At 69.3% G+C, this 111,610-nt stretch carries 115 protein-coding genes and 3 pseudogenes (1 of these 118 cut by a window edge); 56 read left to right on the forward strand and 62 right to left on the reverse strand.

The features are described 5' to 3' along the window. Positions 1-13 precede the first annotated feature (13 nt). The 4 genes from KLK06_RS46930 to KLK06_RS46945 form a co-directional block, all read right to left on the reverse strand. Positions 14-451 (reverse strand): GNAT family N-acetyltransferase, encoded by a 438-nt coding sequence (locus tag KLK06_RS46930; protein ID WP_214642250.1) that lies wholly within the window; start codon positions 449-451, stop codon positions 14-16. Between the two features lie 145 nt (positions 452-596). Beyond that, positions 597-2,669 (reverse strand): S8 family serine peptidase, encoded by a 2,073-nt coding sequence (locus KLK06_RS46935; RefSeq protein WP_214642251.1) that lies wholly within the window; start codon positions 2,667-2,669, stop codon positions 597-599. 162 nt (positions 2,670-2,831) lie between these two features. Next, entirely contained in the window at positions 2,832-4,469 is a 1,638-nt protein-coding gene (locus KLK06_RS46940) for a phospholipase A2 (protein ID WP_214642252.1), read from the reverse strand. A 423-nt stretch (positions 4,470-4,892) separates the two neighbouring features. Next, positions 4,893-5,420 (reverse strand): hypothetical protein, encoded by a 528-nt coding sequence (locus tag KLK06_RS46945; RefSeq protein WP_214642253.1) that lies wholly within the window; start codon positions 5,418-5,420, stop codon positions 4,893-4,895. Positions 5,421-5,531: 111 nt separating this feature from the next. On the opposite strand from KLK06_RS46945, the gene KLK06_RS46950 reads away from it, so the two are divergent. The 3 genes from KLK06_RS46950 to KLK06_RS46960 all read left to right on the forward strand — a co-directional run bounded on the left by KLK06_RS46950 (position 5,532) and on the right by KLK06_RS46960 (position 7,213). Continuing rightward, positions 5,532-5,738 (forward strand): hypothetical protein, encoded by a 207-nt coding sequence (locus tag KLK06_RS46950; RefSeq protein WP_214642254.1) that lies wholly within the window; start codon positions 5,532-5,534, stop codon positions 5,736-5,738. A 130-nt stretch (positions 5,739-5,868) separates the two neighbouring features. Continuing rightward, on the forward strand, positions 5,869-6,543 hold the full coding sequence (locus tag KLK06_RS46955) for a DUF4328 domain-containing protein (RefSeq protein WP_214642255.1): 675 nt from the start codon (positions 5,869-5,871) through the stop codon (positions 6,541-6,543). Between the two features lie 40 nt (positions 6,544-6,583). Then, positions 6,584-7,213, forward strand: a complete 630-nt coding sequence (locus KLK06_RS46960; RefSeq protein WP_308168755.1) for a TetR/AcrR family transcriptional regulator — start codon at positions 6,584-6,586, stop codon at positions 7,211-7,213. Between the two features lie 6 nt (positions 7,214-7,219). Here KLK06_RS46960 and KLK06_RS46965 read toward each other — a convergent pair whose 3' ends face one another. Genes KLK06_RS46965 through paaA form a run of 8 tightly spaced genes read right to left on the reverse strand, consistent with a single transcriptional unit; the run spans position 7,220 to position 13,816 of the window. Next, complete coding sequence (locus KLK06_RS46965) at positions 7,220-8,062, reverse strand: 3-hydroxyacyl-CoA dehydrogenase family protein (RefSeq protein ID WP_214642256.1); 843 nt, start codon at positions 8,060-8,062, stop codon at positions 7,220-7,222. Further along, on the reverse strand, positions 8,059-8,799 hold the full coding sequence (locus KLK06_RS46970; protein WP_214642257.1) for an enoyl-CoA hydratase/isomerase family protein: 741 nt from the start codon (positions 8,797-8,799) through the stop codon (positions 8,059-8,061). Before KLK06_RS46970 ends, KLK06_RS46965 begins: the two co-directional genes overlap by 4 nt. Then, on the reverse strand, positions 8,796-9,974 hold the full coding sequence (locus KLK06_RS46975; RefSeq protein WP_214642258.1) for a thiolase family protein: 1,179 nt from the start codon (positions 9,972-9,974) through the stop codon (positions 8,796-8,798). Before KLK06_RS46975 ends, KLK06_RS46970 begins: the two co-directional genes overlap by 4 nt. Positions 9,975-10,011: 37 nt before the next feature. After that, on the reverse strand, positions 10,012-11,103 hold the full coding sequence (gene paaE, locus KLK06_RS46980; protein ID WP_214642259.1) for a 1,2-phenylacetyl-CoA epoxidase subunit PaaE: 1,092 nt from the start codon (positions 11,101-11,103) through the stop codon (positions 10,012-10,014). A gap of 1 nt (position 11,104) precedes the next feature. Next, the gene (paaD, locus tag KLK06_RS46985) at positions 11,105-11,617 is read right to left on the reverse strand and encodes a 1,2-phenylacetyl-CoA epoxidase subunit PaaD (protein ID WP_308168756.1); all 513 of its coding nucleotides are present in this window, start codon (positions 11,615-11,617) and stop codon (positions 11,105-11,107) included. After that, positions 11,614-12,519: a 1,2-phenylacetyl-CoA epoxidase subunit PaaC gene (paaC, locus tag KLK06_RS46990; protein ID WP_214642260.1), complete on the reverse strand. Its 906-nt coding sequence runs from the start codon at positions 12,517-12,519 to the stop codon at positions 11,614-11,616. Before paaC ends, paaD begins: the two co-directional genes overlap by 4 nt. A gap of 47 nt (positions 12,520-12,566) precedes the next feature. Next, positions 12,567-12,860 (reverse strand): 1,2-phenylacetyl-CoA epoxidase subunit PaaB, encoded by a 294-nt coding sequence (gene paaB, locus KLK06_RS46995; RefSeq protein ID WP_214642261.1) that lies wholly within the window; start codon positions 12,858-12,860, stop codon positions 12,567-12,569. After that, positions 12,857-13,816, reverse strand: a complete 960-nt coding sequence (gene paaA / locus KLK06_RS47000; RefSeq protein WP_214642262.1) for a 1,2-phenylacetyl-CoA epoxidase subunit PaaA — start codon at positions 13,814-13,816, stop codon at positions 12,857-12,859. Before paaA ends, paaB begins: the two co-directional genes overlap by 4 nt. Before the next feature lie 103 nt (positions 13,817-13,919). Here paaA and paaZ point away from each other — a divergent pair, with 103 nt between their 5' ends. Further along, entirely contained in the window at positions 13,920-15,974 is a 2,055-nt protein-coding gene (gene paaZ, locus KLK06_RS47005; protein WP_214642263.1) for a phenylacetic acid degradation bifunctional protein PaaZ, read from the forward strand. Between the two features lies 1 nt (position 15,975). Continuing rightward, the gene (locus KLK06_RS47010; RefSeq protein WP_214642264.1) at positions 15,976-16,794 is read left to right on the forward strand and encodes an enoyl-CoA hydratase/isomerase family protein; all 819 of its coding nucleotides are present in this window, start codon (positions 15,976-15,978) and stop codon (positions 16,792-16,794) included. Between the two features lie 117 nt (positions 16,795-16,911). Here KLK06_RS47010 and KLK06_RS47015 read toward each other — a convergent pair whose 3' ends face one another. From KLK06_RS47015 to KLK06_RS62700, 3 genes are read right to left on the reverse strand one after another with little or no spacing between them, the layout of a single operon-like run. Then, on the reverse strand, positions 16,912-18,105 hold the full coding sequence (locus KLK06_RS47015; RefSeq protein WP_214642265.1) for a M20 family metallopeptidase: 1,194 nt from the start codon (positions 18,103-18,105) through the stop codon (positions 16,912-16,914). After that, on the reverse strand, positions 18,102-19,517 hold the full coding sequence (locus KLK06_RS47020) for an aldehyde dehydrogenase (protein WP_214642266.1): 1,416 nt from the start codon (positions 19,515-19,517) through the stop codon (positions 18,102-18,104). Before KLK06_RS47020 ends, KLK06_RS47015 begins: the two co-directional genes overlap by 4 nt. Before the next feature lie 30 nt (positions 19,518-19,547). Then, the gene (locus KLK06_RS62700) at positions 19,548-21,110 is read right to left on the reverse strand and encodes a GMC family oxidoreductase (protein ID WP_214642267.1); all 1,563 of its coding nucleotides are present in this window, start codon (positions 21,108-21,110) and stop codon (positions 19,548-19,550) included. 136 nt (positions 21,111-21,246) lie between these two features. Between KLK06_RS62700 and KLK06_RS47030 the strand changes: the two genes are divergently transcribed. Beyond that, on the forward strand, positions 21,247-21,729 hold the full coding sequence (locus KLK06_RS47030; protein WP_214642268.1) for a GbsR/MarR family transcriptional regulator: 483 nt from the start codon (positions 21,247-21,249) through the stop codon (positions 21,727-21,729). 10 nt (positions 21,730-21,739) lie between these two features. On the opposite strand, the gene KLK06_RS47035 is transcribed toward KLK06_RS47030, so the two are convergent. Then, entirely contained in the window at positions 21,740-22,249 is a 510-nt protein-coding gene (locus KLK06_RS47035; protein WP_250907126.1) for an Lrp/AsnC family transcriptional regulator, read from the reverse strand. A 120-nt stretch (positions 22,250-22,369) separates the two neighbouring features. On the opposite strand from KLK06_RS47035, the gene pdhA reads away from it, so the two are divergent. Genes pdhA through hisC form a run of 4 tightly spaced genes read left to right on the forward strand, consistent with a single transcriptional unit; the run spans position 22,370 to position 27,108 of the window. Continuing rightward, entirely contained in the window at positions 22,370-23,476 is a 1,107-nt protein-coding gene (gene pdhA / locus KLK06_RS47040; RefSeq protein WP_250907127.1) for a pyruvate dehydrogenase (acetyl-transferring) E1 component subunit alpha, read from the forward strand. Between the two features lies 1 nt (position 23,477). Further along, the gene (locus KLK06_RS47045) at positions 23,478-24,494 is read left to right on the forward strand and encodes an alpha-ketoacid dehydrogenase subunit beta (protein ID WP_214642270.1); all 1,017 of its coding nucleotides are present in this window, start codon (positions 23,478-23,480) and stop codon (positions 24,492-24,494) included. Continuing rightward, positions 24,491-26,035 (forward strand): dihydrolipoamide acetyltransferase family protein, encoded by a 1,545-nt coding sequence (locus tag KLK06_RS47050; protein ID WP_214642271.1) that lies wholly within the window; start codon positions 24,491-24,493, stop codon positions 26,033-26,035. Before KLK06_RS47045 ends, KLK06_RS47050 begins: the two co-directional genes overlap by 4 nt. A 23-nt stretch (positions 26,036-26,058) precedes the next feature. Then, positions 26,059-27,108, forward strand: a complete 1,050-nt coding sequence (hisC, locus tag KLK06_RS47055; RefSeq protein ID WP_308168757.1) for a histidinol-phosphate transaminase — start codon at positions 26,059-26,061, stop codon at positions 27,106-27,108. A gap of 257 nt (positions 27,109-27,365) precedes the next feature. Here the strand turns inward: hisC and KLK06_RS47060 are convergent, their stop codons facing one another. Together KLK06_RS47060 and KLK06_RS47065 are read right to left on the reverse strand one after the other, a co-directional pair. Then, positions 27,366-27,686 carry a DNA-binding protein gene (locus KLK06_RS47060; protein ID WP_250907128.1) on the reverse strand — a complete coding sequence of 107 codons (321 nt, stop codon included), beginning with the start codon at positions 27,684-27,686 and terminating at the stop codon, positions 27,366-27,368. 76 nt (positions 27,687-27,762) lie between these two features. After that, positions 27,763-28,011, reverse strand: a complete 249-nt coding sequence (locus tag KLK06_RS47065; protein ID WP_214642273.1) for a type II toxin-antitoxin system CcdA family antitoxin — start codon at positions 28,009-28,011, stop codon at positions 27,763-27,765. Between the two features lie 106 nt (positions 28,012-28,117). On the opposite strand from KLK06_RS47065, the gene KLK06_RS63340 reads away from it, so the two are divergent. Continuing rightward, the gene (locus tag KLK06_RS63340) at positions 28,118-28,450 is read left to right on the forward strand and encodes a Scr1 family TA system antitoxin-like transcriptional regulator (protein WP_374197196.1); all 333 of its coding nucleotides are present in this window, start codon (positions 28,118-28,120) and stop codon (positions 28,448-28,450) included. Here KLK06_RS63340 and KLK06_RS47070 read toward each other — a convergent pair. Then, positions 28,345-29,025 (reverse strand): DUF2306 domain-containing protein, encoded by a 681-nt coding sequence (locus KLK06_RS47070; RefSeq protein ID WP_214642274.1) that lies wholly within the window; start codon positions 29,023-29,025, stop codon positions 28,345-28,347. The genes KLK06_RS63340 and KLK06_RS47070 overlap by 106 nt on opposite strands. A gap of 297 nt (positions 29,026-29,322) precedes the next feature. Between KLK06_RS47070 and KLK06_RS60735 the strand changes: the two are divergent. The 3 genes and pseudogenes from KLK06_RS60735 (at position 29,323) to KLK06_RS47090 (ending at position 31,245) form a co-directional block, all read left to right on the forward strand. Then, positions 29,323-29,711 (forward strand): annotated as a pseudogene (locus KLK06_RS60735) (DUF5753 domain-containing protein). A gap of 97 nt (positions 29,712-29,808) precedes the next feature. Then, positions 29,809-30,000 carry a DUF397 domain-containing protein gene (locus KLK06_RS47085; protein ID WP_214642277.1) on the forward strand — a complete coding sequence of 64 codons (192 nt, stop codon included), beginning with the start codon at positions 29,809-29,811 and terminating at the stop codon, positions 29,998-30,000. Between the two features lie 228 nt (positions 30,001-30,228). Next, the gene (locus tag KLK06_RS47090) at positions 30,229-31,245 is read left to right on the forward strand and encodes a DUF6461 domain-containing protein (RefSeq protein WP_214642278.1); all 1,017 of its coding nucleotides are present in this window, start codon (positions 30,229-30,231) and stop codon (positions 31,243-31,245) included. A gap of 351 nt (positions 31,246-31,596) precedes the next feature. On the opposite strand, the gene KLK06_RS47095 is transcribed toward KLK06_RS47090, so the two are convergent. Together KLK06_RS47095 and KLK06_RS47100 are read right to left on the reverse strand one after the other, a co-directional pair. Further along, on the reverse strand, positions 31,597-32,541 hold the full coding sequence (locus KLK06_RS47095) for an acyltransferase domain-containing protein (protein ID WP_214642279.1): 945 nt from the start codon (positions 32,539-32,541) through the stop codon (positions 31,597-31,599). 55 nt (positions 32,542-32,596) lie between these two features. Further along, positions 32,597-33,139 (reverse strand): SMI1/KNR4 family protein, encoded by a 543-nt coding sequence (locus KLK06_RS47100; protein ID WP_308168758.1) that lies wholly within the window; start codon positions 33,137-33,139, stop codon positions 32,597-32,599. A 369-nt stretch (positions 33,140-33,508) separates the two neighbouring features. Between KLK06_RS47100 and KLK06_RS47105 the strand changes: the two genes are divergently transcribed. Further along, positions 33,509-34,516, forward strand: coding sequence for a hypothetical protein (locus KLK06_RS47105; RefSeq protein ID WP_214642280.1), 1,008 nt, complete (start codon positions 33,509-33,511; stop codon positions 34,514-34,516). 12 nt (positions 34,517-34,528) lie between these two features. Here KLK06_RS47105 and KLK06_RS60740 read toward each other — a convergent pair. From KLK06_RS60740 to KLK06_RS60750, 4 genes and pseudogenes are all read right to left on the reverse strand, one after another. Beyond that, positions 34,529-34,678, reverse strand: a pseudogene (locus KLK06_RS60740) (IS5/IS1182 family transposase); the annotation flags it as partial. A gap of 96 nt (positions 34,679-34,774) precedes the next feature. Further along, positions 34,775-35,416: a histidine phosphatase family protein gene (locus KLK06_RS47110; RefSeq protein ID WP_214642281.1), complete on the reverse strand. Its 642-nt coding sequence runs from the start codon at positions 35,414-35,416 to the stop codon at positions 34,775-34,777. Next, positions 35,343-35,633 (reverse strand): class I SAM-dependent methyltransferase, encoded by a 291-nt coding sequence (locus KLK06_RS60745; RefSeq protein ID WP_250907129.1) that lies wholly within the window; start codon positions 35,631-35,633, stop codon positions 35,343-35,345. The genes KLK06_RS47110 and KLK06_RS60745 overlap by 74 nt, the downstream gene beginning before the upstream one ends. Then, complete coding sequence (locus KLK06_RS60750) at positions 35,621-35,935, reverse strand: trans-aconitate 2-methyltransferase (protein ID WP_250907130.1); 315 nt, start codon at positions 35,933-35,935, stop codon at positions 35,621-35,623. Before KLK06_RS60750 ends, KLK06_RS60745 begins: the two co-directional genes overlap by 13 nt. A gap of 108 nt (positions 35,936-36,043) precedes the next feature. Between KLK06_RS60750 and KLK06_RS47120 the strand changes: the two genes are divergently transcribed. Further along, positions 36,044-37,027 (forward strand): DNA-processing protein DprA, encoded by a 984-nt coding sequence (locus tag KLK06_RS47120; RefSeq protein ID WP_214642282.1) that lies wholly within the window; start codon positions 36,044-36,046, stop codon positions 37,025-37,027. Positions 37,028-37,029: 2 nt separating this feature from the next. After that, the gene (locus tag KLK06_RS47125; protein ID WP_214642283.1) at positions 37,030-37,857 is read left to right on the forward strand and encodes a hypothetical protein; all 828 of its coding nucleotides are present in this window, start codon (positions 37,030-37,032) and stop codon (positions 37,855-37,857) included. Here the strand turns inward: KLK06_RS47125 and KLK06_RS47130 are convergent. The 3 genes from KLK06_RS47130 to KLK06_RS47140 are packed head-to-tail and all read right to left on the reverse strand — an operon-like array spanning position 37,832 to position 41,120. Next, positions 37,832-39,370: a hypothetical protein gene (locus tag KLK06_RS47130; RefSeq protein ID WP_214642284.1), complete on the reverse strand. Its 1,539-nt coding sequence runs from the start codon at positions 39,368-39,370 to the stop codon at positions 37,832-37,834. The two genes, KLK06_RS47125 and KLK06_RS47130, sit on opposite strands and share 26 nt — an antisense overlap. A 32-nt stretch (positions 39,371-39,402) precedes the next feature. Next, positions 39,403-40,236, reverse strand: coding sequence for a carbohydrate ABC transporter permease (locus KLK06_RS47135; RefSeq protein ID WP_214642285.1), 834 nt, complete (start codon positions 40,234-40,236; stop codon positions 39,403-39,405). Beyond that, positions 40,233-41,120, reverse strand: a complete 888-nt coding sequence (locus KLK06_RS47140; protein WP_250907131.1) for a carbohydrate ABC transporter permease — start codon at positions 41,118-41,120, stop codon at positions 40,233-40,235. Before KLK06_RS47140 ends, KLK06_RS47135 begins: the two co-directional genes overlap by 4 nt. Positions 41,121-41,319: 199 nt before the next feature. Between KLK06_RS47140 and KLK06_RS47145 the strand changes: the two genes are divergently transcribed. Genes KLK06_RS47145 through KLK06_RS47170 form a run of 6 tightly spaced genes read left to right on the forward strand, consistent with a single transcriptional unit; the run spans position 41,320 to position 48,143 of the window. Then, complete coding sequence (locus KLK06_RS47145) at positions 41,320-42,609, forward strand: ABC transporter substrate-binding protein (RefSeq protein WP_250907147.1); 1,290 nt, start codon at positions 41,320-41,322, stop codon at positions 42,607-42,609. Further along, positions 42,593-43,594: a Gfo/Idh/MocA family protein gene (locus KLK06_RS47150; protein WP_214642288.1), complete on the forward strand. Its 1,002-nt coding sequence runs from the start codon at positions 42,593-42,595 to the stop codon at positions 43,592-43,594. Before KLK06_RS47145 ends, KLK06_RS47150 begins: the two co-directional genes overlap by 17 nt. 32 nt (positions 43,595-43,626) lie before the next feature. Further along, positions 43,627-45,252, forward strand: coding sequence for a heparinase II/III family protein (locus tag KLK06_RS47155; RefSeq protein ID WP_214642289.1), 1,626 nt, complete (start codon positions 43,627-43,629; stop codon positions 45,250-45,252). Further along, positions 45,242-45,979 carry an amidohydrolase family protein gene (locus KLK06_RS47160; RefSeq protein ID WP_214642290.1) on the forward strand — a complete coding sequence of 246 codons (738 nt, stop codon included), beginning with the start codon at positions 45,242-45,244 and terminating at the stop codon, positions 45,977-45,979. Before KLK06_RS47155 ends, KLK06_RS47160 begins: the two co-directional genes overlap by 11 nt. Before the next feature lie 32 nt (positions 45,980-46,011). Continuing rightward, on the forward strand, positions 46,012-46,818 hold the full coding sequence (locus KLK06_RS47165; protein ID WP_214642291.1) for an amidohydrolase family protein: 807 nt from the start codon (positions 46,012-46,014) through the stop codon (positions 46,816-46,818). Beyond that, positions 46,797-48,143, forward strand: coding sequence for a transcriptional regulator (locus KLK06_RS47170; RefSeq protein WP_214642292.1), 1,347 nt, complete (start codon positions 46,797-46,799; stop codon positions 48,141-48,143). The genes KLK06_RS47165 and KLK06_RS47170 overlap by 22 nt, the downstream gene beginning before the upstream one ends. A 245-nt stretch (positions 48,144-48,388) precedes the next feature. Here the strand turns inward: KLK06_RS47170 and KLK06_RS47175 are convergent, their stop codons facing one another. Both KLK06_RS47175 and KLK06_RS47180 read right to left on the reverse strand, forming a co-directional pair. Next, the gene (locus KLK06_RS47175; protein WP_308168759.1) at positions 48,389-49,168 is read right to left on the reverse strand and encodes a DUF4184 family protein; all 780 of its coding nucleotides are present in this window, start codon (positions 49,166-49,168) and stop codon (positions 48,389-48,391) included. Between the two features lie 484 nt (positions 49,169-49,652). Next, positions 49,653-49,913: a hypothetical protein gene (locus KLK06_RS47180; protein ID WP_214642294.1), complete on the reverse strand. Its 261-nt coding sequence runs from the start codon at positions 49,911-49,913 to the stop codon at positions 49,653-49,655. A gap of 261 nt (positions 49,914-50,174) precedes the next feature. Here KLK06_RS47180 and KLK06_RS47185 point away from each other — a divergent pair, with 261 nt between their 5' ends. The 3 genes from KLK06_RS47185 to KLK06_RS47195 are packed head-to-tail and all read left to right on the forward strand — an operon-like array spanning position 50,175 to position 52,143. Continuing rightward, a complete protein-coding gene (locus tag KLK06_RS47185; RefSeq protein WP_189140698.1) occupies positions 50,175-50,549 on the forward strand; it encodes a GntR family transcriptional regulator in 375 nt (124 codons plus the stop codon). After that, entirely contained in the window at positions 50,546-51,451 is a 906-nt protein-coding gene (locus KLK06_RS47190) for an AAA family ATPase (protein ID WP_214642295.1), read from the forward strand. Before KLK06_RS47185 ends, KLK06_RS47190 begins: the two co-directional genes overlap by 4 nt. Beyond that, positions 51,448-52,143, forward strand: a complete 696-nt coding sequence (locus tag KLK06_RS47195; protein WP_214642296.1) for a hypothetical protein — start codon at positions 51,448-51,450, stop codon at positions 52,141-52,143. Before KLK06_RS47190 ends, KLK06_RS47195 begins: the two co-directional genes overlap by 4 nt. A gap of 1,155 nt (positions 52,144-53,298) precedes the next feature. Here KLK06_RS47195 and KLK06_RS47200 read toward each other — a convergent pair. The 3 genes from KLK06_RS47200 to KLK06_RS63345 all read right to left on the reverse strand — a co-directional run bounded on the left by KLK06_RS47200 (position 53,299) and on the right by KLK06_RS63345 (position 54,835). Further along, a complete protein-coding gene (locus KLK06_RS47200) occupies positions 53,299-54,315 on the reverse strand; it encodes a tyrosine-type recombinase/integrase (protein ID WP_308168760.1) in 1,017 nt (338 codons plus the stop codon). Between the two features lie 121 nt (positions 54,316-54,436). Continuing rightward, positions 54,437-54,625, reverse strand: a complete 189-nt coding sequence (locus tag KLK06_RS47205; protein WP_214642297.1) for a hypothetical protein — start codon at positions 54,623-54,625, stop codon at positions 54,437-54,439. A 6-nt stretch (positions 54,626-54,631) separates the two neighbouring features. Then, positions 54,632-54,835 (reverse strand): recombinase family protein, encoded by a 204-nt coding sequence (locus KLK06_RS63345; RefSeq protein ID WP_214642409.1) that lies wholly within the window; start codon positions 54,833-54,835, stop codon positions 54,632-54,634. A gap of 130 nt (positions 54,836-54,965) precedes the next feature. On the opposite strand from KLK06_RS63345, the gene KLK06_RS47215 reads away from it, so the two are divergent. From KLK06_RS47215 to KLK06_RS47235, 5 genes are all read left to right on the forward strand, one after another. Then, positions 54,966-55,115 carry a hypothetical protein gene (locus KLK06_RS47215; protein WP_214642298.1) on the forward strand — a complete coding sequence of 50 codons (150 nt, stop codon included), beginning with the start codon at positions 54,966-54,968 and terminating at the stop codon, positions 55,113-55,115. A 28-nt stretch (positions 55,116-55,143) separates the two neighbouring features. Beyond that, positions 55,144-56,547, forward strand: a complete 1,404-nt coding sequence (locus KLK06_RS47220; RefSeq protein WP_214642299.1) for an FAD-dependent oxidoreductase — start codon at positions 55,144-55,146, stop codon at positions 56,545-56,547. 369 nt (positions 56,548-56,916) lie between these two features. Further along, complete coding sequence (locus KLK06_RS47225; protein ID WP_214642300.1) at positions 56,917-57,339, forward strand: hypothetical protein; 423 nt, start codon at positions 56,917-56,919, stop codon at positions 57,337-57,339. After that, complete coding sequence (locus KLK06_RS47230) at positions 57,330-57,620, forward strand: hypothetical protein (protein WP_214642301.1); 291 nt, start codon at positions 57,330-57,332, stop codon at positions 57,618-57,620. The genes KLK06_RS47225 and KLK06_RS47230 overlap by 10 nt, the downstream gene beginning before the upstream one ends. Before the next feature lie 122 nt (positions 57,621-57,742). Then, the gene (locus KLK06_RS47235; RefSeq protein WP_214642302.1) at positions 57,743-57,976 is read left to right on the forward strand and encodes a hypothetical protein; all 234 of its coding nucleotides are present in this window, start codon (positions 57,743-57,745) and stop codon (positions 57,974-57,976) included. 30 nt (positions 57,977-58,006) lie between these two features. Here the strand turns inward: KLK06_RS47235 and KLK06_RS47240 are convergent, their stop codons facing one another. Beyond that, positions 58,007-60,631 (reverse strand): tetratricopeptide repeat protein, encoded by a 2,625-nt coding sequence (locus KLK06_RS47240; protein WP_214642303.1) that lies wholly within the window; start codon positions 60,629-60,631, stop codon positions 58,007-58,009. A 256-nt stretch (positions 60,632-60,887) separates the two neighbouring features. Between KLK06_RS47240 and KLK06_RS47245 the strand changes: the two genes are divergently transcribed. Continuing rightward, positions 60,888-61,352 (forward strand): hypothetical protein, encoded by a 465-nt coding sequence (locus KLK06_RS47245; RefSeq protein ID WP_214642304.1) that lies wholly within the window; start codon positions 60,888-60,890, stop codon positions 61,350-61,352. Between the two features lie 299 nt (positions 61,353-61,651). On the opposite strand, the gene KLK06_RS47250 is transcribed toward KLK06_RS47245, so the two are convergent. The 5 genes from KLK06_RS47250 to KLK06_RS61985 all read right to left on the reverse strand — a co-directional run bounded on the left by KLK06_RS47250 (position 61,652) and on the right by KLK06_RS61985 (position 65,570). Continuing rightward, positions 61,652-61,966 carry a hypothetical protein gene (locus KLK06_RS47250; RefSeq protein ID WP_214642305.1) on the reverse strand — a complete coding sequence of 105 codons (315 nt, stop codon included), beginning with the start codon at positions 61,964-61,966 and terminating at the stop codon, positions 61,652-61,654. A gap of 606 nt (positions 61,967-62,572) precedes the next feature. Then, the gene (locus KLK06_RS47255) at positions 62,573-62,989 is read right to left on the reverse strand and encodes a DUF6262 family protein (protein WP_214642306.1); all 417 of its coding nucleotides are present in this window, start codon (positions 62,987-62,989) and stop codon (positions 62,573-62,575) included. Further along, entirely contained in the window at positions 62,976-63,197 is a 222-nt protein-coding gene (locus KLK06_RS47260; protein WP_214642307.1) for a hypothetical protein, read from the reverse strand. The genes KLK06_RS47255 and KLK06_RS47260 overlap by 14 nt, the downstream gene beginning before the upstream one ends. Positions 63,198-63,312: 115 nt before the next feature. Then, complete coding sequence (locus KLK06_RS62705) at positions 63,313-64,995, reverse strand: tyrosine-type recombinase/integrase (protein WP_214642308.1); 1,683 nt, start codon at positions 64,993-64,995, stop codon at positions 63,313-63,315. Then, a complete protein-coding gene (locus KLK06_RS61985; RefSeq protein ID WP_308168761.1) occupies positions 64,992-65,570 on the reverse strand; it encodes a tyrosine-type recombinase/integrase in 579 nt (192 codons plus the stop codon). The genes KLK06_RS62705 and KLK06_RS61985 overlap by 4 nt, the downstream gene beginning before the upstream one ends. Positions 65,571-65,731: 161 nt before the next feature. On the opposite strand from KLK06_RS61985, the gene KLK06_RS47275 reads away from it, so the two are divergent. The 5 genes from KLK06_RS47275 (at position 65,732) to KLK06_RS47295 (ending at position 68,327) form a co-directional block, all read left to right on the forward strand. Beyond that, a complete protein-coding gene (locus tag KLK06_RS47275) occupies positions 65,732-66,010 on the forward strand; it encodes a hypothetical protein (RefSeq protein ID WP_214642310.1) in 279 nt (92 codons plus the stop codon). 33 nt (positions 66,011-66,043) lie between these two features. Next, a complete protein-coding gene (locus KLK06_RS47280) occupies positions 66,044-66,613 on the forward strand; it encodes a site-specific integrase (protein WP_214642311.1) in 570 nt (189 codons plus the stop codon). A 22-nt stretch (positions 66,614-66,635) separates the two neighbouring features. After that, the gene (locus KLK06_RS47285; protein ID WP_214642312.1) at positions 66,636-67,136 is read left to right on the forward strand and encodes a hypothetical protein; all 501 of its coding nucleotides are present in this window, start codon (positions 66,636-66,638) and stop codon (positions 67,134-67,136) included. 53 nt (positions 67,137-67,189) lie between these two features. Further along, positions 67,190-67,711: a DUF6262 family protein gene (locus KLK06_RS47290; RefSeq protein ID WP_214642313.1), complete on the forward strand. Its 522-nt coding sequence runs from the start codon at positions 67,190-67,192 to the stop codon at positions 67,709-67,711. 181 nt (positions 67,712-67,892) lie between these two features. Beyond that, positions 67,893-68,327 carry a DUF6196 family protein gene (locus tag KLK06_RS47295; protein WP_214642314.1) on the forward strand — a complete coding sequence of 145 codons (435 nt, stop codon included), beginning with the start codon at positions 67,893-67,895 and terminating at the stop codon, positions 68,325-68,327. A 375-nt stretch (positions 68,328-68,702) separates the two neighbouring features. Here KLK06_RS47295 and KLK06_RS47300 read toward each other — a convergent pair whose 3' ends face one another. Then, positions 68,703-69,098, reverse strand: a complete 396-nt coding sequence (locus KLK06_RS47300) for a site-specific integrase (protein WP_214642315.1) — start codon at positions 69,096-69,098, stop codon at positions 68,703-68,705. A 166-nt stretch (positions 69,099-69,264) separates the two neighbouring features. Between KLK06_RS47300 and KLK06_RS47305 the strand changes: the two genes are divergently transcribed. The 3 genes from KLK06_RS47305 to KLK06_RS47315 are packed head-to-tail and all read left to right on the forward strand — an operon-like array spanning position 69,265 to position 72,016. Continuing rightward, positions 69,265-70,557 (forward strand): MFS transporter, encoded by a 1,293-nt coding sequence (locus KLK06_RS47305; RefSeq protein ID WP_308168762.1) that lies wholly within the window; start codon positions 69,265-69,267, stop codon positions 70,555-70,557. A gap of 32 nt (positions 70,558-70,589) precedes the next feature. Continuing rightward, positions 70,590-70,967, forward strand: a complete 378-nt coding sequence (locus tag KLK06_RS47310; protein WP_214642316.1) for a metalloregulator ArsR/SmtB family transcription factor — start codon at positions 70,590-70,592, stop codon at positions 70,965-70,967. Continuing rightward, positions 70,964-72,016: an ArsO family NAD(P)H-dependent flavin-containing monooxygenase gene (locus tag KLK06_RS47315; RefSeq protein WP_214642317.1), complete on the forward strand. Its 1,053-nt coding sequence runs from the start codon at positions 70,964-70,966 to the stop codon at positions 72,014-72,016. The genes KLK06_RS47310 and KLK06_RS47315 overlap by 4 nt, the downstream gene beginning before the upstream one ends. A 51-nt stretch (positions 72,017-72,067) precedes the next feature. Here the strand turns inward: KLK06_RS47315 and KLK06_RS47320 are convergent, their stop codons facing one another. The 11 genes and pseudogenes from KLK06_RS47320 to KLK06_RS47370 form a co-directional block, all read right to left on the reverse strand. Next, on the reverse strand, positions 72,068-72,448 hold the full coding sequence (locus tag KLK06_RS47320) for a hypothetical protein (RefSeq protein WP_214642318.1): 381 nt from the start codon (positions 72,446-72,448) through the stop codon (positions 72,068-72,070). Beyond that, a complete protein-coding gene (locus KLK06_RS47325; protein WP_214642319.1) occupies positions 72,367-73,431 on the reverse strand; it encodes an FAD/NAD(P)-binding oxidoreductase in 1,065 nt (354 codons plus the stop codon). The genes KLK06_RS47320 and KLK06_RS47325 overlap by 82 nt, the downstream gene beginning before the upstream one ends. Positions 73,432-73,443: 12 nt before the next feature. Next, on the reverse strand, positions 73,444-73,860 hold the full coding sequence (locus KLK06_RS47330) for an arsenate reductase ArsC (protein ID WP_214642320.1): 417 nt from the start codon (positions 73,858-73,860) through the stop codon (positions 73,444-73,446). A 12-nt stretch (positions 73,861-73,872) separates the two neighbouring features. Then, entirely contained in the window at positions 73,873-74,523 is a 651-nt protein-coding gene (locus tag KLK06_RS60765) for an arsenate reductase ArsC (protein WP_214642321.1), read from the reverse strand. Between the two features lie 3 nt (positions 74,524-74,526). Further along, positions 74,527-75,216: a MarR family transcriptional regulator gene (locus KLK06_RS47340; protein WP_214642322.1), complete on the reverse strand. Its 690-nt coding sequence runs from the start codon at positions 75,214-75,216 to the stop codon at positions 74,527-74,529. A 48-nt stretch (positions 75,217-75,264) separates the two neighbouring features. Next, a complete protein-coding gene (locus KLK06_RS47345) occupies positions 75,265-75,978 on the reverse strand; it encodes an MIP/aquaporin family protein (RefSeq protein ID WP_214642323.1) in 714 nt (237 codons plus the stop codon). After that, positions 75,975-76,334, reverse strand: coding sequence for a metalloregulator ArsR/SmtB family transcription factor (locus tag KLK06_RS47350; RefSeq protein WP_214642324.1), 360 nt, complete (start codon positions 76,332-76,334; stop codon positions 75,975-75,977). The genes KLK06_RS47345 and KLK06_RS47350 overlap by 4 nt, the downstream gene beginning before the upstream one ends. A gap of 42 nt (positions 76,335-76,376) precedes the next feature. Further along, positions 76,377-76,928 (reverse strand): arsenate reductase ArsC, encoded by a 552-nt coding sequence (locus KLK06_RS47355; protein WP_214642325.1) that lies wholly within the window; start codon positions 76,926-76,928, stop codon positions 76,377-76,379. Positions 76,929-77,443: 515 nt separating this feature from the next. Continuing rightward, positions 77,444-78,688 (reverse strand): MFS transporter, encoded by a 1,245-nt coding sequence (locus KLK06_RS47360; protein WP_214642326.1) that lies wholly within the window; start codon positions 78,686-78,688, stop codon positions 77,444-77,446. A gap of 328 nt (positions 78,689-79,016) precedes the next feature. Continuing rightward, positions 79,017-79,214, reverse strand: a pseudogene (locus KLK06_RS47365) (transposase); the annotation flags it as partial. A 43-nt stretch (positions 79,215-79,257) separates the two neighbouring features. Next, positions 79,258-81,165 carry a SpoIIE family protein phosphatase gene (locus KLK06_RS47370; RefSeq protein WP_308168763.1) on the reverse strand — a complete coding sequence of 636 codons (1,908 nt, stop codon included), beginning with the start codon at positions 81,163-81,165 and terminating at the stop codon, positions 79,258-79,260. A gap of 408 nt (positions 81,166-81,573) precedes the next feature. Between KLK06_RS47370 and KLK06_RS47375 the strand changes: the two genes are divergently transcribed. Further along, positions 81,574-81,813 carry a hypothetical protein gene (locus tag KLK06_RS47375; RefSeq protein ID WP_214642328.1) on the forward strand — a complete coding sequence of 80 codons (240 nt, stop codon included), beginning with the start codon at positions 81,574-81,576 and terminating at the stop codon, positions 81,811-81,813. Positions 81,814-81,986: 173 nt separating this feature from the next. After that, positions 81,987-82,163, forward strand: a complete 177-nt coding sequence (locus KLK06_RS47380) for a hypothetical protein (RefSeq protein ID WP_214642329.1) — start codon at positions 81,987-81,989, stop codon at positions 82,161-82,163. Positions 82,164-82,197: 34 nt separating this feature from the next. On the opposite strand, the gene KLK06_RS47385 is transcribed toward KLK06_RS47380, so the two are convergent. Continuing rightward, positions 82,198-82,689 (reverse strand): DUF4352 domain-containing protein, encoded by a 492-nt coding sequence (locus KLK06_RS47385; protein ID WP_214642330.1) that lies wholly within the window; start codon positions 82,687-82,689, stop codon positions 82,198-82,200. Between the two features lie 181 nt (positions 82,690-82,870). Here KLK06_RS47385 and KLK06_RS47390 point away from each other — a divergent pair, with 181 nt between their 5' ends. Continuing rightward, on the forward strand, positions 82,871-84,010 hold the full coding sequence (locus KLK06_RS47390; RefSeq protein ID WP_214642331.1) for a recombinase family protein: 1,140 nt from the start codon (positions 82,871-82,873) through the stop codon (positions 84,008-84,010). Positions 84,011-84,112: 102 nt separating this feature from the next. Here KLK06_RS47390 and KLK06_RS60770 read toward each other — a convergent pair whose 3' ends face one another. The 5 genes from KLK06_RS60770 to KLK06_RS47415 are packed head-to-tail and all read right to left on the reverse strand — an operon-like array spanning position 84,113 to position 89,391. Next, complete coding sequence (locus tag KLK06_RS60770) at positions 84,113-85,009, reverse strand: SIS domain-containing protein (RefSeq protein WP_308168764.1); 897 nt, start codon at positions 85,007-85,009, stop codon at positions 84,113-84,115. A 19-nt stretch (positions 85,010-85,028) separates the two neighbouring features. Continuing rightward, the gene (locus KLK06_RS47400; RefSeq protein WP_214642332.1) at positions 85,029-86,507 is read right to left on the reverse strand and encodes a hypothetical protein; all 1,479 of its coding nucleotides are present in this window, start codon (positions 86,505-86,507) and stop codon (positions 85,029-85,031) included. Next, a complete protein-coding gene (locus KLK06_RS47405) occupies positions 86,504-87,436 on the reverse strand; it encodes a BadF/BadG/BcrA/BcrD ATPase family protein (protein WP_214642333.1) in 933 nt (310 codons plus the stop codon). Before KLK06_RS47405 ends, KLK06_RS47400 begins: the two co-directional genes overlap by 4 nt. A 17-nt stretch (positions 87,437-87,453) precedes the next feature. Further along, positions 87,454-88,533, reverse strand: coding sequence for a helix-turn-helix domain-containing protein (locus KLK06_RS47410; protein WP_214642334.1), 1,080 nt, complete (start codon positions 88,531-88,533; stop codon positions 87,454-87,456). Positions 88,534-88,542: 9 nt separating this feature from the next. Then, entirely contained in the window at positions 88,543-89,391 is an 849-nt protein-coding gene (locus KLK06_RS47415; protein ID WP_214642335.1) for a fumarylacetoacetate hydrolase family protein, read from the reverse strand. Between the two features lie 115 nt (positions 89,392-89,506). On the opposite strand from KLK06_RS47415, the gene KLK06_RS47420 reads away from it, so the two are divergent. The 3 genes from KLK06_RS47420 to KLK06_RS47430 all read left to right on the forward strand — a co-directional run bounded on the left by KLK06_RS47420 (position 89,507) and on the right by KLK06_RS47430 (position 93,053). Next, positions 89,507-90,802, forward strand: coding sequence for an aspartate aminotransferase family protein (locus KLK06_RS47420; protein ID WP_214642336.1), 1,296 nt, complete (start codon positions 89,507-89,509; stop codon positions 90,800-90,802). Between the two features lie 131 nt (positions 90,803-90,933). Then, the gene (locus KLK06_RS47425) at positions 90,934-92,256 is read left to right on the forward strand and encodes a hypothetical protein (protein WP_214642337.1); all 1,323 of its coding nucleotides are present in this window, start codon (positions 90,934-90,936) and stop codon (positions 92,254-92,256) included. Further along, a complete protein-coding gene (locus KLK06_RS47430) occupies positions 92,253-93,053 on the forward strand; it encodes an ABC transporter substrate-binding protein (protein WP_214642338.1) in 801 nt (266 codons plus the stop codon). Before KLK06_RS47425 ends, KLK06_RS47430 begins: the two co-directional genes overlap by 4 nt. Here the strand turns inward: KLK06_RS47430 and KLK06_RS47435 are convergent. Next, on the reverse strand, positions 93,050-94,060 hold the full coding sequence (locus KLK06_RS47435; RefSeq protein ID WP_214642339.1) for an ABC transporter substrate-binding protein: 1,011 nt from the start codon (positions 94,058-94,060) through the stop codon (positions 93,050-93,052). The two genes, KLK06_RS47430 and KLK06_RS47435, sit on opposite strands and share 4 nt — an antisense overlap. 167 nt (positions 94,061-94,227) lie before the next feature. Continuing rightward, positions 94,228-94,524, reverse strand: coding sequence for a hypothetical protein (locus KLK06_RS63350; protein ID WP_374197198.1), 297 nt, complete (start codon positions 94,522-94,524; stop codon positions 94,228-94,230). A 33-nt stretch (positions 94,525-94,557) separates the two neighbouring features. Between KLK06_RS63350 and KLK06_RS47440 the strand changes: the two genes are divergently transcribed. Then, positions 94,558-94,710: a hypothetical protein gene (locus KLK06_RS47440; RefSeq protein ID WP_214642340.1), complete on the forward strand. Its 153-nt coding sequence runs from the start codon at positions 94,558-94,560 to the stop codon at positions 94,708-94,710. Positions 94,711-94,757: 47 nt separating this feature from the next. On the opposite strand, the gene KLK06_RS47445 is transcribed toward KLK06_RS47440, so the two are convergent. Continuing rightward, the gene (locus KLK06_RS47445) at positions 94,758-96,371 is read right to left on the reverse strand and encodes a CocE/NonD family hydrolase (RefSeq protein WP_214642341.1); all 1,614 of its coding nucleotides are present in this window, start codon (positions 96,369-96,371) and stop codon (positions 94,758-94,760) included. A gap of 235 nt (positions 96,372-96,606) precedes the next feature. Here KLK06_RS47445 and KLK06_RS47450 point away from each other — a divergent pair, with 235 nt between their 5' ends. Together KLK06_RS47450 and KLK06_RS47455 are read left to right on the forward strand one after the other, a co-directional pair. Then, a complete protein-coding gene (locus tag KLK06_RS47450) occupies positions 96,607-98,214 on the forward strand; it encodes a phospholipase A2 (protein ID WP_214642342.1) in 1,608 nt (535 codons plus the stop codon). Between the two features lie 145 nt (positions 98,215-98,359). Beyond that, positions 98,360-100,765, forward strand: coding sequence for a S8 family serine peptidase (locus KLK06_RS47455; RefSeq protein ID WP_214642343.1), 2,406 nt, complete (start codon positions 98,360-98,362; stop codon positions 100,763-100,765). Between the two features lie 33 nt (positions 100,766-100,798). On the opposite strand, the gene KLK06_RS47460 is transcribed toward KLK06_RS47455, so the two are convergent. Beyond that, positions 100,799-102,019 carry an MFS transporter gene (locus KLK06_RS47460; protein ID WP_214642344.1) on the reverse strand — a complete coding sequence of 407 codons (1,221 nt, stop codon included), beginning with the start codon at positions 102,017-102,019 and terminating at the stop codon, positions 100,799-100,801. Positions 102,020-102,306: 287 nt separating this feature from the next. Here KLK06_RS47460 and KLK06_RS47465 point away from each other — a divergent pair, with 287 nt between their 5' ends. After that, a complete protein-coding gene (locus KLK06_RS47465) occupies positions 102,307-103,371 on the forward strand; it encodes a LysR substrate-binding domain-containing protein (RefSeq protein ID WP_214642345.1) in 1,065 nt (354 codons plus the stop codon). A 110-nt stretch (positions 103,372-103,481) separates the two neighbouring features. Beyond that, positions 103,482-103,913 (forward strand): SHOCT domain-containing protein, encoded by a 432-nt coding sequence (locus tag KLK06_RS47470; protein WP_214642346.1) that lies wholly within the window; start codon positions 103,482-103,484, stop codon positions 103,911-103,913. A 29-nt stretch (positions 103,914-103,942) separates the two neighbouring features. Here the strand turns inward: KLK06_RS47470 and KLK06_RS47475 are convergent, their stop codons facing one another. After that, positions 103,943-104,530 carry a TetR/AcrR family transcriptional regulator gene (locus tag KLK06_RS47475; protein WP_214642347.1) on the reverse strand — a complete coding sequence of 196 codons (588 nt, stop codon included), beginning with the start codon at positions 104,528-104,530 and terminating at the stop codon, positions 103,943-103,945. An 80-nt stretch (positions 104,531-104,610) separates the two neighbouring features. Here KLK06_RS47475 and KLK06_RS47480 point away from each other — a divergent pair, with 80 nt between their 5' ends. The 5 genes from KLK06_RS47480 to KLK06_RS47500 all read left to right on the forward strand — a co-directional run. Then, positions 104,611-106,143: a carboxylesterase/lipase family protein gene (locus KLK06_RS47480; protein WP_214642348.1), complete on the forward strand. Its 1,533-nt coding sequence runs from the start codon at positions 104,611-104,613 to the stop codon at positions 106,141-106,143. Positions 106,144-106,346: 203 nt separating this feature from the next. Then, positions 106,347-106,739 carry a hypothetical protein gene (locus tag KLK06_RS47485; protein WP_214642349.1) on the forward strand — a complete coding sequence of 131 codons (393 nt, stop codon included), beginning with the start codon at positions 106,347-106,349 and terminating at the stop codon, positions 106,737-106,739. Between the two features lie 96 nt (positions 106,740-106,835). Further along, on the forward strand, positions 106,836-107,819 hold the full coding sequence (locus KLK06_RS47490; protein ID WP_374197199.1) for an MvdC/MvdD family ATP grasp protein: 984 nt from the start codon (positions 106,836-106,838) through the stop codon (positions 107,817-107,819). Continuing rightward, the gene (locus KLK06_RS62710) at positions 107,816-109,639 is read left to right on the forward strand and encodes an ABC transporter ATP-binding protein (protein WP_214642351.1); all 1,824 of its coding nucleotides are present in this window, start codon (positions 107,816-107,818) and stop codon (positions 109,637-109,639) included. Before KLK06_RS47490 ends, KLK06_RS62710 begins: the two co-directional genes overlap by 4 nt. A gap of 1 nt (position 109,640) precedes the next feature. Beyond that, positions 109,641-111,610 carry the 5' portion of a non-ribosomal peptide synthetase gene (locus KLK06_RS47500; RefSeq protein ID WP_214642352.1) on the forward strand. The gene runs 1,006 nt beyond the window's last position, so the window shows 1,970 of its 2,976 coding nt (coding positions 1-1,970); the start codon lies at positions 109,641-109,643; its stop codon lies off the right edge, out of view.

The raw sequence follows: 111,610 nt of genomic DNA on the forward strand, positions 1-111,610 counted from the left end.
CCGCAACATCGCCTCACGCGGTGTGGCGGACTGGGCAGTGAGTCACGCTGCCTGACGCGGACCTCGCCGCCGAAGCCAGCGACGGTGAGGAGCTGCAAGCTCGGTCGTTTACGGCCGAGAAGCTGACCAGTGTCCGTAGGACAGCCGATCCGAGCCCCCGGCCCTGGAGGCCGGGGTCGAGATAGAAATGCTCCAGCCACCGCTCGTCCTCGGCCGGACGTACAGCGACGGAGCCCGCGAAGGCGCCGGCGGCCATGATCACCGATGTGTGCTGAGGAGAGAAGGAGTCCCGCAGCCGCTGCCGGACCCGGTGCTCGTCGAACCGTCCCAACCGCTCCAGGTCCGGGCGCATCACCGTTGCGCGCAGCTCCACGATCGCCTCGAGATCCGCCGGCTCCGCGGAACGCAGCGCCCATTTCACGGGATGGCCAGTCCTCGCACTCGTCTCCATGGACGAAGTATCTCAATGGCCTGCTCTTTGTCGGAAATCTGGACGGACCGGGCGCTGTACCGTAAGTAGCGCCGTCGAGTCCGCGGGTACACAGCCGGACCGGCTGCCCGCGACAGGCGCGCGAGCAGCCGTCCAGCAGGTTCCTCTACAGCGTCAGGGTCCATCCGTTGATGAAGCCCGTATCGCCCTTGGCGAGATCTTCCGCGCGGAGTTTCCAGGTGCCGTTGGCTACTGAGGCGCTGGCGTTCACCCAGTAACTCTCGTCGATGTTGTCGGTGCCGTCCTTGGCGTCGGCGGCGCGCAGCGCGTACACCTTGCCGTCCGGCGCGACCAGGTCGAGCTTCAGGTCGCCGCGCCAGGTGTGGTTGATCTCGACGTGGACCCGGGTGCGGGTGGGGGCGTTGCCGTTGATCCAGTCCAGGACGATGCTGGATTGGGCGACGCCGGGATCGGGGATGGTGGTGTCGTCCCAGTTGCCGAAGCATGGCAGCCGTATCCACCAGCCGTCGATGTAGCCGGTGTCGAGCCATTCGACGTCCTGCACGCGCAGTTTCCAGGTGCCGTTGGCCGGGGACGCGCTGGCGTTGACCTGGTAGGTCTCATGCAGGATGTCGCCGCTGTCATTGGGGTCGTTGGCCTGCAGCGGGTAGACCTTGCCGTCCGGCGCGATCAGGTCGATCTTCAGCTCGCCGCGCCAGGTGTGCATGATGTCGACGTACACCTCGGTGGTGGCGGGCGCGCTGCCGAGCAGGCCGGTGACCGGGATGGAGGACGTCACGGTGCCGTGGTCGGGGATCGTGGTGTTCGTCATGTTCTCGAAGTGCGGGATGGGCCAGGCGCCGGGGTTGGGGCTCTTTCCCAGCACGGCGGCGTCGACCTGGATGCGGGGGGTGGTCACGCCGCTGTAGGTGATGGCTTTGCCGGTGGTCTTCAAGGCGGCTTCGAGCTGGTCCAGCGTGGCATCGGGCATGGCCTGGCGCAGTACGGCCAGGGCGCCGGTGACGTGTGGAGCGGCCATCGAGGTGCCGCTCATGTCGGCCCACTTGCCGCCGGGGACGGAGGAGACGATGGACACGCCGGGGGCGAACAGGTCCAGCAGCGCGCCACGGTTGCTGAAGGCGGCCACGCCGTCCTGGTCGGTGGTGGCGCCGACGGTGATGGCCGAGGACACGCAGGCGGGGGCGGCCACGGCGGCGCCGTAGCCGCTGTTGCCGGCCGCGATCACGGTGGCCACGCCGGCGGCGCGCAGGCTGTCGATGACCGTCTTGCGCAGGTCGCCGTCGCACGCGGCGCTGTACAGGCCTTCGCCCAGGCTGAGGTTGGCGGCCACCAGCGGCACGCCTTCCTCCTTCAGTTCCAGCACTTTCTCCAGGCCGGCGACCTGGTCGCTGGTGAAGCTGGCCACGCACGGGGCGGCGCCCGCCCCGCACACGCTTTCGGAGTTGAACTTGGTGAACACCTGGATGGCGACGACCTCGGCGTCGGGCGCGACTCCGGCAGGCGGGGCGCCGGTCACGCCCGTGCCGTCACCGACTGCGATGCCGGCCACGTGGGTGCCGTGGGCGCAGCCCAGTGCGACGACGGCGCACGGGCCCTGGTCGGTGTCGGCGGAGCCGGGCCCTTCCTGCGCGATGGTGCCGTCGGGACACAGGCTGGAGGCGGAGTATTCGTCGTCGATGGTGGAGAAGCAGGCCTCCTCCAGCACCCGGTCTTTGAGGAAGGGGTGGTTGACCGCGACGCCGGTGTCCAGCACGGCCACCACGCTGCCGGAGCCCGTCTTGCCCGCGGCCCTGGTCTTGTCCGCGCCGATCAACGGGATGCTCTCGGCCAGTGACGGCCGGGCCGGTTTGTCCTCGCTCACGCTGACCACGCTGGGCAGCTTGGACAGCCGGTCCAGGCCGGCCTGGTCGACGTGCAGGGTGGTCAGGGGGAAGCGGGACAGTTGCCGGACGACCTGGCCGCTTGCGGCCGCGTCCGGCATGTCGGCGCGGGTTTTGCTGAGCACGTTCACTCTGATCTTGCCGGCGGCGGCCACCCGCGCGCTCAGTTGCGGCTCGATATTGGGGGCCGCCGAAGTGGTCTGCTGCGCGGCCGAAGCGGCGGTTGTGGGAGTCGCTGTAGAAGCCGCTGAAGGGGCCTCTGCCGCGTAGGCCGGCCCGGTCGCGATCGTCGTGGCCGCCAGCGCCACGATGAGACTGGATAAGACTCGTAATTTCATGACGTACCGCGCCTTACATAAAGGAGGTGCAGGGAAACGACGCCGGCATGAGGGGTGGCCGGACGGCGGCCGATGCCGCCATCCGGCCTGAGGAAGGGTCCCCGAGGAAAGGTCCCCCGAGGAAAGGTCACAGCGCAGGTTTACGTTGTGCTCGCGCCGTTCTTAGGGCCTACCGAAAGTCAGGACGGCCGCGTAATAGACTGCCGCGATCCTCTTGCAGGTGGGCCGCACCATGAAGAAGTAGCCCCCGCACACCTTGTCCTTCAAGGTGATGAAGAAGCGGGTGTCCACGTCGGCCTTTCGGAACCACGAGTTGGTGAGGTAGTACCTGTAGCCCTTCCTCTGGTTGGTCATCAGGCCGTACCCGTAGTCGTGGGAGTCACAGGCCGGTCGGAAGTCGAACCCGAGGGGGCGGTCGGCTCCCGGCTTCGTGCAGTGGTCGTACACGATGCCCCTGACCTTGAAGCCGCTGGCGGTCTGCTTCCAGCCCGGCTGCCGCCATTTGCCGCCGTGGTATGCCCAGGCCGAGCAGCCCGACTTCGTGTACCACATCCAGGTCTTGGCCGTGTCACACTTCGTCGGGTAGGACTGCGGGACGTCCACGCCGTCCGGCAGGAAGTCGCTGGCCGGCGGCTCGGTGGCGTTCGGGTCCTCGCTCCCGGCCGCGCCCTCGGTCGTCCCGCCGTTGGTTGGCATTCCGGTGCCGATGGCGGTCACCTGGGGAGCGGCGACGCCCGCCGGGAAGGTGAGCTGCCATGCGCCGTTGATGGCGGACTCGATCGATGACAGGCGTCCCACCGAGTCGTAGGCATAGGTCCCCTGGGTGGCGCCGACGCTGGGGTCGGTCACGTTGCGCAGGAGGCCGTTCAGGTCGTAGGCGTAGCTGGCCTCGGTCTGCGGCGCCTCGGTTCCGGAGGTGACGGTGACTTCCTTGAGCCGGCCCGCGAAGTCGCCGAGGGAGGTGCCGGCGGCCGTGGTGGTCGCGGCGTAGGTGAACTTGGTGACGGACGCGGGGTTCTCGCCGCGCGCCGGTTCCTTGACGGTGCTGACCCGGCCCTGGGCGTCGTAGGCGACCGTGGACTTGCCGAGGGCGGCGGTGCCCACGCTGATCACCCGCCAGGGGTCGGCGCTCGGCGCCCCGGACTCCCGTGACCAGGTGTAGGTGAACTGGAGGTCGGCGGCGCTGACGGGCGTGCCGTCGGGGTTGGTCAAGGGCTCCTTGCCCTCGTCCACGGGACCCAAATCTGTCGTGAACGACTCGACCGTCGTGGTGCGCATCACTCCGATGACCGCGTCCCACTTGGTGGTTTGGGTGATCTTGGATCCGTCGGTGGCCTCGTACGTCTGGACGCCGCCGCCGTCGGGGAAGGAGACGCTGCTCTTCAGGGGGTAGCTGGTCGACGTCCCTTCCTCGAGGTCAGTGACGACGAACGTGCCGTTCTGGCTCTCCAGTTTCCGGTTGATCTGCCCACCGGCGAACTCGGCCTGCCAGCCCGGCCCGAAGACCGCCAATTCGGGGCGGGTGGCCGGGGCCGACTGCGGCCGGGCCAGGTCGCCGGTGGTCAGAGCCACACCATGCTTGCGGCTGATCGCGCCGGCGGACACGTCCAGTTCGGTGAGCTGGAAGGTTTTGGTGTCGGCGGAGTACTGGCCGGGGCCGATCTCCTGAACGTTAGCCAGCGGCGGATCCGCGGTCACGGTGGCGGCCGTGGCGGCGGAGGCGGCGACGGCGACCTCAGGGGCGAGGAAGGGGAAGAGCATTGACGCCGTGAGGGCGACAGGAAGCGCTAATCGGCGCAAGTGGTGCCTCCAGGTAAAAACAGAAAGTGATTTGATCACCTGGAGAGTAAGTGTTGGTAAATCGATTTGACAAGAGCCTCCACAGAACGGGATTCGAATCGCCCATGAAGCCATGCCTCGGCTGCGATTTATTCATACGTTTACGCAGGTCGCGAGGTCTTATGGTGAGTTTATGGCGAATTTATGGCGATGGTGTGGAGCCTTCGATAATAATGAGCTCGACGGCATGTCGTGAGGGGCTTATTCAGTCATTCGCGAATGCGGGACCGTGGGAAAGTGGGCGCTGCCGGCATCCCTGGTGGTCGTCCATGGTCAGGCGCTGCAAGGGCGTGATTGAGACCTCGCCCGGCGGGGCGGGCGCGGGCCTGCTGATCGCAGCCGTCCGCGCCCGCCGCACTGGCCCGTCGGACTGACGGGAGCGGCCTACTTCCACACGGCCTTGCCGAGGATGGCGCCCAGGCCCGGCGTCTTCCAGTGGTCGACGACGATCACCTTCTTGGCCTTCACGTACCAGACGCGCTGGGTGTAAGAGGCGACGTTCAGCTTGCTGCCGTTGCAGGACACCTTCCACTCGGTGAACCGCGCCCGCTGCCCGGTCCCGAATGCCGCCGTCGAGGTCCTGACGCGAGTGGCCTGACCGCTGTAGTACTTCTTGACCGGCACGCACTCGGTCACGCCGCTGCTGGGATGGTAGGGCTGGCCGGGCCGGTACGCGCTGCCCTCGGAGGCGTACTTGACCTCCTGGGGGCCGCCCAGCAGGAAGCTCTTGCACTCAGCGGCCCGAGCGGAGCAGGCACCGGTGATGACGCGCAGATCGGCGCCCTCCTTCTTGACGTTCCACTGGGCGGGGACCTGGAGGGTGAACCCCTGGAACGTCACCGGCTTGGTGGCGACGTGAGCGGGCGAACCGCTGAGGGCGAGGGAAGCGCTGAGCGCGATAGTCGTGATCATGGGCGGTGATCCTAGGCCGACTACGCTCGGTACCGTCAAGGTTGTACGGATGTGCGAAAAACCACCCCTGCTGCGCAGAACTTTCTGCGCGATCTCCGAATCCAAGGTCCCGTGGAAAGCGTCGCCAGGACCGCCGAGATGCCGCTGACCGTGGACCGCGACGCCACGGTCAGACGGTTCCCCGTGGCCGCGTCGGCCGTGGCCGCGGCGGTCTGCGCCAGAGCCGGTCGGTCGCTGACGGCCCAGGAGTGGGCCGGCTTCGTTCCCGCGCTCCCGTACCGGGAGGTCTGCCCGTCGGCGACCGCGCGCGTGCCGTGACGCCTCTCGAGGTCGAGAGCGCGATCGCGGGTTGATCACGAAAGGGTGCCGAGGTCGGAGACTTCATGCCATCCCGCTGGCCGGCGTGGCGATACTGGCAGGCCATCTCGTCGGTTTTGAAGGGTGCCTCATGTACTCGCCACCGTTTACGCCATCCCCGCCGTTACGTCCGGTACGTGTCCTGGCCAACGTCGCTCTCGGCGCGCTGGCGTTCGACTGCCTCACGGGCCTCGCCGTCGCCGTGATCGACCTGCGGGAAGTGTCGATCATCAACCGGCTGATCAGCGACCCCGACTCCGTCAGCGATGCGGAGATCGATTCGAGCGACACGATCTACGCCGCGTCCGGATACGTGGAGACGGCGGTCTTCCTCCTGGCCGGCATAGCATTCCTGATGTGGATGTTCCGGGTCCGGGCGAACGCCGACCTGCTGGCGCCCGGCGAGCAGCGGCACCGCAAACTCTGGGTGATCTTCGGCTGGATCGCCCCGATCCTCGCCCTCTGGTTCCCGAAGCAGATCATCGACGACATCTGGGACGCCTCCCGGCGGATCGACCAGCCATCCCGCTCCGGACTGATCATCGCCTGGTGGACGGCCTGGCTGCTCAGCTCCTGGGTGTCCCAAGTGGTCGGCCGTCTGCTCGTCAAGGCTGATGACCTGGAAGGGATGGCCGCCGCGGCCAAGTTCGACGTGGTGAGCCTCGCGATGTGGGTGGTCGCCGCGGCACTCGCGGCCGCGGTGATCCTGCGTATCACCAACGCGCAGGAAACGCGGCGGCTTGCGCCTTCTGTCCAGCCCGCCTAGGCGTGGAAGGGCGTCTGATCTGCCGTGAGATGCTGCATTCGTGACGACGACCGAGCCTGCCGAGCCGACTCCGCGCCGTGGTCGAGGCCGTCCCGGCTACGACCAGGCGGCGATCCTGCGCGCCGCGGTGGAGCTGTTCAACCGCAAGGGGTACGACGCCACCAGCATGGGAGACCTGGCCAAGGAGCTCGGGCTGACGAAGCCGGCCATCTACCACCACGTCACGAGCAAGGAGCAACTGCTCGGCCAGGCCCTCGACGACGCCCTCGACGAGCTCACCGCCGCCGTGACCGCGGCCTCCCGCGACCGGGCCGAGGCGACCGCCTACGAACGGCTGCGCGAGGTGGTGCGGCGCAGCGTCGAGGTCCTCGTGGCACATCAGCCCTCCGTCACCCTCCTCCTGCGGGTGCGTGGCAACAGCGGGCTCGAGCTGGCCGCCCTGGAGCGGCGCCGCTGGCTCGACGACAGCCTCGCCGCGCTCGTCGCGGACGCCGTCGAGGAGGGCTCCCTGCGTGACACCGTGCCGCCGGCGCTGGTGAGCCGGCTGCTGTTCGGCATGGTGAACTCACTGGTCGAGTGGTATCGCCCGGACGGCCTGTACGACCTGGCGACGGTCGCCGACGCCATCACCGTCATCGCCTTCGACGGCCTGGCCAAGCACGAAGCCTGAACCCTCTCACCAGGTGTAGAAGCCCTGGCCGGTCTTACGGCCGAGGTGCCCGGCGGCCACGAGGTCGCGCAGGATCCGCGGCGGCTCGAAACGGGGTCCGAGCTCGCCGGCCAGGTGTTCGGCGATCGCGAGCCGTACGTCGAGTCCCACCACGTCGGTGGTCCGCAGTGGCCCCATCGGGTGCCGGTAGCCGAGCGTCATCGCCGTGTCGATGTCGGCCGCGCTCGCGACACCCTCCTCAAGCATCCGCATCGCCTCGAGCGCCAGGCAGACGCCGAGGCGGCTGCTCGCGAAACCCGGCGAGTCCGAGACGGTGATCGGTGTCTTGCCGAGCGCGACCACCCAATCCTGGGCCCGCGTCACGAGCGCGGGCGTGGTGCTGCGCCCGGTGACGATCTCGACGAGGTCGCTCACGGGGACGGGGTTGAAGAAGTGCAACCCGAGAAAGCGGTCCGGTGCGGCCAGGCCGGCGGCGAGCCCGTCGATCGACAGGCTGCTGGTGTTGGAGGCGAGCACCGCGCCCGGCGCCCGCTGCTCGGCCAGGGCGAGCACCTGGGCCTTGAGCGCCGCGTCCTCCGGGACCGCCTCGACGATGAGCTCGCAGGGGGCCAGCTCGCCGGGGTCGGTCGTCGTCCGCAGCCGGGAGACGGCGTCCTGGAGCGGGACACCGAGCCGGCCTTTGTCGTGGGCCTTGGCCAGGCCGTCGGCCACCCGGTTCCGGGCCTGGTCGGCCGCCTCAGGGTCGTTCTCCACGACGATCACGTGGCTGCCCGAGGCGAGGAACGCGTGCGCGATCCCCGACCCCATCCGCCCGCCGCCGAAGACGCCCACCGTCCGTGGCAGGGTCATGACTTTCGCTCCTGCCGCCGGTCCAAGAATGCCGTCATGCGGGTGTGTTTCTCCTCTGTCTCGAACAGGATCGCCTGGGCGACGTCGTCGATGAACGGGTGCGCGGCCCGCGGGGCGTGGAAGACGGCCTTGGTCAGCCGAGTCGCCAGCGGCGCCCGCGCGGTGATGCGGTCGGCGAGCCGATGGCCGGCGGCGAGCAGGTCGTCAGGCTCCACGACGTCGTTGAGCAGGTACACCGCCCGCGCTTCGTCGGCCGTGAGGATGCGGCCCGCGAGCAGGATCTCCTTGGCCAGGGGTTCGCCGATGAGTTCGGCCAGGCGCCAGGCCGCGCCGGCCGCCGCGAGGATGCCGAGGTCCGTCTCCGGGTTGCCGATGCGCGTGCGTGGTGTGCCGATCCGGAAGTCGCAGGCGTAGGCCAGCTCGGCCCCGCCGCCCAGGGCGAACCCGTCGACGAGGGCCACGGTCGGCATCGGCAGCCGGTGGATCCGGTCGAAGATCTTCGAGTTGATGCCCCGCAGCGCGTCGTCCCGGCCGCGTTCGCGGAGCTGGGCGATGTCCGCCCCGGCCGCGAAGGACGGCCCCTCGCCGGTGAGGAGGACGACGCGCGGCTCCTCTTCGACGGCGGCGCACGCCTGGTGGAGCGCGGAGACCAGCTCGCGGTCGATCGCGTTGCGGACCTCTGGCCTGTTGAGCCGCCACACGACCCGGTCGGCCCCTTCCTCAACGATCAGAGTCATGACCGCTCCACCAGGAGAGCGCTGCCCTGGCCGACGCCGACGCACATGGTCGCCAGCCCGCGCCGGCCTCCGGAGCGTTCGAGCCGGCCGAGCAGGGTGACGAGGATCCGGGTCCCGGAGGCGCCCAGCGGGTGCCCGAGAGCGATGGCGCCGCCGTCGGCGTTGACCCGGTCGAGGTCGAGCCCGAGATCGCGGACGCAGGCGAGGGACTGCGCGGCGAACGCCTCGTTGAGCTCGACGGCGTCGAGGTCGTCGACGGTCCATCCGGTACGCTCCAGCGCCTTGCGGGTCGCCGGGACCGGGCCGATCCCCATGATCTCCGGCGGCACTCCGGCGTTCGCCGCCGCCACGAGCCGGGCCCGCGGCGTCAGGCCGGACCGTTGCAGAAAGCGCTCGCTCACCACGACGACGGCCGCGGCGCCGTCGTTGAGCGAGCTGGAGTTGCCCGCGGTGACGACTCCGCCGGGACCGTTGACCGGCCGCAAGCGCGCCAGCCGCTCCAGGCTCGTGTCCGGCCGCGGTCCTTCGTCGACGTCGACGGTCCCCGCGCCGACCGGCACGGGGACGATCTCGTCGGCGAACCGGCCGTCCTTGATCGCCGCGACGGCCCGCTCGTGGGAGCGCAGCGCGAACGCGTCGAGCTCGTCGCGGGTCAGGCCCCAGCGCTGAGCGACCGTCTCCGCGGTCTGCGGCATGGAGGCGGTCGTCGCGGCATCGAAGCGGGGATTGGTGAACCGCCAGCCGATCGAGGTGTCGAAGGACGGGCCCGGCTTGGCGAATGCCTTGGCCGGCTTCTCGGTGACCCACGGCGCCCGGGTCATCGACTCCACCCCGCCCGCGACCACGACGTCGGCGTCGCCGGCCACGATGAGGGCCCGCGCCGTCGCGACCGCCGTGAGGCCGGAGGCGCACAGCCGGTTGACCGTGAAGCCGGGCACCGAGTCGGGCAGGCCCGCCAGGAGCGCGGCCATCCGGGCGACGTTCCGGTTGTCCTCACCGGCCTGGTTGGCCGCGCCGAGCACCACCTCGTCGACCAGGGCGGGGTCGATCCCGGCGCGGGCGACGGCCTCTCCCACGGCGAGGGCGGCCAGGTCATCGGGCCGGACGTGGGCCAGCGCGCCGCCGTAGCGGCCTATCGGCGTCCGTACGCCGGAGACGACGAAGGCTTGGGTCACGAAGAGCTCCTGTTGTCGGGACATGAAGGAAACACGGTCAGGCGTCGTAGTCGACGGTGACACTCTCGCCGACCGGGAACGTCTGGCAGGTCAGCACGAACCCGGCGTCCACCTCGGACGGTTCCAGGGCGTAGTTGCGGCGCATGTCGACCGCGCCCTCGCGGACGACGGCACGGCACGTCCCGCAGACGCCGCCTTTGCACGCGAACGGCAGATCGGCGCGCGTAGCCTGGGCGCCGTCGAGGATCGTCGTCTCCCGGGAGACGGTCGAGGTCGCCCGCAGCCCGTCGAGCACCGTCGTCAGTACGCTGGTCGCGCCGACCGGCATCGCGGCGGCCCGCCTCGGTCGCGGTGGCGGGGCGTCGACGTAGAAGAGTTCGACGTGGACGTTCCGCGCGGGGACGCCGAGGTCGGTCAGCACCGCCCGAGCGTCCTGGATCATGCGCAGCGGCCCGCAGAGCCAGACATGATCGAACACCTCGACCGGTACCAGTTCGGTGAGCAGGCGGCGCAACCGGTCTCCGTCGAGCCGGCCCGAGAACAGCTCTACTTCGCGTGGCTCCCGCGAAAGGACATGGACCTGCTGGAACCGGGCACCGTAGCGGTTCTTCAGGTCGCCGAGTTCCTCGGTGAACATCACCGTACGGCTGGTGCGGTTGCCGTACAGGAGCGACACCTGGGCGCCGGGGTGGGCCAGCACCGTGGAGGCGACCGACAGCATCGGGGTGATGCCCGACCCGGCGGCGATGCACAGGTGTCGCTCTCCCCGCGCCGCGTCGGCCCGCCAGGAGCCGGTCGGAGTCTGCACCTCGATCCGCGTCCCCGGCACCACCTCGCGGACGAGCCAGGAGGAGAAGAGCCCGCCGGGTATCTCGCGGACCCCGATGCGCGGCGCGGCGCCGGCCGGCGCGCAGATCGAGTAGGACCGCCGGTGCTCCCGCCCGTCCACGAAGCGGCGAAGGGTGAGCGACTGTCCCGCCTGGAAGGCGTACGCCTCGCGCAGTTCGTCGGGCACCTCGAACGTGATCGCCGCGGCGTCCTCGCACAGGTGGTCGACCGCCGCCACGGTCAGCGGCTGGAAGGTGGCGGACGCCCGGGTCGGCGCCGGTCCGGGCGCGAGCGTGGTCATCTCATATCTCCTTGACATGCTCGAACGGCTCAAGGCAGTGGGTACAGGTGTAGAGGGCCTTGCAGGCGGTGGCGCCGAACTCGGAGGTCAGCCGGGTGACCGCCGAACCGCAGCGCGGGCAGTTCGGGGCGGGCCGCGTCGGTCCGAGCGTGAGCGCGATGGGTCCGGACGTCCGGCGGGCCGGGCCGGGCGCCGACAGGCCGGCCTCCCGCAGGGCGGCCCGGCCGCGTTCGGAGATCCAGTCGCTCGACCAGGGCGGGTCGAGCGCGACGCGTACCTCGACGCGGGGGAAGCCCGCGTCGTTCAGGCGGTGGACGAGGTCGTCGCGCATGGTGGCCATGGCCGGGCAGCCCGTGTAGGTCGGGGTGATCGAGGCGATGACGATCTCGTGGCCGTCCGCCGTCCGCTCCACCTCGACACCGCGCAGTACGCCGAGGTCGGCGAGGGTGAGCATCGGCATCTCGGGGTCGCGTACCTGCCCGGCGACCTCGACGGCCCGCTCTCGGGCGTTCACCAGCGCCCGCTCGGGTGTGCGCGTGCGACCATCTGCATCTCGGCGAGCAGGTCGGCGAAGTCCTCGGTGTGCGTGCCCGTCCGTCCGCCGCCCTCCAGGGGTGGGTGGTCCGGGCGGGCGACGCCGCTCACGGCGAGTACCTGGTCGAGGACGGCGTCCACCTCGCCGCGCGTGGTGGCGGGGTCGACGCCGACACCGGCGCGAGCCAGCGAGAGCTCGACGGGGTGCGTGGCGACCAGCTCGGGCTGGAGCGGCCACAGGGCACTGAGTGCTGTGACGACTCTGTGGCATGACTCCTCGGTGCCCTGTGCCAAGGTGAGGAACCAGCGGGCCGCCCAGTCCCTGTGGTAGGTGACCTCCTTGACGCCCTTGGCCGCCACCGCGGCCAGCACCGTGTCGCTGCTCGCGCGCAGCCGCTCCAGCAGCGCGAGCCGGGCCACCGAGAACAGCAGCAGGCGGACGACGACGTGCCCGAAGTCACCGTTCGCGACCTCGGCGAGACGCACGTTGCGGAACTGCCCGGCGTCACGGAAGAACGCCAGCGCGTCCTCCGCGGGCACCGGCGAGCCCTCGGGAAGGGCGGGCAGGAGCCCGGGGTCGGCGGCGGCCGCCCGCGCCAGGAGCAGGCGCGCCTGCCCGAGGAGGTCGAGGGCGATGTTCGCCAGCGCGATGTCCTCTTCGAGGTCCGGCGCACGGCTGCACCACTCCGTCAGGCGCTGCGACATGATCAAGGCGTCGTCGCCGAGCATGAGGCAGTACTCGGCGAGTTCGGTGTGGTCGACGCCGTCGGGCACCGTCGTGTCGACGCCGGCCAGCGGATCCTCGAAGTCGGTGCCGAACGCCCACTGCGCGGACTCTGCGCCGATCAGGCCGTCGAAGATGCCGCCATGCTCGTCGCTCATGGGGTCCGCCTCCTGGGCGTGTACGGGATGGACAGGGGAGTAGCGGTTCACATGTGCGGGACGTTGTCGGGAATGTCGTAGAACGTCGGGTGCCGGTAGACCTTGTCGCCGTTCGGCGCGAACAGCGGGTCCTTCTCGTCCGGGCTGGAGGCCGTGATGGCGTCGGCCCGCACGACCCAGATGCTCACGCCCTCGTTGCGCCGCGTGTAGACGTCGCGCGCGTGCCGTACGGCCATCGTGTCGTCCGGGGCGTGCAGCGACCCGACGTGGACGTGGTTGAGCCCGCGCTTGCCGCGGACGAACACCTCATAGAGCGGCCACTCCCGCCGGTCGGCGCTCATCGGGCACCCGCCTGGGCGGACCGGCTCGCGAACGCCGACGCCGCCTCGCGTACCCAGGCGCCGTCGTCATGGGCGGCCTGGCGGTGGCGCAGCCGCTGGGCGTTGCACGGACCGTCCCCGCGGACGACCGCGGCGAACTCCGCCCAGTCCGGCTCGCCGAAGTCGTGGTGCCCGCGCTCGTCGTTCCAGCGCAGGTCGGGGTCGGGCAGCGTCACCCCGAGCGCGTCGGCCTGCGGGACCGTCATGTCCACGAACCGCTGGCGCAGCTCGTCGTTGGAGTTGCGCTTGACGCCCCACGCCATCGACCGCGCGCTGTTGGTGGACTCGGCGTCCGGCGGGCCGAACATCATCAGCGCCGGCCACCAGAACCGGTCGACCGACTCCTGGACCATGGCACGCTGGGCGTCGGTGCCGCGCATCATCGTCATGAGCAGCTCGTACCCCTGACGCTGGTGGAAGGACTCCTCCTTGCAGATGCGGATCATGGCGCGGCCGTATGGTCCGTAGGAGGTCCGGCAGAGGGGCACCTGGTTGCAGATCGCGGCTCCGTCGACCAGCCAGCCGATCGTGCCGACGTCGGCGTAGGACAGCGTCGGGTAGTTGAAGATCGAGGAGTACTTCTGCTTGCCGGCGAGCAGCAGGCCGGTCAGCTCGGCGCGGGAGACACCGAGGGTCTCGCACGCCGAGTACAGATAGAGGCCGTGCCCGGCCTCATCCTGCACCTTGGCCAGGAGGATCGCCTTGCGGCGCAGGGACGGGGCGCGTCCGATCCACTCGCCCTCGGGCTGCATGCCGATGATCTCGGAGTGCGCGTGCTGGGCGATCTGGCGCACGAGCGTCCGGCGGTAGGCGTCGGGCATCCAGTCCCGCGGCTCGATCCGGTCGTTGCGCGCGATGGTCGCCTCGAACGCGGCCCGCAGCCGCTCCTCCGCCTCCGGTTCCGCCGCAGTCGTCATCTTCCCTCCAGGGCATCGGTCGTATTTACTTATCACTCGGTCAGTAATACGGTTGCACGAGTCGGGGCTCCTGCGCAATAGGTCCCCCCAGGGAGGAGACAACGTGAGCGCGATTCTGGAGAGCTACGCCGCCGGACGCTGGTTCCGGGCGGCGGACGACGGGGAACCCCTGCTCGACGCCGCTACGGGCGAGGAGGTCGCGCGCGTCTCGAGCCGGGGCCTGGACGTCGCCGCGATGGTCCGGCACGCCCGGGACGTCGGCGGACCCGCGCTGCGATCCCTGACCTTCCACGAGCGGGCGGCCCTGCTCAAGGCGCTGGCCAAGCACCTGTCCGAGCGCAAGGAGGAGCTCTACGCACTGTCCGTACGGACCGGCGCCACCTCGCGGGACACGATGATCGACGTCGACGGCGGCATCGGCACCCTGTTCAGCTACGCGAGCAAGGGCGTCCGCGAACTGCCGAACGACACGGTCGTCCTCGACGGCGGCCTCGAGCGCCTGGGCAAGGGCGGCACCTTCGTCGGCCAGCACCTCTACACCTCCCGTCCGGGTGTCGCGGTGCAGATCAACGCCTTCAACTTCCCCGTCTGGGGCATGCTGGAGAAGCTGGCCCCGGCCTTCCTCGCCGGGCTGCCGTCGATCGTCAAGCCCGCGAGCCAGACCGCCTATCTCACCGAACTCGCCGTCCGCCGGATCATCGAGTCGGGCATCCTGCCCGAGGGAGCCCTCCAGCTCGTCGCCGGCGGCGCGGGCGGGCTGCTCGACGAGCTGACGGTTCAGGACTCCGTCGCCTTCACCGGCTCGGCGCACACCGCGGGCATCCTGCGCCGCCACCCGAACGTGCTCGACGGCGGCGTCCTGCTCGGTGTCGAGGCCGACTCCCTCAACTGCTCGATCCTCGGGCCCGACGTGCGGCCGGACGATCCGGAGTTCCACCTGTTCGTCAAGGGCGTCGTCACCGAGATGACGGTCAAGGCAGGGCAGAAGTGCACCGCCATTCGCCGGGTGCTCGTTCCCGAGGCGATGGCCGGTCAGGTGGCCGAGGCGCTCGCCGCGCGCCTGGCGGAGGTGACCGTCGGCGACCCGCGCGACGCGGACGTGCGGATGGGCCCGCTCGCCAGCCTCGGCCAGCGCGACGAGGTACGCAAGGCCGTCGAGGCGCTGAAGGCGAGCGCCGAGGTGATCTTCGGCGACCCCGAGGGCGCGTCCTCGCTCGACGGCGACCCCGAGCGCGGCGCCTTCATGACCCCGCTCGTGTTGCGCGCCCGCCCCGGCGCCACCGAGCCACACGACGTGGAGCCGTTCGGTCCGGTGAGCACCGTGCTCACCTATGACGGCGTCGAGGAGGCGGTCGCCCTCGCCGCCCGGGGCAGGGGAAGCCTCGTCGCCTCCGTCGTCACCCATGACCCGCAGGTCGCGCGGTCCGTCGTGCTCGGGCTGGCGCCGTGGCACGGCCGGGTCCTCGTCCTGGACAGAGACGACGCCAAGGAGTCCACCGGGCACGGCTCGCCGCTGCCCGTCCTCGTCCACGGCGGCCCCGGGCGGGCCGGCGGCGGCGAGGAGCTCGGCGGCGTCCGCGGGGTTCTGCACCACATGCAGCGCACCGCCGTCCAGGCCTCCCCGGACCAGCTCACCGCGATCACCGGACGGTGGACGACGGGAGCCGCGCGCGCCGAATCCGGCGTTCACCCCTTCCGCAAGTCGCTGGCGGAGCTGCGCGTGGGCGACACGATCGGCTCCGCGCCGCGGACGGTGTCGCTCGCGGACATCGAGCACTTCGCCGAGTTCACCGGAGACACCTTCTACGCGCACACCGACGCCGCGGCCGCCGCGCGGAACCCGCTGTTCGGCGGCATCGTCGCCCACGGCTACCTCGTCGTGTCCCTGGCCGCCGGGCTCTTCGTCGACCCCGCGCCCGGACCGGTCCTGGCGAACTTCGGCGTGGACGGGCTGCGCTTCCTCACCCCGGTCAAGGCCGGCGACGCCATCGACGTGACGCTGACCGTCAAGCAGATCACCCCGCGGGCCGGCGCGGACTACGGCGAGGTCCGCTGGGACGCCGTCGTGGCCAACCAGGACGGCCAGGTGGTCGCCACCTACGACGTGCTGACCCTCGTGGCCAAGACCTGGCCGGCGACGCCCGCCCAGGAGGCCTGACATGGACGCCACCGCGACCGCCCCCGCCGTCCCGGCGGCCCCCGTCGTTCTCGAACGTGACGGGGCCGTGGCCGTTCTGACGCTCAATCGCCCGAATCGTCGCAACGCGCTCGACGCCGCTCTCAAGACGGCGTTGCGCCGGACACTTGAGGAGGTCGCGTCCGATGCCGACGTCCGTGCCGTGCTGCTGACCGGTGCGGGGAGCGCCTTCTGCGTCGGTCAGGACCTCGCCGAGCACGCGGCCGCGCTCCGCGCCGACGCCGGCCACGCGTTCGACACCGTCGAGGAGGACTACGCGCCGATCATCCGGCTCGTGGCCACGATGGGCAAGCCGGTCGTCGCCGCCGTCAACGGCACGTGCGTCGGCGCCGGGCTGGCCCTCGCGCTGGCCTGCGACCTGCGGGTCCTGGCCGAGGAGGCCGTGCTCGCCACGGCGTTCACCGCGATCGGGCTGACGTGCGACTCCGGGCTTTCCACGACGCTCGCGCGGGCGGTCGGTGAGGCCCGGGCCAAGGAGCTCGTCCTGCTCGGCGAGTCGTTCAGCGCTCAGCAGGCGGTGGCGTGGGGAATCTCGGGGCGTGTGGTCCCCCGCGCGGATGTCGGTGCGGCGGGCCGGGAGCTCGCGGCCCGGCTCGCGGCCGGGCCGACCGCCGCCTACGCCGAGTCCAAGCGGCTGATCGCGCAAGCCTGGAACCAGGACCTCGGAACGGTGCTCACGGCCGAGGCCAGCGCCCAGGCACGCCTGGGCCGGACCGCCGACCACGCCGGAGCGGTCGAGGCGTTCCTCACCAAGCAGCAGCCCGTCTTCGAAGGGCGCTGAACATACCGAAGCCCCGGTCACCTGCGAGGTGACCGGGGCTTCGTCGATCGTCCGGAGTTGCGATCCGTCTTCCGCGCCGCAGAGGGTCAGCCGCGAGCCGCCGTCCGCCCGGAGGGGTCAGCCGCGAGCCGTCCTTCGTGTCGGATGGGGCCGGCGGTGGGCCGGTTTCCACGCGGGTGAGCGGGCGAGGTCGATGGCGGTCCATGCCATGGCCGTGGCGCCGTCGAGGACCGCCCTGTCGGCGGCCGGGGTGGCGCAGGCCGCGGTGAACTCGGGCTGATGGTTGACCGCGGGCAGGCAGTCGAGCCCGAGCATGGGATGGATGCTGGGCACGGCGTGCGAGACGTTGCCCATGTCGGTGGCCGCGCCGGCCGGGGGACCGCCGGGCAGCTCCGGGAAGACCCGCCCGAGTGCCTCGGCGTTGGCCCGGTACAGGCCCAGCATGCCCACGTCGGGCCGCAGGTCGGCGTAGTCGGGGGCCGGCGGAGTGACCACCAGGTCGCACCCCGCGCCCAGCGCCCCGGCCTCGAAGCAGCGCAGCACGCGTGGCTTGAGCTCGGCGAGTGCCTCCAGAGTGGAGGATCGGACGATCCACCGGCCGTGGCTCGCGTCGGGGATCACGTTCGCTGCCGTACCGGCCTGGGTGACGATGCCGTGGACGCGGTCATCGGCGCCCGTCTGCTGGCGCAGCAGCCCGATCGCCACCTGCGCGATGGTCATCGCGTCGGCGGCGTTGACGCCGAGCTCGGGGTACGCGCCGGCGTGGGCCGGTTTCCCTCGGTAGGAGACCTCGAACTGGGCGACCGCCGAGCCGGGCATCGCCGCCATCTCGACGGCGGCGGGGTGGACCATCATGGCGGCGTCGAGGCCCTCGAACGCGCCGCGTTCCAGCATGAGGATCTTGCCGCCGCCGCCTTCCTCCGCCGGGGTGCCGAGGACGGTCACGGTCAGCCCGAGATCATCGGCCAGACCGGCCAGTGCGGCTCCCGCGCCGACCGCGGCGGCGGCGATGACGTTGTGCCCGCAGGCGTGCCCGATGTCGGGCAGAGCGTCGTACTCGGCGCAGATCCCGATGTGCAGCGGGCCGGTGCCCACTGTCGCGCGCACGGCCGTGGGCAGGTCGTAGCAGCCGTGCTGGACGTCGAAACCGGCGGCGCTCAGCGCGTCCGCCACCCACGTGCTCGCCAGCGTCTCCTCGAAGGCGAGCTCGGGGTGGGCGTGGATGCGGTGGGACAGGTCGATCAAGCGGCCTTCCCAGGCGCCGACGGCGTCCGCAGCCTGCCGCTTGGCGCCCTGGATCGCGGGCGTCACGCGCCCGGGGCGGCCGGGACGGCGTGGATCGAGACGGGGCGGGTGGCCGCGTCGTAGGCCGCCCGGGACCCGGTCGCGCCCATGCCGCTGTCGCCGGCCGGCTCGTACAGCCGCTCGGGGCCGCCGCCCTGCCACTGGTTCACCCACACCACGCCGGCGGGGATGTCGCGCGCCGCGAGCATGTGCGCGGGGTCGTTGGTGTACACGGTGGCGGCGAGGCCGAAACGCGTTCCGGCCGCCTTCTCCAGGCCCTCCTCGAAGGAGGAGACGACGGTGACCGGGGCGAGCGGGCCGAAGGTCTCCTCGGTCATGACCAGCATGGAGTCGTCCACGCCGGTGAGCACGGTGGCGGGGTAGAAGAAGCCATTGCCCTCGGGCACGGTTCCGCCCGTGCGGACGGTCGCGCCGCGCTCGACGGCGTCGTTGACGTGCCGGACCACGATGTCGCGCTGCCGCCGGTCGACCAGCGGGCCCAGCACCGTGCTCTCGTCGTGCCCGTCTCCGAGGGCGAAGGTGCCGGCGACGTCCACGAGGGCGTCGACGAACTCCTCGGCGATATCGCGGTGCACGTAGATACGTTCCATCGAGGTGCAGATCTGGCCCGTGTTGACGAACGCGCCGAACGCGACCGCCGCGGCGGTCGCGACCGGGTCGACTCCCGCGTCGACGACCACGGGGTCCTTGCCGCCGAGTTCGAGGATCGACCGGTGCAGCAGGGCCCCGCTCTCCGCGCCGACCCGCCGTCCGGCCTCGACGGAGCCGGTGAAGTGCACGAGCCCGATCCGCTCATCGGCGACCAGGGGCGCACCGGCCCGGGAGTCGCCGAGGACGAGGTTCACCACGCCGGGCGGCAGTTCCATCAGCTCCAGCAGCCGCACCGCCGACATCGGCGAGCGTTCGGACGGCTTGAGGACGACGGTGTTGCCCGCGGCCAGCAGCGGGCCGAGCGCCCCCAGCGCCATGGGCACCGGGAAGTTCCACGGCACGATGACCGCCGTGGCGCCGAGCGGCCGGCGCAGGATCGTGGTGCCGTCGGTGACGGTCTCCTCGAACCGGTAGTCCAGGGCCTCGGCCACCGCCGCCTTGAACCCCTGCGCCGCGCCCGCGATGAAGGTCCGGCCGAGGGCGACGGGCTTGCCCATCTCGCGGCATTCGATCTCCGCCAGCTCTTCAGCGTGATCGGCGATCGTGTCCGCCCACCGGGACAGGAGCTCCACGCGTTCGGCGACCGGCAGCGCCGCCCAGGCCGGCTGGGCCTGGACAGCCGCGTCCACGGCCTGGCGGACATCCTCCGGTGAGCCGCTGGGGCAGCGGGCGACGACCTCTTCGGTCGCCGGATTGATCACCTCGTGGAAGGCGTCACCACGGGAGTCCTCCCAGATGCCGCCGATCAGGTTCTGCAGGGTCTTCACGGAATGGTGTTCCTTTCGGGCGTGGTGGGCTCAGCCGAGACGGTCGGCCATGAGCTCGCCGACCATGATCGATGCCAGGTTGGTGTTGGCCCGCGGTACGGAAGGGAAGATCGACGCGTCGACCACGCGCAGACCGTCGACCCCGAGGACACGGCAGGACGGGTCGACCACGGCGGTGGGGTCGCCGGGCGCTCCCATCCGGCAGGTGCTGGTGCCGTGCTGGGCGTCCACCGCGGTGGCGAGGAGGTGGTCGTCGAGTTCGGCGTCGTTGTCCAGCACCTCGAACAGCCGCCTGTTGCTGATCTCGATGGAGCCCGCGACGATCGGGGCGACCTCGGGGCCGCGCGCCAGGTCGACCAGGGCGCGTACCCCCTGCCGCAGCCGCTCCAGGTCGCGGGCGTCCGACAGCATCCGCTCCCGGACCTCGGGCTGGGCCTCCGGGTCGGCGGAGGTCAGCGTCAGTACGCCGCGCGAGTGGTTCTGGTTCAGCCACACGCCCAGGCCGCCCGCCGGGAACCGCGTGTCGGCGGCCTCCATGGACAGGACGTTCTGGTTCAGCGAGACGAACATCATGTCGTGGGGGAGACCCCCGGGCCCGCTGGTGTAGCGGACGCAGACATTGGTGTGGCGGTCGTCGGCCGTCTTGATGGCGGCCTCCGTGGTCAGCGGCAGCTCGACGACGATCATCGGATGGTCCTGCATACCGAGGCCGACCGGGAGCTCCCGCCGTACCGTGATCCCCAGCCGGCGCAGGTCGGCCGCCGGGCCCACCCCTGACCGCATCAAGATCGCGGGGGAGTGGATCACGCCCGCGCTGAGCACGATCTCGTCCGCGTACTCGGTTGTCGCCGTCCCGTCCACGATGACCCGGACGCCGACGGCGCGGTCGCCGGAGAAGACGACCCGGTCCACCAGCGCCTCGCCGCGTACGGTGAGGCCGGGCAGCGACCGGGCCGGTTCGAGGTAGCCGTCGTTGACCGTGACCCTGCGCCCGCCACGCGAGTTGATCGGGTACGGCGAGACCCCGCTCGCCTGAGGCGCGTTCACGTCGGGAGCCCAGGGGTGTCCCGCGGCGAGCGCCCCGGCGCACAGCGCGGCGTCCACGCCGCCCCACTGTTCCCGCGGCATGCGGAAGATCGGGGTCGGACCGCCCTTGCCGTGGTACGGCTCGTCCCCGAACTCCTCGTCGTCCTCCAGCTTCGCGAAGTAGGGCAGCACGTCCTGCCACGACCAGCCGGCGCATCCCGCCGCGGCCCAGTCGTCGAAGTCCTCCATCGGCGGACGGATCGCGATCTGCCCGTTGATCGACGAACTGCCGCCCGCACCCCGGCCCCGCCAGTACGGACCCTGCGGCTGCTTGTCGGTCCGCGAGGAATGGACGCCCGCCCAGACCAGGCCCTCGGTGGCACTGGGGTCCAGTAGCGCGCGGACGGGGTTCGGCGACCGCCACGCCTCGTGCATCTGCGCTGAGCGGTAGTCGGGTCCGGCTTCCAGCAGCAGGACGCGCTTCCCCCGCTCGGCGGAGCGGGCCGCGAGCGCCGCGCCGGCCGAACCCGCACCCACGACGATGATGTCCCAGCCCGTGCCTGTCACGGCGAACCTCCTGCGTTCGGCTCACGGAGCGCGGCTCCGGAAATGCCCGGGCCGCTGTTAGCCGGTAGACTGCCCCCAGCAGGAAGTTCAGTCAATAGTGAAAGTTCATTTTTTTCTGAACGGATGGTGTCCGTTGGTGCTCAGCCCCGTCGGTGACGAAGGTCTCGGCGCTGCGAATCCGCTGATCGACGACTTCGGTCTGCACATCGGCCGTGCCATGGGATGGCCGCCGATGGCGGGGCGCGCCGCGGGCGTCCTGATGCTCAGCGAGGCGCCCATGACGATGGTGGACCTGCAGAACACGCTAGAGGCGAGCAAGGGCTCGGTGTCCGAGATGACCCGCCTGCTGGTGCTCAGCGGAACCGTGCGGCGCTTCAAGGAGCCCGGCTCCCGGCAGTACGTGTACGAGTGGCGCGGCGACGCCTGGGTCGGCTGCCTGCACCACCAGCTTGAGCAGACGGTCGAGCTGCTGACGCTGGCCGAGAACGCGCAGACGCACGCGGCCGACCTCCCCGAGCCGCAGCGCGGGCGCCTGCGGGAGATGCGCGACTACTACACCTTCATGGTGCGGCACATCGAAGCGATCCTTGAGGAGTACAAGGCGGCCCGGGAGGGCTGACCGGCGCCGCTCAGCTCTCCCGCGCCGCCCACTCCGTACCCCGGCCCCGGGCCTCCTCGAAGACCAGCCAGGTGCGGGTGGCGCGGACGCCGGGGATGTCCTGGATGCGCTCCAGCACCACGTGCCGTAGCACCTCGTTGTCCGGCGTCCTGACCAGCACCAGGACGTCGTAGTCGCCGCCGACCATCGCGAAGTGCTCGACGTACGGGGTCTCGCGGAGCCTGGCCGAGACCGTGCGCCAGGAGTTCTGCTCGATGGTGACCGAGACGTACGCGCTGGTGCCCAGGCCCGCCTTGTGCGGGGCGAGTTCGGCCGTGAAGCCGGTGATCACCCCGTCGTCCATCAGCCGCGTGATCCGGGCGTAGACGTTGGCGCGGGAGATGTGGACGCGCTCGGCGAGAGTGCGCATCGAGATCCGGCCGTCGCGCAGCAGCTCGGCGATGATCGCGCGGTCCACCCCGTCCAACTGGCTCGCCGAACGTCCCGGCAATCCACCCTCAACACCATCATTGGCTGACAATTGGCCCTCCCCAAGTCCTGATTTAACCCATTTGTCGCTCATCATGCCTGATGTCTTGAACGGATGGCTCAGAAAGTAGACGCTTTGCCTGTCAAACGTCCAGAGAAAGTGAGCGTCGCCATGTCTGTGAGGACGAGTCGCCAGACGGTCGACGGCCTGCTGCCCTCACCGGTGCCGGTGCGCTTCGTGGCCGAGGACGGCACGGCCGTTCAGCCGCCCGCCGGTTACCCGGTGCCGGCGGACGAGCGGCTGCTGGAGGCGTACCGCCGGATGGTCCTGGGCCGCCGCTTCGACCGTCAGGCGACCGCGCTGACCAAGCAGGGCCGGCTCGCTGTCTACCCGTCCAGCCGCGGGCAGGAGGCCTGCCAGATCGCCGGCGTCCTCGCGCTGCGCGAGGACGACTGGGTGTTCCCCACCTACCGGGAGTCGGTGGCCCTGGTCTCCCGCGGGATCGATCCCGTCGAGGTGCTCACCCTGCTGCGAGGCGGCTGGCACTGCGGGTACGACCCCGTGGCCACGCGGGTCGCGCCTCAGTGCACCCCGCTGGCCACCCAGACCATACACGCGGTGGGCATGGCCGAGGCCCTGCGCCGCAAGGGCCAGGACGGCGTGGTCATGGCCTTCATCGGCGACGGCGGCACCAGTGAGGGCGACTTCCACGAGGCGCTCAACTACGCCGCGGTCCTGCACGCCCCCGTTGTGTTCTTCGTGCAGAACAACAAGTACGCGATCTCGGTGCCGCTGGCCAAGCAGAGCGCGGCTCCCGCGCTCGCGTACAAGGGGATCGGCTACGGCATCCGCTCCGAGCAGGTGGACGGCAACGACCTCGTCGCGGTGCTGTCGGTCCTGACAGCGGCCGTGGAACACGCGCGGACCGGCGGCGGCCCCTTCCTGGTGGAGGCGCACACCTACCGCATGGACGCCCACACCAACGCCGACGACGCCACCCGTTACCGGGAGACCGGCGAGGTCGAGCGGTGGGAGTCGGCCGACCCCCTCGCCCGCTTGGAGACCTACCTGCGCGAACGCGGCCTGCTCGACCCGGAGGCCGTCGCCTCGGCGCACCAGGCCGCCGAGGAGTTCGCCGCGCGCGTCCGCGACGAGATGAACGCCGACCCCGAGATGGACCCGTTCGAGCTGTTCGACCACGTCTTCGCCGAGCCCACGCCCCAGTTGCGCGAGCAACGGGCACTGCTGGCGTCCGAGCTGACCGCCCAGGAGGACTGAGATGGCCGCGATGACGATGGCGCAGGCGCTGAACGCCGCGCTACGCGACGCACTGCGCGAGGACGAACGCGCTCTCGTCTTCGGCGAGGACGTGGGCCCGCTGGGCGGCGTCTTCCGCATCACCGACGGGCTGACCAAGGAATTCGGCGAGGACCGGTGCTTCGACACCCCGCTGGCCGAAGCGGGGATCGTGGGCCTCGCCGTGGGCATGGCCATGGGCGGCTTCCGCCCGGTGGTGGAAATGCAGTTCGACGCCTTCGCCTACCCGGCCTTCGAGCAGATCGCCTCGCACGTGGCCAAACTGCGCAACCGTACGCGCGGGCGGCTGTCGCTGCCGATGGTGATCCGGATCCCGTACGCGGGTGGCATCGGTGGTGTCGAGCATCACTGCGACTCCAGCGAGGCCTACTACGCCCACACTCCGGGCTTGAAGGTCGTAACCCCCGCGACCCCCGATGACGCGTACTGGCTGCTGCGCGACGCCATCGCCGACCCCGACCCGGTGATCTTCATGGAGCCCAAGCGGCTGTACTGGTCCAAAGGCGAGACCACGCTGGGGGATCGGCGCGCCGCGGGGTTCGGGCAGGCGGCGGTGCTGCGCGAGGGGCGCGACGCGACGCTGATCGCCTATGGGCCGAGCATCCCGGTGGCACTCCAGGCCGCCGAAGCCGCAGCTCAGGACGGCATCGCGCTGGAGGTGGTGGACCTGCGGACGATCGTGCCGTTCGACGATGCGACCGTGGTGTCCTCGGTACGCAAGACGGGGCGTTGTGTGGTGATCCAGGAGGCTCAGGGGTTCGCCGGAGTGGGTGCGGAGATCGCGGCCCGCGTACAGGAGCGCTGCTTCCACTCGCTGGCCGCGCCGGTGCTGCGCGTCTCGGGGTTCGACATCCCCTACCCGCCGCCGATGCTCGAGCACTCGCATCTGCCGGACGTGGACCGGGTCCTCGACGCGGTCGACCGGCTCCAGTTCGGCGACGAGCCCGATGTCTTCCACCTGGCAGGGGAGGCGTCATGACGACCACCGCTTCCGCTTCCCGGCAGGTGTTCCGCCTGCCCGACCTCGGCGAAGGCCTGACGGAGGCCGAGATCGTCGAATGGAAGGTCGCCGTCGGCGACACGGTCGAGATCGACCAGATCGTGGTCGAGGTCGAGACCGCCAAGGCGGCCGTGGAGGTACCGGTCCCGTACGCGGGAACCGTCCTGAGACTCCACGCGGGGGCGGGCACCGTCCTGTCGGTGGGCGAACCCCTTATTGAAGTCGGTCCGCCGGACAAGGCGGACGAGACGGCACCCGCCGCAGAGCGCGACGTGGACCCGGCTGCGGCGCGTTACCGCGAAGAGGAGCAGGCCGGCTCCGGCAACGTCCTGATCGGGTACGGCACCGGCCACGCCACCGGCGCGCGCAGACGGCGCCGCGGGGGCTCCCGGACCGCCGACCAGAAGGCCCCCGATTCGGCGCGGCAGGCGTCCACGGCCGCACCCCAGGTGTCCGCGACTGCGCCGCAGCCGTCCGGGGCCGAGCGGCAGTCCACGATCGAGCGGCGGTCCACGGTCGCGCCGCAGGTGCCCGCCTCTCAAGCCGCAGCCGAACCGGAGCCCGCGGCCGGCCACGCACCCCGCGTGATCTCTCCGCTTGTCCGCAGGATCGCCCGCGAGCACGGCGTGGACCTCGCTGCCCTCAGCCCCACCGGACCTTGCGGAGTGATCCTTCGCCGCGACGTCGAGCGGGCCATCGCCGGAGCCGGAGCCGGCGTTGCCGTTGCCGTTGGCGCCGTCGCTGGCGAGGCGCTCGAGGACTCCGTGGCGCCGCCCATGCCCGCGCCGATGCCCGCGTCTCCGCCCTCGGTGACCGGAACGGCATTGACGGCAGAGCGCATCCCCCTGCGCGGACTGCGCCGGGCGGTCGCCGACAAGCTGACCCGCAGCCGCAGCGAGATCCCCGACGCCACCACCTGGGTGGACGTCGACGCCACCGGCCTGCTCGCGATCAAGGACACGCTGCGACAGGCCCGCCCGGACCTGGGCATCGGGTTGCTCGCGATCCTGGCCCGCATCTGCGTGGCCGGCCTGCGACGGTTCCCCGAGCTGAACTCCTCGGTCGACACCACCCGTGCCGAGATCGTCCGGCACGGCCACATCAACCTCGGCTTCGCCGCGCAGACCGATCGAGGTCTCGTCGTGCCGGTGGTCCGGGACGCGCATCTGATGACGACCGCACAGCTAGCCGCCGAACTGACCCGGCTCACCGGCCTCGCCCGCTCGGGCGGCCTGCCTCCCGCAGCGCTGACCGGGGGCACGTTCACACTCAACAACTACGGAGTCTTCGGCGTGGACGGCTCCACCCCGATCATCAACCACCCCGAAGCGGCACTCCTCGGCATCGGCCGCATCATCGACCGCCCCTGGGTGACCGACGGCACGGTCGTGCCCCGCAAAGTCACTCAACTGTCCCTAACCTTCGACCACCGAGTCTGCGACGGCGCCGCCGCCGGCGGCTTCCTGCGCTACGTGGCCGACTGCGTGGAGAACCCCGCCATCCTCCTGGCCCACGTGTAACGAAAGGACATGAAACCGCTGTGGTGCACGTGCGCTCGTCCCTGATCGAACTCCAGTCCTACGTACCGGGCCGCAAAGTGCCCGGGGCCGTCGTCCTGGCCAGCAACGAATGCCCGTACGGCCTGCTGCCCGACGTCGCCTCCCGGCTCACCGAGCTGACCAGTGGCCTCTCCCGCTACCCGGACATGGGCGCCGGCCGCCTGCTCGAGGCACTCGCCGCCCGCCACGGCGTGACCACCGACCACATCGCCGTGGGAGCAGGCTCTTCCGAAGTCTGCGGGCAGATCCTGCACACGGTATGTACGCCGGGCAGCGAGGTCGTCTTCGGCTGGCGGTCGTTCGAGGCGTACCCCATCCTGACCACGGTGGCCGGCGGCACCCCCGTACAGATCCCGCTGCGCGACCACGTCCAGGACCTCCAGGCCATGGCGGAGGCCGTCACCGAACGAACCCGGCTGGTCTTCGTCTGCAACCCCAACAACCCGACATCGACCCCCATCGGCGAAACCGCCCTGCGCGCCTTCATCGACCAGGTGCCCGAGCACGTGCTGATCGTCATTGACGAGGCCTACCACGAATACGCCGATCCGTCCGCCGTACCGGACGCGCTCGCACTCTTCGGCGACCGGCCGAACGTCGTCGTCCTCAGGACCTTCTCCAAGGCGTACGCGCTGGCCGGGTTGCGGGTCGGCTACTGCGTCGGAGCACCCGAGATCATCGCCCAGGTACGCAAGGCGCAGACCCCGTTCAGCGTCAGCGCCCTCGCCCAAGAGGCCGCGATCGCCGCGCTCCAGGAGCACGAGGAGGTCGCCAGACGAGTCGCCCTCACGGTCAGAGAGCGCGAACACGTCACTCATGAACTCCGGGCTCTCGGCTATGACCTGCCGACATCCCAGGCGAACTTCTTGTGGCTGCCGCTCGGCCAGAACAGTACGGCCTTCACCGACCACTGCCTCGACAACGGAGTCATAGTGCGCGCCTTCGCGGGGGAAGGCGTTCGCGTCACCATAGGGCTGCCAGAGGAGAACTCGGCCTTTCTCGCCCTGGCTAAGGCCTGGAGAACGCGTATCTGACCGGAGAAAGGTGACAAAACTGCTGTCAGTCATCCTCAGGTTCTGGTTCCGGAACAAGGCCTGCCGCTACCGCTCCGTCAGGGTCTCCGTCGCCCACCGAACCGGCTCCGGTGTCCGCGGAACTGCATATCCTCAACAGCTGCGGTCTCGTCCTCGATTTCCCCCGCCAGCGTCGGTAGCCTCCCGGCGGGGGACGAGCGGGGCGACCGATCATCTTATGCCGAGCTGGGATGGGAAGGACAGCGGCCTTTACCTACTCAAATGCCGATCAGTCGGACACGATGGCCGCACAATCGAGCCATGTCATCGACATCCGAGGTGAGCATGGCGACAGGACCGGGCTGGCGTAGCGCCATCTCGGCGATCGTCGCGTCGATCGCATACTTGTGGCCGTGCAGACCTGCCGTCTTGAGCAGCTCCGCGGACGCCTTCGCTGCACGCTCGGTAACCGGCTCGACCTTGACGCGAGAGAGCACCCACTGCAGCCGAGGCACGTTCACCCGCGTGTGGCTGACCTCCACGATGGTGTTGGCGCCGACCACGAGATCGGCGCCCATGGTGTGAAACACATGGAACATCGCGAGAATCTTGCGGTCCTGCGCAATCAGGCGGAGAGTCCCTGGGAATCCAGAACGACGGTTTGGACGTGCTCGATCACGCCACGCTCGCCGAACCGCCGGGCTCCGTCCCCCCGAAGATCCTGGCGTGAGCTTCGATCAGCTCCTCGTCGGTAAACTCCCCGTGCTCCTCCTGGTGACGCACGAGCTCGGCACCGAGAAGTTGGTGCCGCAGCTGGCGTGCCACCGCTTCGGCGACAAAAGCGGAGACGTTGTCGGTGAGCTTCCTGAGTTCGGCGACCTGGTCATTCGGCAGTGTCACCGTGATGAGCGTCGTATCCGCCATGAAGCAAGCATATTGCGGTGTGCGCGCCGGGTCTGGCCTCGCTTGGACCTCCGCCTGCCGCGGGGCGCGGAGTACAGGTGCCGCGGACGCTGTTGGCGAAGGCGTGATGCGCGACCAGCTCCACCATCTGTGCCGGATTGCCGAACGTCGGAACATCGGTATCCAGATGCTACCGGACGCGGTCGGCGCGCACACCTCGATGACCGGCGGGTTCGCGATTCTCGACTACCAAGCCCCAGGGGACCCGAGCATCATCTATGTGGAGGTAGGGGCGGCCGGTGACGTCTTTCTGGAGAAACCTGAAGATGTGGCTCACTACCGGAAGAGTTATAGCTATCTCCGCGCATCCGCACTGAGCGCGGATGCGGCGAGGCGTGATCCGCGCCGTCTGATCAGGAACTCCACCACGACGAGATTGACGATCCACCCGAGCACCTGACCGATCGGGATCGCGGACTGAGCGTTCGCGCTGATCGAACCCGCCTTCACCGTGTCACTGAACGGCACCTGGGCCAGCAGGAAGAGCGGCACCAGGACGCGTGAGGTGACGGCGAGGAAGGTCAGCGCGTAGTTGCGCATCATCCAGTTCTGGTGTCGTACGAAGTCGCGACGGCGGGCGGCCCGGAAAGCGAGCAAGCCGGTGAGGAGCCACAGGACGGCGGGGATCGTCAGGCCGATCTGGGTGATGAGGCGGCCCGAGAGCAGCGCCACCGGTGCGGCGGTCAGCGCGGAGGGCACCACCCCCGCGAGGAGATAGCAGCGGCCGATCGTCCGGTGAACCCGCCTGCGCGCCCGGATCGCCGGAACGAACTGCAGAGGGCCGAGAACGAGCGCGATCAGCGCGGTGAAGACGTGCCCGACGAGCAGGTAATAATGCGGCCCGCTGCTCACGTCGAGCCGGCTGTCATCGACATCGAGCCCGAGATAGGGATTGACGAGCACAGCCCCGAACACCGCCGCGACGATGAGCATCAGCCAGATCCGGCGGGCTTTCGCGGGAGTGGCGGTGTTCATTGCTGTGCTCCTTGCCGGTCGTTGATCTTCCGGCTGCTCATCATCCGGCGTGACCAGACGCCCGTCATCCGCCCTCTGGCGGCCTCCTGGCTACCTCAATCGGCGTACACGCGAGAGGCGCTGCTCGGCCTGCGGAGGCGGCGAGTCCTTCACCGGCAACAGCGTGAGGCTGTTCTGACGCTGGCTCGTCAATCGCGGGAGAAGGGATGGTGGGCCAATTATCAGGACATCTGGCGCGGTTCCCTTGCAGGGTTCGAAGCGGAAGCCTCTTTGATCAACACATATGAGGATCTCCGCGTGCCGGGACTGTTCCAGACCGAGGATTACGCTACGGCGATGTTCAAAGGCGGCCAGGTGCTGGACAACGACCAGATTCGCCGCCGCGCGGAAGCGCGGCTGGCGAGGCGCCACCCACCCTCTGGGCGGTCAGCGACGAAGCCGCGCTGACCAAGCTCGTGGGTGGTCCATCGGTGATGCGAGATCAACTGCGGCACATCGTCGATATGAGCGCCAGGCCGAATATCTACGTGCAGGTCCTGCCGGACTCGGCCGGCGCCCACGCCGCGATGGACGGCCCATTTGAGATCTTGAATTTCCCGGACCCAGGTGATCCGAGCGTGGTCTATATCGAGACAGCGACGAGTGACCTTTATCTGGAGACTCCCGAAGAGCTCACACGTTTATAGGCTGATCTTCGACCTCATACGGTCATCGGCCCTCAGCCCAGACTCATCTATGGCATACCTAGCCAAATTGATCGATCGACTTAGCTAGGAGGCGATCATGGATCCTTCCCTTGCCTGGCGAAAGAGTTCCTATTCCGGGTCCGGCGACAACTGTGTCGAGGTCGCGGTGCTTCCGGATGGTGGTCAAGCCGTACGGGACTCCAAGGAGCCCGATGGGCCCGTTCTGACGTTCACTCCGGGCGAGTGGGACGCGTTCATCAAGGGCGCCAAGGACGGCGAGTTCGGCTGACTCGAACGCGAGGACGCATCGGGCATCGGACTCTTCGGCTCCGGTCCGAGCGGTAGGTGCGGCGTGTGCTTCAGCCGGGATCCATGGCGACGATGCGACCGATTCGACGTCTATTCGGGCGGTGCTTGCCCTGAGCACCCTCGCCCCGGATCATGGCGATCCCAAATGAGTCGTGATCATTAGCATGGGATGTCCGCTCACGATGATCGAGGCGCTGAGGAGCATGCCATGACCTTCGACAGAATCGGCCATTGGGCTTGGACGGACATGCGGGAGGTCGGGCGGTGGCTGGCGACCGGCACTGATCCCAGCGCACCGGCAGCGGTGGCTTGGGGCGTGCCGCTGATCGCCGCGTGCCGTCGCGGTTCGAAGGATGTCGTGGCCGCGCTGGCGGCTCAGGCCAGTGACGTGAACGTACGCGGGGAAGACGGCCGTACCCCGCTGTGGGAAGCGGTGTGGTGGGCCAACGCCGGTGCCATCGAGGCGCTGCTGGCCGCCGGGGCCGACCCGTGGATCGAGGTGATGTGCGGGTGGTCGGCCGGACGATTGGCGCTGGCCGGGGCGCAAGCGCCGTTGTTCGCCGGCCTTCCCGAAGCTGTTCCGCTGGAGGAGGAGCATCGAGCTGCCGTCCAGAGCGCCCGTGAACGCAAAAAACTTCTCAGTAACAAGGCTCACCTGGGCGGGGAGTGGGCGCTGGGGATGGGCCTGGCGCTGGTCGCGGGAATCAGCGCCGATGAGGCGATACAGCGCCTGGGGGCCGACCCCGCGCGGTTCGCTCCGCACCACCCTCGCCTGGCACCGTGGCCGCCCGAGGATGAGGAGGACCCCGATGACTTTTACACCGCCGGGTTGCGATACGTCGCCGTCACCGAGATCGCGGGCGGATGCGCCCTGGTACAGCCGGAAGGCTTCGCCGTCACCCTGAACGAGACGGTGAAGCCCTTGTCGGCGGGCACTCGGTGCGTGGCGGTCTACTTCAACGCCAAGAGCGGCACACAGAGCAGCTACGTCATCGATGGTGAATGGGTCGGCCGCGATCCCGTCGACAGTGACGCGTGCCCTGACGAGGACCCGGCGCGGACGCTGAACCGCTTCCTCTACTCCTGGGCCCAAAGCCGTGAGGACCCGACCGCTGCCAAGATCGGACACGCGTTCACGCTGCTGGGCCTGGATCCCGGCGACGGCTCCTGCGTGAAGGGGCCATGGTCCAGGTGGGTCGAGGTTCCTGAGTGGAGCCGGTTCTGACGTGTCGCTGCTTCTCCGGCTGCTGCTTTTCGATGTGGCGCCCCGCTGCTGTCGAGAAGAACACGTTCCTGTCGTCGACGTGCCCTCGGCAGAGCATTAAAGGCTGGCGCATGGATGATTGCCCGCCCCTTCCGGCCGGGAGCCCAGACGACGGCTTCGGCACAGCGCGAGACGGTCAGGGGCTCGACACTCTGCACCACACCTGTTGCGCACCCACAATGCATCTCTGAACTGCACGAGCGTCAATCCCCGCAGGGTCTCCCTGAGAGAATCCTTGAACTGCGGTGCCTCAGAATCGATGAAGTAACGTCTCATTGATCATGAGGCAGATCTGTGGATGTCTCGGCCCGGCTAGATCGGAAAGCGGCCGCGGCGGATGCGCCAGTGGCCGCCGGCCTTCAGGTGGTCGACGATCGCGCGCTGGAGCACGGTGCGGCGCGGCAGTTGGTCGAGCGGCGTGGTCAGGGTGCGGAACACGAACCGCAGCACCTCGACGTCGGCGTCCAGCCCTTCCGGCTCCTCGTAGGGCTCCAGCTCGAACCTCCGCTGGAACCGGACGATGTTGGAGTCCCCGGGCAGGTACTCCAGTAGCTGCGGGTCGAGCAGCCACGAGCCGCAGGAGAACGCCGTGTAGCGCTCGTCGGGAAAGTGGCGTGGAAAGAACACGCGGGCCGCGTCGAGCGACGCCGCGACCGCCTCCGGGGTCATCGGCCCCGACTCGGGGATGTGCAGGTCGATGGTGGTGCCGCCGCGATGGTGCTGCAGCCGGCCCAGCTCGTAGATGCCGCCGCGCGCGTGCAGCGTCAGCCAGCTCTGCATGACCGGCCAGCCCTCGCGGTGCATCCGCCGGTCGATCGCGAGGTTGCGGCCCAGATCCGCAAGGGTCACCCACGACACGGCATCGGCGATGCCGTGGTCGCGGTGGTAGCCCGTGACGACGTCGACCAGGGCCAGGTACGCGTACACGTAGAGATGCCGCCAGGCGGGGCCCCGTTCGCGCGGCAGCTCCGGACCGGGCGACAGCCAGCCGTGGCCCCCGAGATCGGCGCGGACCAGGGCGATCGAGCGGTCGAGCAGCCAGCGCAGCTCCGGAATCCACAGTGGAGAGTCGGGGTCGGGCCAGCCCGCCATGATCTCGGCGGCGTCGTCCGGCCGCACCGCGAGCCGGTGGAGGATCGCGGGCGCGTCGGCCTTGGCGGGCAGCGGAGCCGACGGCCGGTCGCCGGCGAGCCGGTGCACGCGGTCGACGTCCTCGACGGGTACCCCGAGCCGGGCGGCGGTGTCGTCCAGATCCACGCGGATGATCCTACGCTCGGGCACCTTCTCTGAACTAAGGCCAAGGGAGTCTCACTCAGCGGCACATCGCGTCGATGAGATCCGAGAAGTGCGGGAACTCCGCTCGTGCGGCGGTCACGATTTGGGTGGGGGTATGGCGGCGGCCGGGTGCGTGTCGCTCGGCGATCGCATGGAAGGCCTCGTTCGGCTGTGCCGGGGAGTCGGGGTCCGTGAAGGCCTCGGCGGGGCCTAGGCCAGCGGCGAACAGCCAGAGTAGGTCGCCGAGATCGCGGGCGATCACACCGTGCTCACCCTCGGAACCGATGTAGACGACGGGCTGGTCGATGATCGCCGCATCGGGCCGTACCAGCCAGAAGCCGGTGTAGTCACCCGCCCCGGTCGTGCCGAAGAAGCGGAACTCACCGCCGTCGACCTCTTGGTTGCCGGTCCACAGGCGGAACCACCACGCCGTCCGGTCGGGCTCTTCGAACCGATCGTACGGTTCGAAGTCACAGCCGCGGGACTCGTCGGTTTCCTCGTCCCATTCCCACTCGAAGCCGACCTGGGCCACCTCGGCCAGGGCAGGAGGCAATGCGAGATCTTCAGGTATGTCCGCCACCCCGAAAGATTAAACGATCGCTGAAAAGCTGCTGTTGGAAACGTGGTGATTCAAGCGTGGGAGCGCACGAGGATCGTCTGATCCCGCCAACAGGTCCTGAGGTCGTTGCGGCCGACGGAAGTACTGGAGGCCCACACGCGTGACGCGCGAACGGCGTCCCGGATAGTCGCTGCTGGACCCGTTTCGCAGGTCTGCGGGCATGCCTCCTCGGGGACGTCGGCGGTGCGGTCCGCGTTGTCGCGGTAGGTAGGGATGCCCTGTCCTTTCATCGCCGGCGTCTTCTGGGAGCATCGATGTCTCGGCAAGGCGCCCCGTGCGTTGAAACTGGCCACATTAGGCGTTTCATGTCGGTCGGTAGTCTCTGGTTCCGTGACCGCCTCGACACCGCCGCCATGGGTTGACGACCTCTTCCCCTTCCCCACTCCGCCCGCGCTCCGAACGCTGATCGACATCGCCTGGCAGGACGCATACGACTTCTACGAAGAGAACGAAAGCTATGACTACACCCTGCTGGTATCCCACTACGACTTCATGTTCGACCTGGCCACGATTCCCCGCCCGCCCGATGGCTGCGATGCCTACCCAGAGTTCGCCGACCAGGACCGGCAGTTATCGCTACCGCATTTCGCCACGCCGGAGTTTGTGCCCTTCGGCTCTCTCGGCGACGGCGGCGGCGTCGGCTGGCTGGTACCCGCTCCGGAACTCGGACGGCTGGACCATCCGGTTGCCCTGGCCAACGGTCATGAGCACGGCGTGACCCCGATCGGCGCGGACACCCGTACCGGTCTGGAGTTCATGCTGTCGTGGGCCCTACGACGGTGGCACGAGGACCCTGACCCGGAGCCCCCGGCATGGCGCGATGCCGACGTTTGGCTCGCCCAGAACCAGTGGCGCATCGACGCGCGCGCCAAAGACCGGAGACTTGTCGACCGGCTGTCCGCCGAACTCCGCGTACACCCGGACCCTGATCGGACTTTTCCCGGTTCGTGGTGGGAAGGCGCGACCGTCAGGAAGGACGCCGAGTACGACATAGCGTTTGACGTACCGGAAGGGTGGCGGCACGAGCCCGGCGCGGACGGTATCGGCGTGCTCGCCCCGGCTGATGCGTACGCCGATCGGGAGCCGGTGGCCGCGGACCGCCCACCGCTGGGACCAGAGCTCATCGCCGCCGAATGCTGGCTCGATGCCGGATACCCGGCGACCGCTTTGCTCGCGCTCAAAGACACTTTCGTCAACGGACCGAGCTGCTACTTCGCTGACCTTAAACCGTTGTGGGAGCGCGCTTACCGTGATCTCGGTCGACTCGAATACGCGGCTCACCTCGACTTGATGGCGCCGAGTCATCAGGTTCCGTGCTACTGCCCTACGCCGCACTGAAATAGCAGGTGGCGCGATCTGCTTGAGCCTGGCAAAGAAGCTCCGTTGTATCCATTCGCCGCGGTGGCTTCGGATCGTGGTGGCCGAGCACGTCGCGTCGGCGATCGCCTCGTAAGAACAGCCAAAGCGCAGCAACTGCTGCATCTTCTCGAAGATGATCCGGGCACAGGTCTTCTCAGTGATCACAGAGCGTTGCAACGTCATGATCACCGAGACCGCGCCTCACCTCGCTGGCCGTCGAAGTGGGCCAGGTAGAGGTCAGCCGGCTTTGACGGAGTCGAGATGGCGGGTGTCACCGAGGTTGACGACCTGGCGGCTGTGGAAGAAGTCGTCTTCGTGCAGTGTGGTGATGCTGCCGGAGGGCGCCCGGAAACTGGCATGGCCGACCGCCTTGATCGGCATCTTGATCCAGGACGCCACGACGAATGTCAGGGAGCCACCGTGCGTCACGATGATCTGGTGTTCGCAGGGGCGCTGCAAGATCTCGTCCATGGCCGCGTAGATGCGCTGCGCCAACGCCGCCTTGGTCTCAGCACCCTGCACGCCCTCGTCATGTTCCAAGCGCTCCCCGGCAGCCGGCGGCGGCACGAATCGTTGATCCAGCCACTCCTGTGGCCTTCCCTCCGCCTCTCCGTAGGATTTCTCCCGCAGTCTGCGGTCCAGGATCGGTGTCACGCCGAACAGCTCGCCAACCTTCTCGGCCGTTTGCCGGGTGCGTCGCAGATCTGAGGAGAAGAGCTCCACATCGGCGCCGTCCGGGATCTGGGCCCGCAGCGCCTGGGCAATGGAGGCCGCCGCGCTGAGGCCGGCCGGCGTCAGCTGCGAATCATGCCAACCACCGACGACCCCCTCGACGTGGTGCGTCGCCTCCGGATGGGTGACGGCGTAAATGGTGCGCATGAATGAGTTCTTCCGGTAGCGAGCTGTTCTTGAGTGATCTTAAGAGCGGTTCACGAGTTCTCTGATTTCGATGATGACGGGCAAGGTGGCCGCCAGGTGCCAGCACGCGGTGGAACTCCGCCAAGATGGCGGGGAGTTCTTGCGGCGGAGTGTGGACGATGGACCAACGTGAGAGTGCGCCGCCCAGCACGCCGTCAGCGATGTTCAACGCGGCCATCGAGCCCACGTCGACCGCAGGGCCGGATAGGCCTGTCGAGCCAACTCGATCATCGCAGGAGAGGCATCAACGCCGAACGCCGCCAGCCCCAACTCGTCTAGATAAGCGGTGATATGGCCAGGTCCACACCCCAGGTCCGCGACCTGACCGTCCCCACTCGCACTGACGACCTGGGCGAAGGCACTCAAGATCGCGCGGTCCAGGGGCCTGTCACGCAGCGCGTCGCGGAACAACTCCGCATAGGTGGGGGCAGCAGCGTCGTAAGCATCGCGGGTGACACTGAGGGGATCGTGTTCGACCATGCTCGAGACAGTAGTGGCCAGGCGGATCTCGGCATGCCAGCCCAAGACGGCATAGCCGGTTCGTGCCAACCTCGGCGTGCCGTCTTGGCGACCTCGGCACCATAGGCCATGGGAACCGCGCATCCCGTTGCCGCCTTGTCGGTGTCGGCGCGTACGTTCACCACCGAAACCACGTTCGAGATGGTGATGACCATGACCACGATCGACGAGCAGGCCGCTGTCCTCGCCCTCACCAAGGCCACCCATGACCAGCCCTGGTTCTCCACCGCGCGTGTCATCCTCGACGCCGGCAGCGCCCTGGAACTCCTCGACGGCGGCTACGCGTGCCGGGACGAGGACGACCAGGCGCACGCCGCCGCCATCGCCGACCGCGTCCAGACTGGCGACCTCTCCTGGGGCCGTGACCTCATCGCCACCATGGGCGCCGAGGGCGTCCATCTCGTCACCGTGCTGGATGACGCCTACCCCGGCAACGCGATCTGGGCCTACGACCGCCAGCCGTTCCTGTGGACCCGCGGCCGCTTCCAGGCCGGGGACCATCGGGCGGTCGCCGTGGTCGGCGAGCACGATGCCGGCCACGCGACCTCCGCAGCGCGAGCCCTGGCCGAGCTCGGGGTGACCCTCGTCGCGCCGCTGCGCACCGACCTGGACGCGGCCGTCCACCAGGCCGCGCTCGCCGCCGGTGGCCGTACCCTGGCCGTCCTCGCGGGCGGCATCACGGAGCCGGCCACGCTCGGCGAGTACGCCAGTGTGGCCAAGCAGATAGCCGACTGCGGCGCGATCGTCTCCCCGTTCTGGCCCGGTACCGCCCCCACCGACCGGACCGCGGCGCTCGCACGCATCGTGACCTGCGGGTTAGCAGACTCCCTGTACGTCGTCGACGGCACTGACGGCGGGCTCGCCTCAGGGCACGTCGAGGAGGCACTGCGGACCGGCAAGTATGTGTTCGTGTCCCAGCGGCTCCAGCAGGCACAGCCGTGGGTGGACAGGGCGGGTCTCCGGGGAGGCATGACTGGCGTCCAGGACATAGACGACCTGTGCCAGCAGGCGGTCAATCTCGTAGATATGACCCCTCGAACGCACACCTGCTGACCATGGGTGACGCCGAGGCGTTCACCCGCGAGTTCCTGCCGCTGTATCGCCCGGTGCCACCGGCACAGCCGGGCGTGTGCCGGATCTGTCATTCGGGCCCGAACAACTCCGAGGCCACCGGCGGGCCCTGGGCAACCTGCGCGAGCTGCAAGCGCACCACGGAACACCTGTACGGGCACACCGAGCACGTGGTGCCGATCTCCTTGACCGCCAAGGACACGCAGCTGTACGACATCGTGGTCCGCAAAAGAGATCCCGAGGGCAGGCGGAAGCGATCGGACTTTCTCGCCGCGACGGTGGCCTGCTTCTACCGGCAGCACGCCGGCTGCCTGCAGGGCCTGGCCGGCGGGCCCTTCACCCTGGTGGCCACCGTTCCGAGCACCCGCACCGAGCGGCCCATAGAGGCCTTCCACACCATGCCGCAGGTCGTCGGCAAGGTGGGCGCGCTGGCCCGCCTGCACCGGCCCCTCCTTCTGGAAGCCGACGACCGGCTGGCGCCGGTGCTCGCCGGCCGCCGGTCGCATCGGGAGGCGTTCCGCGTCCGAGGCGACGGCCTGGCCGGCGCGCGGGTGCTGCTGGTGGATGACCTGTTCGTGTCCGGCGCCCACGTGCAGAGCGCCGCGTCCACGCTGATCGAGAAGGGCGCCGCGGCGGTGGTGGTGCTCGTCGTCGCCCGGTTGATCAACCCCGCGTCCAAGGATCCGTACAGCGCCCGGATCTGGCAGGAGTCGCACGACCGGCCGTTCAGCTTCGACCGCTGCTGCGTCCGCGCCGATGACAGCGACCACCAAGGCGCGCAGGCCGCTACCGGCGCCGGGCGTGCCAGTTGAGGTAGGCGACGCAGCTCAGGTAGGAGCCGTACTGCGGCTCGACGGCACGGGCGTCGTAGATCGAACGGGAGTGGGTGAACACCGCGTCGTCCCACTGCGCGACCGCCATCCAGCGCGGCGCCTGGAGGTACTGGCCGGGGGTGGTGGTGCTGCCCGTGCCGTCGACGCGCAGGTAGGCGGTCGGGGAGCCGTCGGCGCCGGTCGGGGCGATCAGGTTCTTGCTGTACGCGCGCGCGAACCTGGCCATGTCCTGGCCCTTGAAGAACAGCTTGTCGCGGAAGGCCGCGGCGGCGAACTCGACGTCGATCGCGCCATGGCTGAGGTCCTCGATGCTGCGGACAGGCGTGCTGGACGGGGTGTACTCCGAGACGCCGTCGGTCTTGGCGAAGCCGGCGTACGTTTTGCCGAACGCGGGCCAGTACGTCCACACGTAGGCGTCGTCGGCGTCCACCGTGAGCTCGCGGGCGAACATGCGGGCCATCCGCCGGGTCCGGTCCCGGTAGAACGGGTCACCCGTGGCCGCCGCCAGTTCGGCGTAGGTCTGGCCGAGTGCCAGGCTCTGGTTGGTGGGCTGCTCGGTGCCGTCGTAGGCGAGTGGGGTGCCCTTGTTCCAGACGTAGTAGCCGTACCCGTCGTCGGTCTGGCGCCACTCGTCGTCGTGCACGGCCGCCGCGTCCCGCGCCGCCTTCAGGTACTCGATCGCCTTGTGCCGGTACTTCGCCACGGCCAGCAGCCGGGGGTCGCGCAGGACGATCTTGGCGAACGACGCCATCGGGTAGGTGATCATCCCGGTGTGCACGGTGAAGACGACCGGCTGCGAGACGAACGGAGTCGCCCCCTGCGCGGGCACCGCGTTGCCGGCTGGTGACGGCCGCAGGTCCTTGGCCGTCACCCGCGTCGGTGTCGGGAAGGCGTCGAGGATCCGGCGTACCGCGTAGTCCGCCGCCGACGGGTCCAGCGACAGGTCGGGGAAGGTGGCGACCAGGTTGGTCCGGTTGTTCCGCACCTCCAGGGTGAAGCGGCCTTCGGAGCTGCCCGCCGTGACGGTGGCGACCGCGTCGTTGGCGTAGGTGAGCGAGGTGCGTACCTCCAGCAGCGGCGTGCCGTCCGCGCCTTTCAGCGTGACGGTCCCGACGGTGTACGGCGCCGTCGCCCGCCAGGCCGGCAGCGAGCGACCGCGATAGTCCGTCACCCCGCGCGCCGAGTCGCGGCCGGCCAGCACCAGGTCGATGTTGGTGATCAGCCGGTCCAGGTAGTAGGTGTCCTTGTACGCCTCGTACATGCGGATGAAGCCGGCCAGGACGTACGACTGCCCCCAGGCGAGCCCGCCGGCCTCGTTGGTGTCGCTCGGCTGCCCGGCGCCGCCGCTCGCGTGGAACGTCCGGTCGAACAGGTCGAACGTCTCGCGCGCGGTGTAGTCGTAACCCGCCGCGGCGCGGGCGGTTCCGGTGAGGGGCGCCAGGAGGCCCATGGCCAGGGCTCCGGTGGTGAACTGCCTGCGGGACAGGTGCATGGGACTACCTTCCGAGGGGGTGGGACGCGGTGTCAGCCCTTTACCGCACCGCGCATGCCTTCGAGGACGTGGCGTTGCATGAGCATGAAGAAGACGATGACCGGCAGGATCGAGATCACCGTGCCGGCGGCCAGGCTGCGGACGTCGGTGCCCGTGATGCCCGCCAGGTAGGCGATGCCCAGCGCGATGGGGTAGAGCGAGGAGTCCTTGAGCACGACCATCGGCCAGATGAAGCTGTTCCAGACCGAGATGAAGCCGAAGACGCCGAGGATGGCCAGGGTGGGCCGGGCGGCGGGCAGCATGATGTGCCAGAAGATGCGTAGTTCGTGGCAGCCGTCCGTCCTGGCGGCGTCCACCACCTCGCGCGGCACCCCGGCGAAGGTCTGGCGGAGCAGGAAGATCCCGAACGCCGAGAGCACCCCGGGCAGGATGATGCCCAGATAGCTGTCGGCCATCCCGAGCTGGGAGACCACCAGGAACCTGGGCAGCAGCATCACCTCACCCGGCATGAACATCGTCGCCAGGATCGCGAAGAAGATCAGGCTCCGGCCCCGGAAGCGCATCTGGGCGAGGGGGTAGGCGCATAGCGCCGACACCAGGATGTACAGCGGCACCGTCACCCCTACCAGGAGCACGGAGTTGAGCAGGTAGCGGAGGAACGGGATGGCCGTCCACGCCTCCTCGGCCCAGGTGAGCACCGGCGGCCGGGGGATGATGTCGGGCGGGAAGGAGAAGACGGCCTGTGCGGCGGGCTTGAGCGCGGCCGACAGCAGGATCAGGAAGGGGCCGACGAAGACCAGGGCGATCGCGACGAGCACCACGTACATGCCCGCGCGCCGCGCGTGGAAGGCGAGCCTGTGGATCAACGCTCCGCCTGCTTTCCGCCGGTGAGCCGATAGTTGAGCAGGGCCATGACGATCAGCAGCACCCACAGGACGAGCCCGACGGCGCTGGCGTAGCCCATGTCGTACTTCTCGAACGCCTCGGACCAGATGTAGTAGCCGAGCATGAGCGTGGCGTCCTGCGGCCCGCCCTTCGTCATGACGAACACCGTGGTGAACGCCTGCATGGCGTCGAGCATGGACATCGTGATCGCGACCGCGATGTAGGGCATCATCAGCGGCACCGTGATGCTCCGCATGCGCCGCCAGGCGCCCGCCCCGTCGACCCGCGCGGCCTCGTACAGGCTGGCGGGGATCGTCTGGAGGCCGGCGAGGTAGATCATCATGTAGACGCCCATACTCTTCCAGCCCTCCACCAGGATGAGCGCGGGCAGCGCCCCGGTGGGGTCGAGGAGGAACTGGATCGGCTCGTCGAGCAGGCCGAAGCCGGTGAGCAGCCAGTTGAGGACACCCTGCTGGTGGAAGACGTAGTTCCAGGCCACCGCCACCGCGACCATCGAGGTCACGACGGGCAGGTAGTACAGCATCCGGAACGTCTTGATCCCCGGCAGCTTCTGGTTGACCAGCGCGGCCAGCGGCAGCGGCAGCACGACCAGCAGCGGGAACAGCCCGAGCAGGAACAGCAGCGAGTTGCGCAGCGCCGTCCAGAAACGGGTGTCGCCGAGGATCTTGACGAAGTTGTCCACGCCGGCGAAGACGGGCGGGCTCACCCCGTCGTAGTCGGTGAAGGAGAGCTGCAGGGCGGTGAACGCCGGCCAGGCGAAGAAGACGCCGAACAGCACCAGGGCCGGGATCGGAAAGAGGTACGGCGTGTACCAGCGCTGTCCCGGGATCCGGCTGATGGCCATCGGCATCACATCCCTCAGAACCTAATTGTGCTGGCCGAAGCTTGTATAAAAACTGGCCAGAATGTGGGCGGAGCCTATAAACAACGGACGAAAGTCGTCAAGGTCCACGTGGACAGAGACTTGACGGCGCAAGCGGCGGACTGCCATGGTGCCGAAAGAAGCATTAAGGACGGCCATAAGCACCAGGAGGTCCGCGGTGATGAGAAGAGGCGCCTTAACGGCAGGAGCGCTCGCCCTGGCGCTCCTGACGTCCGGCTGCGTCGCCGGTACGTCGGGCGGCACCGCCGGAACGGCCGACGACCAGCCGTTCGAGGGCGAGGTCGAGTTCTGGACGATCAACCTGAAGAAGAACTACGGCGCCTACATCGACGGCCTGATCGCCCAGTACCAGAAGGACCACCCCAAGGTCACCGTGAAGTGGGTCGACGTGCCCGGCCAGGACATGGCCACCAAGCTGCTCGCCGCGGTCGCCGGCGGCGACGTCCCCGACGCCGTCAACCTGGCCTCCAGCGACCTGGGCAGGTTCGTCAAGTCGCTGGCCCCGCTCGACGCCCTGTTCAAGCCCGCCGACCTGGCCGACTTCCAGCCGAACCTGGTCGAGCCGCTGCGCGTGGACGGCAAGCTGTACGCCGTGCCCTGGTACAACGGCGGCACCCCGGTGGGCATCTACCGCAAGTCCGTCGTCACCAAGGCCGGCTTCGACGAGAAGGCCCCGCCGAAGACGTTCGACGAGGCGCTGGCCCTCGCCGACAAGGTCTACGCGGAGACGAAGGTCTACGGCACCAACGACATCCCCGGCATCAACGCCGCCTCCGTCCTGCGCTACTACGGGGTCGAGCTGTTGTCGGCGGACAAGAAGAAGGCCGCGTTCAACACCCCGGAGGTCGCCGAGCTGCTCGGCGCCTTCAAGAAGAGCTACGACAAGCACGGCATCGCGCCCGGCGCGGTCTCCAAGGACGTACGCAACTTCCCGCAGAGCCTGGACAACGGCCAGCTCGCGCTGTCGGCGAGCACGTTCGCCGCCACGCTGCTCAACATCCAGAAGAACGCGCCCGACATCTACAAGGACCTGGCCATCACCGAGCCGGTGCAGACCAAGACCGGCGGCTACCTGCTCCTGGCCCAGCAGACCTTCGCCATCCCCAAGTCCTCGGCCCACCAGCGGGCCGCGGCCGAGTTCATCAAGTTCTTCGCCAACGGCGCCAACCAGCTCGCCTTCTGCAAGCTGGTGCCGATCTACCCCTCGACGATCTCCTCGACCAAGGACCCCTTCTTCGCCGGTCAAGGCGGCGACGACCCGATGGACGTGGCCCGCCGCCTCATCGTGCAGGGGCTGCCGAAGCTGGAGTACTCCCCGCTCGGCACGCAGAAGGACATGGAGCTGTCGGAGTCGCTGGCCGAGGAGCTGCGAGCCTTCCTCCAGGGCTCCAAGACCGCCGAGGAAGCGCTCCAGGCCGCCGAGAAGCAATGGAATGACGCACTTGCCTAAGCTCAGAATCGGGATCGTCGGGGCCGGGATCATGGGTCGCGGCCACGCCGAGGTCCTGGCCGCCCACCCGCACGCCGAGATCACCGCGGTCGCCCGCCGCCCCCTGGACCACGCCCCGCAGGCGTCGGTCTATCCCGGCTACCGGGAGCTGCTCGCCTCCGGCACGGTCGACGCCGTCTCGATCACCACCCCCGACCACCTGCACGCCGACGTGATGGTGGCCGCCGCCGAGGCGGGCGTGCACATCCTGGTCGAGAAGCCGTTCACCACGACGGTCGGGGACGCCGACCGCTCCGTCGCCGCGATCCGGCAGGCGGGTGTGACCGCGATGTGCCTGTTCAACCACCGCTGGGTGCCCGCCTACGCGCAGGCCAAGGAGCAGATGCCGCTCATCGGCGAGCCCGTCGTGGGCTACGCCCGCAAGGACGACACCATCCACGTGCCCACCGAGATGATCGGCTGGGCCGACCGCACTACCTGCGCGTGGTTCCTGTCCAGCCACGACATCGACCTGGTCACCTGGCTGTACGACGACCGCGTCGTGGAGGTCTTCGCCACCGCCCGCTACGGCAAGCTGCGCGGACTCGGCATCGAGACCCCCGACGCCATGCAGATCCAGGCCAGGTTCGCCGGAGGCGCGGTGGCCACGTTCGAGTCGGCCTGGATCTACCCCAGCACGTTCCCGACCATGGTCGACAGCTACGTCACCGTGGTCGGCGAGTCGGGCGTCATCCAGCTCGACCGGCAGAAGGAGAACATTCAGCTCGCCACCGAGCAGGCCTACTCCTACCCCAGGAACATGCTCCAGCGGGTGGTGCACGGCGTGCCCGCCGGCGCCTATCGCGACGCCATCCACCACTTCGTCGACTGCGCCCGTACCGGCGCCGAGCCCCTCGTCAGCGTGGAGAGCTCGCGGCACGTGACCGCCGTGCTCGCCGCCGCGCACGAGTCGGCCCGCACGGGGCTGCCGGTGAAACCCGCATGAGCGACGTCGAGAAACCTGCCGGTGAAACCCGCATGAGTCACGTCGAGAAACCTGCCGGTGAAGCCCCCACGGGTTACGTCGAGAAACCGCCGCACGTCGACCCCGAGCGGATGCGGCACATCAGCGACGAGGCGCTGCTCGGTGCGCTGGGCGCCACGAGCGTCGCCGAGGCCAGGAGCTGGCGGCGGGCCCGGCCGGTGCCCGCCGCGCTCGCCGCCGCCGGCGCGGACGAGCTCCTCGGGGCCGAGGTCGACTTCCTCGACAAGGGCCACGGCCGCTCCCGGCTGTACGGCTTCCACTACCTGCGCTGGATGACCCCGCTGATCACGGCCTACGCCGAGACCCGCGACCCGCGCTACGCCGCCGAGTGGGACCGCCTCTTCCGTCAGTGGTACGACGGCCGCGACCAGGTCCAGGGCGACTGGCCGGGCCTCGACGTGATCTGGTACTCGCTCGGCGTGCGGGCCCGCGCCATGTACGTCACCGAGGCCCTGGCCGTCCTCGCCGACGAGCCCGCGCTGAGCGACGGATGCTGGCTGCGGATGATGAAGACCGTGCTCGGCGGCGCCCGCTGGGCCGCCGAGGAGCACGACGAGTTCAGGTACGGCAACTGGCAGTTCGCCACCGCCTGCGAGCTGCTGCACACCGCGAGAACCTTCGCCGACCTCCCCGAATCGGCCCACTGGGCCGCCGTCGCGACGGCCCGCGTCCTGGAACACCTGGAGCACGACGTACGGGCCGACGGCGGCCACCACGAACGCTCGCCCGGCTACCACGGCATGTGCCTCGAAGGGCTCGGCCGGGCCGCGGCCGTCGCACCCGAACTCGACGCGCACCCCCGCTACCAGGCCATGCGCCGCTGGCTGACGGTCCTCGCGACACCCGCCGGCTGGGTGCCGCACCTCCAGGACAGCGGCGTCGTCTGGCTCGACGGCGTCCAGCCCGCCGAAGGCTCGCACAACCTGGCGGCCAGCGGCTACGCGACCTTCCGGCACGACCACTTCCACACGGTGATCAACTACGGCCCGTACATCGGTCACGAGCTGGAGCCGCACAGCCACCACGCCGCGCTCGACTTCGTGCTGTCCGGCTGGGGTGTGCCGCTGGCCTGGGAAGGGGGCGGCCCGCCGTCCTACGACGACCCCGGCTACTACGACTGGTACCAGGCGACCAGGGCCCACAACACCCTGCTGGTGCCCGGCCAGGAGTACACCGAGGACCGGCGCGCGGCCTGCGACCTGTTCTCCGTCACGCCGAAGGCCGACGTCTTCGCCGGGCACCACCACGGCTACAGCGCCCGCCACGACCGCGAGATCCGCTTCGTCAAGGGCCCCTCGCCGTACTGGGTGATCACCGACCGGATCGACGCCGAGGCGATCTGGCAGATCCACGGCCTGTCGCCGTGGACTCAGCGGGCCGGCGGATACGCCGGCGGCCGCGGCCCGGGAATCCTCGTCGTTCCCCTCGAACCGCCCGACGAGGTCCTGTACGGGACCGGCCCCGCGAGGATCCCCGACCCGCTGACCCGGACCGCCGAGTATGGCGAGATCCACTCGCTCGGCCTGCGCCGCCGCGACGGCCGCTTCACGGTGGGCGTCTTCCCCTACCGCGACGAGCCGCCCTCGATCCCCGACAGATGGATGGTTCATGCTCATTGACGCAGACGCCATGCTCGGCCGGTACCCCCGCAGGGACACCGGCCCGGGCACGGTCACGGGGGCACTGGCCGGGATGGACCGCTTCGGCATCGCCGAAGCCGTGGTGAGCCACACCCTGTCATGGCTGCACGACCCCGGGACGGGCAACCGGGAACTGCTCGGCCTGGTCGCGGCCGAGCCCAGGCTCCACCCGTGCTGGGTGATGCTCCCCGACACCTGCGGGGAGACGGGCACGCCCGCCCAGTTCGTCGGTGCTGCCCTCGACGGGGGCGTCCGCGCCGTGCGCGCCTACCCCGCCGACCACGGCTACGACCTGGCGGGCAGGGACGCGGCGCCGATGCTCGGCGCGATCGCCGAGGCCGGGCTGCCGCTGCTCGTGGACGCGCCGCAGGTCGGCTGGCCCGCCGTGGAGTCGATCGCGGCCGCGCACCCGGGCCTGCCGATCGTCGTCGGCTCGCTCGGCTACCGCCTGCTCAGGCAGGCGGCCGGCGTGCTGTCGCGCACCGGCAACGTGTACCTCGGGCTGGCCAACCTGTCCTCGCACCGCGGGCTCGAATGGCTCACCGAGCGGTACGGCGCGCACCGCCTCGTCTTCGGCACCGGGACCCCGCTGCGCGACCCGGCCGAGGCCGTCACCCGGCTGCTCTGGGCCGAACTGGACGACGACGCCGTGGCCGCCATCGGCTCCGGCACCCTGCTTGGCTTGCTCAAGGCGGAGGTCGCGTGAACCCGCTTGTGTCCGCTCAAGGCGGAGGCCGCGTGAACCCGCTTGTGTCCGCGTTGTGGGAGCGGCGGCCCCAGAGCGACGTCCGGATCGTCGACGCGCACGCGCACGCCGGCCCGTACAGCCTGTTCTTCATCCCCGACGCGGGACCGGAGGCGATGGTCCGGGTCATGGACCGGTGCGGCGTGTCGCACGCCGTCATCTCCAGTCACCTGGCGATCCAGCTCGACGCCGCCGCCGGCAACGCCGCCACCGCCGCGGCGGTCGACCTCGCGCCCGGCCGCTTCACCGGCTACCTGACCGTCAACCCCTGGCAGGACCCGGTGGGGGAGCTGGAGAAGTGGGGCGCCGACGAGCGCTTCGGCGGCATCAAGCTCCACCCCGACCTGCACGACTACCCGCTCACCGGCCCGCGCTACGCCCCGGTGTGGGAGTTCGCCCAGCGGACCGGCTGCCCCGTGCTCACCCACACCTATGACGGCTCGCCGTACAACGACCTGCCCATGGTGGATCACGTGGCGGCGGCCCACCCCGGCGTGGTGATCCTCGCGGGGCACTCGGGGGCCACCCCGCTCGGCTTCGAGGCCGCGATCGAGGTGGCGCTGCGGCGCCCCGGGGTGATACTGGAGCTCTGCGGGTCTTTCAATACCGGCGCCGACATTTCCAGAATGGTGCGTGAAGTGGGCGCGGACCGGGTGGTGTACGGGTCCGACTTCCCGTTCATTGATCTCCGGATGTCGCTCGGCCGGGTAATCTTCAGTGACCTTGCCGAGGACGACCGGGCGGCGGTGCTCGGCGGAACGATGACCCGCCTGCTTCGATGGCGTTCGGGACTGGGGTGATCAAGAACATGGATCGGTTGCGTCCCGAGACATGGTCCAGGGTGGGGATCGGGGTGGTCGGCCCGCACGACCTCGTCGAGCAGATCGTGATGGTCGGCGCCGACCTGCCCGCCGCCGCCGACTGGCGACTGGTGGGCGCCCCGCACGCGGGGGAGCACGAGACGTACGAGAAGTTCTCGCGCATCGCCGACAGCATCGACGTCGTGCTCTTCACCGGCCCGCTCCAGCACGACCTCGCCAGGCAGGCGGGCGAGCTGCCCGTCCCCGCCACGCACGTCCCGATGAGCGGGGCCGCCCTCTACGCCAGCCTCCTGCGCGGGGTGCTCACCCAGGGCATCGACCCGGCCAGGGTGAGCATCGACTCGCTGCCCGCCGCCGACGTGGACGAGGCCTACAGCGAGATCGGGGTGAGCACCGCGGGCGTTCACTTGTCGGAGTACGACGAGCCCGAGTCCGTCCGCGGCTTCATCGGTTTCCACGAACAGCTCTACCGGCAGGGCGCCACCACCGCGGCGCTGACCACGATAAGGAGCGTCGCCAAGGCGCTGACCGCCGCCGGAGTGCCCGCCCTGCGGATGACGCCGACCACACACACCCTGCGCCTGGCCCTCAACACCGCGGCCCTGCTCGGCACCGGCAGCAGGCTGGAGGAGGCGCAGATCGCCATCGTCGTGGTCGAGCTCGCCACCTCCTCGCGGCCCAGCTACTCGGGGCCCGGCAACTACTGGCAGCAGGAGCTCAAGCTCAAGCTGCACCAGGCGCTGCTGGCCGACGCCCGCCTCATGGGGGCGACCGTGGCCCCCCGCGACGAGAACAGCTACGTCGTCACCGCCACCCTGGGCGCGCTCGGCCAGGCCACCGACGGGTTGCGGGCGGCGCCGTTCATGGACCGGATCCGCTCCGACACCGGCGTGGAGGTCGAGGTCGGCATCGGCCTGGGCAGCACCGCCAGGGACGCCGACGCCAACGCCCTGGTGGCGGTCGAGAAGGCGCGCAACGCGGGCGCGGCGGCGGCCTACCTGGTGGGCGTCGACGGCTCGGTTCTGTCCCTGCCGGTCCGCCGGCGCAGGCGCGTCGAGGCCGAACCCGCCGTCACCACCAAGGCCGCCAAGCTGCTGGAACGGCTGATCGAAGGGCTCGACGACGGGCCGGACGCGATGGTGGTGGACGCCGAGATCGTCGCCGACGTGCTGGCCATCGCGCCACGCAGCGCCCGCCGGGTGCTGCAGAGCCTGGCGGAGGAGGGGCTGGCCTGGCCCATACCTCCGGTCAAGGGCGCCCAGGCCGGCCGGCCGCGCCAGCCGTACCGGCTTGTGCGGGCCTAGCCGCGTTTGGGCGTTGCGCGGGCTTGGCCATGGTGTCCCCGGAGGACTTGAACCCTTCGCCCATCTCCTGAGCAGCTTCGACGCTCCGTGGCTGGCCATCTCGTGCCCGGAATAGGCGTGCAGGTGGCCGCGCCCCGCCCCGCCCCGACGAGGACGGGCCCTACTGCGCCGAGCTGATCGAGACGCCACGGACGTGGCTCACCGCGACCATGAGCCGGGACCGGCCAGGCGAGCCGCCGCCGACCTCACCGGCCGCTGCCGGGCTGGTCGGCCGCCGCCTCACGCGACGACCGCCGGCCCCGCAACGCCGTCCAGCCGTGCCAGGCGAGCACGTAGCAGGCAAGTATCAACGCTGCTCCATCGGCCCCACCCAAGATCATGCTTCGTACCAGGTCGTAGTCGCTCACCGCGGCACGATCCGAGGCCGCTCCCCGAGTGGCGCCCGCTGCCATGGCCAGCACGGCCGCGGCCGGCACCACGCCGCGCGCCCGGCCCAGCACCACCCCCGGGCCCTGCCCAGGCTGGACCGGCGCTCGCCGGTACCACCGCACGAGCCATCCGGCCAGGATCACCAGGCCGCCTGCCGAGCTGACGTACATCAGCATGTTGAACACCCGGTGCGCGCCGATGACCGGCTGCCGCAATGCCTGCCAGTGCGCCACCGCGAACCCGCCGACCTGCGTAAAGGCGTCCCAGAGCAAATGCGTGGCCATCCCGGCGAGCAGCGCGGCCACCACCGCCGCAGGCGTCGGCCGCGCCGGCTCCGGCAGCCGGACACGCAGCCCGGCAGGAGCCAGCGCGCTCAGCGGCGCCCGCAGCGCCTGGTGGAACACCACCAGCAGCACCACACCTGCCGGCAGACCCAGGACAAGCGGCCCCCACCACGCGTGCGTGCTCGCCGACGAGAACGGTAGCGGCAGATAGTACGGCGCGTCGGGCATCACGGCCCCGATGGCCAGCGCCGACGACGGCAACCATCGCCGCACCGGCAAGATCGCTGCAATATGGCTCACGGTGAAGGGCACCCGCCATTATCGGCACCTCCCACCCGGACGACGACCTTGATCGACAAGCCCCGGCCCTCGCCGTACCTTCCTCCCACTCCCGCTGGTGGTTGGCGACCGTGAGAGCGCCGAGTCGCAACTCGGCGAATCGGTCTGGGACAGAGCAAGTACTTTACTGGACTACCTGGAGGCACCCATGGTCCTCAGCGATCTTGTCCAGGATGGCGAGTGTCGTCGCTCATCGAAGTTGCAGTCGCTCGCGCTTGTTGTCATGAATGTGACTTGCATTGCTCGATGTCGCATTTTCTGCATAGCTTCGTGTCGTCCCGCAGATGGGATTTCGGCTGTGGACAGTGGTCCGCGGCATGGGGCCAGATTGGGACCCGCGCTAGCGACAGGGCGTTGACCTAGTGGGACGCTGTTCCCGGGAGGGGACAGTATCCAGATTCTGTCTGGTCGAGACCGTTCCGAAGATCGAAAAGTACGCCAAATAGCGATCCCAGAATCACGCCATAGAGCGATGCAAGTCACAGATGATGATCGCCGCGATCGTGGCATGACAGCCAGGCTCTAACGCCCTGTCCCGCTCATCGGTACGGTGATCCCGCTGATCGGCGGTGCGGTCCCGGGCATCCGCCGCCCGGTCCCGTGCGTCGGCATCGTCCTCATGCTCGGTCAGCTTCAGCTCCGACTCGCGGACCAGGCGCACGCGCTCTACGAGGGCGCGGTCCCGCGGACGGTGCTGTCGCTCGTCCTGGTCGGCCACCGTTCCTCGTGTCGGTGTCGGCGTCTGCGTCCACTCTGCCCAGGTGCGCACGGCGCCGCCTACCGTACGGCCCGATCACACCGTCCGCTGCGTCGAGACGACGCCGCCCACGCATCCCCGGCTGCCTTTCCTGAGCGGGAAACGGGTCCCGGCGCCGCCGCCGGCTGAGGTCGCGGGACGCCCGGGCGGCTTGACAGCCGCGGCGCAAGGTTACATGGTTAGTTACAAGTGTAGCTAACCAGTTGGGCGGCTAAGCCAACGATGGACGACGACCGACCGATCTTCCTTCAGATCGCCGAGCTGATCGAGAACTCGATCATCGACGGGTCGCTGGTGGAGGAGGCCCAGGTCCCGTCCACCAACGAGCTTGCCGCCTTTCACCGGATCAACCCGGCCACCGCGGCCAAGGGCGTCAACCAGCTCGTGTCGGAGGGAACGCTCTACAAGCGACGCGGCATCGGCATGTTCGTCGCCGGTGGCGCCCGGGCCAGGCTGCGCGAGCGGCGACGGGAACGGTTCACCGAACAGTACGTGGAACCCCTGCTCGCCGAGGCCCGCAAGCTCGGCATCGGCCACGACGAGCTGATGAAGATGATCGATTCATTCGGTGCGGTTGTCGGGAGGGACCTGGGATGACGGCGGTAGTAACCGCACACGGGGTGACCAAGCGCTTTGGTGACGTCACGGCGCTCGACGCCGTGAGCTTCGCGCTGGCCGAGCACACGATCTACGGCCTGCTCGGGCGCAACGGGGCGGGCAAGACCACCCTGATGCAGATCCTCACCGGGCAGGCGTTCGCGTCGTCGGGGAACGTGTCGGTCTTCGACGCGCCACCGGTGGAGAACCCGGCCGTCCTGTCGAAGGTCTGTTTCGTCCGGGAGAGCCAGCGCTACCCCCACGTCTACACCGTGCGCCACGTCTTTCACACCGCACGCCGGCTGTTTGCGAACTGGGACGACACGTTCGCGCACGGCCTCGCCGCGGACTTCCAGCTACCGGCCGGGCGGCTGGTCCGCAGGCTCTCGCGGGGCATGCTGTCGGCCCTCGGCGTGACCGTCGGGCTGGCCGCGCGGGCGCCCCTGACGTTCTTCGACGAGCCGTACCTCGGGCTCGACCCGGCCGCCCGGCAGCTTTTCTACGACCGCCTGCTCGCCGACTACGCCGGGCATCCCCGCACCGTGGTGCTGTCCACCCACCTCATCGACGAGGTGAGCGATCTGGTCGAGCGGGTGCTGCTCATCGACCGTGGCCGGCTGCTGCTCGATGAGGACGCCGACGACCTGCGCGGGCGGGCGGTGGCGGCCACCGGACGGGCGGAGGCCGTGGACGGGTTCGCCGCCGGACGCACCGAGTTGCACCGCGAGCGGTTGAGCGGCCTGGTCCGGTCGACCATCCTCGGTGGGCTCGAACCGCACGCGAAGGCGCTCGCGCAGGCGCTGAACGTCGAGCTGGAGCCGCTGTCGTTGCAGCAACTCGTGGTCCGCCTGACCGTACCGCCGACGACAACGGCGCCGGCGGACCGGGAGGCCGCCCGATGAACCGCATCCGTCAGGTGGCCCGTCTCCAGATGCCGGCCTGGCCGCAGATCCTGGGCTGGACGTGGAGCATGATGGCCGTCGCGTTCGGCATCAACCTGTTGACCTTCATGGCGAACTACGACCCGGGCGACGGCGTGACGAACACCGGCGGCCTGGTCAGCCTGTGCGGCGTCGCGATCGGGATGGCCGCCGTCTCGGTCACCCAGATCTTCCCGTACGCGCTGGGCATGAGCGTGACCCGCCGGGAGTTCTACCTGGCCTGGTCGCTGCTCGCGGTCGTCCAGTCGGTGGTCTACGCGCTGGTGCTCTGCCTGCTGCGCGCCGTGGAACAGGCCACCGGCTACTGGGGGATGGGGATGCGCTTCTTCGGCCTGCCGTTCATGGATGACGCCAACCCGGTGCTGCTCCTGCTCGGGTACGCGGTACCCATGCTGGTCGTGACCCACCTCGGGATCCTGCTCGGCACGTTGTACCTGCGCTGGGGCACCACCGGCGTCCTCGCCAGCCTCACCCTGGCGTTCACAGCGCTCGGGCTGGCCGCCGCGCTGATCACGTGGACCCGGCAATGGCACGGGATCGGCCGCTGGTTGCTCGACCAGTCCCCCACGGCGCTGCTCGCCGGCTGGCCGGTCCTGGTGGCCGCCGCGTTCGCGGTCGGCGGGTACAGGCTCATCCGCCGTGCCACGGCGTAGGCGCGGCGGGCACTCGGCCGCTCCGGACACCGGACAACGCGAACGCCAACTCCGCCGTGATGGGCCGCCAGATTGTCAGCCCTGTCCGCCCGCGTCCTTGGGAGAGATGCAATGACGAGCAACAACACGCCCCCGCCCGCCGCAGGTCTCGGGATCTGGGCAAATCTCGGGATCTGGATCGCATTTGGCGCTGCCTTCGGCCTCCTCGTCGGCGTCGTCGTCGGGGGTTTTTCGACAACGTCACTTACGGTGTCGGGCTAGGTTCGTCCTTCGGTCCGGGCCTGGGTGTGGCCGCCTGGGCCGTCTTCATCGCGCCGCGAAGGAATGCCCGCCGCGACTCCTGAGCGTCGCGCCCGAGTAGCGGCTACGGGGTCGTAGGCGCCACCGGGAAGTCCAGGAAGCAACGCAACGGCGCTGGCGATGGTGGCCGCGTCAGATGATCGCGCCCCGGCGGGCCGAGATCTGGTGGCGGTTGAGTTGGATCAGCAGCCGGCGCGGAGCGCGCCACCACCATGGCGATGTGGTATCGGTACAGCTTGGTCGAACCGACGCCAGGCCAAGCGGTGTTCCATACTCGGCTCACACTCAGCGTCATCGACGCAGCCGGCGGTCCAGGCGCTCCCGGCATCGCGGCTGCCGTCATAGCACTCGCCGACCGGATCGTCGACTGGGCGGATGGCTACGCCGCACCTCGATGTCGTCGCGGCGCTTCTCCGACACGGCGCCGACCCAGACCTCCAAAGCGACCCTCACGAGACACCCCGAGAGCTGGCCAAGCGACTGGGTTGGACGCCGGTGTTCAACGATGCCCGCGCGGACAACGACGCCTCGACTTTCGATCATCGCCGCCAGCAGTGACCTCGACTTGGCGAACCTTATCCGCTCAAGCCAACGCTCGGGGACCCAGCGTTCGGGGACCCAGCGCTGCACTGGCTCCGATCGTAAATATGACAAGTTGATTGAGCGAGAACGCGCTCGGCGCACTTAACCGACCAGCTCAAACACTGCGTGTGACGTTTGTTGGACGAGCAGGTACTGTTGCTTCGCGCGTGCCGACTCAGCGGGCGTCGACGAGTTCACCCAGGCGGGGCAGCCGGTCCCGGACCCTTTTCCGAACTACGGAGATCAACTCGCGGGCTGCGCTGCTTTCGCAGGTCATCGGCGTTCTCCGGGAATGATCGGCATACCTAGAGACACAGGCGCGGACGGCTGCTTGCGGGCTAGCCGGTCGAGGGCGGCGAGCTTGCGGCCAGCGGCGTCGAGACTGATTTGTAGTCCTTGGACTTCGCCGAGCCAGCCGTTGATGCGGGCTTCCTCGATGCGGTCGCGCAGGTTCCGGGTGATCTGTTCGAGGCGTCGGCGCTGTGCTGGCTCTACGCGCAGCATGGGGCAGCGGACGCAGGCGTGTTCGTGGGCGCAGGGTGTGCCGTAGGGGCGACCGCAGGTTCCGAGCTCGACCTTGCGCAGCTCGAAGTGCTGCTGGAACTCCTGCCACTCGTCTTCTGTGGGTTCGCGGTATTCCGCGGCCGGGCGGACGGCGCGGCGGGTGTCAAGGAAGGCGCGATAGCTGTTGATCAACTCGCCTTGGAAGACCGCGAGATACGCCTGTGTGGTGTTGATGTTGTGGTGGCCGAGGATCTTCGCGGCGATGTGGACCGGGAGTCCGCCGGTGACGGCGTCGGTGACGAACATCCGGCGGAAGTCATGTGGCGTGTAGTGCAGCGGCTGGCCAGCGCGGTCGGTGAGTCCCGCCCGCTGGATGGTGTCGTTGAGCAGGGTGTAGAGCACTTTGGTGCTGATGATTTCCCGGCGCCAGCCCACTTTGCGCTGGAACAGGTGAGGTAGCTGCGGGCCGGTGAGCCGCTCGTGTGGGTCGTAGCGCGCGGCGAGCGGGACGCGGCCGGACTCGTCTCTGATCCGGCTGATCGCTGAGGCGAGCACGCTGGCCAACTCGGGGACGACGAGCAGGAGGCGTTCCTTGTTGCTCTTCGATGGCACGATCTGGAGCAGCGGGATGACTTCGCCGGTGTCGGGCAGCCGGTAGGAGATCAGCGCGAGGTGTGTCAGCTCCAGCAGCTCTTCGATCCGGACGCCGGTGTGCCGCAGGGTCTCGATGATCGCCCAGGCCCAGAAGGCATTCTCTTCCTGGCGGAGGAGTTCGAGCAGGAACACCGCTCCAGACACCCCGACGGGCGTGGTCACCACCGAAATCAGCAAACCGGCGACGAACCCCAGCAGCCCCTGCCACCAGCTCATGGAAGTAATGCCCGAACGCTCACGCCCACATTGTTCGTCATGGTGATGAGACGGCGGCCCGCAGGGTGGCGAACTCGGCCCGCTCCGCCTCGACGGCCTCGGGGTAGGCCTGCCACCAGGCCGGGCAGCGGTCCGGCGAGCATCTCCAGCACCAGGCCGTGCGCGGTCTGATGATCGGCCAGCGCGGCGAGCTCGGCGGTTTCTTGGCCCAGGCGCTCAATCTCATCGACGGTCAGGATGATGCGGCAGTGCGGGCGTGGGCCTTGATCTGGCGGGCCAGCGCGAGCGCGGCCTCGAACTGCGGGCGGCCCCGCACCCTGCTGCTGATCTTCTCAGCGAAGATCTTGCCGCGACCGATGCCGTGTGTGGCCAGCGCGTCCAGTTGCGACTGCAGCTCTTGGGTGAGGGTGGAGCAGCGGGCGTAGCCGATGCGGATGTCGGCGCCTCACGGCCGGGGTCGGTATGGATGCACCTCCCAAGTTAGGTACTTCTCTAATTTGACACCCCTCTAATCAATGAGGCAATCTATAAACTACTTCGACAATCTTCTAAACAGGAGGTGCGCGATGCGCGCTCTGCTCCGCCGGTTCCGCTCCACCGTCGATGTCACCGTCGACGTCACCTTCGACGAGACCCGCGGCGGGGTCTGTGACACCAGCTGCCGCGCGAGCGCCTCGGTGGAGCGCGCCCGCACCAACACCCTGCTCTTCCGCTGAGACCCGACGCATTTGAGGAGAGGCAATCATGAGTGACGGATGCTGCGGCACCACCGCCGTCGAGATCGAGCCGATCGTGGCACACGCCGCGCCCAGCGCGTTGCCGGTCGTGGTCATCGGAGCCGGCCCGGTCGGTCTGGCCGCCGCCGCGCACCTGGCCGAGCGCGGTCAGGAGTTCCTGGTCCTGGAGGCCGGCGAGCAGGCAGCCGCCTCGGTCGCCCAGTGGGGCCACGTTCGCGTGTTCAGCCCGTGGAAGTTCAACATCGACGCCGCCGCCAAGCGCCTGCTGGAGGCCGACGGCTGGAGCGAGCCGGACCCCGAGTGGCTACCCACCGGCGCCGAGCTGATCACCGACTATCTCGCTCCGCTGGCCAAGCTGTTCGGCGACAAGGTACGGCTCAGCACCAAGGTGACGGCGATCAGCCGCCTCGGCTATGACCGGGTCCGGACCAACGGTCGCGAAGACGTCCCGTTCCTGATCCGTCTCGACGGCGGTGAGGAGTTGCAGGCCCGCGCGATCATCGACGCCTCCGGCACCTACTTCACGCCGAACGTCCTGGGTGCCAGCGGCCTTCCCGCGTACGGTGAAGCGGGAGCGGGCGAGCTGGTCGACCACGCCCTGCCCGACGTGCTCGGCACCGACCGTGAAACCTACGAGGGCAAGCACACGCTGGTCGTGGGCGCCGGCCACTCGGCAGCCACGACCCTGCTCGCCCTCGCGCAGCTCGACGATATTCAGATCACTTGGGCGATCCGCGCGGGAAGCGCCAGCCGTACCTATGGCGGCGGTGCGGCCGATGCGCTGCCCGCCCGTGGCGCGCTCGGTACTCGCCTGCGCGCCCACGTGGATTCGGGCCGCATCCAGCTGCTGACCGGCTTCTTCGCCCACTCCGTCACCCGAAGCGGCGACCAGGTGACTGTGGTCAGTCGCGACCCATCCGGCGCCGAGCAGTCGGTCACCGTGGACCGGATCGTGTCGGCCACCGGCTACCGTCCCGACCACTCCATCGCCTCCGAGCTGCGCCTGGATCTGGATCCGATTCTCGGCTCCACCAGAGCGCTGGCCCCGCTGATCGACCCGAACCAGCACTCGTGTGGCACCGTACCGGCGCACGGCGTCGATGAGCTGGCCCACCCTGAGCCCGGCTACTACGCTGTCGGCGTCAAGAGCTACGGCCGCGCCCCGACCTTCCTGATGGCCACCGGCTACGAGCAGGTCCGCTCGGTTGTCGCCGCCGTCGCGGGCGACTGGGAGGCGGCCCGCGACGTGCAGCTCGACCTGCCGGAGACAGGCGTGTGCTCATCCAACCTGGCCGAAGCGCAGGAGCAGCGTGTCGGCCTGGCCACCGGCATCAGCGGCGGCCTGCTGGCCACCCCGCTGCCGCTGGCCACCGTCGGCGCCTCCAGCGACGGCGGCAGCTGCTGCGGCTGAAAGCAGGAATCGACATGTCAGACGGATACCCCACCGCCACCCAGAAGGAGGCCTTGCGCCTCATCTGTGACCACGGACGGTTCCACACCGAAGAGCTCGGGCCGCCGGTTGGTCAGCGCCCGGCGATCCAGCACCAACCCGGGATTCGCGCTGGCCGTCGCTCGTATGGCCGGCGCCCTGGCCTGGCATCTGGACCCAGGGCTTCATCGCCCTTATCTCCAGTTCACCACGTACTTACCGTCCCGACCATTGGGTTTGTGTCGTGGGCATGTCTTTGACGCACTGTTGGTCGAGTAATCCACAACTCGCATTTTCCTTTGTCCTGCGGACATGATTCGCCTCCCGCGGTAAGCGGGGACCGAGCGCGGGGTGGACCTGCTGGCGGCCGGGCGGGTGCACGCCGACCTGTGGCGCCAGCAGTTGGACGCCGGCGCCGAGCACAGCAGTGTGGGCCGCCGGTTGTCCGCGCTGTCCAGTTTCTACCGGTACTGCGCTGGGCACGACCTGGTGCCGGCCGTGCCGACCGCCGGGGTGACACGGCCGCGGGTGGATCCGGACACCACCTACACGGTCGGGCTGGACCGCGACGAGGCCCGCGCGCTGCTCGCCCAGGCTGAGAAAGACCATGGGCGGCAACGGTTGCGTACCGACGCGACGGTGAAGCTGTTGCTGCACAACGCGTTGTGGGTCGACGAGGTGTGCACGGCCGACGTGTCCCATGTGGGGATGGACAAGGGGCGTCGGGTGCTGACCGTTGTGCGCAAGGGCGGGAAGAAGACAAGGTGCCGCTGACGCCGGCGACCTGGGCCGCGGTGGAGGCGTATCTGGTCGACCGGGCCGCGCGCGCCGGCTTGGCCGACTGGCGGGCTCTGCCGGGTCCGCTGCTGGCCACCGCCACCGCCACCGCCACCGCCACCGGCGGCCGGCTGCGGCAGGGCCACCTGTGGGAGCTGGTGCGCCGGCTCGCCCGCGCCGCCGGCATCGAGGTGTGGGACCAGCTCTCCCCGCACTCGCTGCGGCGCACCGGGATCACCCTCGCCCTGGACGCCGGCGCCAGCCTGCGCGACGTGTAGGACTACGCCAGCCACAAGGACTCTCGCACCACTCGGCGTTACGACCGCTCCCGGGACAACCTGGACCGCAACGCTGCCTACACCGTGGCTGCCTATCTCGCCTGACCGAGGTGATACCCGTGGTGACGTTGACCGATTTCCCCGAGCATCGCCGTGTGGCGCTGCTGTTCCGGCATGCGCTGGCGCGGGACTACGCCGGCGTGGAGGAGCTGGTCGCAGCCCACGCCGACCGGCCGTGTCCGTGGCACTGGTCCAGCGATGCGACTCGGTGGGTCGCGGTGCGGGGCAGCGACGGTCGCTATCACCTGTGCGAGGACGCGGAGGTGTTGTGCAGGGGCTCGATTTCGGTCACCTAGGCGGTCATGACGCCAGATTACCGATTCCCTTCACAGAAGGGACCTTTCCTGAAGGGAACCTGAAAGCCCGGCTGCACCGTTGGATCTGATGGCGAGGGTGCTGAGGTGCACCCGGACTTGGTCGGCCTCGGGCAGGCCGAGATCGGTCCAGAGGACCAGGGCGTGCTGGTAGTGCTCGCGCGCGAGGTCGAGGTTGCCGAGAGCGCGGTGGGCGTGGCCGAGACCGGTGAGGGCGCGAGCCTGCTGGTCGCGGCCTCCGACCTCGGCGGCGATGGTGTGGGCGTCGGTGTGGTGGGCGAGGGCGTCGGCGGTGCGGCCGGCAGCGTGGGCGGCCTCGCCGAGGCCATTGAGTGACCACGGTTCACACCCCTGGAAGCCGGTCTCACGGATGCTGGTCAGGGCCTGTCGGTGGTATTCGGCGGCCTGGATGGGCTGGCCAAGGCAGGTATGCAGGACGCCGATAGCGTCCAGCGCGGCCCATTCTCCGGTGCGGTTGCCCAGTTGCCGGTACAGAGTCAGGGCCTGTTCCAAGCAGTCGCCAGCCGACCCGTATCGGCCCGACCGGACCTCGATCTCACCGAAGGACATCAGCGCGTAAGCTTCACCGTCCCGGTCGCCTGCCTGCCGGTGCAGGGGTAGGGCCTGCTCGTAGTAGCCAATGGCCTGCCGGTGACGGCCCAGCACCGCCTCGACGTTACCGAGACCAGTCAGCACGCGGGCTTCGCCGTTGCAGTCGCCGGCCTGCCGGTACAGGGGCAGAGCCTGTGTGAAATGGTCGGCAGCCGCCTGGAAACGGCACTCGCCGTGCGCAATGATGCCGAGGTCGTTCAGCGTGCGAGCCTGGCCATCCGGATCGCCGGCCTGCTGGAACAGAGCCAGGGCCTGCTGGAGATGCTCGGTAGCCAGCCCGTACCGGCCCAACCGCCAAAGAGCCACGCCGAGATCATTCAAGGCATGGGCGTGTTCGGTCGCGTCGCCGGTGTGGAGTACGGCACGGTGTGCGTGACCGTGCACGGTCACGGCGTCGGTGTAATGACCGCCGGAGAGGTAGCGGTGCAAGGTGCGGGAAAGCCGGATGGTGTGGGTGGGCCATCCGTTGACAGCGGTGTGCGCGACGATGGCAACCAAGGTGGGTCGTTCGGCGTCCAGCCAGTCGACGGCGATGTCCGGGTGGTTCAGGTTCGGGGTGGGAGTGCCGGTCAGGGGGATACGAGGCCGAAGGTAAGCCTCGGCGGGGTACAAGGTGTTCATGGCAGTCGATGCGGTGGCCAGGTAGTAGTCGAACAGGCGGGTCAGGGCGGCGCGGCGCTCGGGTGGTCGGTCTTCGTCGTGGCTTCGGGTGGTGGCGTAGGCGCGGACCAGGTCGTGGAAGGTGTATCGGCCCGGTGCGGCCTGCTGCAGCAGGTGATCGCGGTGCAGGTAGTCCAGGCCCGCCTGAGCAGTGGCCAGGTCGGTGTTGGCCAGGGCGGCGGCGGCGTAGGCGTCGAAGTCTTGTCCGGGGTGCAGGGCGAGTAGGCGTAGCAGTCTTCGTTGGTCGGCGGGTAGGTGCTGGTAGGACAGGGTTAGGGCGAGTTCGATGCCGGTGTCCAGGCGCCGTTGGTGGTGGCGTTCGTCGAGCCGGTCGGCGTGGTCGGTCAACGTCCACCCGGGTGTGTTGCGGATGTGCCCGGTGATCAGGCTCAGGGCCAGGGGCAGGTAGCTGCAGCTCCGGGCGATCCGGGCCACAGCCTGCGGGTCTGTGCCGAGGGGAACCTCGGGGACGGCCTGGGTGAGGAATGCCAGGGCTTCGTCGGGGGTGAACACGTCCACGGACAGGTGGGTCGCGGGATGCAGGTCGGGCAGGCTGCGGCGGCTGGTGACCAGGGTGAGACAGCCCGGGGTGTTCGGCAGCAGTAGGCGGACCTGTGCGGTGGCGGCGGCGTTGTCCAGCACTACCAGGGTCCGGGTGCCGGCGAGGCGGTCACGGTAGGCGGCAGCCCGCGCGGCCAGATCGTGGGGGATCTGCTGGCCGGGCATCCCGAGCAGCCGCAGGAACCCCTCCAGCACCGCGGCCGGGTCGGCTGGCGGCTGGGCTGGGTCGGGATCGAAGCCACGCAGGTTGACGAACAACACCCGCTCGAACGGCTCCCGCCGGTGGAGCAGATGACCGGCGTGCACGGCCAGTTGGGTCTTGCCGACCCCGGCCATCCCCTCGATCGCGGAGATCACTACCGAGTCGCCGGCCTGTGCGGCGTGCCGGAGTTGGTCCAGTTCAAGGGTGCGGCCGGTGAACCCGGCAAGATCCGGGGGCAAGCTGTCCTGAACCCGGACCTGGGACATCGCCTCGGCCTCCCCGCCCACGACGCGCAGCGCCTGACGCCACTGGCTCACGTACCCCGTGTCGCGATGCAGCGCCTGGACCACCGCGACCACCAAGTCGGAATCCAGGCGTTGTCGCCCGGGCCGGAAGCAATACGCGACGGTGGACTTACACACCAGCTCACCGGCCGGCCGGCCCGCTGCCGCCCAGGCCGCATTGACCCGGTTTTTGATCGTCTCGTACGAGGGGTCACCGGCCCAGACCTTCAACCGGCGCAGCCGCTCGACCAGCTCGTCGAGGCTACCGGCCTGCGCCGGATCAGGCAGCACCGTCAATGCGTCTCCCGACGCAGTCATTGGATCCCCTGACAGCGGCATCGCCTACCTCGTGAATCGGGTCGATGTCTCGATGTTTCGGAGGCTAGCAGCCTCACTACCCGACCGTGGTCGCTCACCAGACAGTCCACGCCATCTGTTCCATAACGGACCCACCGGCACCGTCACTGACCCGGCGTCCGAATTCGTCCGAACCTCACCAGGACCGGGGATCGACGCCCAACACTCGATGACGACTCCACAAGTCGTTCGGGCACTGCCCGGGATTGGGGACACGGTGAACGGACTGAAGATCATCGGTGTGGCGGCCACGCTGGCCGTCATGCTGCTGGGGGCACAGCCGGCGGCTGCCGCACCGGCCCAGGGCGCGGCACCAGCTCAGGCGGTGACAACCAACACGCCGAAGGCCGAGGGCCGCGGCGTAGCACCTGCAATCACTCAGGTGTCCTGCACGGTGACGAACCGCTGGACATGTGTGACTCCGCCGCTCAACACGTTCAGTTCCACGATCTTCCATTACTCCACGACGGGCATACCCAACCTGGCGCCAGCGGGACAGCCCTCTTCGTTTGTCCTCGTCAAGGATATTGCGGTCGCCGGGTGGCCGGAGGTTAACCGTCAGTACCGCTACGGCGGCGCTGAACACGACCACTGGGCGGGCCAGGTGTACTCGACATACCAGGCCGAACTCCACTGCCCGTACACGTGCCAGGGAGCTGTGCTGTATTTCGCGAACGGCTGACATTCATCGACAACGCGATGAGATCGCCGTCCGGGCCGCTGAGGCGGCCCGGACAGCGAGGGGGTCTGCGGGCGGGTAACGACGGGGCGAGCGTGTCGCTGTCGACCAGCCACGACCTCATCGGGCGTCCCGGCCGCTACCGGCACCGGGTCACCCGGGCGTGGACATCACGACAACACTGGGCACCGAGCGGCGTGCCCGGGTGGGTCACAGTGGTTCGTGGTCGTCCTCATCGTCTGCGTCGCCGCCGTCGAGAAGCCGCAGGGCTTCGCGGAGCCAGCCGAGTTCGTCGGGGTGGGTCACCACGGTCCTCCAGCGTTGGGTGGCGGTGCCGTCATCGAGGTCGTCGGCGCCTTCGTAGTCGCCGGTGGCCGGACCGCGATCCAGAGATCCTCGTCGAGGAGTTCGGCTGCCGCGCGGAGGCGGGCCACGGTCGGGTCCTGGGTGAGGCTGTGGTCGTCGCCGAGGTCGGCCATGTCGATGCCGTGCTCGGCGAGCAGGCCGGCGGTGCACACCACGGCCAGCTGCGGCCGTTGCAGCGCAGGCGGGCGCAGGTCCTCGGCGGCGCCGGGGTGCTGCTCGTAGGCGGCCTGCGGGTGCAGCCCGAGAGGCATAGGGAGGGTTTCGTTGAATCCGCCCCAGAGGATGGGCTGGGTCGTCGTCGAACTATGGAGACCGAACAACAAGCAGCGGCAGACAGGGAGCCGAGCAGAACCGCGTCGGTGACGAGTCGGGAGCGAGCAGCCAACCTATCAAGGAGGAGTATATGAGAGCGAGAATGGTGTTCGCCGCATTGGCGACCATGGTCGCAACAGCGTTGTCGCTGGCCACGCCAGCGCCGGCGCTCGCGATCGAGCAGGTGTTCTGCAGGGTCCCGGAATGGAGCTGTGCGACTCCACCGCTCAGCACCGCCATCTTCCACATCTCGACTACTGGGGTGACCGGCCCTTCGCTTGTCGTCGTCCGCGACCTTGCGCTCCCTGGCCAGCCTGAGGTCAGTCGCGGTCACCGCGCGAGCGGTAATCACGACATTCGGGGGAGCCGGGTGTACTCGACATACCAGGCCGAACTCCACTGCCCGTACACGTGCCAGGGAGCTGTGCTGTATTTCGCGAACGGCTGACATTCATCCGCTGGGGGAGGAGAGCGCCGTCCAGGCCGCGTCAGCGGCCTGGACGGCGGTCCCTTTGGGGATTATTGATCGGCAATCTCTGGGTTGCTTACGGCGCGGTGCCGGAGGACGGTTGAGCCACTTGAAGGCGGCGCAGTTCGGCGTAGGCGTGTTCGAGTTGCTGACGTTGTTGGTTGTTCTGCTCGGCTAGAGCGTTGACTCGCTGCTGGAGGCGTTCGTTCCGCGCTTGCGCAGCGGTGAGGCGGACTTGCAGTGACCGCTCGCTGGCCGGGACTGATCGTCGTGTCGGAGCTTGTCCGTTGAGCTGACGCAGGCCCGCGATGAGGTCAGGTTGGGTGTAGAGCCACGACCGGGATACGCCGGCGTTGATGGCCAGTTGGGAGACGCTGATCGACTGACCGGAGCCGCGCAATGCCAGCAGCGCGTTCTCGGCTCGACAACGGGCCTCCGCACTACGTCGCGCTGCAGCGGCAGCAAGGTGGTGTGAGTTGTCAGCTGGCGTCATCGAGTTGGGCTACCTTTCCACCGAACACGACCTCGCCGTCGTCGCAGCTTTCGCAGGTTGTGATGATCTTGTCTAGGTTGTCGAGGATCGTGGTGTTCTTCTCGACGATGCGGTCGTGCCCGGCCGCTCGCGCGGACTCGATGATCGTGAGTGTCCGACCGCGCTGGTCGCGGTGTTGCGGCAGGAACTCCGGGGTGGTCAGGAACATGGGGCAGGTTAGGCAGGGGTTGGCGTGTTCGCAGTCGCGGATTAGGGGAAGCCCGCAGTAGCCGTTGGGCAGGGTCTGCTTGGCTCGGCCGAGACTGACGCGGGTCCAGGCCGCGTTACTGAGTGGATCGCCTTCGGTGAGCTGGACGATCTCGCCTTGCGCGTTGACGGTGACGGCGCGTTCCCAGTGCTCCCGGACTGTCCTGGCGTGCAGTCGGGCATAGACGGCGGTCATGGCCGGGGACATGTGGCAGTTCTTGGACGACGTGTTGCGGCACGTTGGCGTTGATCAGCCGTGTGCCGAGGGTGTGCCGGAACTGGTGGGGTGTCACGTGGACCCGGTTGCCGTGCTCGTCGACCAGCTCGATGTCGGCCAGCCACGTGGTGAGGTGACCGACCCAGGTTTTCCGGGGCATTGGCTTGTCGCCGCGGGGGTTGTCGCTCTCGGCGGGAAACAGCAGCGAGCACCCACCGGGGAACCTGGTGCGGACGCGGTCCTGCTGCTCGCTGATCAGGCTGACGAGCTTGTCGGTGATCGGGAAGAACGCCGCGCGTTGCCCGACCTTGTGGTTGATCCAGGCGAGATACGGAGCCCTCGAGTTGTCTCGGACCACGCAGTCAAACGGCAGCCAGGCCGCGTCCTTGGACCGCAGCCCGCAGGCCATGACGATGCGCAGCAGGAGTTCGCCGTGCCGGTTGGGAAACTTGGCGAGGTTCGTGTCGTCCTCGCACTGGCGCATGACCACCTCGCTGAGGAACCGGGGCCGCGAGGGCAAGGCTTTCGGCCCATCCCCGGGGATCACGACCGTGGTGCGAGGCAGCCGTAGCTCCCAGCCGAGGGTGCGGACGGTGTCGAGGAAGACGCTGATGCCGCTGATCTTGTGCTTGCGGGTAGCGACGTGGACGCCCTCGGCCTGCATCCACGCGAGCCATGCCTCCACGGTGTGGCGGGTGAGCTGCTCAGGCTCTCGGCAGCCGTCGGGTTGTCGGGCGGCGAGCTGGGCGAACTCGCCGAGATAGCGCACGTTGCCGGCGATCGTGCCGGAACCCGAATTCTTGCTGATCATGCGTCGGGCCCAGCGCTTGGCCAGGTCGCGGATCCACTGCTGGGGAATCTCGGTGAACCGTAGATAGCGTGCGGTGTTCTCCGGGGCGCGGTCGAACCGGCGCAGGTCCCAGACGTCGCGGTCGTACTCGCGTTCCCAGACACCGCCGGCGAGCAGCACCTCCAGGTGGTAGCGGGTGTCGATCACGAAGGTCAGAGCGGTGTTAGTCGGCCGGGCGCCCGACGGGCCGCGTGCCTGAGTGCGCCAGGTGTCGTCATCCAAGTCCAGCAGGCTGGCCACCTGTGTCTCGCGGATCCACGTCAGCGCGAAAGCCAGTGATCTCAGGCAGGTCTTGCGGTCCCCGGCCTCCGCACGGCGTTGCAGACCAAGCCCGAGCTCCAACCGAATCTGCGGAGACAGGTCTCGCATGTCCAGCATCGGCATGCCCCGGCTACTGGAGTATCGGCTGAACACCTCAAGATCCGCGGGCTGGCCCGCCTTCTTCCAGCGCGCGTAGTGGCCAGCACAGAAGCCCGCCGTCACGTCGGCCCAGCGTTCGCAGCCAGTGAACCGGCAGTCGCGCTCACCGTGGCTGGGCGGGGTATAGGCGATGCCCGCGGCCCACTCGGCCGGGTCCGGGCGGCCGTCGCTCCGCCAGTAGTGGCGGTGACGAGGGCACAGACCGATGCGGCCGCCTGCCCGGTTGCAATCGGCGACCAGGCAGGCGGGAAAGCTGACATTGCCGTAGTTCACCCTTGTCTGGGCGGCCGCCCACTCCTCCAGAGGAGGCTCGCTGGCATCGCGCCAGGCTTTGCGGTGGCCGTTGCAGAGCCCTGGCTTGGCGTGGTTGAGGGGCCGGTTGCAGGGTGGCACCCGGCAGCGTCCAACCCGGTCGCGTCACCGTAGCGGTCGTGACGGTCATGCGGTTGGGTCTCGTCCAGGACACCGTGTTCGGCCAGGACCCGGCGGTAGTCGGCGAGGTCGAGGTGGGCGTAGGTGGACTTGGTGGTCTGGGGTGAGGCGTGTCCGAGCAGTTCCGCGACGACCTCGATCGGGACGCCGGAGCGCAGCAGCCGGGTGGCGTAGGAGTGCCGCAGCGCGTGCCAGGTCGAGTCGGCAATGCCAGTGGCTCGGCGCAGCCGATCCCCGAGAGCCTCGACCGCGCTGTAGGTCATCGCCGCGCCTCTCTGGCCGCGCCACAGGTTAACGAACACGAAGTCGCTGTCCAGATCGCCGTACTCGGCGTAGCGGTTGAACAGGTAGTCCCGAACCGGCACCGCGCGGTCCTTCATCCCTTTCACCCGCGCCTGGTTCGGGTTACCTCGCACCGGACGGCAACCTGACCGGAAACGCCCTCATCCTCTGATCCCCCTGATCTCGTGCTGGGCTGCACCCGTGGCTGCGCCAAGCCGCCAAACGGTGGGCGGTTGAGGAACTCCCTCGGCACCGTGGTGGAGGCATCCGCCACGTCCAGCAAAAGATCAACGCGGTGGCCAGGCTCTCCGAGAGCATGCGCTGCCGCAGCGACCATGGCGAAGTCCCGGCAGCGTTGGGGAGATCCGACATCGACAACTTCCTCAACCGGCTCGGCTATCTGGAGTCCGCGGGGAAGATCAGCCGCTATCAGCGCAACGGTGTCTGCCGGGGAACCCGCTTGGTCCTCACCGGGATCCGTGCTCTGGGCCTGACCCGTCCCGGCGAGGTGGCCGCCGCGCTTGCCTGTGACTTCGCCGTCGGGCTCAGGGACATCCCGGCCGAAGCGGAGTGAGCAGAGCCCGCCCGGGACCTTCCACCGGAGGTCATGGCAGTTCTATGCGCCAACCTCGACGCCCTGCAACCGCCCGAAGTCTGGGTCGCCGTCCAGATCGCCATCGACACCGGTCGGCGCCCCGAGGACATCCTCGATCTTCCACTGGACTGTCTGCAACGCGACAAGGACGGAGCCGCCGTCCTCGTCTATGACAACGCCAAAGCCGACCGGCTCGGCCGGCGCCTACCCATCGGCGAAGCGATCGCCACCGTGATCACCGGTCAGCAAGCCCGAGTCCGTGCCCGCTTCCCAGCGATCCCCGTCGGGAACCTGAAGCTACTGCCCGCCCCGCGCGCCAACCAAGACGGCCGCAAAGCCATCACCATCGCGATGCTGGATGACCGGCATCGCGAATGGGTCACCCGGCTCGGCCCGCTGCGCACCCAAGACGGCACCGAGGTCGACGCCGCCCGCCTGGTCCCCTATGCCTACCGTCACACCTATGCGCAGCGTCACGCTGACGCTGGAGTTCCCATCGACGTCCTGGCTGAACTCCTCGATCACCGAAACCTGAACGTCACACGCTGTTACTACCGCGTTGTCGGGACAACGACGCCGTGAAGCCGTCGACAAGGTGACCGCGATGAGCTTCGACCGGCACGGCAACCGCCTCTGGCGCGATGTCCAAGCACTCCTGGAATCCGAGCACGCCCGATACGCGGTCGGGGAGATCGCTGTCCCCTACGGCACCTGCACCGAACCCTCCAACGTGCGTGCCGGTGGCGGCGCGTGCCCAGTCCGGTTCCGCTGCGCCGGCTGCGACCACTTCCGCACCAACGTCTCGTTCCTGCCCGACCTGACCGCCTATCTGGACGACCTGCTGCGCACCCGCGAACGCCTCGCCGCCACCATGGACGGCGTCGATGAATGGGCCCGCGCCGACGCCACCCCGACCGAGGAAGAGATCACCCGGATCCGGCGGCTCATCAATCGGGTCAAAGGCGACCTCACCGAACTCTCCGCCGCTGAACGCGCCCAGGTCGACGAGGCGATCTCCGTAGTCCGCAAGCACCGCGCGGTGAACCTCGGCATGCCATCCGTTCGAGTCCACCCACCCCAACCCGCAAGCGAGGCCCTCGCGTGACCAGCTCCAAGACGCCACCGACAGGGCCGGGACCGAGTACCAGAACCGCGGCCATGACGAAGGGACGCCAAGCCGACTCCGCCAGACGCCGCCAGCGCGTCATCGCCGCGATCAACCGCGCCCTGGCCGACGGGACAGAGATCAGCGTCTCCGGCATCGCCCGGGCCGCGGCCGTGGACCGGACGTTTCTCTATCGACACCGTGACCTGCTCGAAAAGATCCACGTCCTCGAAGCCGCACCACCCGCCAACGGCGACAACACCGGCCCCGCCGTCACCCGAGCATCGCTGCAAGCCGACCTGCTCGCCGCCCACGAACGCGCGGTCCGATTGAACGGCCGCGTCCAACAACTCGAGAAACGCCTGTCCGAAGCGCTCGGCGAACAGGTCTGGCGCCAGTCCGGACTCGGCGCACCCACCGACATCGACGCCCTCAACCAGAAAATCACTCACCTGGAGCAACAGACCATCGACCTACGCCTGCAACTCGAAGAACGCGACGAAGACCTCGCCGCCGCCCGCGCCACCAACCGCGAGCTCATGACCCAGCTCAACCACGCGGCCCGACCCCGATGATTGTTGGCCACCATTCGAGATGAGCATGTCGCGTAACTCGCCGTGAACGCGGCCGGAATCAGCAAGTCGGCGACGACGTTGTGAAGATCGTCGCCAGGACGGGGAAGCCTTTCCCTGCCCGGGCGCGACTGCCCAAGATCTCAGAGTGGATCACAGCCACATGAATCGAGGAGACCCACCCATGGTCAGCGTCAGCATGGAGACTGCGGAGCAGACGGAAGCACGCCTACGACGCGTGATCGCGGCAGCCGGGTTCGTCGTGCACAACGGCGTCTGGTGTTTCGAGGAGTCTCCGGCCGGCCGCCCACCAGCCCTTACCGGTGACACACTGGCGGTGGTCCGGGACAACGAGAGCTGGAGTGCCTTGGTCCCGTTCGCCCAGGAGCACGACGGTGTCGAACAATTCGGAGTCTTCTCCTTTCACTTTCCCGCCGACCTGGACAACAGTGGCTTCGTCGGCTGGCTGGCCACCCGTCTCAAAGCTCAGCTGGGGACCGGCGTATTCGTCATCTGCGGCAGTAACCGTGCCAGCGGAGGAATCTACGACTACTGGGGCTGCCCCATCGACCTGGTCGACGACGCTATCGCAGTCATCAAGGAACTACGTGCCGACTGACCTGATCCTTCGTGCACTCGCACCAGGCCACCGGGAGTGACGCCACATGCTCGCGAGGAGTGGTGACCAACACGATGACATGCCGTACGAGATCGTTGCACTACACCTGTCGCGATCGCTAATGTCTCATCCAACAGCCGCTGAGCTGCACAAACGCGAGAATCTGACCTCCAGTACACGGAGCGATCCCCGGAGAACATGCCCGACTCATAGAGCAGGGTGACCAGGAAACGGTCCCGCAGCCGCCGGCACGCTTCCTGCAACAGCGACACCTCATCGTCGGTCAGCACGCGGGGCCGCGTGCTTCTTGTGTGGATCCGTAGCGGGCTTCGCTCCACCGGGCCGCTCATCGCGTGCGCCAACATCGGCACATAGTCACCAGTCGCCCGCCGGGTCCCCCGGCGTCATCCCACCCAGTACCGGCCGAGCGGAGCCCCGCACCGCATGGAACCGGTAGAACTCAGCCAACGCCGCCCGCTTACGCACCAACGTGGAACCCTCCAACGCCGACGGACTGCCAGGCAACACAAACACACCCGGCCGCCGCAGCCCGGACGGCCGCCGCAACCAGTCCACGAACGCCGCGACATCCTCGAGCTCTACATCAGCGAAGTCCTGACCACGCTGGCCCAACCACTCGAACAAGTCCTTCAGGTCATGGGCATACGCCTTGACCGTCGCAGGCGACTTGACCTTGGCCACCAGGTGCACCAAGAAAGCCTCGATCGGCGGCACCGGCAACGAGTCCACGCCGATAACCGTGTATGACACCGACGTCTCCCCGGCCAACCTCTGAACTCGCACTTGACACCATCCTCGTCATAGACAGCTCATCGTGATATGTCCACGACGGACTGTCTACTCAGGATCATGACGCAAGGACTACACCACAGACACAGCGGATCGAGCTGAAGATAATCGCCGAAACGGGAGACGAGTGGACGACGACTGCGGACGGCCGCCGCCTGATCTCGTGCTCCAGCGAGCCGGAGTGAGCTCCACCACCGAGACCGTCGCCCCGCAGATCAGGGGCGGCGGTCAGCCGCGCTCCGGCCACGGATGGCGGATCGTCACCGCGCTGGCCGTCACCCAGACCATCGGCTACGGCGTGCTCTACTACGCCTTCTCCGTCTTCCTCGCGCCGATGGCCCGCGACCTGCACGCCACCAACGCCCAGATCGCCGCCGCGCTCACCCTGTCGATCCTGATCGCCGCGCTGTGCGCCCCGTTGGTCGGCCGTCGGCTGGATGCCCGCGGCGGCCGTGGCCTCATGACCGCCGGATCGATTCTCGGCGCGACAGCCGTGCTGGCCTGGTCGAGGGTGGAAAACCTGTGGCAACTGTATGCGGTGTTCGCCGCGATGGGCATCGCCTGCGCCATGGTGCTGTACGAGTCCGCCTTCGCCGTCATCGTCAGCTGGTTCGACGGCCCTGCCCTGGAACGCGGCCGGACCAACGCCCTGCTCGCGCTCACTGTCGTGGCCGGCTTCGCCTCCTCGATCTTCCTGCCGCTCACCGGACTGCTGGTGGAGTGGTGCGGCTGGCGCCAGGCCCTGGTCGTCCTGGCCTTGGTCTACGGCGTCGCCGCCATCCCCCTGCACGGGCTCGTCCTGCGTCGCCGTACTCACGCCAGGCACGAGCGCGTCACAGCAGAAGAGCGTGCCGGCATCGTGAAGGCCGCTATCCGTCGGCGGCCGTTCTGGCTGCTGGTGATCGCCTTCACCGCCAACGGCGGCGCGGTGGCCGTGATGGCGGTGCTGCTCATCACCTATCTGGTCCACATGGGCCACTCGCCTGTCCTGGCCGCGACGCTGGCCGGTCTTCTGGGCGTGCTGTCGGTGACCGGACGGTTGATCACCACTGGCCTGCAGACCCGCATGCCTGCCGCGCTGATCGCCGCCACGATCTTCGCCCTCCAGGGCGTTGCAGTCCTCCTCCTGCCGCTGGTCGGACGGACGGTCCCGGGTGCGATCGGCGCCGTGCTGCTGTTCGGGCTGGGCTTCGGCATCGCCTCCATCACCCTGCCGCACCTGCTGGTCGGCCGGTACGGCACCGCCGCCTACGCCACACTGTCGGGCCGCATCGCCGCCTTCTCGGTCGCGGACAAGGCCCTGGCTCCGTTGGGAGCGGTCGCGCTCGCCCAAGCGGTCGGTTACCTCTGGGTGATGGGCGCGGTCGCCACCGCCTGTGTGATCGCCGCGTTGGCCTTGGTCGCCTACTATCGCCTATAATTTCGATAGATTTCGAAGTAAGGGGTTGCCGCATGACCGCCGTCACGATCCAGTGCTGCGCGCCGATCGCTCGCGAGCCGCTGTCGGAGAGCGACGCCGTCGAGCTCGCGACGCTGCTCAAGGCCGTCGCTGACCCGGTACGGCTGCGCCTGCTGTCGATGATCGGCTCCCACGCGGGCGGCGAGGCGTGCGTCTGCGACCTCACTGACGCCTTCGACCTGACCGCCCCCACGATCTCCCACCACCTCAAGGTTCTGCGCACGGCCGGCTTGATCGATGGCGAACGCCGGGGCACTTGGGTCTACTACCGAATCATCCCCGAGGCGGTGAACAAGCTGGGCGCTCTGTTCGCGCCGCTCACCGAGCCCGCGCCCAGCAGGCCGGTTGAGCTGGAGCTCACCCCTGTATGACCGAACATCCGCGCGCGGTCGATGTCCTGGTCATCGGCGGGGGACAGGCGGGCCTGGCGGCCGGCTACTACCTGCGCCGGGCGCAGGCCGACTTCGTCATCCTCGACGCCCAGGACCGGCCGGGTGGTGCGTGGCGGCACGCCTGGCCGTCGTTGAGCCTGTTCTCGCCCGCCCAGTACAGCTCGTTGCCCGGCCGGATGATGCCCACCCCGTCCGGCGGCAGCTACCCCAGCACCGAAGACACCGTCGCCTACCTCACCGACTACGAACAGCGCTACGACCTGCCCGTGATGCGACCGGTCACCGTCCATGCGGTACGGCGGAGCGGCGACCGCCTGCTGGTGGACACCGATACGGGTACCTGGCAGGCCCGCGTCGTGATCAGTGCGACCGGCACCTGGTGGCGACCGTACGTCCCGCATTACCCCGGCATCCGCGATTTCCAGGGCGAGCAACTCCACACGGTCAACTACCAAGGGCCGGAGCCGTTCCGCGGCGAGCGCGTGGTGATCGTCGGCGGAGCCAACTCCGGCGCCCAGATCCTCGCGGAGGTCTCCACCGTCGCCGATACCACCTGGGTCACCCAGCGCCCGCCCCGCCTGCTGCCCGACGAGGTCGATGGCCGCGCCCTGTTCGCCCTGGCCACTCGGCGGACTACGGGCGGAGCGGGCATCGGAGATTTGGGCGACATCGTCGCCGTCCCGCCCGTCCGCGAAGCCCGCGACCGCGGCGTCCTCAAGGCCGAACCCATGTTCAGCCGCATCACCGCCGAAGGCGTCGCCTGGCCCGACGGCACCAGCCTGGCCTGCGACGCCATCATCTGGTGCACCGGCTTCCGGCCCGCCCTCGGCCACCTGGCCCCGCTACGGCTGCGCGGTCCCGACGGGCTCATCCCCGTAGACGGCACCCGCGCCATCGGCGAACCCCGTCTGCACCTGCTTGGCTATGGCGACTGGACCGGGCCAGCCTCCGCCACCCTCATCGGCGCCAGCCGTACGGCCAGAGACACGGTCGCCGAGATCATGCGATCAGGGTTTGTCCCCCACTGAAGCCGGCTCACGCGTAGAGGATCTCGCGCGCCCAACGGGACACGACAGTGGTCATGCACTCCACGGGAACGCGATCTCCAGCCAGTGGTGGGCGGCGCGCTGGAGGGCGTCCCAGGGGCTGCCGAGCGGCGGGGTGTAGGCGAGATCCAGATCCAGGATCTCGCGCACGGTGATGCCGTGGTGGATGCCGGTGGCCAGCACGTCGATGCGTTTGGCGATCTCGGCCCCGCGGCTGCCCACCAGCTGGGCACCCAGCAGGCGGCCTGTCGTGCGGTCGCCGGTCAGGCGTAGGTCGATGGAGGTGGCGCCGGGATAGTACGACTTGTGGTCATCGGCGGTGGCCTGCACGGTCACCGGCGCAAAGCCTGCTTCGGCCGCCTCGCCATCACGGATTCCCGTGGCAGCGCTGACCAGGTCGAAGACCTTGACCACCTGGGTGCCGAGCGCGCCGGCGAACTCGCGGTACCGCCCGCGGCGTTCTCGCCGGCGACGCGTCCCTGCTTGTGGGCGGTAGTGCCGAGGGGGATGTAGGTGGTGCGGTCAAGGAGACGGTGGTAGGTCTCCACACAGTCGCCTGCGGCGTAGATGTCAGGCAGGTTGGTCCGCATCCTCCGGTCGACGGCGAGGGCACTCCCGGCACCTGTCAGCGTTCCCGCTGAGGTGGCGAGCTCGGTGTCAGGCTGTACGCCGGTGACGACGAGGACGAGATCGGCGCCATGGTGTTGCCCGTCCGCGCCGGTAACCACCAGGCCATCGCCGTGGCGCGCGATGGATTCCACGGTGATCCCGCAGTGCAACTCGACACCGTGACGTGCGAGCTCAGCGGCGAGGCGGTCAGCGGCTTCGGCATCGAGCGAGCGGGCCATCACCTGGTCGAACCGCTCCAGCACGGTGACCTGCAGACCACGCGTGGTGAGAGCCTCTGCCATCTCCAGGCCGATGTAACCAGCACCGATGACGATGGCAGAACGCACGCCCGGCCGGTCGAGCGAGGCGGTCAGAGCGACGGTGTCATCCATGGTGTGCAACTCGTGCACACCATCCTGCGGACCGAGCGCGTCGAGGCCGATGATCGGCGGACGTTGCGGCCTGGCGCCGGTTCCGATGATCAGACGGTCGTAGCCGAGACGCTGCCCGGAGTCGGTGATGACGGTGTGCCTGGCCGGGTCGATGGCTACCGCTCGCTCACCGAGCCGCAGGTTGAGGCCGGCTGCCTTCAGGTCGTCCTGAGTGCGGTGCGCGAGGTCGCTCGCCTGCGGCACCTCCCCGGACACGTGGTAGGGGATCCCGCAGATCGAGTAGTTCGGATAGTGGTCGGCGACCAGGAGGGTGACGTCGTGACGGTCATCGACGGCCTTGGCACTCAGGCCGGCCTCGATCCCGGCATCGCTGCCCCCGATGATCAGCAGACGCATGGGGGTTCCCTCCTAGGTCAGTTCCTTGATCAGCTTCTCGATGCGGGTGCGGATCTCGTCGCGGATCGGGCGGACGGCCTCGATGCCCTGTCCGGCGGGGTCGTCGAGTTTCCAGTCTTCATAGCGTTTGCCGGGGAAGATGGGGCAGGCGTCGCCACAGCCCATGGTGATGACCACGTCGGAAGCCTGGACGGCGTCGGTGGTGAGGATCTTGGGCTGCCGGCCGGTGATATCGATGCCGACCTCACGCATGGCCTCGACGGCGATGGGGTTGATCTGGTCGGCGGGCGCCGATCCGGCGGAGCGGACCTCGATGCGGTCCTCGGCCAGGTGGGTGAGCCATCCTGCGGCCATCTGGGAGCGTCCGGCGTTGTGCACGCAGACGAACAGAACGCTGGGCTTGTCGCTCAAAGGGTGGATCCTTTCCATCGTTGCTGATCTTCAGGCTGCCGGGATTTCGAGGTCGTCGAGCAGGTGGCGGACGCGGCGTTCGATCTCGTCGCGGATGGGCCGCACGTCCTCGACGCTCTTACCTGCGGGGTCGTCCAGTTCCCAGTCGAGGTAGCGCCTGCCGGGGTAGACGGGGCAGGCGTCGCCGCAGCCCATCGTGACGACGACGTCGGCGGCGCGGACGATCTCCTCGGTCCACGGCTTGGGGAACTCGCGGGAGATGTCGATGCCCCGCTCGGCCATGGACGCCACCGCTGCGGGGTTGATCTCGCTGGCGAACTCCGAGCCGCCGGACCAGGCATGCGCGCGGTCTTCGGCGAGGTGTTGGAAGAAGCCCATGGCCATCTGGGAGCGTCCGGCGTTGTGCACGCACAGGAACAGTACGACGGGGCGTCCGTCGCTGTGGCCTTCCACCCGGGCCAGGGCGCGCAGGCGCTGGCGGGCGAAGCGTTCGGCGAGCAGTGGCAGGTAGTTGGGGATCTTGCCGTGCGCGGCGAACTGGTCGTAGCTGGTGTGCAGGAACCGTTCGATGGTCTCGGTGCCGAAGGTGCCGGTGAATTCCTCGGCCAGGCGGCGGGCGGCGGTGAGCAGGGCGTGTTGCTGGTCGATGGACAGGTCCGGGTGGCGGTAGGTCTGCGGCATGGCTCACTCCTGCGGGAGGTGCACGGCGGGCGCCAGCCGTTGGACGCGGTCGGCGATGTCGGTGTAGGCGCGTTCGAAGGCGTCGTCGTTGCCGGTGCGGACCGGGTCTGGGATGGACCAGTGCAGCCGGTCGGTGCCGGTGATCTGGGCGAGCTGTTCGTGGGCGGCGTCGCAGACGGCCACGACCAGGTCGTCGGGATGCACTGTCTGCTCGACGTGGCGGGTTTCGGCCTGCCGCAGGTCGAGGCCGTGATGGCGGGCCAGGGCGATCGCCTGTGGGTGGACGTGGGCCGCGGGCTGGGTGCCCGCTGAGGTGGCGGGCACGGTGCTGGTACGGCTCCACAGGGCGGCGGCCAGTTGGGAGCGGGCGGAGTTGTGGGTGCAGACGAACACGATGCGCGGGGCGGGTCGGGCCGCGGCCGGTAGCAGGCCGGACAGGGATTGTGGGATCAGGCGCAGGTAGGTGCGTCTGCGGTCGCCTTCGGATCGGCGGCGTTCGACCACGCCTGCCTCCTGCAGCAGCTTGAGGTGGTGGGCCAGCAGGTTGGTGGGCAAGCCGAGCGCCTGGCCGAGCTCGCCCGGGGAGGCGTCGCCCAGCAGCAGCCGGTCCACGATGGCCAGGCGGCCGGGGTCGCCGAGCGCGGCGTGCACCCGCGCCCGCGCCGCCACCGAGGAAAACCAGTCAGCGTTCATTGAGTCAATAATCACTGAGCTAATTCCGGCAGTCAAGCCCACCGCCGGTCAGTGGACGTCCGAATGCGGCACGACCGGCTCGGCTGTCCCCACCGCAGGTTGGCCGAACAGACCGTGCACCAGCACCAGACCGATGACGCCGCCGATCAGTTGGGCGGCGATGAAGCCGGGCAGCGAGGTGGGGGCGATGCCGGCGAAGGTGTCGGAGAAGGCGCGTCCGATGGTGACGGCGGGGTTGGCGAAGCTGGTGGAGGAGGTGAACCAGTACGCCGCCCCGATGTAGCCGCCCACTGCCAGCGGCGCCACGGCGGTGCGGCCCGACCTGGTCAGGCAGAAGATCACCAGCACCAGGCCCGCGGTCGCCACGACTTCCCCTAGCCACAAGTGCGCACTCGATCGTGGCGTGCTCGACCAGGTGACGGCGGGCTTGTCAAACATCGCGTTGGCCAAGATCGCACCGCCGATCCCGCCCAGCACCTGGGCGGCGACGTAGCCGCCGAGCTCGCCCACCGACAGGCCGACTCCGGTACGCCGTCCCTGCCACCAGTCGGCCAGCGACACCACCGGGTTGAAGTGCGCGCCGGAGACCGGGCCGAGCACGACGATGAGCACGGCCAGGCCGAAGACGGTGGCCGTGGAGTTCTCCAGCAGTTGCAGGCCGACATCGCGCGGGGACAACGTCTGGGCCATGATGCCTGAGCCCACCACCACGGTCACCAACAGCGCGGTGCCGAGGAACTCGGCCAGCAGGGGGCGCCTCACCCGGCCACCCCGGCGGGCGTTGCGGCGTCCGCCGCGAGCAGCGCCGACAGTTCGGCGAGCCGTTCCGGCACGATCCGGTAATACACCCAGGAAGCCCGCCGCTCACTGGCCAGCAGGCCGACGTCCTTGAGCACCTTGAGATGGTGGCTGATCGTCGGCTGCGACAGGTCGAAGGCGTCGTTGATGTCGCACACGCACACCTCGCCGCCCGCGTGGCTGGCCACGATGGACAGAATGCGCAGCCGTACCGGATCGCCCAACGCCTTGAACACCCGCGCCACGCCCTCGGCCTGCTCGGTGTTCAGCGGCTGGCGTGCCAGCGGCGGGCTGCACCCCAGGACTTGCAACAGCTCCATCGGGCCTCTCCGAAATCGATTCATGTCTATATCGGCCGTAGTCTATGCAAGCTCGTTCAGGAGGTCGCGCACGCGGGCGTCGACCAGGTCGCGGATCGCGTGGACCTCCTCCAGGCTCTTGTCCGCCGGGTCGGGCAGGTCCCAGTCCAGGTAGCGCTTGCCGCTGTAGACGGGGCAGGCGTCGCCGCAGCCCATGGTGACGATGACGTCGGCCGCTCGCACGACGTCGTCGGTGAGCGGCTTGGGGAACTCCGCCGAGGCGTCCAGGCCGACATCGGCCAGCGCCTTCACGACGGCCGGTTCGATCCGGGCCGCGGGTTGCGAGCCCGCTGTGCGTACATGGACCCGTCCCTGGGCGTGGTGGTCCATGAGGGCGGCGGCCATCTGGGAGCGTCCGGCGTTGTGCGTGCAGATGAACAGCACCTCGCACACCGGCTTGGGGATGAAGCCCTTGCTCTGGGCCAGCGCGGTGAGGCGGTCGGTGGCGAAGCGCTGGGTCAGCACGTGCAGGTGGGTCTTGAGCCGGGCGGTCAGGTAGAGCGCCAGGTACGACTCGCGCACATACGGTGTCCGGGGTGCGGGCGACGCCGACATCGAGGCCCTCGTCCTTGGCCCGCTTCATGTCGACGACGCCCTGGACGAACGCCTCGTCGAGGCCATAGCCGACGAGGTTGGCGCGCAGCTCGTCGAGCGGCTGGCGTTCATAGCGGACGGGGCGGCCGAACTGCTCGGTCATGATGCGGGCGAGGTCGTTGGGGGACAGGTCCTGCGGTCCGAGGACCGGGACACTGCCGGTGCCGGTCCACGAGCGGTCCAGCAACAGGCCGGCGGCGACGGCCGCGATGTCGGCGACGGCGACGAGGGGCGCCTTGCGGTCGGCGTCGACGGCGTCCATGAAAACGCCCTTGTCGCGGATCGAGGCGGCCTCCTCCAGGAGGTTCTCGAAGGGTGATCACCGCCGCCCAGTCGGCCTCGACCTCGGCGTTCAGTCGCCGCGCCACATTCTGCGCGCGCTCGCGCCGCTCGTCGGCCGTCGCGACCACGTGAACGAGCGCGTCCAGTTGCCGGTAGCCGGGCGGCATGGGTCTGGGCGATGTTTCCTGCTCCGATTAGTCCGACGCGGAGTGACATGGGGTTCTCCTCGGCGTGCGTGTGCCGTGCAGGTGCGTCATCCCGAGGACGAGGAGCAGGCATGGTGGGATTACCAGCACGAGCCCCGCCGCAGCCAAGAGGACGGCTTGGTTGCCGGTCAGATTCGCCAGCGGCCCGGTGATCGCCTGGCCGAAGGGCATCAGGCCGAACGTGCTGAGCCAGGCCAGGGAGGTGACTCGCCCGATCAGGTGGTCGGGCACCTCGCGGTACATTGCGACATCCCAGCACAGGGCGTACGTTTCCACGCCGAAGCCAGCCACGAGGTAACAGGAGAAGAGCACCCAGACCGATGGGGCATACAACAGGCCGAGAGGGACGAGGACGTACAGCGACATCGAGAACACGGCCACGACTCCCGGCCGCCGGGGTCTCCAGGCCATCATCGTGATGCTGCTGATCAGCCCGCCGGCCCCGTAGCACGCGAGGGCCGTGCCGTACGCGGTGTAGGAGCCGAACGTGTCCCGGCTCAGCACGGGTAAGAGCACCTGGCTGGGCGCGATCACGAACATGAGGCTGACCGGTGAGAACAGGAGAAGCGCCGTCAGCCACGGCCGGCGCCCCGCGTCGGCGAATCCCGCCACCGCATCCCGCAGAAGGGAACGGCGGGCGACCGGTGTCCACGGCGGCTCCGCGACCCGGCGGAAGGCGAGCATGCTGGCGGCGAACACGAGAGCCGCCAGCACGAAGGGAAAGACCTCGCTCGCACCGGCGAGCAGTGTGCCGATCACCGGGCCGACGATGACCCCCACCCGGGTGCAGATATTGATCAAGGCCCGGCCGGACACTCGCTGGTCCTCATCCAGAGAGCCCGCCAGGATGGCGTTGAAGGCGGGCCGGATGAACGCCTCGGCCGCGCCGACCACGAACAGGACGACGGCCAGCAGCCACACGGCAGGGGTGCGTCCGGCTACGACGATGGGGACGCTCGCTGCGACGGCGTCGATGGCGAGCATGATGGTCAGGATCCGCCGTCGCGGCAGGCGATCGGACCAGACTCCCCCTATCAGGAGCAGGCACAACGACGCGATGCCCTTGGCAGCGAGCACGACGCCGACCGCGGCCGCGTCGCCCCCGGTGCTGAGCACCGAAACGGTGACGGCGACCGCGAGGGCCTGCTCGCCCAGCACGAACCCTATCTGCGCCAGCGCGATCATCCGGAACGGGGGATTGCGCAGCGGGCTCAGATCAATGCCCGCCAGCATGAGCCGCACGATGTCAGTTCCCCGCCTTCCTGGCTCGAAGCACGAACTCGACGAGTGCCGCCATGGTGGCCAGATCCTCAGGTGTCACCGCAGCCACAATGAGACCGAATTCCTCTTCGATCGCGGCCACCGTTTCGACCCGGGCACGCTGTCATAGACCACGCCCGAAGCGTCCTCAAGAGGCCGGTCTACCGGCCAGTCGCGAATCGAGGTGTTGAGCACGCGCTCCAGTACTCCCTGCACTCTGCTAAGAGTGTCCGCCTCGTCGGTGTCGCTCAACATGTTCGCATTACTCCTTAATGACCCGCTCGAAGATCTCTGCGAGCTTGATGCCCAGCTGCTCGATGAGCTTGTCGACGCGCCGGGTGGACACGCCGAGCAGGTAGCTGGTCGCCACCACGCTGATCAGTGCCTGCTCGGCGCGGCGGCGGCGCTCCAGCAGCCAGTCGGGGAAGTACGAGCCGGACCTGAGCTTCGGGATCGCGAGCTCCACGGTGCCTGGGCGGGTGTCCCACTCGCGGAGTCGCGATGATCGTTTCCACGCCCCAGAGAGATACCCCCGCCAGGGGTCATCGGGGTGCCGGGGCATTCCGCAGGAGGAGAAGGGCGATGTCGTCACTACGCTGCTCATTCGTGATCGGACCGAGGAGCAGCTCCGCCATGTCATGCAGGGCTTGGCCGGGCGCGGGGGTGAAACGGGCGGCCAGCTCGGCGATGGACTCGCCGAGGTCGCGGCCGGGTTGTTCGATGAGGCCGTCGGTGTAGAGGACCATGACCGCGCCGGGTGGCATGTTCACGTCCGTGGTGACGTATTCGGCGTCGGGGTCGATGCCGAGCAGCAGGCCGGGGGAGGTGTCGATGACCTCGGCCGGGGCCCCGAGCAGGCCGAGCACCGGCGGCGGGTGCCCCGCGCTGGCCAGGTTGGCGGTGCGCCTGCGCGGGTCGAAGCTGATGTACAGGCAGCTGGTGAAGCGGTCGGTGGCCAGCTCAGTGAGCAGCCGGTTGGTGTGCGCGAGCACCTCGCCCGGGGCGGCGCCGGCGGTGGCGTGGGCGCGGATGGCGGTGCGTACCTGGCCCATGAGTGCGGCGGCGGTCATGTCGTGGCCTTGTACGTCGCCGATGACGGCCGCGGCCATACTGTCGCTGAGGCGGATCAGGTCGTAGAAGTCGCCGCCGATGTCCATGCCCGGGGTGGCGGCCACATACCGGGCGGCCACGTCCAGGCCGGGGATACGGGGCAACGCGTGCGGCAGCAGGCTCGCCTGCAGGCACTGGGCGAACTGGTGCTTGTTGTCGTAGAGCCAGGCACGCTCGAACGCCTGGGTGATCAGCCCGCCGAGCGCGGTCAACATGGCCTGCTCGCTGTCGCTGAACTGATGGGGACGGTCGTAGGCGATAACGCAGGTGCCGATGGACCGCCCCTGGGCGACCAGTGGCAGCAGCGCCCAGGCGCCCATGTTGTCGATGTGGATGGCGTCGGGGTAGGTCTGGCGGAACTCCTCCCAGGTGGCGTAGAACGCTGCTCTGCCCTCGTCATAGCCGCGCGCCCAGCGGACCGGATGGACCACCGGGCGGCCGTTGAACCCCTCCAGGCCCTGCCGGCTGTAGCCGCGTGAGGCGACCACACGCATCCGGCCGCTGTCCCAGGTGAGGATGGCCATCGCCTGGGCATCGCACACTGGCATGACGTGGTCGGCCACCAGGTCCACCACATCCTGCGCGGTCATCGCCCGTGCCAGGGAGACCGCCAGGTGCAACATGCCGTGTAGCCCGATCACCCGCGGACGCCGGTCGGCATCCTCCACGGGAGCCTCGGACGTGGTGGTGGGCGTGATCCGCATGGTGATACCGGGCAGGCTCGGATAGCACTGGAACAGCAGCCGCCGCCCGTCCGGGCGGCGGGCGGCGAACTGGGTGGCCCGGTGGCTGACGATCGCGGTCCGGTAGTGGTCTTCATAGATGGGGTCGTCCAGCCAGGGCAGCGCCGTGCCCAGGCGTTGGCCGACCATCCTGGACGCCTTCGCAGCCAGCAACTCCGCGGCCGGCGCCGTGATGAGGGTCACGCGCGCGTGCGTGTCCAGGTGACAGTAGCCTTCGGGCAGGCAGTTGAGACACGCCAGCGCTGTCATTCCGGCGTACGGCCCCGGCCGGTGAGCCTGGATCGGGTCCAAGATCCGGGGCAATGGCTTTGGGATGATCGGTCGGCCCCGCTCACTCGCCCGGCGAAGCAGGTCGCCCATGCTGGCGCAGGTGTCGTCGATGACGTCGAGCTGACACCGGGTGAGCCCGGACTCGCCTCCCGTAGGCCACCCCAGGACGAACCCGCCCCAGATGGCACCACCGGAGCACACCGGAGAGGCGGCCATCGCGAAGTGGTACGGCAGCGACAGTGCCGCCGCCGGGAACTCGCGGGCCAGGGCCACCCGGTCGCTGAGCCAGAGTAGCCGCCGCTCACGCACCGAGACCGCAACGGGCACGCAATCATTCGTCCTGATCCTGGACCAGGTTCGGGCGATAGCGGCAGGAAGCCCTATCGTCGTCTCCATCTGCAGGAGCTGACGGCTTGCGTCCAGGACATACACGATGCCGAAATGGGCCCCGGCGCTGAACACGGCTTCAATCAGCAGATCGTCCAGGCGAGACGAGTCCGCCGCCTCGCCCGGGATCGAGCGGCTACCCTGCGGTCCTGCCACAGCGTCCCCGGTTGCTGAACCAGAAGTCTGACAAGCGTTCGATCCAGCCCATGCGGCCCAAAGTACGTGCAGAGGTTCATTGAGGGCCTAAAGAATGCGTTTTGTTTCGGTTGGTAGTGAGAAATGTGTTTGTGAGAGGTTTCGGGGCAAGAGGCTGCGGCCCAGCTCGCCAGGCAGCGGTGCGCCCCCTACATGAGCAATCTTGAGCGCGAACAGGCCGATCGCTCCGTTGGCCGCCCGCTGGTTGCGGGAGATCTTGATGCCGGGGTGCCGGGACTGGTCAGCAGGGTGGGCGTGTTGGTGCTGTCCTCGACCTCGTGGGCGAGCCTCGAATTGTGGAGCTGGTTCAACGTCCATGATCGAATCATCTGCCGGACCGCGCACGGTCTTCCAGGTCACTGTCCGGACGTGATCGGGGCAGGAAGCCACTGATCGCACGTTTCGCCAGGATCCCGCTCAAACGGGCGCGCTGCCGTCCTCACCGACCGGCGCCCGGTCATGGCCAGCGCCAAACACAACGAGCTGATCGCCCGCGAGGCGGAGATCCGGAACGAATTGCAGAGCGGCTTGCGCGACATGGCCCTGAGGATGGATGCGAGCCGCCCGTGAGCGACATCAGTGTGGATCTGGAAGCCGTCGCCGCCCGGTTGAAGCAGCGGATGGGGGATGCCGTGTACGAGGCGGCTGTCCTGTCTGTCGCGCTGGACGGCGTTCGAGCCGAACGCGACGAACTCGCCGCCGAGAACAAGCGGCTGCGTGGCGTTCCGGAGCCGGGCGTCTAACCGCCGTATCGAGGCGGGCACTGCGGCTGCTGCATCAGTTGAGGGTCCATTCGCCCTTTTGATCAGCGAAACCGCTGTTCAGCGCGAACTGGAATTTGACCAGCTTCGCCGACTCCGGCACCTCGAACACGACCATGCCCTTGCGAGAATCACCCGCGTTGATCGTCGCGCTGCCGCCGAACGCCTGGCCTTCCCGCACCCCATAGATGGTCGACCGGTACTGCTGGCTCTCGCCGTCGATCAGCATGGCCCCGTTTCCCGGAGCGTCGCTGTATACGGCCTGGCCCACGTTGGCGAGCGTTACCTGAACGGCGACGAACTTGTTGCCAATCTTCGGCTTCAGGAAGTCCTGTGCCGGCGAGGCGGGGTTCACCAGCTGGTTCACCGTCACGGTCATTTTCAGCCCGGGATCCGTTCCCTGCAGAGTGATAGAGCCGCCGACCGCCGCTGTCGACGGCTCCTTCTTCGCCGCCTCCGCCGCAGTCTCTTCTGTCGGCTGCTTCGACGCTTCTACCTGCTGGGCCACGCACACGCCGTCCTCGACTGCCTTCTGAAGGCGGCAATGCGTCCCGACGTTCCCACCTCGCTCGCCGCGACCGACCTCGACTTCGCGGCGGCACGCTTGAACGCCCTGTCTCCGGCCCATTGAGTTCGGCGGGATCAGTAAAGGCGAGCGAAACCGGATCAAGACCCGGGTCCGTACGGCAATGGCGGCGCAGGCCAAGGTGGAGGGCCGCTATCTCGGAGGCCGGCCGCCATACGGTTACCGGCTTGCGGATGCCGGTCCGCATCCCAACCCGTCCAAGGCTGCCGACGGAAAGCGGCTCCACAGGCTGGAACCCGACCCGGTAACTGCGCCGGTTGTCGGCCGGATCTTCGCAGAGTTTGTTAGAGGCAAGGGTCTGCTGGCCATCGCCGAGAGCCTCACTCGCGACGGGATCCTGTGTCCTTCGGCGTACGACCGGGCACGCAACTCCCATCGAAGCGGCATCGCCTGGTCGAAAGCCGCCGTGCGCGCGATCCTGCTCAACCCTCGCTACACGGGGATGCAGGTGTGGAACCGTCAGCACAAGGACGAGATCCTCATCGACGTCAACGATGTTGCGCTCGGCCACACCACCAAGCTCCGGTGGAACGATCAGGAGAGCTGGATCTGGTCGGAGAACGCTACGCATGAGGCGCTCGTAAGCGACGAGGCCCATGCACAGGTTCAAGCTCTGCTGGTGGTCTCTAGAAGTGCTGCAGAAGGACGCAAGCTCCGCCGGACACCATGTCCCTACATCTTCAGAGGCCGGCTTTTCTGTGGCATCTGTTATCGGCGGATGCAGGGAAGCTGGAACAACAACAAGGCGCCGCACTACCGTTGCAAGTTCTCCAGGGAGTACGCGCAGGCCAATAGCGTGAAGCATCCACTATCTGTCTACGTGCGCGAGGAGCTGATCGTCGAGCCGCTCGATCGTTGGCTGGCCACGGCTTTCGACCCAGAGCAGTTCCCGACGACGATCCAGGCCATGACCGACTCGCAACTCGCGAGTGACCATCGGCTGGCCGCCGTGAAGCTGCCCGCCAAGCCGTCACCGAGTGAGAGCGCAAGCTGGTGGGCTATCGCGCAGTTCTTGATGCCGGGATCGACCCGGTGGTGGTCGCCGGCTGGATCGCCGAGACAGAAGCCAAGCGAAAGGTCGAGCAGGTGCTCCTGGACCAGGCGATCACCAAGGTTCCTAGAAGACTCACCGAGGAGGAGATCGCTGCCATGGCTACGAAGCTCGGCGACCTTCGAAAACTGCTCCACAGCGCCGATCCACAGGACAAAGCTGATGTGTACGAGCAGCTCGGCCTGCATATGACCTACGACCCGGCCCGGAAAACAGTGATTGCCAGAGCTCAGCTCAGGCGATCATGTACCAAATTGTGTCCGAGGCCGGTTCGTGCGGGCTCAGGCGGCGAAGTCAGGCGTCTCCCAGGCGTACTCGGCCGCCGTACGCGGCCAGCAGGGCGTCGTTGTGCGCGTCGCCTCCAGGGGTGTTGGCGGATCTGTAGACGGGCGGCGCCTGCCCGGCGGTCAGGAACCGGCCCACCACGTCGGCGACCAGGAGCTGGGCGATCAGGACGCCGGTCAAGTTCGACACGGGGCAGACGGCGCCGCCGCCGGGCAACGGAAGGGCCGCGTCCCCGTACGGTGCGCCGTTGTTAATGACCACGTCGGCCAGCTCGGCCAGTCGCTCCCGCCCACCGGAGTCGCTCCCGGCACCGGCGTTGGCGCCGGTACCTGCGTCAGCGTTAACTCCGCCACCGCCACCGGAGTCGGTGGTGGCACCTGCGTCGGCGTTAGCTTTGCCATCGCCACCGGCACCCACATTGGTACCGGCATCGGCCCGCTCGCGTGTGGCGGCCTCGGTCGTGTGCGCCCTCGAGGTGATCGCGATCACCGGGTGTCCGCGTTCGCCCGCCAGACGGGCCATCTCGACGATCGTGGCGTTGCCGCCGGAGTTCGAGATGATTACGAAGACGTCGTTGGGTCCGATCTCGGCCAGCTCCCAGATACGCAGGGCCAGTCCCGGTTCCCGTTCGATCTTCGGGTCGAGGATGTCCTGCGATGAGGCGTCGCCGTAGTAGGCGAGGTCGCGGATGCCCAGCTGGTTCGCGGGCACCAGACCACCGGCCCGGCCGACCAGCTCCAGCGCGACCGCCCTGGAGTGCCCCGTGCCGAACGCCTGCACCACTCCACCGGCCCGCAACGCGTCGTAGACCAGGCGACCGGCCCGCCCGATCGCCTCCCGCTCCGCGTCGAGCACCCGCTCGACGGCTGTCCTGGCGACGTCCGCGTACTCGCTCTGGCCGATCACATGTCCTCCAGCAGTTCGATCACATGTCCTCCAGTAGTTGGCGTGCGGCCTCGGCCAGCGCCTCGGCGCTGCCCGGAGCCACCTGGCTCACCAGCACTTCGTACTCGGCCCGCTCGTATGCCTCGGCGGTCGGCAGGTAGCCGGGATAACCGTTGACGTATCCCAGCACCATGACCGGCCCCCCTGGGGCGATGCTCTCCGCCACGGCGAGGAACGGTTCGCCGGGCAGCCCTACCACGGACAACTCCCCGAGGCGGGCGGCGTGCACGTGCACACCGATCGGGTCTTCCCGCCCGCTGCGGTCCGGACGCGCCCGGACCCCCTCCAGCCTGCTGCGGGCAAGCCGGACAGCGACCGGATCGCCGCTGGCCTCGGCCGCGCGTAGATCAGCGGCCAACGCGGCCAGATCCACTGCCCGATCGTCGGCCGGACCCTCGATCGGATCTCCGGCCCAGTCCCTGGCCGGACTCTCGATCGGACCCACGGCCGGACCCTCGACCGGATCCGCGGCCCGATCCCCGGCCGGATCCACTGGCACGGAGCCGGGTCCCTCGCCGAGCCGTGCCGGGGCGAGTTCCAGCCGCCGTACCGCCCACGCGATCCCGGAGCCCGCCGACCAGGCGCGGGCCGGGGGTTCCCGCAGTAGCTCCAGGCAGCGGTCGGCGACTATCGCGGCGAGGCGGTCCAGCTCGGCTGCGTCCTGGCTGCGGCGGGTGTGGCGGGTGCTGATGTCGCCTGCCGCGCCGGTGGCGACCAGTGCCCACACGTCCGGGCCGAGCCTCGCGCGCAGCGCCCGCCGTACGGCACCGACCAGGTCGGCGCTGACCAGACGGCTGGCGGCGGGTAGCACCGTGGGATGAACGGGCAGCACCACCAGCACACCTGCGAGCCGCCCATCCTCGCCCGCCTCGTCGCGGTTGGCGGGTCGCTCGTTCTCACCGGTGCCATTGCGGTTGGCGAGTCGTTCGTTGTTGCCCGCCTCGTCACAGCCGACGAGCCGTCCGTCCTCATTCGGCCGGTGGCGGACGGCGATCACGGTGAGTGGGACCACTGCCGGTGCCGACGGTCGGCTGCGGTCCGCGCCGACCCCGTGTAGTTCGCCGTGGCGTGCTTCCCCGTCGCATCGGTGCTCGTCCTCGATCGCCCGTCGTACGGCCGTGCCCACTGCGTCGGTGAGCCGGTCGAGCCATGGGGCGGGGGTCGGCCCTCCGCCGGGCACGCAGCCGGTCTCCGGGCCTGAGTGGGTGTGGCTGGCCGCCAGCCACAGCTCGCAGCCGAGTGAGCGGGCGTCCGATCTGACCCGGTGGGCCAGGTCCTCGTTCACGCAGATGATGTCGGCGGTCGCCAGCGCGAAGCGGCGTTCGCCGTCGAACCAGGTGATCGCGTCCACCGACAGCGGGTCCAGCAGGCCCGCCGATGGGCCGGGACGGTCGAGGTAGCCGCCCATTGGCGTGCCGTCGGGAACGGGGAGGTCCGCCCTGCCATGGCCCACTCTCATCGCCGCACCGTCCTGATCATCGTTCCGTAGGGTCCCCGTTCTTCGGCGGCGGCCAGCAGGGCGGCGCCCGCGAGGCTGTCGCCGGCCGGTGGTCGGAGGCGGGCCTGGGGGAGGAGGCCGGCCAGTTCCGCCTCGAACCTGGCCCGTAGCGTCGGGTCGCGTAACAGCCGGCCGGTCCACGCCACGGGCACCTCCGCGTCGCCGGGGAAGGCGCGGGCGGCCGCCGCCGCCGTGGCCGCCAGCTCGCGGGCCGCCTCGCTTACGATGGCGCGGGCCGTGTCATCGCAGGCTAGGTCGCCATGAGCCGGGTTGTCACGGGCCAGGTTGTCACGGGCCAGTTCGAGTACGTGCAGGGCGAAGCCCGCCACCTGTGCCACGCCGTCCGGTGACAGGTAGAGCCTGGCGGGTAGGCCGGCCAGGTCGCCGAAGACGTCGTGGGCCCGCTGGGTGAGTGGGCCGCTCGGGGTGCGGCCGTCGAATCCTCGGGCGGCTGCCTCCAGTCCGCGCCGCCCGATCCAGTAGCCGCCGCCCGCGTCGCCGTACAGGAACCCCCACCCGTCCACCTGCCGTGTACCGCCGTCGGTGCTCACGCCCAGGGCGATCGCGCCCGTGCCCGCTGCCAGCACGACGCCCGGTCCGCCCGAGAACGCGCCCGCGTGCGAGGTGACGACGTCCGTGGTGATCATCACCCGCCGGGCCGTCCCGAGCAGCCGGGTGGCCAGGCCTTCCGGGTCGTCGAGGATGGTGGTCAGGCCGAGGCAGACGGTGTCGAGGTCGCCCCAGCCGTCGCCGATCCGTGACAGCACCGCCTCCACCGGTGAGCCCTCGGCATAGGACAGGCCGGGCCTCTCGTACACCTCCCGGATCCGGCCGCCGGTCGCGAGGCCGAGGCGCAGGCCCGTCTGGCCGCCGTCGATCGCCAGGTCCACGTGCCCTCCATGACGAATCACGAGCCGGGCCGGAGCCCGGCCCTTCGGTACTCGGTCGGGGAACACCCGACATGCCGCCTGAACGCGCCGCGCAGCGCCTTCGCGCTCAGGTAGCCGGTGCGGGCGGCGATCACGTCGACGGGCAGCGGCGAGGTGGTCAGCAGCCGGCGCGCGTGCCGCAACCGCAGGCCGGTGAGGTGGCGCAGGAAGGTGGTGCGGCGCTCCTCGGCGAACAGGTGTGAGATGTAGAACGGGCTCGCGTTCACCGCCTCCGCCACCGTCGTCAGGCGCAGGCCCGGGTCGGTGTAGTGCTCGGCCAGGTACGCCTCGGCCAGCGTGAGCACGTCCCGGCGCGGCGGCGGGGGCATCAGTCGGCCGAGTGTCTCGCGCAGCCAGATGTGCAGGTAGGAGCGCTCGTGGATGTCGCCGACCGAGACGATGTCCTCGATCGGCAGCCGGGCGCACGCCTCCACCCAGTCGGTCGAGCCGTCGGTCAGCCTGGACCGGTTGGCCACGTCCACCACGAACAGCAGCTGCCCGATGAGCCAGTTGCGCAGCGTCCGGGGGTCCACGTCCCGCTCGCGGGCGCACCGGTCCACCCATCCCGCCAGCAGCCCGGCCGCGCCGTTGCGGTCGCCGGCCCGTACCCGCCTGGAGAGTTCCTGCTCGATGCGGACGGGAGGCGCGAGCGCCGCCCGCGCGGGCGGCGGCGGGGCGATCACCCGGTCGCCGCCGAGCACGAGCTTGTAGTCGTTGGCCAGCCTGGCGTCGCGCTCGGCCGCGCCGCGGCCGTCCAGGCTCGGCGAGCCGAGGCTGACGGTGGCGGTCCAGGCCGTCTCGCGCACCATGTGCGCGCGCACCTCCTCCGCCAGCGCCGCCGCGTCGCTCATCAGGGCGTCAGGGTCGGCTCCGGTCAGCAGGACGAGCCACTCCTCGGGCGGCTGCGGGCGGCAGGTGGCCCCGGGGCGGCCGCGGGTGGCCGCCCGCACCACCTGGTCGGCCTGCTGGAGCTGGCGGCGCGCCCACGACCTTCCCCGAGCCTGCTCGGACGCCATGTAGTCGTCGATGTCCACCAGCGCAGCCACAGCGTAGTCCATCCCCCTACTTTAGGCGGACCGAAATTTGACCGTATTTACCAGTGTGCCGACTCCGGCCACCGTCGCCCTCATGGTGTCGCCATCCTTGAGCGGCGCGATTCCGGCCACGGTTCCGGTCGCGATCAGGTCTCCGGGCATCAGCGTCATCCCGTCGGACAGGTCCTCGATCAGCTGGGGGAGGGCGAAGACCATCTGCTTGGTGTTCGCCCGCTGTCTGACCTCCCCGTCGACCTCCAGGACCAGGTCCAGCGCCTGCGGATCCGGCACCTCGTCCACCGTCGCGAGGAAAGGGCCGACCGGGGCGAAGGTGTCGAACCCCTTCGACTGGTCCCATGGGACGTTCCTGGCGATGTTGACGAGCTGCAGGTCGCGGGCCGTCATGTCGTTGATCACGGTGTAGCCGGCCACGGCCTCGCGCCACCGTTCGGCGGGCAGGTCCCTGGTGACCTTGCCGATGACGACCGCCAGCTCCACCTCGTGCTCCAGGTGGCGGGTGCGGGCCGGCGCCACCACCGGCCGGTTGTGGCCGGTGAGCGCGGACGGCGGCTTGAAGAACAGCACCGGCTCGGGCGGCACCTCCATGCCGCTCTCCTCCGCGTGCGCCCGGTAGTTCAGGGCCAGACAGCAGATCTTCGTACAGGTGGCCACCGGCGGTTCGAAGAGCACCGCGCTCTGGTCCAGCAGGGGCCCCGCCGACCGCTCGTCCACCAGCTCGGTGAGCCGGTCGAGCCCGTGTACGCCCAGGGCGGCCACCGGGTCGTCGCCGAGGTCGGCCAGGCTGAGCAGGCCGCCGTCCGGGTGCAGGGCCACCAGCTCGACGGGGTCTGCGGGGGTACGCCGAATACGTCCAAGGAACATGACCGCAACCCCATCAAGGGCCCGCGACCACCACAAGCACCGAAATTTGCGCTGACAACCCGCTTCTTGTCCTCTTTCTTGTGGCCAGGCGACACTTCACCGTTTGATGGCCGACATGACCCGGACACTGGACGTCAGCCGCGACCTGTACACCACCGCCCAGCGTTACATCGCCGGCGGCGTCTCCAGCGACGCCCGCCGCATGGCGGGCGTTCCGCTCTACGTGGACCGGGCGGCGGGCGCGCGGCTCTGGGACGTCGACGGCAACACCTACCTCGACTACGTGCTCGGCCAGGGACCCGCGCTGCTGGGCCACTGCCCGCCCGCGGTGGTCGAGGCGGTCACCGCGCAGGTGGTCCGCGGCATCGTCTACTCCGCCCAGCACGCGGCGGAGGCCCGCGTGGCCGAACGGCTCTGCGCCATGGTGCCCTCGGCCGAGCGCGTCCGGTTCAACACGGTGGGCTCGGAGGCCGTGCACGCCGCCTGGCGGCTGGCCCGCGGCTTCACCGGCCGGCCCAAGATCCTCAAGTTCGAGGGGCACTACCACGGCTGGCTGGACCCGGTCCTCTACAGTGTGCACCCGCCCCTGGAGGCCGCCGGGCCCGCCGACCGCCCCGCCGCCGTCCCCGGCACGGCGGGCCAGCCCGAGGCCGCCGACCTGGTGGTCTGCCCGTGGAACGACCTCGGTGCCCTGTCCCGGCTGATGGACGAGCACGCGGGGCAGATCGCCGCCGTGGTCACCGAGCCGGTGCTCTGCAACACCGGCGCCATCGAGCCCGACCCCGGCTACCTCCAGGGTGTCCGCGAACTCTGCGACAGCCACGGCAGCCTGCTCATCTTCGACGAGATCATCACCGGGTTCCGGCTCGCTCCCGGCGGCGCTCAGGAGTACCTCGGCGTGTCCCCGGACCTCTCGGTGTTCGGCAAGGCGATGGCGGGCGGGATGCAGGTGTCGGCGCTCGCCGGACGAGCCGTCGTGATGGACGCCATCTCCTCCGGCAAGGTCGCGCACGCCGGCACCTTCAACTCCCACCCCGTCGGCATCGCCGCCGCCGAGGCGACCCTGCGCATCCTCGACGAGCAACGGGACGAGGTGTACGGCACGCTGTACGCCCGAGGCCGGGAGCTGATGCGCGGTCTGGCGGAGGCGGCGGCCAAGGCAGGGGTCCCGATGCTGGTCGACGGGCCGGGGCCGGTCTTCCAGATCTACTTCACCGAGGCGTCCGCCGTACGGAACTACCGCGACTTCGCGGTGACGGACCGGGCCATGATGGGCCGCCTGCACGCCGCGCTGCTCGACCAGGGGGTCAACATGGTGCCGCGCGGCCTGTGGTTCCTGTCGACCGCCCACACCGAGGCGGACGTCGCCGCCACCGTCGAGGCGTTCGCGGCGGCGCTGAACTCGCTCTGACGCCCCCAGACCGCGTTGTCCGGCGTCGCCGGGCAGGACGCCTGGGTCGCTGACGGCAGCCCCCCTCTTGCGGATCTGCCGCGCCCGCGGCCATGCTCGATTTCCAGCATGAGTCGATCTCGGGAGACGCGGTGACGGCGATGCCTCCGGTCCGGCGCAAGGAGTCGGTCTCCGGGCGGGTGCGTACGCTGGCCGGGCTGTCCCTGTTGACGCTGGCACTGCTGCTGGCCGCGATCCTGGCCGGCGCGGCGAGTACGGGCGCCAGCCTGCGCACCACCGGGCATGACGCCGGGCCGCAGGTGCTGGCCACCGCGGGCCTGCACAGGCAGCTGTCGGAGATGGACGCGCTGGTGGCCGAGACCCTGCTGCTGGGCAGGGAGTACGGCCCGCAGCAGCAGGCCGACCTGACCAGCTATGACCAGCGGCGGCTGGAGATCTCCGAGAGCCTGCTCAGGGCCTACCGGCTGGCCCTGGACAACCCCGCCGAGCAGCGCACGGTCGAGTCGCTGATCGAGGGGCTCGGCCGTTACGAACGGCTGGCGGCCCAGGCCCGGCTGCTGGACACGCAGTCCAAGCACACCGCGGGGCAGCCGCCCGACAACGTGGTCAAGGCCTATCAGCAGGCCACCGACCTCATGCACCGCGAACTGCTCCCTCAGGCCTACAACCTCACCCTGGAAACCGGGACGATCGTCAGGCGCGCGCATGCCGCCGAGCGCTCGACCACCTCGCTGGCCCGCTTCGCCGTCATCGTCACCGGGCTGCTCGCGCTGGCCTGCCTGCTGGGCCTGCAGGCCTATCTGACCAGCAGGTTCCGGCGGGTCTTCGCGCCGGCCCTGGTGGTCGCCACCGTGCTCACCGGTGCCGGTCTGGTGACCGGTACGGTCCTGCTCAACCGGCAGGGCCAGGCGCTGGAGGAGGCCAAGCGCGGTGGGTTCGACTCGGTGCTCACCCTGACCAGAGCACGGGCGATCAGCAAGAGCATGTACGGAGACCAGAGCCGCTACCTGCTCGACCGCTTCCGCAAGGACACCTACGAACACGCCTTCCTGGACAAGTCCCAGACGATCGCGGCCGTCGAGTCGACCAGCCTGCCCGACTACCAGAGCAAGCTGCAGGCGAACTTCCAAGGCCTGCTGGGCAGCCTGACGGGCCAGGACCGGGAACGTCTCTTCGCCGTCTACCAGAGGTTCCAGCAGGCCGACGCGCGGATGCGGACCATGTCGGCCGAGGCGGCGATCAAGTTCTGGGACGGCGAGCTCTCCCAGACCTACGAGAGCTACGACAAGGTGCTGGAGGAACTGGTCCGGCGGCACGAGTCCGACTTCGAGCGCGCCATCGACAGCGGCGACGGAGCCCTGGAGATGCTGTGGCGGTCGATCCCGGCCGGGCTGGCCGCCGGCGCCCTGCTCATCCTGGTCGGCGTCTGGCCACGACTCAGGGAGTACCGGTGAGAAGACTGCTGATCTGCCTGATCCTGCTGGTCAGCGCCTGCGGCGCCGCTCGGCCGGCCTCCCTCGTGGACCACGACGAGCTGATCGTCGCCATCCGCTCCGACGTCCCGCTGATCAGTTTCAAGGGGGCGGACGGCTCCTACGACGGCTTCAACATCGACGTGGCCAAGGATCTCATCTCCCGGCTGGGCAAGCGGATCCGCTGGCTGGAGATCAAGGCCGGCGACCAGCTCACCGTGCTCACGGACGGGCGCGCCGACCTGGTTTTCGCCCACATGTCGGTCACCCCGGAGCGGAAGAAGGTGATCGACTTCGCCGGGCCGTACCACGTCGACTTCCAGGACATCGCGGTACGGCCGGCCGACAAGGGCGTCATCCGCGACGTCCGCGACCTGGAGGGCCGCAAGATCTGCTGGGTGCGCGGCACCAACATCGCCCAGCGGATCGTCGACGAGCGCCGGGTCAAGGCGATCGTCGTCCCGGCACCCGACTACAACGTCTGCCTGGAGATGATCAAGGACGGCAGGATCGACGCCATCTCCACCAACAGCCAGATCCTGGCCGGGCTGCTCACCAAGCCGGGCGTCGACCTGCACCTGGTCGGCGCGACCTTCAACGAGCAACGCACGTCGATCGGCGTGCGCAAGGGCGACGTCGACGGTTGTGAGGAGCTCAACCGGGCCATCACCGAGATGTACCAGGACGGCACGGCGAACATGTTGCTGGACAAGTGGTTCGGCAAGTCCGGCATAGACCTTTCGGTGGTCGCGGTTCCGCAGTTCGAGGGCTGCTCCTAGGCGGGCGGCCCGGCGATCTCCGCGCTGAACCTGTCGACGAGCGCCTGCTTGGCGCGCCCGGCGACCCCCACGTCGTAGGAGACCAGCTTGACCGTCGCGGGGTCGGCCGCCTTGGAGTGCGCCGGCACCTTGGTGTTGGTGGGCAGGGCGTAGAACTTCGCCAGCGGCCCCAGCCGCTGGGACGCTCCGCTCAGCGCCCAGTCGACGTACTTGCGCGCGCTGTCGGGGTTGTGGGCCCCGGCCAGCACCGCCAGGCCACCGAGCTCGTAACCGGTGCCCTCCGCGGGGAAGGTCACTTGCAGGTTCGGATAGCCCTGCTCCTGGGCGGCGACGCAGTCATGGGAGAAGACGACGCCGACCGCCGCCTCCCCCTTGGCCGCCTGCAGGGCGGCCGCGCTGCCGGAGGAGTTGTATCTGAGCACGTTCGGGTGGAGTTTGCGCATGTAGCCGAGCGCCGCGTCCTGATCGCCGCCGTTGAGCTCCACATGTGTCCACAGTGCGGTGTAGGCGGTCCCGGAGGTGGCCGGGTGGGCGATGGCGACGCTGCCGCGCAGCCGTTCGTCCAGCAGATCCTGCCAGGATTGGATCGGCTTCAGGCCGCGTTCGGCCAGCTCCTTGGTGTTGTTGCAGAAGGCCAGCACGCCGGCGTAGATCCCGCTCCAGGCGTTCTCCGGATCCGCCCACCCCTGCCGGATTTCAATGGATTTTTCGGATTTGTACGGCTCAAGCAGGCCCTGACTCTTGGCGGCCACGTAGGCGTCGGCCGGACCGCCGTGCCAGACGTCGAACTCCTGCCGTGCCCTGGCCGCCTTGATCCGCTCCAGCGCCTCTCCACTCGACAGCCGGACGAAGTCGGCCTCCACGCCGGTGGCATCGGAGAACCTCTTGACCATCATCGCGCACCACTGCTCGCTCGCGCCGCACGCGACCGTGATCTTGTCCCTTCTGGACGTCGCACAGCCCGCGGCCATCAGGACCGCTACCAACGCGATGGCTAACGGCCTCATTGCCTCTCCAAGGGGTCGCCCGACGTCTCACCCATGTGCGCTCCCATTCGACACTCCGTCATGAGAGTCACGCAACTGATCTCCGCATGGCCGATCCAGGACGAGGTCCACCCACCCGTGGCCTACTGGCCGGTGTGGTAAACGGCGATCTCGGTCATCGTCGGGGTTTACACCTCGGTCGGCAATTTCCCGGTGAGCGCCACCCGGAGCCGGGAGGTGGTGACGCCGCCGAAACCGGTCACGGTCAGGTCGTGTCCGATGCCGTTGACGCGGCTCGCGAAGGTGACCCAGGCGCCGGTCCCGGCGTCCCATCGCTGCAGCGCGAACGACTGGACGCGCGGGTTGGTGCCTGAGTCGGTGTACTCGTCGAAGGTGGTGTCCGCGCCGAAGTCGATGTCGAGCGTGATCGGGTAGGTCGCGTCGTCGGCCGCCGCCCAGCGGGTCGCCGGGTCGCCGTCGGTCAGCTTCTCCGCGCCGAGCGTGCCGCCCGCGCCAGGGTGGGTCGAGCCCGCGGTGACCGGTTTGCCGAGGGCGAGGTCACCACCCGTGCCGCCGAATCGGTGACCATGTCCAGCGCCACCAGCAAGGTGGTCGCCATCCTGGAGGACTACGCCGGCAACACGGCCACGACCGTACTGCGCGGCAACTGACCACGCCCCTTTGTGCCTGGAGCGGGGGCGTCCATTACGCCCCCGGTTCAGGTCAGGTGCCGCACCGGCAGGATCACGGCGGATGGGTGTTGGCTGTCGTGGTAGATCTCCTGGTCGGCGGACCGGAGGGTGGTGGCGGTGGCGTGGGGTTCGCCGGTTCCCGGGTTGCGGGCGTAGCGGGGGAAGGCGCCGCTGGAGACCTGGACGCGGATGCGGTGACCGCGTTTGAAGCGGTAAGCGGTCGGCCACAGCGTCACCTTGGCGGGGGTGATCTCGCCGGCGTCGGTCAGGCTCACCAGGCCGTCGCAGATGTTGTACGAGCGGCCGCGAGGATCGACGTCGCAGAGCCGGACGAACACATCCGCGTACGGCAGGCTGGAGCGGAACCAGATCTCGGCGCTGACCTCGCCGATGACCTCGACGTCCTGGTCGAGTACGGCGGTGGTGTAGGTGAGCACGTCCGGACGGTTCTCCAGCTTGGTGTTGTCGACCCGGCCGGCGCCGCGGACCATGCGCACCCCGCCGACCGCGGGTGTGGGGTCGGCCGGGTCGTAGCGGTATCGGTCGGGCGGTGACTCGCCGGGCGGCTGGGCGGCCAGGACGCCGCCGGGCTGGAGGTGGAAGCGCTGCGGCGCATGACCAGGCGGTGGCCAGGAGTCGAAGTCGCGCCAGGCTCCCTGCCCCATCACGTACAGGCGTACCGGCGCGCGCTCCGGTGGCTGCCGCCCGTGGGCGTGGGCGAGTCCGAAGGGGATGGCCTCCCGCATCACCGTGCCGTCCATGCCGAGGTGCGTCCACGGCCCGACCGTCAATCGCGCGGGGCGCCCCGCCTCCTGCAGGATCTGGAAGTCGCGGAGTTGGCCGGGCAGGAAGATGTCGTACCAGCCCCCGATCGAGCTGACCGGAACGCTGACCTGCGCCACCCGTTCCCGGTGGTCGAGTCCGGCCCAGCGCGGGGCCGCCGCGTCGTGGGCCAAGACGTCCTGGACGTAGTCGACGCGGTGGCCGGTGGCGGCGACGTCGGACCCGCCGAGCGGCAGGGCGAACAGCGCCCTGCTCTTCCTACGGCTCTGGACAAGCTGCCGCAGCAACGCGAAGCGGCGTTCCTGGCCGTTCACCTGAACGCCCCACCCGAACGGCGTCTCCAGGGACAGGCCGTCCTCGCGCAGGAATTCCAGCGTCAGCGCCGACTCGGTGACCTGCGGAACCATGGCCTTGACCGCCGGCGGCAGGCGATCCGCGACGGCCCACTGAACGTAGCCGAGGTAGCTGGCGCCGGCCAGGACGATAGAGCCGCCGAACCACGGCTGCTTCACCACCCAGTCCAGAGTCGCCAGGCCGTCCTCGCGCTCCTGCCGCATCGGGTCGAAGACCCCGCCGGAGCCGAACGTGCCCCGGGTGCTCTGGATCACCACCTGGAACCCGCGTTCAGCCCAGGGCAGCGCCATCGCACCGCCGAAGAACAGTCCCTTGCGTCCGTACGGACTGCGCAGCAACACGATCGGCAACCCGTCACCCCCGGTGCGCGGCGCCCAGCGGTCGGCCAGCAACTCGACCCCGTCGGGCATGGGAACCCGCAGGTCACTGTGGACCACGATGTCCCGCGTCAGCGGCGGGTCCAGCTTCAACAGGCGCTGCAGGACATGACTGAGGAGTTTCATCGGTGGTGCTCCTGTCCATGAGGCGGAACCGCCGAGCCAGGCTATTGCCCATCATGCCGACATCTGCGACTTCCGCGGTAGACCGCGTCCCGGTGTAAGCGAACGAGGTAGCGGCGGCTACCGCGGATGGTGGACCGCCGGTTCAAACCGGGGGTTGAAGACTGGCCGCCGATCTCTCCATACATTTTGAGCGCGGCGCCGCGAGCATCTCTGCCTACGACGTAAGGAGAGCTTCATGAGGCGATTAACCATCGTCACGGCGGTCACCGCGGTGATCCTGCCCCTGCTGGCCGTCCTTCCCGGGCAAGCGGCTGTCGCCACGGCGGCGGCGGAGAGCGACCAGCCCGTCGGCCCCGGCCAGTACTTCTCCGACACCAAGACCTTCGAGCTCAACGAGATCGACGCCTCGGCGGGTGCGATCGGCCGCAAGCACGGCGTGGCCGCCGTCGACGGCAGCCTGGCCCAGCCGAAGGCGGTGCCGGCCTCCCGCGCCGACCTGTCGGTGTTCGGGCCGGGCTGGCAGGCCGAATTCCTCGGCGGAACGACCGGCCGGAAACTCGAGATCCTCAGCGACGCCGTCCAGGTCACCGAGCTCGACTCGGGGGAGAAGGCCCGATACGCGCTCAAGAGCAGCGCCTCCTTCCCCGACGGCGGTGAGGTGCGGCGCTATGAGGCCGAGAACGGCTCCAAGCTCACCGAGACCACCCGGTGGGACGCGACGGCCGGCGCGATGCGCACCACCATCAGCGAGACGATCGCCACCGCCCTCGGGACCACGGAAACGGGCGACGACGGGTTCACCGACGACAGCGGCAACCCGATCAGCTCAGCCAACCTCAACCAGGTCTACACCTGGCAGCAGACGGGCGTCTCCCAGGGCGACACCTGGAGGGTGACGCGCGTCGGCACCAATGCCTTCGGGACCTCGACCGTGCAGTACGACGCGCAGGGCCGGGTCGCCACCGTCACCGAGCCCGCCGTCGGCGAGGAGCCGGAGAGCGTACTGGCCTTCACCTACGCGACGTCCACCACGGCCACCGGCACGGCCTTCGGCGACTACGCGGGCCGCCTCAAGCAGATCACCCAGACGTCCGGCTCGGGGACCCCGGAAACCGTGGCCGCATACGGATACGACACCGCTGGTCTGCTGCGCAGCATGGCCGACCCGCGCGAGAGCGGCATCCCGCCGGCGACCTATGCCTACGACGCGACGGGGCGGCTGACCACGATCGACTCGCGTCTGTCGGGAGCCTGGGCGCTGGCCTACACCGGCGACTCCGCGCTGCCCGCCGCGACCGCCACCTCCACCACCCGGTGGCCGGACGCCTCCGCCGGCGCGCCGCCGGCGCTCGACCCCGCCGCGCCCGGCAGCGTCCCCAGCGGCGGCGTCGCGGGCCCGCTGTCGTACCCGCCCTCCTGCTGGGCCGCCGTGCACTGGCTGTACTACAGCCGCAACTGCGCGGCCTGGGCAGCGCACTACGGCTGGCACAAGCCGCTGTGGAGGCAGTTGCCCACCCACCGCTGGGTCGTCGGCATCGACCACGACCAGTGCACCAATGCGCCGGACGCTCCGTCGGGATTCAATTTCCGCTCCGCCTGCGACATGCACGACTACGGCTACGGACTCATCGGGAACAACTTGAAGAGGTCGTATTACCCGTACTACCTCGACTGGAGCCGTAAGAACGACGTAGACGTCCTCTTCTACACCACCCTGCGCGACTGGACATGCACCGCGTACAACAAGTTGGTGCGGCCGCTCTGCAGGAACATCGCGTGGACCTACCGGCAGGCCGTGCGCAGAGGCAATCCCAGGAACGGCGCGAACGCGACCAGGGACTGATGCCCCGGGCCCGCGGATGACCCCGCCGCGGGCCTGTCCGATCTCGTCTGATCGACGACGACCGCCTGGACGACGGAGCAAGTGGGTGCCGTGATGCGGGCGCGGATGTTGTGAAGCTCCTTCGTGGCCCTGAGCGGAGACCGTAATGAACCGACGTCTGATTCGCCGCATCATCGCCGTGGCGGCGATCCTGCTCTCCTCGATGGCGGTCACCGCCGACGTCTCCGCCTCGGCACTGAGCCCGGGCACGCCGGCGGGCCCGTGGGTGGAGCCCGGTCTGGCGCAGAAACTCGCAGGCGGAGCCCGTACCAGGGTGAACGTGGTGACGAAGGCCCGCGCGGACCTGCCGGCCGCGGCGAGCGCCGGACAGGTGCTCCAGACGTTGTCCGTCTTACCCGTGGTCACGCTGCGCGCGGACCAGGCGGCATTGGAACGGTTGGCCGCCCAGCCCGGCGTGGTCAGCGTGTCGGAGGACCGGCCGGTGCCGCCGACGCTCGGTCAGAGCATCCCGCTCATCGGCGCCGACCGCACGCGTGCGGCAGGCTTGACGGGCGAGGGGAGCGTGGTGGCGGTGCTGGACACGGGCGTGGCGGTCAACCATCCCTTCCTGGGCGGCCGGATCGTGGCCGAGGCGTGCTTCTCGCCCATCGATCCCGACTACTCGGCCACCAGCTTGTGCCCGAACGGTACGGACCAGCAGGACGGGCCCGGCTCGGCGGACTCAGAAAGCGGCCCGTGCGCGGACGTCGAACTGGACTGCGACCACGGAACGCACGTGGCCGGCATCGTCGCGGGTGACGGCGAGGGCGTGGACGGCGACGATGGCAGCGGTGTCGCGCCGGGGGCTGACATCGTCGCCATCCAGGTCTTCAGCAAGTTCGACACCGAGGACTTCTGCGGGGTGGGCGGTGCGCCGTGCGTGCTCAGCTTCACCAGCGCCCAACTGGCCGGGCTGGAGAAGGTCCGGGAGCTGAAAGGCGAACTGCCCATCGTCGCGGCCAACCTGAGCTTGGGCGGCGGCAGATACACCGCGCCCTGCGACGGCGACCCCCGCAAGCCCGCCATCGACAACCTCCTGGCCGCCGGGGTGGCCACGGTGATCGCCGCGGGCAACAACGGCTTCACGGACGCGATCAGCGCCCCGGCCTGCGTCTCCTCGGCCATTGCCGTGGGCAGCACCACCAACGAGGACACGGTCTCCTCCTTCAGCAACCGCGGCCCGCTCCTGGACCTCTTCGCTCCGGGAACCGACATCATCTCCTCGGTGCCCGGTGACGCATGGCGCTCCATGAGCGGGACGTCCATGGCCGCCCCCCACGTCGCCGGCGCGCTGGCGGTGCTGCGCCAGGCCTTCCCCAACGCGAGTGTGGCCGAGCTGGGGTCGATGCTCAAGGAGACCGGCAGGAGCATCAGCTACCCCGGCGCGACGACCCCACGGATCCAGCTCGACGACGCCGCCCTGGGAGCGACCCCGAGACCGGGGCCCGACCAGTACTTCCACACCCGCGGCCGGATCCTCGACAACGTCCAGCTCAGTGCCAACTCCACCATGGCGGTGCAGGTCGCCGGGGTGGCCGGACTGCCCGCGACGGGGATCCGCGCGGTCGCGCTCAACATCGCCGCCAAGGGCGACTGGTTCAACTCGGGCTCCCTGGCGGTGTACCCCTCCGATGAACAGGAGCCGGAGGGCAACACGCTCTTCTACGACCCCACTCGCTACACCTCCACCCTGGTCATCGCGAAGGTCGGCGCGGACGGGAAGATCAAGGTGGTGAACAGGAGCACCGCCCCGGTGCGCGTGACGCTGGACGTCCACGGTCACACCCGCGCCCAGGCCGACGCCGCTGTGGGCGGCACCTACATGCCGATCTCCCCGGTACGGCTCGCGGACCGGACCGTCATCCCGGCATGGGGCAACGTTCAGCTGGCGACCTCCGACATGACCGGCGTTCCCACCTCCGGCGTGGCGACGGTCGCGCTCACGGTGATGGTGAAGAGCGCCGCCACCGGGACGATACGGGCCTACGCCGCCGGCGACATCTATCCCGTCGACGCCAACATCGACTACCCGGCCAACACCGCGACGCAGTTCTTCACCATCGTCAAGCCCGGCTCCGACGGAAAGATCAACCTCCACAACCTCGGCTCCAACACCGTGGAGATCTCCGTTGACGTGAGCGGCTATTACACCACCGCCCAGCGGGGTTCGACCGTCAAGGCGATACGTCCGACGCCGGTGGCCAAAGCCGTCACCATCACCGCGGGCGGCACTCGCGTGCTGACCTTCACCGGCGTGCCGGACATCCCCTCATCCGGCGTCTCCGCCGTGGGCCTGACCGTCGCCGCGAAGGCAACCGCGATCGGGGTCGTGTCGGTGGTTCCCCAGAGCGGACCGAGCACCGCCCGGGTGGTGGCGTACGCGGCGGGCAAGGACACGACCGGCTTCACGACGGCCGCGCTGCGGCAGGACGGAACGGTCGTGCTGAAGAACGAGGGCACCTCGCAGGTAACCGTCTCCGTGGACGCCTACGCCTACTTCCCCGCCCGATGACGTGAGAGCCGGCCGCTGCGGAGCCGCCTTCTTTCAGGAAACCGGCCTGCCAGGGGCTTGATCCTGAACTACGCGGCCCCGGGTGGCGCGTGCGGCCGTTCGGCCATACCACCAGGTGAGGGCGGCCGCGGCCACGGCGAGCACAGCCGCAAGCGGCGGGAGCAGCGCGGCGCCGGCGGCGTCGAGGGCGATCCCGCCGACCGCGCCGGACAACGAGACCGCCAGGTACACCGCGGACTGATTCAGCGAGGCGACCATCGGCTGCGTGCCCGCCGGGGCGTAGCTCATGATCAGGTGCTGCTGCGGCGTCGTGACCGTGAAGGAGAACACGCCGCAGGCGGCGACCGCCGCCAGCGCCGTCGCGTACGAGCCGCGCAGCGCCGGCACCAAGAGGAAGACGACGGCGAGGAGCAGCGTGCCGGCGATCACGACGCGGCGGGGCCCGCGACGGTCGGTGAAGTGCCCGGCCGCCAGGTTCCCCACCGTGCCGGCCACTCCGAACACCAGCAGCAACACCGCCAACCGGCCGCCCTGACCGCCGGTGGCCGGCTCGTACACGGCACTGAGGTAGGTGTAGGGGACGTAGATCCCGGTGAACGCCACGACCGTGGTGGTGAGCACGCCGAGCACCCGCCGGTCGGCGAGCGGGGCGAGTCGCTGCCGCCACCCGCCGGCCGGGCCGTGGCCGACGTCGGGCAGGCGGCCGGCGATGACCGGGATCACGACCACGGCCAACGCCGTGACCAGCCACATCGTGGCCCGCCAGCCGAGCGCCGCGCCCACCGCGGTGCCCAGCGGGGCGCCGAGTGCCAGCGACGACGTGAGTCCGAACATGACGATCGCGATGGCCCGGCCACGGCGCTCGTCCCCGGCGAGCGCCGCCGCGGTCGCGCTGGCGGTCGCCGCGTAGAGCGACGCGCCGCCCGCGGCGACCACCCGGGCCGCCAGCACCAGGCCGTACGCGGGGGCCAGCGCGGTGATCACGTTGCCCACGGCGAACAGCGCCAGCCCGGCGGGCAGCACGACACGCCGCGACCAGCCCGCGGTCAGCGTGGCCAGCACCGGGGCCAGCACGGCGTAGGCGATGGAGAAGACCGTGACGAGCTGGCCCGCCGCCGCCACGCTGACGTTCAGCGACCGGGCGATCTCGGGGAGGATGCCGGCGATGACGAAGGCGTCCGTACCCACGGCGAAGGTCCCGAACGCCAGGATCGCCGCGTGCCCCTGCCATCGCCCGGTGGGCTCTCTGCTCACGATCGCCCCGCCCTTTCGGCACCCACGCGGGCCTGCGTGGAATGCGGCGCGGTCACCCGGACCGGCGCCGGGTCGTCAAGGATCTGCCGGCCGATCGGGCAGGCAGGAGCCGTAATAACGATCACGAAATCTCCATGACAGATTGTTCGAGGTAGGGGAGTGTGCCGATGCGACCAGCGGTCGTCGGCGGGCGGCACAGCCCGTCGGCGGGACCGCACGGCTCAGTCAACCCGGCCCGGCGGTGAACCTGAAGGACCGATCGGATCACCATTGATACCCTTGCGGATATGAATGATCTCGAGGTGCGGCAGCTCCGATACTTCGTGGCGGTCGCGGAGGAGCTGCACTTCGGGCGGGCGGCCGAGCGGCTGGGCATGGCGCAGCCTCCGTTGTCCCGGGCGATCCGGACGCTGGAGCGCCGCGTGGGCGTGCGGTTGCTTGAGCGCACCACCCGTCACGTCGCGCTCACCACGGCGGGAGAGGTCTTCTTGCGGGACGCGCGGACCGCCCTCGACGCGATCACCGCGGCCGGTCGGCGCGCCCGGCACGCGGGCCGGTCCGACCCGCGGCTGCGACTCGCGCTCAAGGCCGACCATGACGCCGGGCTGCTGCCGCGGATCCTCTCCGCCTACCACGGCACGGAAGCGGCGCTCGCGGTGGAGCTGGTGCTCGGCGGACGGGAAGAGCAGGCGCCGGCGCTGCGCGACGGCCGGGCCGACGTCGCACTGGTGACCGGCCCCTTCGACGACCGCGGCCTGGACCACCAGCCGCTGCTGACCGAGCCCCGCCTGGTCGCCCTGGCGGCGGCCGATCCGCTGGCCACCCGGTCACACCTGCGGCTGGCCGACCTCGCCGGCCGCAGGCTCCCCAGCGGAGCCCCCGCCGACCAGGGCGGCTTCCCGCCTCCGCACGCCGCCATCGCCCAGAGCGACAGCGCGCAGCCGCACGCGGCCATCGCCAAGTGCGTCAGTGCGCAGCCGTACGCCGCCATCGCCAAGTGCGTCAGTGAGCCGCGGTACGCCGCCATCGCCCAGAACGATGGTGAGCGCCCGCAGGCGACACACCGCGGGCTCGTGACCGCGTCCGGGCAGAGCGCCACGGACATGACGCAGATCTTGAAGCTGGTCGAGCTGGGAAGCTTCGTCTGCTTCCTCCCCGCCTCGATCGCACGAATCTACCCGCGGCCCGAGATCGCCTACCGCGCCGTCGACGACCTTGAGCCGATCACGCTGGCCGTCGCCTGGCCGCAGGACGCGCGCTCGGCGGCCGTCGCCGCCTTCGTCCGCACGGCCACGGCGGTCGCGGAAGCGGCTCGCATGGAGACGGGAGTGCCGCAGTGGGCGGCCACCTGATCACGACCGCTGTTCGGCGCGGACATGGTGCTCGCGCAGGCCACCCAGGCGATATCCCGTAATAACGGTATTGCTGCTGTACGGTGCGCGTTGTGGCCTACCGCATTCGTGTGTGCATCGGTTCTCTCATCTCGCTGGCCTGCCTCGGACTCGCGCTCTACGCGTTGTTTCAGCTTGTCCGTGGCGGTAGCTGTGCCTCCGGTGGGGTCCACGTCTCCGCCCGCCAGTGTCCGCCGGGCACCGAGAAGTGGGCCTGGGTGCTGCCGGGCGCGATCATCGGCGGGCTCCTCAGTTTCTTTCTGGGTACGTTCAAGGGCTTCGGCCCGGCACCGGAGGCGACGAGGACCCGTGGCGGGGTTCCTCTGGGCGGCCCTGGCCGCGCCACCGGTCGTGTGGACCCGTCCGGCCACCGCGGAGACCCCTCCGTGGACGACCGCGATCCGATCGTCCGGCTGTACCGGCTCCGCGAACTGCTCGACGCGGGCACGCTGACGCCCGGCGAGTTCGAGCTGGCCAAGGCGAAGATCCTGAACGAGATGTGACCAGCGGGGGAGGGGAAGGTGCCGAGGGCTTATCGGGGGCGGCCTCCGGGTGCGGGGCGGCTCCGAACGAACACCGTTGAGAGGCGCAGCAGGCGGTCCGCCAGTTCCTCGGGGTCGAGGGGATCGTCGGCGTCGATCAGCCAGTCGTTGACGATCGCGCCGGTCCCGCCCGTGATCAGCGTCGCGAAGTCCCCCACCGTGGCGTCGTCGAGGTCGCCGAGTAGCTCCCGCACACCGGCCATGGTGATGAGCGAGCCGAACAGCCTGTTCAGGGCCCGGGTCATGAGGAAGGCGCACGATCCGGTGAGCATCGCGCGGTAGAAGGATCGGTGCCGGGCGAAGTGCCGGGCCATCGCCAGCATGCGCGCGCGCCGCGGTGCGCCGTTGTCCCCGACCTCGGGCATGAGCTCCCGTTCGACCAGGTCGGCCGCGGCCGCCACGAGGAGCGCGTCACGGTCGCCGAACTGCAGGTAGACCAGTTGCCGGCTGACGTCCGCGGCGTCGGCGAGGTCGGTGATGGGCAGGGCGGTGGTGCCACGCTCGGAGACCAGGCGTACGGCGGCGGCCATGAGAGCGGCGCGAGAGCGGAGCACTCGGCGGTCTTGTCGATCCTGCATACCGAGGACACTAGACACGTGTTAAAAAATAGACAACTGTTAAATCAGTCGCTTTACCTGTCCAGAGCAAGGAGCCGCCGATGTCCGCACTCGAGTCCCCCGAGCCCGAAGTCCGTACCACCGCCGGTGTGGTGCGCGGTCGCACGGAGGACGGCCTGGTCGTCTTCCGCGGCATACCGTTCGCCGAACCCCCGATCGGGGAGGCCCGCTTCCAGGCGCCGCGGCCCGTGCGCGGCTGGGACGGCGTGCGGGAGGCGTACGCCTTCGGTCCGCCCGCCCCGCAGGATGTGAACATGGCCGGCCGCAGCGGCGGCGAGTTCCTCATGGACACGGGCGACGACTGGCTGACGGTCAACGTCTGGACGCCCGACCCCGACCCGGCCGCCCGCCGCCCGGTCATGGTGTGGATCCACGGCGGCGCCTACAAGCTCGGCTTCTCCGGCAGCCCCGGCTACGACGCCCAGCACATCGTCCGCGACGGCGACGTGGTGTTCGTGTCGCTGAACTACCGCCTCGGCATCGAGGGCTTCGCTCGCATCGACGGCGCGCCCGCCAACCGGGGCCTGCTCGACCAGGTCGCCGCCCTGGAGTGGGTGCGGGAGAACATCACGGCGTTCGGTGGCGATCCCGGCCAGGTGACCGTAGCCGGTGATTCGGCCGGTGCCGGGTCCATCATCGCGCTGATGGCCATGCCGAGCGCGGCGGGGCTGTTCCGGCGGGCCGTCGCGCAGAGCGTACCGGGCACGTTCTTCTCCGACGCCCTGGCCAGGGACGTCGCCACTGCCCTCGCCGCCGAGGCGGGCCTGAGCCCGACGGCCAGGGAGCTGTCGGGCGTGGATCCACGGCAACTGCCGGAGATCGGGCAGGCGCTGGAGTCGAAGATGCGGCAGTACGAGGACCGCTGGGGCTCATTCGCGCACACGCTCTCCCTCTTCTCCCCGGTCGTCGACGGCGAGGTGCTGCCGGTCGCACCCTGGCAGGCGCTGGCCGGCGGCGCGGGACGGGACGTGGACCTGATCATCGGTCACACCCGCGACGAGTGCCGTACGTTCCTCCTCTTCTCCGGACAGTTCGGTAAGATCACCGAGGAGCAGGCGACGGAGGCGCTACGCCTCTTCGGCCCCGGCGAGGACGGCGAACGGGCCTACCGCGCGGCGTTCCCGAACGCGTCCGCCGAGGAGCTGTACGAACTCGTCCAGAACGACTGGCTGTTCCGCATGCCGACGCTGCATCTGGCCGAGGCGCACACCGCCGGGGGCGGGCGGGCGTACCTGTACGAGCTGACCTGGCAGTCCCCGGGCAACGGCGGAGTGATGCGCGCCTGCCACGGCCTGGACGGCCCGCTGCTGTTCGGCACCTACGACGCCCACCTGGGCCCGGTGGCCATCGGCCCCGAGCCCACCGCCGAGGCCCGCGACCTGACGACCCAGATCCGCACGGCCTGGACGTCCTTCGCCACCTCGGGCACCCCCGGCTGGCCCGCGTACGACTCCCAGCAGCGCCTGACCCGGATCTTCGACACGCCCGGGGCGGTCACCGCGTACCCCGAGGAGACGTCACGCCGCCTGTGGCAGGAGCACGTCTTCGAGGCCCTTCCCCTGCTGGCCGACTGAGCGGAGCGTGAATCGAGGTCAACTTCTGCGGTACGCGACAACCGGCGACCACTCTCGCCGGCCCGGCATCGTACGGCAAAAGTGTACCCGGATATCCAACCGCAGACTGATTGCCAGGACGAAGGCAAATCCTACGCTGAGGCCGTCGGTGGTCGACTTGGAAAGTCGCCAGGTTCATTCGGACCTCAAGAGGAGATTGCTTGATGGCATACGACCTCACCATCAAAGAGCGGACCAGAAAAGCGCTGTACCAGCCGCCCTTCCGCCTCGGCCGCTCCTTCCTCAATTTCGAGGAGCACCGTACGATCGAAGAAATAGCCGGCCTCCGCCAGGAATACGCGGCGCTGCCGGACCAGGCCAAGCCCTTTGGCTATGCCTTCCAAACCGTGTTCGGCCCGGACCTGCTCTTCGTGGAGACGCAGGTGCTGGAGGGCGTAGGCAAGCAGAAGTATGATCCTGACGCCCAGATCTGGGGCACCTCGCACCACCGGATCGACATGAGCAACATCTGGCTGCCGACTCAGTACATGACCGGCACGGTCTACAACTGCTCGCCGGACTCCACGTTCGACACCAGGAACGACTCGGCCTGCTGATCGCCGACGGACCGGGCCTGCCCGTGAGGGCACGCCCGGTTTCCTTGCCCCCTTAGACCGAGCAGAGGAGCGATTCTTATGCCTCGTTCCACCGTCATGATCCTCACGCAAGAGTTCGACGTGACCGCCGACTGCGTCGTCAAGGTATTAAGTCAGCGGGAGGACGTGGAAGTCTTCCGCTATGACACGAGCTATTTCCCGGTGGATTCGTGTCTTTCCTACGCCAATACCGGGTCCGGCTGGCTCACGGAGCTGACGGACTACAAGTACGCGGAGCGCAGGCTCGACCTCGAAACGGTCCGCTCCATCTGGTACCGGCGGCCCACGGAGTTCCGAGCAGCTGATTTCCTGTCGGCTCCGCACCGGGAATTCGCCCTCAGCGAGAGCCGGCACGCCGTGGGCGGCATCATGCTCGGCCTGCCCACCCTCTGGGTGAACAGACCCGACCACGAGGCGCGCGCGGATTACAAGCCCTTTCAACTGCGCCTGGCCCAGGAACTCGGGCTGCGCATCCCCGACACGCTGATCAGCAACGATCCCGCTCGCGTCCGCGCGTTCTATGAGCAGTGCGACGGTCAGATGATCTATAAGGCGCTCAACAGCGGTCTGGTCGAAGACCCGGGCGGCTGGCCCGGCGGCCTGCTGACGAGTGACGTCACCAGCCTGCCGGATGAGCTCCTGGAACGGGCCCGCTATGCGCCCGGCATCTATCAGAGGCGGGTGGACAAGGCGTACGACCTGCGGATCACGGTTATCGGCGATTCGGTGACCACGGTTCGCGTGGACACGACGCCCGCCGATGGCAGTCCGGCGGCGACCGACTGGCGGGGTTCGGTGGAACACGACGCGAGGTGGACACTCGCTACGCTGCCCGGCCAGGTGGAAGCCGCGCTTGGCAGGCTCATGGGCGCGCTCCGGCTCAATTACGGCGCCGTCGACATGGCGGTGACCGAGGCGGGGGAGTATTACTTCTTCGAGGTGAACCCCTCCGGCCAGTTCGCCTGGCTGGACGACGAGATCGCCGGGCTCGGACTGGTGAAGACCATGGCCGACTACCTTGCGGCGGGTAAGACGGGGTGAACGTCGCGCCGGCCGCCAAGCGACGAGGCGTCGGGCTGATCGTTCTCGACACGATCGTCCTCACGTGGCGGGCTTCGCGATGGATGATGTGCGGTCCCCTGCTCTTGACCGGTGCCCAGAGCGGGATTCTGGCTCTGCAGCTGCTCGTGGCGGGCCATTTGCTCGACACGGTGACGCGGGGGGCCGCCGGCCCTCCGCCGGTCGCGCAACTGGCGCCCTGGATCCTGGCCGCGGCCCTGCTGTTCGGCGGGGACACGCTCGTCAACGCCGTGCTGCGCGAGCGTGAGTTCATCCTGGGCGAGACCGTCGGACGGTTCGTCGAGCGGCATGTCCTCCACATCAGCACGGAAGTCGAGCTCTCCGCCTTCGACGACCCGGATTTCCACGACCGGCTGAAACGCGTGGACATGGGGACCGGCCAGCCGGTCATCCTGCTGCAGAACGCCTTCTCCCTGTTGTCGTCCGCGGTCACCGCGCTGGGCGCGATGGCCGCCCTGTTCCTCATCAACCCGTGGTTGGGGGCCGCGATCCTCCCCATCGCCGTTCCGGCGGGGCTGCTCTCCTCGAAACGAGGGCGCGAATTCTTCGATTTCCTGTACAGCTTCACACCGCGAGATCGAGAGCGTGAATATCTCGGCTCGGTCCTGCGCAGCCGGGAACTCGCCAAGGAGATCCGGGCGTTTCAGCTCGGGTCCTTCCTGCTCGGACGGCACCAGCGCATGCATCGGGAGCGGCTTCACGAGCTGCGCCGGTTCGCCCGGCGCCACATCGCGCGGGCGGTGGCGGCGGCGGGAGCGGCGGCCGCCTGCGTGGGGATCAGCTTGAGCCTGGTCACCTGGCTGAGCGCGCGGCGCGAGTTGAGCCTCACCGAGGCGGCTCTCGCCATCGCGGCCCTTGCCGTGCTGAGCGTGAAACTGAGTCAGGTCGGCAGGGCCGCCGGGATGCTCAAGGAGTCCTCGCTCTACCTGACCGACTATGCGGAGTTCGCCAGGCTGCCGGTTCCGCTCGCGAGCCGGCGTGACGCGGCGGCGTCCGCTTCCGGATTCGCGGAGATCGTCGTCGACCGGGTGTCCTTCGGCTACCCGGGTGCCGGGCGCGTGCTGCGCGAGGTATCCATGCGGATCCCCGCGGGTGGCGTCGTGGCCGTCGTCGGTGAGAACGGCTCGGGCAAGACGACCCTGGTCAAGCTGCTGTGCGGGTTGTACGAGCCGTCGACGGGATCCTTGGCGTGGTTGGACGCCCACGGCGCCGAGACCGCTCCGTCGGCCTCGGTTCTCTTCCAGGACTTCGGCCAGTATCTCGTATCGGCCCGGGACAACATCGGCTTCGGCGACAGCGTCTTGATGGACGACGGAGACGCCATCCGGCGCGCCGCCCGCGCGGCCGGTGCCGACGGCGTCATCGACAGGCTTCCCGCCGGCTACGACACGATCCTGGGACCGGAGTTCATCGGCGGGACCGACCTGTCACGCGGCCAGTGGCAGCGGCTCGCGCTGGGGCGAACCCTGTTCCGGCGGTCCAGCCTGGTCATTCTCGACGAACCCGCTGCGGCGCTGGATCCACGGCGAGAGTACGAGTTGTTCGCGAACCTGCGAGCCAGCCTGGGCGGGCGGACGGCGCTGATCATCTCTCACCGGTTCTCGAACGTCCGCCACGCGGACCGGATCTACGTCCTCGAACAGGGCCGGATCCTAGAAGAGGGCTCACACCTTGACCTGATGCGGCAAGCAGGGATGTACGCCGAGCTCTTCACCATGCAGGCGAAGGGATATCGCGACGTCGGCGCCCCGGCCGACCACACCGCTGTGGGAGGGCCGTGATATGCGAAGCGCGTGGCTGACCGGAGACCCGGCTCCGGCCGCCGAGCCGATCGACCAGCTGATCCGGCAATGGGCCCGCAGCATCCCCGAGGCGCCCGCGATCGTCGGCGAGGAAGGCGCGATCTCGTATCGGGAGCTCGACCGCCGCGCCGACGCCTTCGCCACGATCTTGCATCGTCGAGGACCGCGGTGGCCGGGCGACGTCGTGGGAGTGCTGTCGCCACGCTCGCCCCGCACGGTGATCGCTCTGCTCGGAATCTGGCGGGCCGGGTGCGCCTATCTGCCCCTGGACCCCGATGCTCCGCCGCTTCGCCAGCGGGCCATGCTGCGAGCGGCCTCATCGGTCGCCGTCGTGGGGCAGGAGGAGGCGTACGCGCTCGATCTGCCCGTCATCTCGATCGACGCGGCCGAGCACCCGGCGCTCAGCCCGCCCGCGACCGCGGCGGACCCGGACCGCACGGCTTGCGTCATGTTCACGTCGGGCACGACCGGCGACCCCAAGGGGGCGTTGCTCACGCACCGGGCCGTCCACCGGCTCGCGTACGGCGTGCCACAACTCGACGATCTCGGGCCCGGGGACGTTGTCCCGCAGTTCGCCCCGCTGGCTTTCGACGCCTCCCTGTTCGAGATCTGGGCCACGCTGGCGCGAGGGGCGTGCGTCGCCGTAGCGCCGGTGGGACCGCTGGGACCAGCGGAGATCGGCGACACCATCAGCAGGTACGGGGCGTCCACCGCGTGGTTGACGTCATCGCTGGCCAATGAGGTCATCACGGCCGAACCGGAGGCTCTGGGCCCGCTGCGCCACCTGCTGACGGGCGGAGAGCCGTTGTCGCGGGCCCACATCGTCGCCGCGCACCGATCTCACCCTGGCCTGCGGATCACGAACTGCTACGGTCCTACCGAGTCCACCACGTTCGCCACGACGTTCACCACGTCCCCCGAGCCCCGCGCCGATACTCCGAACGTTCCCATCGGGACGCCCCTTCGCGGCACCGACATCGGCATCGTGCACGAGGACGGGAGCGTCGCGGTCGCGGGCGAGGTGGGAGAGATCTGGATCGGCGGGTCGGGGCTGGCACTGGGCTACTGTGCCGATCCTGCGCTGACCGGTCAGCGCTTCGTCCCCCATCCTTTTCATCCGGGGCGCCTGGCCTACCGCACCGGAGATCTGGGCAGGCTGCTCCCCGATGGGAACCTGGACATCCTGGGCCGCGACGACGACCAGGTCAAGATCTACGGTCATCGCGTGGAGCCCCGCGAAGTGGAAACCGTACTCCTGACCTGCCCCGGCGTATCTGCCGCCGCCGTGATCGTCCGCGATCGGAGGCTGGTCGCGTATCTGGTCGGCTCGGCCCGCGACGCGCGGCGACACGTGGCCGAGCGGCTCCCGTCCTGGCTGGTGCCCAGCGCCTTCGTCGAGCTCGCCCGTCTGCCGTTGACCGCGAACGGGAAACTCGACACCGGGCTGCTTCCCGCACCGGTCCTGACCGGCGATCGCCCGTCCATCCCCCCAGCCACGGAGGACGAGCGGCTGCTGGCGGCGATCGTCGGAGAGATCCTGGATGTCGAGCAGGTAAGCGTGCGCGACGACTTCTTCGCGCTCGGAGGCGATTCCTTCCTCGCGATGCGGGTCGCGAGCCGAGCCGGGGCCAAGGGCCTCGGCTTCCCCACCTGGCTCCTGTTCCGGCATCCGACGATCGCGGCCCTCGCCGTCGCCGCACGTCACCACCGTGCGAGCCATGATGTGCCGCCGGAGCCGCCCGACGGGGGCGGAGGTCTGGACAGCATCCCGATCATCAAATGGTTCCTGGGATCTGTCCTCGAATTCCGGAACCACTACAACCAGGCCATGCTGCTGTCCCTGCCGGACCCCCTCGACCGCGGTGCCCTACGGGCCGCGCTCAACGCGCTGGTCCGGCAGCACGAAGCGTTCAGGCTGAGAGTCGACGGCGGGCGCGTCGTGATCGGCGA

This window comes from Nonomuraea sp. NEAU-A123 (assembly GCF_018603905.1).
Classification (GTDB): Bacteria; Actinomycetota; Actinomycetes; order Streptosporangiales; family Streptosporangiaceae; genus Nonomuraea.

Coding starts and splice junctions, on each gene's coding strand:
- KLK06_RS47295 (WP_214642314.1), top strand. CDS start 67,893: ATGGTCAGCGTCAGCATGGAGACTGCGGAGCAGACGGAAGCACGCCTA.
- KLK06_RS47485 (WP_214642349.1), top strand. CDS start 106,347: ATGGCATACGACCTCACCATCAAAGAGCGGACCAGAAAAGCGCTGTAC.
- KLK06_RS47120 (WP_214642282.1), top strand. CDS start 36,044: ATGGGAACCGCGCATCCCGTTGCCGCCTTGTCGGTGTCGGCGCGTACG.
- KLK06_RS47170 (WP_214642292.1), top strand. CDS start 46,797: ATGGCGTTCGGGACTGGGGTGATCAAGAACATGGATCGGTTGCGTCCC.
- KLK06_RS46970 (WP_214642257.1), bottom strand. CDS start 8,799: ATGACTCTGATCGTTGAGGAAGGGGCCGACCGGGTCGTGTGGCGGCTC.
- KLK06_RS47010 (WP_214642264.1), top strand. CDS start 15,976: ATGGACGCCACCGCGACCGCCCCCGCCGTCCCGGCGGCCCCCGTCGTT.
- KLK06_RS47450 (WP_214642342.1), top strand. CDS start 96,607: ATGAGGCGATTAACCATCGTCACGGCGGTCACCGCGGTGATCCTGCCC.
- KLK06_RS47490 (WP_374197199.1), top strand. CDS start 106,836: ATGATCCTCACGCAAGAGTTCGACGTGACCGCCGACTGCGTCGTCAAG.
- KLK06_RS47255 (WP_214642306.1), bottom strand. CDS start 62,989: ATGACGCCAGCTGACAACTCACACCACCTTGCTGCCGCTGCAGCGCGA.
- KLK06_RS47085 (WP_214642277.1), top strand. CDS start 29,809: ATGGATCCTTCCCTTGCCTGGCGAAAGAGTTCCTATTCCGGGTCCGGC.
- KLK06_RS47220 (WP_214642299.1), top strand. CDS start 55,144: ATGAGTGACGGATGCTGCGGCACCACCGCCGTCGAGATCGAGCCGATC.
- KLK06_RS47215 (WP_214642298.1), top strand. CDS start 54,966: ATGCGCGCTCTGCTCCGCCGGTTCCGCTCCACCGTCGATGTCACCGTC.
- KLK06_RS47315 (WP_214642317.1), top strand. CDS start 70,964: ATGACCGAACATCCGCGCGCGGTCGATGTCCTGGTCATCGGCGGGGGA.
- KLK06_RS46965 (WP_214642256.1), bottom strand. CDS start 8,062: ATGACCCTGCCACGGACGGTGGGCGTCTTCGGCGGCGGGCGGATGGGG.
- KLK06_RS47330 (WP_214642320.1), bottom strand. CDS start 73,860: ATGGAAAGGATCCACCCTTTGAGCGACAAGCCCAGCGTTCTGTTCGTC.
- KLK06_RS47140 (WP_250907131.1), bottom strand. CDS start 41,120: ATGGCCATCAGCCGGATCCCGGGACAGCGCTGGTACACGCCGTACCTC.
- KLK06_RS47340 (WP_214642322.1), bottom strand. CDS start 75,216: ATGAACGCTGACTGGTTTTCCTCGGTGGCGGCGCGGGCGCGGGTGCAC.
- KLK06_RS47475 (WP_214642347.1), bottom strand. CDS start 104,530: ATGCAGGATCGACAAGACCGCCGAGTGCTCCGCTCTCGCGCCGCTCTC.
- KLK06_RS47390 (WP_214642331.1), top strand. CDS start 82,871: ATGGCGGCGCAGGCCAAGGTGGAGGGCCGCTATCTCGGAGGCCGGCCG.
- KLK06_RS47050 (WP_214642271.1), top strand. CDS start 24,491: ATGACGACCACCGCTTCCGCTTCCCGGCAGGTGTTCCGCCTGCCCGAC.
- KLK06_RS47445 (WP_214642341.1), bottom strand. CDS start 96,371: ATGAAACTCCTCAGTCATGTCCTGCAGCGCCTGTTGAAGCTGGACCCG.
- KLK06_RS47155 (WP_214642289.1), top strand. CDS start 43,627: ATGAGTCACGTCGAGAAACCTGCCGGTGAAGCCCCCACGGGTTACGTC.
- KLK06_RS46935 (WP_214642251.1), bottom strand. CDS start 2,669: ATGAAATTACGAGTCTTATCCAGTCTCATCGTGGCGCTGGCGGCCACG.
- KLK06_RS47350 (WP_214642324.1), bottom strand. CDS start 76,334: ATGGAGCTGTTGCAAGTCCTGGGGTGCAGCCCGCCGCTGGCACGCCAG.
- paaC (WP_214642260.1), bottom strand. CDS start 12,519: ATGAGCGACGAGCATGGCGGCATCTTCGACGGCCTGATCGGCGCAGAG.
- KLK06_RS47090 (WP_214642278.1), top strand. CDS start 30,229: ATGACCTTCGACAGAATCGGCCATTGGGCTTGGACGGACATGCGGGAG.
- KLK06_RS47375 (WP_214642328.1), top strand. CDS start 81,574: ATGAGCAATCTTGAGCGCGAACAGGCCGATCGCTCCGTTGGCCGCCCG.
- paaB (WP_214642261.1), bottom strand. CDS start 12,860: ATGAGCGCCGACCGGCGGGAGTGGCCGCTCTATGAGGTGTTCGTCCGC.
- KLK06_RS47045 (WP_214642270.1), top strand. CDS start 23,478: ATGGCCGCGATGACGATGGCGCAGGCGCTGAACGCCGCGCTACGCGAC.
- KLK06_RS47325 (WP_214642319.1), bottom strand. CDS start 73,431: ATGCGTCTGCTGATCATCGGGGGCAGCGATGCCGGGATCGAGGCCGGC.
- KLK06_RS46945 (WP_214642253.1), bottom strand. CDS start 5,420: ATGATCACGACTATCGCGCTCAGCGCTTCCCTCGCCCTCAGCGGTTCG.
- KLK06_RS47125 (WP_214642283.1), top strand. CDS start 37,030: ATGGGTGACGCCGAGGCGTTCACCCGCGAGTTCCTGCCGCTGTATCGC.
- KLK06_RS47360 (WP_214642326.1), bottom strand. CDS start 78,688: ATGCTGGCGGGCATTGATCTGAGCCCGCTGCGCAATCCCCCGTTCCGG.
- KLK06_RS47480 (WP_214642348.1), top strand. CDS start 104,611: ATGTCCGCACTCGAGTCCCCCGAGCCCGAAGTCCGTACCACCGCCGGT.
- KLK06_RS46930 (WP_214642250.1), bottom strand. CDS start 451: ATGGAGACGAGTGCGAGGACTGGCCATCCCGTGAAATGGGCGCTGCGT.
- KLK06_RS47290 (WP_214642313.1), top strand. CDS start 67,190: ATGACGAAGGGACGCCAAGCCGACTCCGCCAGACGCCGCCAGCGCGTC.
- KLK06_RS47205 (WP_214642297.1), bottom strand. CDS start 54,625: ATGAGATTGAGCGCCTGGGCCAAGAAACCGCCGAGCTCGCCGCGCTGG.
- KLK06_RS60745 (WP_250907129.1), bottom strand. CDS start 35,633: ATGGCCGCGTTGAACATCGCTGACGGCGTGCTGGGCGGCGCACTCTCA.
- KLK06_RS47150 (WP_214642288.1), top strand. CDS start 42,593: ATGACGCACTTGCCTAAGCTCAGAATCGGGATCGTCGGGGCCGGGATC.
- KLK06_RS47310 (WP_214642316.1), top strand. CDS start 70,590: ATGACCGCCGTCACGATCCAGTGCTGCGCGCCGATCGCTCGCGAGCCG.
- KLK06_RS47240 (WP_214642303.1), bottom strand. CDS start 60,631: ATGACTGCGTCGGGAGACGCATTGACGGTGCTGCCTGATCCGGCGCAG.
- KLK06_RS47285 (WP_214642312.1), top strand. CDS start 66,636: ATGAGCTTCGACCGGCACGGCAACCGCCTCTGGCGCGATGTCCAAGCA.
- KLK06_RS47185 (WP_189140698.1), top strand. CDS start 50,175: ATGGACGACGACCGACCGATCTTCCTTCAGATCGCCGAGCTGATCGAG.
- KLK06_RS47435 (WP_214642339.1), bottom strand. CDS start 94,060: ATGAGGCCGTTAGCCATCGCGTTGGTAGCGGTCCTGATGGCCGCGGGC.
- KLK06_RS47250 (WP_214642305.1), bottom strand. CDS start 61,966: ATGCCTCTCGGGCTGCACCCGCAGGCCGCCTACGAGCAGCACCCCGGC.
- KLK06_RS47420 (WP_214642336.1), top strand. CDS start 89,507: ATGACCCGGACACTGGACGTCAGCCGCGACCTGTACACCACCGCCCAG.
- KLK06_RS47195 (WP_214642296.1), top strand. CDS start 51,448: ATGAACCGCATCCGTCAGGTGGCCCGTCTCCAGATGCCGGCCTGGCCG.
- KLK06_RS47190 (WP_214642295.1), top strand. CDS start 50,546: ATGACGGCGGTAGTAACCGCACACGGGGTGACCAAGCGCTTTGGTGAC.
- KLK06_RS63340 (WP_374197196.1), top strand. CDS start 28,118: ATGCGCGACCAGCTCCACCATCTGTGCCGGATTGCCGAACGTCGGAAC.
- pdhA (WP_250907127.1), top strand. CDS start 22,370: ATGTCTGTGAGGACGAGTCGCCAGACGGTCGACGGCCTGCTGCCCTCA.
- KLK06_RS47110 (WP_214642281.1), bottom strand. CDS start 35,416: ATGCGCACCATTTACGCCGTCACCCATCCGGAGGCGACGCACCACGTC.
- KLK06_RS47410 (WP_214642334.1), bottom strand. CDS start 88,533: ATGGACTACGCTGTGGCTGCGCTGGTGGACATCGACGACTACATGGCG.
- KLK06_RS60750 (WP_250907130.1), bottom strand. CDS start 35,935: ATGGTCGAACACGATCCCCTCAGTGTCACCCGCGATGCTTACGACGCT.
- KLK06_RS60765 (WP_214642321.1), bottom strand. CDS start 74,523: ATGCCGCAGACCTACCGCCACCCGGACCTGTCCATCGACCAGCAACAC.
- KLK06_RS47160 (WP_214642290.1), top strand. CDS start 45,242: ATGCTCATTGACGCAGACGCCATGCTCGGCCGGTACCCCCGCAGGGAC.
- KLK06_RS47355 (WP_214642325.1), bottom strand. CDS start 76,928: ATGTCGGCGTCGCCCGCACCCCGGACACCGTATGTGCGCGAGTCGTAC.
- KLK06_RS47415 (WP_214642335.1), bottom strand. CDS start 89,391: ATGTTCCTTGGACGTATTCGGCGTACCCCCGCAGACCCCGTCGAGCTG.
- KLK06_RS47260 (WP_214642307.1), bottom strand. CDS start 63,197: ATGTTCCTGACCACCCCGGAGTTCCTGCCGCAACACCGCGACCAGCGC.
- KLK06_RS47065 (WP_214642273.1), bottom strand. CDS start 28,011: ATGGCGGATACGACGCTCATCACGGTGACACTGCCGAATGACCAGGTC.
- KLK06_RS46955 (WP_214642255.1), top strand. CDS start 5,869: ATGTACTCGCCACCGTTTACGCCATCCCCGCCGTTACGTCCGGTACGT.
- paaA (WP_214642262.1), bottom strand. CDS start 13,816: ATGACGACTGCGGCGGAACCGGAGGCGGAGGAGCGGCTGCGGGCCGCG.
- KLK06_RS47145 (WP_250907147.1), top strand. CDS start 41,320: ATGAGAAGAGGCGCCTTAACGGCAGGAGCGCTCGCCCTGGCGCTCCTG.
- KLK06_RS47400 (WP_214642332.1), bottom strand. CDS start 86,507: ATGAGAGTGGGCCATGGCAGGGCGGACCTCCCCGTTCCCGACGGCACG.
- KLK06_RS47455 (WP_214642343.1), top strand. CDS start 98,360: ATGAACCGACGTCTGATTCGCCGCATCATCGCCGTGGCGGCGATCCTG.
- KLK06_RS47130 (WP_214642284.1), bottom strand. CDS start 39,370: ATGCACCTGTCCCGCAGGCAGTTCACCACCGGAGCCCTGGCCATGGGC.
- KLK06_RS47280 (WP_214642311.1), top strand. CDS start 66,044: ATGGCAGTTCTATGCGCCAACCTCGACGCCCTGCAACCGCCCGAAGTC.
- KLK06_RS47070 (WP_214642274.1), bottom strand. CDS start 29,025: ATGAACACCGCCACTCCCGCGAAAGCCCGCCGGATCTGGCTGATGCTC.
- paaE (WP_214642259.1), bottom strand. CDS start 11,103: ATGACCACGCTCGCGCCCGGACCGGCGCCGACCCGGGCGTCCGCCACC.
- KLK06_RS47060 (WP_250907128.1), bottom strand. CDS start 27,686: ATGTTCCATGTGTTTCACACCATGGGCGCCGATCTCGTGGTCGGCGCC.
- KLK06_RS47465 (WP_214642345.1), top strand. CDS start 102,307: ATGAATGATCTCGAGGTGCGGCAGCTCCGATACTTCGTGGCGGTCGCG.